Here is a 115,343-nt window from a genome sequence, read left to right on the forward strand (position 1 = left end):
CGGCAGCCATCACCAGCAGGGCTTCATTCTTCTGGGCGGTAGTCAGGCTTGCGAGTACCCCTGTGGTTGCTTTGGCCAGCATTGTCTTGTTAACCACTTCACTCATGGCAATTCCTCCTCAAAAAAATTATGTTGGCACATGGATATACAATAGGTTGTGCAAGATTAACGCAGTGTGATCCATTCGTCCCGGTGGATCACCTCCAGCCGGTGCACTTCACCGAGCTTGGGCACAATCTCGCGGCTCGGAAGCCCCTGAATGCTGCGGAGCTGGCTGTCATCATAATTGACGATGCCCCGCCCAAGCAGCTTCGCATCCGGGCCGAGCACTTCGACGACATCCCCTGAATGGAAGCTTCCCTCAATCCGTCTAACCCCGACCGGCAGCAGGCTATGGCCCCCGTGGAGCAGCGCTTCAACAGCACCGTCATCGACATACAGTGATCCGAGCGGGGTAGACATGAAGCCCAACCACTGTTTTTTGACCGGCAGAGAGGAGAGTGTGGTGGCAAAATAAGTGCCCTTGCCCGTCCCTGCTGCGGCCTGTGATAAATCCCCTGGCTCCTTAACCTGGCCCACGAAGACCGGAACTCCGCCCCGCGTGGCGATCTTGGCCGCGTCGATCTTGGAGCGCATGCCGCCGGTGCCCACGCTTGAGCCCGCACCGCCTGCAATGGCATAGATCTCAGGCGTAATCTCTTCTATGTGCTCATACCGCACAGCATCCGGGTGCTTGCGGGGATCGCCGCTGTAGACGCCGTCCATATCGGTCAGCACCAGCAGGTGCGAGGCCTTCAGCAGATTGGCAACCAGCGCCGATAACGTATCGTTGTCACCGAACTTCAGCTCATCCACCGATACAGTATCGTTCTCGTTGAACACGGGCACGGCGCCTTGGCGGAGCAATTCTTCAACCGTCATCATGGCGTTGTTCATGGCCCGGCGGCTGCAGAAGTCCGTACGGGTCAGGAGAATCTGAGCAGTGGGTATACCGTGGCCTGCGAAGGCCTCCTGATAAGCCTGCATCAGCATAACCTGTCCTACCGCCGCCGCCGCCTGCTTCTCATGCAGCAGCCTTGGGCGGGAAGCATAGCCGATGCCCCGAAAGCCGGCTGCGACCGCCCCGGAGGTGACCAGCAGCACTTCACAGCCGTCCTTGCGGAGCGCTGCAATCTCGGCGGCGAAGAAGGCGACCGCCTCACGATTAAGGCCGCCTTCGGGACCTGTGAGTGAGCTGCTGCCGATTTTGACCACAATTCTTGACGTCATTGTCTTTCACTTTCCTCTCAAATTTAAATCGCTGTACACCCGAAAATGACAAAAAGCCCCCATCCTTAGACTTAGCAAAGGACGAAAGCTTGGTTAACTTCCGCGGTACCACCTTCATTGATGAGGGTTCATCCGACTTCATTCTCATAACGGGAGTATCCGTCCTGCAGGGCAGGCCGCTCGGGGGTAGGATTCGGAATGGACAATCGCGGTAAATTCTCCCAGCCTTTTTGAATTTACTCTCTGCACGCGAATATACGCCAATTCTTACTGGTCCCGTCTGCACGTTTCACTATTTGTCATTTAGAATACCATGGGGAAGCAGGGTTTGCAAAGAGCTCCGGACGAATATTTTTCTGCTGGGGCAGGGAGCGGATTTCCTGGTTGTCCTTCAGGGGAACGGGTAAAGTATTTATAATCAGTTACCAGGAGGTGGATTGAATTGAGTAAGAAGACTACTGTCCGACAGGAACAGAATCAGAATTCCAATGAAGCCGCCGAATTTCAAAACAAAGCGATCCGAGAATTTGTCGAGGAAAAAGCCGGAGATTCCCGCACAGAAGGACCGGTTGACGAGAGTACTGCCCGTATGCCCGATGACCAGAACCGTATGATCACGCAGTATAATTTGCGCAAATAAATAATTGCTTCTGCCAAAATACAGCAAATGACCATCCGGCCTCATGATAAGAGCTGGATGGGCATTTGTTTCCGCCGGCTTATTCGCCTGCCAGTCCGGCGACCGTTGCCTGGAAGGTTTCAATGAAAGCTTCCGCAGCACGGGACAAATAGCGTCCGCGCCGGTAAGCAACAACCAGAGTACGGCTGGGTACCGGTTCAGCCAAAGGCAGGTAGACAGGCACGAATTCACTCCGCGGTGCCCGTGCAATGAAATGTGGCACGAGCGTTACGCCCATTCCGGTGGCTACAAGCGATTGGACGGTCTCCATATTGTTGCTCTCGAAGACAATCCGCGGCTCAAATCCGGCTCCACGGCATAGCTCCACCGTCATTTTGCGGAAGCCCTGTCCTTCTTTGAGCACGATGAACGGTTCATCCTTAAGCTCGGTCAGCGAAGTTCGTGTACCCAGCAGCATCCGCGCCGCCAGCGGATGCTCAGGCGGGACTGCCAGGTCGATCCGTTCCTCTCCAAGAACCTCATAAGCTAGAGTCGGAATCTCCAGTGGCAGGGATAGCAGGCTGAGATCTGTCTGGCCGCTGGCTGTCAGCTTCTCAAGATTCATGGAGGAGTCCTCCAGCAGCGTGATTTCAACCTCGGAGTATTTGCGTTTGAAGGCAGGCAGCACATGCGGCAGCAGATGCGCACCGGTGATCGGCATGCTGCCAACCACAACCCGTCCGGTGCGCAGCTGGGATATATCCGACATCTCCTGGCGCAGCAGTTCTACGGCATCAATGATGGTCTGAGCCTGCTCGACGAATTTCTTACCGGCATGAGTCAGCTCTACTGAACTGGTATTGCGCTGGAAAAGAAGGACACCCAGTTCTTTTTCCAGTTTGGAGAGTTGCTGGCTGAGTGAAGGCTGAGCGATATGCAGCTTGTCTGCTGCCCGGGAAAAATTACGCTCAGCCGCAATTTGCAGGACATATTGCAGTTGACGCAGTTCCATTTCAAACCTCCTTACAGGTTAGGTACCATCAATAGTAATCCGCTTTCTTATAAGTATATCCTATAAATCGGTCTGATTACATCGGTTTTTACAAGGGTTGCAGTAGCTGTCATATTGGGAAAATGATTTAAATTTGGCATAACCAACCATTGGGTGAGAAAGAGGCACCATTCGGTCGAGAAATCTGGCATATTTCTACATTTCTGTTTATTATGAATGTATTGAAAGAAAATGATTGTCTTATAGATAATAATACTGTTAAAAAAGTAAAATAATACACAAATCGAAGGGATAAAACTAAATGTATTACTGGATAAAGTGCTTACAGTACTTAAACGGTTCTAGTCGACTCAGATATTTGGATTTTACACTTCAACAAATAAAATGCATAATATTTGTTTTAATTTATAGTGTTTCGTCAATTATATTTCCAAGTTACATAAGTAAAATAGTTGACTTAGGAATAAGCAATAGGAACATTGGAGATATTGCCAATTACACTATTACTATGCTGATTGTAGGATGTACGATGGTTGCTTTCCAATATTTATATCAAGTTAGCTTCTATAAATTTTCACAACGCTTTGTTTCTGAAATAAAAGAAATGGTTTTTGAAAAATTAATGAATACCAATGTAGCTTTTTGGAGCAAGCATAAGGTTGGAGACATGTTTACAGTTTTAGAAGAAGACATCTCATCAATAGAAAGCCTTTTTACAAAATCAATAAGCGGAATTTTATCCAATACATTAATTGCAGTAGGCATTTCCGCATATTTAATCTACATAGATAAAACTATTGGAATCATATTAATATTGCTTACTTTTTCATTTGCTTTAATTCAAAAAAAATACGGTAAAAAAATTGAAGCATATGTGGTGCCATTAAGAGAAGAAATTGCAGATTTCTCATCCTATACAAATGAAATACTAAATAATGTGAATCATATTGAAATGGCTGGTGAAGTAAAACGTGCTTATAGTGGTTACTGCAAGAAGAACCGTTCTGTAGTAGAAAAAGCAATAAAACAATTAAGAATGATTACTGTGTTGTTTAGTATTGTTTCAAGTTATAGCGTAATCATTATTTTTGTGGTGCTGCTCATGGGGGCGCAAAGAGTATTATCAGGGACGATGACAGTAGGTGTTTTATTCAGTTTAATCATTTATGTGCAAAGAATGTTTGGCCCAATAAATTCGATTGGTAGTGAGTATATATCTTTCAAAAAAAACATTCCTATTTTTAGACGGATATTTGAAGTTTTGGATAATAAAGAGGTTATTCAAGAAGGAAATCACACCCCTGACCTCGATCTATCAGGCAAGATTAGTGTGAATAGAATTGATTTTAGCTATGAAGAATCCAATCAAATATTGAAAGGGTTATCATTGGAGGTCCAACCGGGTGAAGTAGTAGGAATCGTAGGCAAAAATGGATGCGGGAAGACAACCTTAATGAAACTCTTTACGAAGCTCTGTGTACCTCAAAAAGGGGAAATTCTAATAGATGAAGTGATTATTGGAGATTACCAAACGGATTATCTGCATCATCAAGTCGGTTGCTTATTACAAAGTGAATTTATATTAAGCGGTTCTTTAAGGGATGTTCTGGATACTAAAAATCGCTATAGTGATCATGAGATTATTGAGACGATGAAGGAATTTTGCTTAGCAATAAATGATTTTCCTGATGGGCTCGATACAATGATTAAAGAAAATTCATTAAATCTTTCGGGTGGACAAGTACAAAAGATAGCGTTAATACGCCTCTTCCTTCAGAATAAATCTATTTACTTGTTAGATGAACCCACTTCAGCTATGGACATTGAAGCAGAAAAGGTAATCTGCAATGTGATTAGAAGAAAACTAGAAGGAAAAACAGCATTAATTATTACACATAGAGAGCAAATCTTAAATATATGTGATAGAAAAATAATGCTAGCGGAGGAACAAGAAAATGAACAAGAAAATGAACAGGAATATTATGTTAGGTCAGTTTACTAAAGTTTTGACTCATGGAAACAAAGTGATTTTAGGGAATCGAAGGAATGGAAAATGGATGAAAATGAGTCAGGAATGTTATGAAATACTTAAACTTGCCATGCAGGAAAGCGCAACGACTAATGAACTGATTGAAGCGTTTGAAGACCAGGAAGATAAGGAATACTTCTTCGAGCTGTTGCAACTTTTGTACAAAGAAAATTTGCTGGCCGATACGGAAGAGATGTTACTGTTTGATAAAAATTTCAGTGTGGATATAGCAATTACCAACAGATGTAATCTCAGATGCAAACATTGCTGCGTGGATTCTGACTTAACAAATTTGAGCGATCCGTTGGACACGGATGTTCTAAAAACGGTTTTGAATAAAGTGGTTAAATCAAAACCCAAGAGTATTTGCTTAACGGGTGGAGAACCTTTAATTAGGAAGGATTTTTTTGAGATTCTATCTCACCTGAATGATATTTACGATGGTGAAATCAGAGTAATGACGAATGGGACATTAATTAATAGTGAAAATGTGAAACAACTAGTGGCGCATGTATCAGCAATAGATTTTAGTATTGATGGTGTTAATGAAGACACATGCTCAACAATACGTGGAAAAGGAGTTTTTAACAAGGTCTTGCATTCGGTTGAATTATTAAAAAATCACCATTTCGATAAAATTTCATTATCAATGGTCTTGACTAAGGAGAACTATGTATTACGCAATCAATTTGAGGAATTAAATAAAGAATTAGGAACCCGTGGCATTGCAAGGGCTTTTAGCCCAATTGGAAGAGGAAAAGATAATAAAGATTCATTGCAGCCTAAAGAAAAAGAAGTTCAAATTGAAGAAATAAGAATGATGAATCTTGACATTGATGATGTTCATATTTGTCTCTGTGGGGGGTTATTTAAAGAGATTTATATAAATAGTAAAGGACAGATATATCCTTGCGGTTTATTGGAGAGAGATAAATATTATGTAGGCAATATATTGGAGATAGAAGATTTAAGCAGTTTTCTGGGGAGTGGTGAATTTAAAAAATATGATGGATATCAAAATTGGGAGTATTTACAGCCTGATAAACATGAAAAGTGTAAAGATTGTGATGTTAATTTATTTTGCTGGAATTGCTTGCATTACTTAGATCTTATAGAGAGCAATGATGGTTTTTATGAAAGTGTTTGTCCAGAACTGAAACGTAACTTCCAAAGGATTGTATGGGAGGATTGAGCAATGTTAATAGGAATTTGGGTAACTAAAGCATGCAACCTGAGATGCAGCTATTGTTATGAAGGAAACGACAAAAAGGAAATAGATATGGATCGCAATACTGCGGATCAAATAATTAATTTTATCCAAGAGAACTATAGTACTAATGATAATTGGTCAGAGGATCCATTAATTATACAATTCCATGGAGGGGAGCCATTATTAAATTATGACCTAATAACATACATTACTGAACGACTGAGATTATTATTCGCCACATATAAAAAAAAAGTTATGTTTGGTATTACAACAAATGCAGTGTTACTTGACAAAAAGAAGATTGAATTCTTGGCGGAAAATATGAATTACGATTTTTCAATAAGTATTGATGGCGATAAAAAGGTTCACGATCAAACAAGGCTATTCTCAAATGGTACAGGTTCTTATGATGCAATTATAAATAAGGTTAATATGACATTGGAAAAAAGGAAGAATATTAGGGCTAGAGTTACATTTGGTGCTCAAACAGTTTCTCATTTATTTGAAAGTATTAAACATTTGATAGAATTGGGATTCTTAGTGATTGTCTGTATCCCTGACTATTTCGATAAGAGTTGGGATGAGAAACATATAGATGCTTATTTAGATCAGCTTGGTTTGTTGAAAGAATATTATTTAAGGAATAAGTTAGATGAAAAAAATGTGGAAATTCCAATCTTAGAAAATAATATTTTCAAGAAAAATAAGTGTTCTGGCGGTTATAGCAGTATTCACATTGACCCAACCGGAGAGATTTATCCGTGTTCCTATGTTGTAGGAGATACTAAATATAAAATCGGTTCAGTACATCTAGGAGGAATTAATAATGATTACTTAGCAGATATCTCAAGAATTAATCACTGCAACATGATGGAATGTGAAGGGTGCAATAATTATAGCAGTTGTCTTACTGTAAGATGCCGATACCTCAATGAATTATTAACTGATGACGGATTGTGTCCTTCAGCAACAATATGTGCTTTTGAAAATGCCAATTATAGTTTTTTAAAATCAGTTTAGAGATAGAAGTAGCTAGGAATGCGAAGAAGGAGGACTTATTATGAGTTTAAAGATTAAAAAAATTGCGGACAAAATTAATGCATTAGAAGTAAAAGGGCAAGGTTGTAAAGATGATTGTGCCGATTGGTCTGGAAAAAGTGCCTCTAACCCAGCAGGTTGCTCTGTTACATTCAGCTGTAAAATTACTTGCGCATTTTAATGTGAATAAGTAGGTAAATTTACTTAAAAAAACCATTTCAGCATTCCTAGTCTATTTTTATATAATGGGTAGTGATTAAAATCACTACCCATACTTATTATATGCAACTATAGGGAGATCAAAAATGAATCCTGATGTAATCATTATTGATACGGGAATAGTTCAAGAGAACTCCATTGGAAATGTTATCGGTGGTATGGGTTTGACTGATGAAGATAGCGATTTCGAAGACGATAATGGTCATGGTACGCAATGTGCTAATATAATAGCGCAAATGTGTGAAGCGCAGCCCAATATTTTTGCGATTAAAGCATTAAATCAAAATATGGAGAGTTCACTTGATACCTTAATAGAAGCCTTGGAGTATACGCGTAAACTTAATATTCGGACAATTAATCTTAGCTTAACTACAATTAAGAAAAAAAGCAGATCAAGGCTACAACCAATTATACATAAACTCAAGAGTGAGGGTAAGATCATAATATCTTCAGCACCTAATCAAGGTTATTTGGGTTATCCAGCTGCATGCGATGGAGCAATCGGTATAAATGGTGCTATACTTCAGGGGAACAGTGATTATTGGTACAATAAAAGCAAGGTGATCCAATGTATCGCTAATAAAACGCCTAATTTAGTAAAGAGTATAAGTGATTCATATAAAATGTTTGGCGGAACGAGTAAGGCTACCGCAACTGTTACAGGTATAGTATTGAATATATTAATCAAGAAACCTGATTTGAAATACGAGGAACTGGAAGTATTATTGCAAACATTTGCCGAAAGAAAACTATGGAAAACAAACGATGTTATTGGTGCTAATACATTCAATTTCGATTCGGTTGAAGTTCTAGGCCAAAGCAAACTAAATAACGAAATAAAAGAAATATTGTTCTCATATTTTAAGAAAAGAGATAGAGATATTACCGCAGAGCAACTAGCGAGCACTAAATTAATTGATTTATTGTATCCAAATGATTTTTTTGAGATTTTAAAAGAAATAGAAGCGATTACAGGTGTCAGCATTAATTATAATGGTGTTGATTATAGAGTTTTTAGTTCAATAAGCACATTAACCAAATTTATTGAACATACTTAAAGAAATGAATGACGAATAAAAAAATACATCAGGAGTATTTCTGCTGATGTATTTTTGAATTTGTTCATCCGCTATTCAACGGTCTCTATGGAATCCACAATACTCATGTCTGCGATTTTGCGGAGTGGAATACATGTTGCGGTTAAGCAAACCACAATAGAAATAAATGCAGCTCCCATAATGGGGAGAAATGGAACGGGGATAAGCTCTATGGTGTCTGTTTTAGCAGCACTTACAAAGATTGAACATGAATACCCTGCTATAGAACCGGCGATAGCTGCGATAATTCCGTAATAGGCGCCTTCCCAAAGGAAGGTCTTGTATAAGCTTGAAATGCTCATGCCTATCGCTCGCTGAACCCCGATTTCAGTAATACGGGTATGAATATTTGTGTACACGGTATTAATTATATTTAGAATTCCTATAAGCCCGATAAACAGAATCAATCCCCATGCTAACCATTTGATCTGCTGATAGCTTTCTGCAAGCTGTGTATCTGTATCTTGATAAGAAAGCCATTGGCCCCCTCCAGCTTGTTCACTTATTTGAGTAATAACTTTCTCAACATTTTCCTTATCAGCGTTGGGTGACAAGACAGGATATAACTCCGAATAATTGATTGTTTCTGTAATCTGATCGTAGATCGTATCATATACAATGATTTGAACCCCGTTTACAAATCCGTCATTATCCAGTGTGATTGAATTACTGCTTTCATGCAGAACTTGTAACGTCAAGTTATTGACAGATATATTATCGCCTACGGAAATTAAGGTACTGCTTAATCGGGTATCTCCATAATTTATGGCGATGGGATTTTTGATAATACAGGCTTTTCCTGCTTTTAAATTCTGGAGTTCCGGTTGGGTAAGTGCTGGTGCGATCATTTTTAACCGATCTTCATCAACACCAATAATATGCAGCGCCTCGCCTGGCTGTAGTAAAAAAGATGTGGAAATTGGCATCTGCCCCTTGCTATCCTGTGTATACAGGCTATATTTCAAGGTGGAAACGGAAGTTATATCTGCTAAGGATTTGAGTTCCTTCACCACTTCTGGAGAAAAACCAGTTGTCTTATGGGTAATGGAGTAATCACCAATATGCATTTTTTGTACCGCAGTGCTCGTATCCAATAATGTGGAAAAACTCTGTAATGCTATAAATACCGTTATACTCATAAATAATGATAAGATAGTAATTGTCGTTCTGCCTTTATTTCGCTTCATATTCATTCTTGCGTAGAAGGCTTCGAAGGAACGTATACGCCGAGCCTTTCGATTTTTTCGTCCAACCCGTATTGACGGACCTGACATTGCGAGCGTCGGAGAAACCTTTGCCGCATATCTTGCGGCAGGGAATGCTGCAAGATAGGCAAACAATAATGTAATTACTGTACTGATGAGCAGAGGAAGTATTTTCCCGGAACTATTTTTGGCTATCAACAGGGCTAATTCTTCCGATGAACTTGTTAGAAACAGGTCCGGAGACAAGAGGCTGGTTGCGGAGATGGTAATTCCTTTGGCAAACAATATGCCAAAAGTGATCCCTGCAGGAACACCTATTCCACAGAGTAGGGCAAGCTGTAGCGATACTAATATATATAGTTTACTGCGTTCCGCACCAAGAGCGCGTAATGTACCGTATTCGCGGATGCGTTTCGTTACAGAGATTTTCAAAATGTTATAAATAACAAGACCGGAGGCTAAAAGAACAAGAGTACCAACGAGAACGCTTGCAACGGCCATAAAGGGAAAACCGGAACCATTGTCTGAGTCATCGCTCTTATGGGTGTAATCAATACCCACTGCTGCTAGAAGGATGTCGTTGTACTGAATGCAATATTCAGGCAGAGCAAATTGAGCGGCGATATCATCAACCGTGTTCTGGAAGTGATTTTTGTTTATCATACGAACATCTGTGGAGTACAGTTGGTATTTTTTCGGCAGCAGCTGTTCCGCTGTTCCTTGACCGGCAATACCGTTAACACCGCCGGATACATACCCTAAGTAATTACTTTTTAAAATGCCGGTTAAAGTGAATGTAGTCTTATATTCAAAGGGAGCCTGATCGTCCCGTATAAGCGAGATACGGATCGGCAATGTAATGTGGTCTCCAAGTTTGCCGGAAAAATTCAATAGATTTAATGCATCTTGTGGTAAGGCAACTTCATGGGGTGACTGAGGTAAGCGTCCGGATGAAAGTTGTGTTATGGATGGGTAGACTGAAAGTGTATCATCTTCATATTCACGAAGCCAAATAGAAAGTTTAGTATTCGGTATTACTGAGGTGCCGATATTCATAAAGCTACCTGAGAACGACAATCTATTATCGAAATTAAGCTTCTCTTTTTGCTCTTGTGTAAGTTGATGAAAAGTAACATAACGGTTGCCATTAAGTGCTGCTGCCTGCTGTTGACGCAAAGCACTTAATATACCAAGGGATTGGCCGATAACCGTAGTCATAATTGTAGATAGAATAATCGCAATTAAAATTAAGACGGAAGTGATCTTTTGGTTATTCAACTCTCTCCATACAAGAGAACGATAGGATTTCATTTCGCCGCCACCTCCGAAAGGAGGCCGTCTACAATAACAAATTGTCGTTCCGCCATGCGTGCGATCTGGTTGTCATGGGTAATAACCACAAGGGTTTTGCGCATCGTACGCCAAATATCATAGAGTAAACTCATAACCTCGTTGCCGCTTTTACTATCCAAGTTTCCCGTGGGTTCGTCAGCAAAGACAATGTCAGGTTTTGCAATTAGTGCTCGGGCAATGGCGACACGTTGCTGCTGGCCACCAGAGAGTTCGCTGGGCAAGTGGGTCATTCGACTTTTGATTCCAAGCATATCTGTTAGGTCTTTAAGATAAGCCTCATCCACCTGGCGTTTGTCCAACAGCAGAGGCATGATAATATTTTCCCTTGCGGTCAGGACAGGTAAGAGGTTGAATTGTTGAAAAATAAATCCGATTTTCTGGCGACGAAAAGCGGAAAGCTCCTTGTCACTGGTGAGGTAGATATCTTTCTCATCGTAGATAACACTGCCGGATGAAGGTTTGTCCAGACCGCTTAACAGATGAAGCAATGTGCTCTTCCCGCTACCCGAAGGCCCCATAAAGGAAATGAAATCTCCAGGCGCAATTTCTAAATTAACATGATTAAGGGCAATGACACTGTTTTCGCCGTTGCCATAAAGTTTTGAAAGGTCTTTTGCCTCAATATACATACACAACTCTCCTTTTCAATTGATAAGGAGAGTGTAGAATATAAATCTCAAAAAATGCTCAAGATTTCAAAATATTAAATGAAGCCGTTGCCATTGCACCATTCTCTGTATTTTGTAAGGCTAGGGTGCCTCCGTGTTTTTCACAGAGCAGCCGGCAAATGTACAGTCCCATCCCAAAATGCCCTGAATCCCCAGAAGGATGATCTCCGCGTAAAAACGGTTCTGTACCGCGGGATAACATATTTTGAGAATAGCCTTCACTATCATCCTGAACAGTAAGAAGCATACTTGAATCATCGCAGGTGACAGCAACACTAATTTGCTTACGGGCGTACCGGACGGCATTCGAAACGAGATTTTCTGCCACATTATAAACAATGGACCGATCAACCCAAATCCACTCGTTTTTGTTGACGTTATTATCATGCAGATTAAGCTTCTTGTCTTTACGTAATATCGTCAGACTTACCGAAAGCTCTTGGATTAGAGCCGACCACTGAACCTGTTTTAAATTGCATTGCATTTCCTCTAATCTCTGGGCACTGCTCATCGTTTCTATAAAAGCTTCAATCCTGCCGGAATACTCTTCAAGTAATGAAAGTGTATCACCGATCTCTTCTTTTGTTTGTTTTCCACTTGTTATTCCCATTTTAAGCAGCTTTACCGAGCCTTTGATTACGGTTACGGGATTTCGCAAGTCATGAGAAAAAGCAGCATTTAACCTCTTTCGCTCCTCAGTTTGCCGCCACAGTTCCCTGTTGTTTTTCAGAAGCTCACATCGCATCGTTTCAAATGCGTCACAGAGCTGTCCAAGCTCATCACTTGCAGAAGATACAATCGAGAAGTCCAGGTTGTTGTGCATAATTTGCCGGGCTCCATTTTGCAGAGCGGCCAGGGGCATTTTAAGCTTAATCCGATAAAAAAGCCAATCAGCTAAAAATAATCCTGTTAGTACATATAGAGTGGGAAGCGCAAATTGCAGGATGCTAAAAATGTGATACCATGCCGGGTAAGCAGGTTCTGGGGGCACTGGTGTGGCTCTGACATCAATGCCATCCATCTTTAATTCAATAGACGGCCCATAATGCCTGGAAATTTCGCTGATCCCCCAAATTGATATGACGCTCAGGAGCAAAGCGATAAGTAAAAATATGGCCGATAGAAAAAAGAATGCTTTTTTTAAACTCATATGGTTTATCCGTTCCATTTATAGCCTACCCCCCATACCGTATCAATGTAGCTTTTCTGAGTAAATACCGCGAGTTTCGCACGAACTTTACGAATATGTTCCATAATCGTATCGCTGCTTCCTTCTCCGTCAGTTCCCCAAATGGCTTCATAAATGTGTTCGCGGTCAAAAACTTGCCCGGCATTCATAGAAAGCAGTTCTACAATTTCAAATTCTCTCTTTGACAGTGGTACAACAAAACTGGAGACAGAAACTTCCCTGTTAGAATAATTTACGGTAAGATCTCCAAAAAAACGGATTATAGATTGCTTATGCATACGATTTTCGCGACGTAAATGGGCTTCTACTCTTGCCCCCAATTCATCAATATCAAAGGGCTTGAGGATATAGTCATCTGCTCCTGCGCGAAAACCGATAATTTTATCCTTACTTTCAACTCTAGCCGTTAGAAAAAGGATTGGACAGGAAATATACTTGCGAATTCGCTGACAAACTGTAATACCATCGATGTCTGGCATATTGATATCAAGCAGGATAATATCGGGCTGACAATGGACTCTTTCAAGTGCTTCATTTCCGCTAAGAGCTGAATATACCTGATAACCTGATGACTCAAAGTAATTCTTCAGAATAGAGATAATTCCTTTTTCATCATCAATGAGCAAAATTTTACTCTTCAATCTAAAAAACCTCCTTAAGAATCTTTAATTATGACTAGTATCTTGACCAATGTTGATTCTGATTTTATGCTATTATTATAAGGAAAATATGGTAAGAATGGCAGATGGATGAAGAATATTAGATTCGACTCGAACCAAATTTAATGCCACAAAAATAATGAAGGGTAGTGGTTGAATGCTAAATGTTGCATTTTGTGATGATGATATTAAATTTTTGAATAGCATTGTATCTGAAGCAAAAAGAATATTCAAAAGGCTAAAAGTCAATACAACCATCTACACTTATACAAATGGTAAAAAACTAATTGATGATTTTGAGCAATATCATTCGTATTACGATATCATTTTTTTGGAGTTAGACTTGCCGGTAATGGATGGGAAAGAAGTGGCGAGAAAACTGCGCCTTTTCGATAAAAAATTCAAGCTGGTATTTGTTACTTCTTCCGAACAAGAGGTTTTAAATACCTTCCAGTATGATATAAGCGGTTTTTTACCTAAAAGACTCATGAACGAAAGATTATTTTTAATAATAGATCGTGTGGTAACTGCTATAAAAGATGATAACCCGCAACTTCAAGTTTTTAAAGTTACCATCACAGGCGATAAAAGAGCGTTAATCAAAGTTCCCTTGAATGATATAATGTTTTTTGGAAGTGTAAACAGGAAAAGCTATTTACATACCAAAAGGAGAACTTACTTATTGCACGGATTTAAATTTATAGATTTAATAGCGCAATATAGCGAGCAGGGTTTTGTTGATATACATAGAACTTGTATAGTAAATATTCAATATATTTTTTCGGTTGATGATATTGAAATTCGTCTTGTTGATGGAACCTTGCTTCCCTTAAGCAGGCGGAAAAGGTCTCTGGTGCTGGACAAGTTCCTTCAGAAGGTTAGTGAGGGTATAAATATTAGGAAGTGAAATCCTGCAAGAGCCTTTTGTTAAAATCTTGTGTCTCATAGGTACAGCCTATCAGCGCTATAGAAATCATATCTTGGAATTATAAACGTGGTGATGTTATATTTAGAACATTCAAGAGAGACTCCACGCTCTCGTCAATAGGAACGATTCTACTATTATGAGGTGAAATTCATGGGCAACAAGACAATGTTTGAGAAGATTTGGGATAATCACGTTATTCATCAGGAAGAAGGCAAGCCGAGCATTATTTATATCGATTTGCATCTCGTTCATGAGGTTACTTCTCCGCAGGCGTTTGAAGGGCTGCGTCTGAGCGGCCGTAAAGTCCGCCGTCCGGGACTTACCTTTGCGACAATGGATCATAACGTGCCTACCAAGGACCGTTACAATATTACCGATCCGATCTCCAAGCAGCAGATTGATACGCTCTCGCAGAACTGCCGTGATTTCGGCGTAAGATTGTTTGACCTGAATGATATTGACCAAGGTGTCGTTCACGTCATGGGACCTGAGATTGGCCTGACCCATCCCGGCAAGACGATTGTCTGCGGGGACAGCCATACCTCCACACACGGAGCCTTCGGTGCACTGGCCTTCGGGATCGGCACCAGCGAAGTGGAGCATGTGCTTGCCACCCAGTGTCTGCAGCAATCCAAGGCCAAGACCATGGAAGTGCGCTTCACCGGCAAACGTAATCCGGGTGTGACTGCCAAAGACATGATTCTCGGCGTAATTGCCAAATACGGAACGGACTTTGCAACTGGCTATGTTATCGAATATACCGGCGAAGCTATCCGTGAGCTGTCGATGGAAGAGCGCATGACCGTCTGCAACATGTCGATTGAAGGCGGAGCAAGAGCGGGCCTGATCGCACCGGACGAGACAACCTTCAACTATCTGCGCGGACGTCAATATGTGCCGCAGGGTGAAGCGTACGATGCCGCCGTTGAGACCTGGAAGGGCCTTGTTAGTGACGAAGGCGCCCAGTATGATACTGTGGTCGAATTCGATGTAGAAACACTTATCCCGCAGGTTACCTGGGGAACTAGCCCTGGTATGGGAACGGATATCAACTCCACCGTACCGAACCCTGCTGATTTCACTACCGAGAATGAACGCAAAGCAGCCGAGAAGGCGCTTGAATATATGGATCTGGCTCCCGGTACACCGATCTCCGAGATCGGAATTGATTATGTCTTCATCGGCTCCTGCACCAACGGCCGGATTGAGGATCTGCGGGCTGCGGCTGAAGTAGCCAAAGGCTATAAGGTATCTGACAAAGTTACAGCTATTGTTGTGCCAGGCTCCGGGCGCGTGAAGATGCAGGCCGAGAAGGAGGGGCTGGACAAAGTATTCACCGAAGCTGGATTTGAATGGCGCGAAGCCGGCTGCAGTATGTGCCTGGCGATGAATCCGGATGTTCTGCAGCCGGGCCAGCGCTGCGCTTCTACTTCTAACCGTAACTTCGAAGGACGTCAGGGACGCGGAGGACGCACGCATCTGGTCTCTCCTGCCATGGCGGCTGCGGCAGCCATCAAAGGACGCTTCACGGATGTGCGTGACTGGAACTACAAGACGGAAGCCGTCAACTCATAGAATAATTGAGAGAGCAGGAGGATTCAGCAATGGAAGAATTCAAGAAGTTAACAGGAATTGTAGCCCCGGTAGACCGGGTTAATGTAGATACGGACGCGATTATCCCCAAGCAGTTCCTGAAACGGATCGAGCGCACAGGCTTTGGACAATTTTTATTTTACGAATGGCGTTTTGATGAAGCAGGGAATGACAATCCGGCATTTGAGATGAACAAACCGCGTTATGAAGGAGCCTCTGTGCTGATTTCCCGCGCGAATTTCGGCTGCGGCTCCTCCCGGGAGCATGCGCCTTGGGCCATCATGGATTACGGGTTCAGAGTGGTCATAGCGCCATCCTATGCCGACATTTTCTATAACAACTGCTTCAAGAACGGCATTCTGCCGATCAAGCTCTCGGAGGCCCAGGTAGACGATCTCTTCAGCCGCACGGCAGAGCATGAGGGCTACACGCTTACAGTGGATCTGGAGAACAACAAGCTGAGTGATGAGTATGGTCTGGCCATCACCTTTGAGCTGGATGAGCACCGCCGCCAGTTCCTGCTGCAGGGGCTGGATGATATCGGCCTGACACTTCAGCATGCCGATGAGATTGCTGCTTATGAAGAGCGTCATGCAGCCAAGCTTTTTGCCTAAGAGCTAAGTTAAGTTAGCGGCTGAAGCATATTTATTCTTAGTATTTACACAAAACTTCTATTTCCGGGTGTCGGAAATAGAAGTTTTTTTGCTATAATCGAGATATTATTGCCTGCGAAGGCAACTTTTGGGGATTATTGTCGTCTTAATCTTATCTGCAAATCTATCAATGGACCAAAGGAGAGGAAAGGATGAAGAAAGCCGGACAACGGGTGTTGCTTCTACTACTGCTGCCACTGCTCCTCCTGTCATTCGCCGGCCACAAAGCTGCGGCAGCCGGAACAACCCCCGGTAAGATCGTGATGGACAGCAAGGAGCTTGCACTGCCCAAGGGGGTAATCCTCGAGAACGTGAATGGAAGCGTTATGATTCCGATCCGTGTAGTGGTGGAGAATCTGGGCTTCGAAGTGCTGTGGGAACAGAGCAGCCGCAAGGTAACTGTCCAGCAGGACGGCAAATCCGTACAGCTTGCAGTCGGCAGTACCACCGCACAAGCCGATGGAGTGAACCTGACGCTCAATGCTGCACCTAAGCAGAACGGCGGGACGGTACTGGTGCCTATCCGCTTTGTCAGTGAGCAATTTGGTCTTAGCGTCGGGTGGGACAATACGGATAAGACGGTGTACTTGAGCGGAGGGATAACGGAGACAGCGCCAGTCGCTTCAGATCCGGTGCCGTCAGCCACCCCAGCTCCATCAGAATCAGCCGAAGCGGCTCCAGGGGCAGTTCAGTCCCCGTCACCAACCACTCCGCCTCAGAGCGGCACAGAGACTCTGGAGGAATTGGACGGAAGTGTTATAGTTGCTCCGACTCCGCCAGCTACATCCCCTGTAGTGAAAGGGGCGGTATTCAGCGAGAACCGGCTGATTGTAGCCGCTGCCGGAGGAGCCAAGGCTACGGTTACGAGAGTTACCGGACCCGATCGGATCGTAGTGGATTTTGCCGGAGCGGCATTTGCCCCTGATTTCAGCGGGAGCTTCCCGGGCGTATCTACTGGAGGAAGTCCGCAGGGCAAGCTGGATGTGAGTGGCTACCCGCTTGTAACTGAAATACGTTATGCATTGTTCAGTACGAATCCCCCGACGGTCAGGTTCGTAATCCAGACTACGGGCTACCAGAATTATCAGGTAAGTACAGATGAGAGTACAGGACTAGTCACAATCGATCTCAATGTAACAGGCAGTGAAACGGGAGCACCGGTGAATCCGGGATTCACCGGAAGACCGATTATTGCGCTTGATGCCGGACACGGGGGGAAGCAATCGGGCGCGGTTAGTCTTACAGGCAAGCTGGAAAAGACCTTCAATCTCGCGGTCATCCTGAAAGCCGGAGCTATTCTGACGCAGGAAGGCTGGGCTGATGTCGTCTACACCCGTACATCGGATATTACATTGGGTCTTCAGGATCGTGTGAAGATTGCCCAAGCGGCGAATGCTACGCTGTTCGTATCCCTTCATGCGAATTCACTGGATGTATCCTATCCGAACCGCAGCAAAGTTAACGGAAGTGAGACGTACTATAGCCGCAGTGAGAGCCTGCCGCTTGCCGAAATTATGCAAAAGCATCTGGTAGCGGGAACCGGCTTCAAAGACAATGGCGTCCGCTCGAAGAGTCTGCATGTTACCCGGGAGACCCGGATGCCTGCGATTCTGCTGGAGGCCGGGTATCTGACCAATGCGGGGGATGAAGCAGGCCTGTATAGTGAACAGCTCCAGAATAATCTGGCCCGCGAAATCGCAGCTGGAATTAAGGAATATCTTGGTTTGTAACACTGCATAAGCGGAGTTGTCTGTAACCGCACTACATACCTTTTAGCTATAGGGAATACACAGACATTTCCACTTTGGTTGGGATTTATTCGCAACTTTTAAGATCTAAAGGCGTCTACACTATGTCGAAGGTTGTCAGTTGGCATGCCATCAAGAACGCTCGATTGGGGGCGGAATACTAGAGTCTTAGAGGTGAAGAATGAAGAAATTTGCTTTTATGCTGTTGCTGCTGCTCTTTGTTGTGGTGCTGCCAGGGCATGGACAAGCCGCTGCTGGCCAGAACAAGATCTTCCTGGATGGCCAGGAACTGAATGCAGGACAAGACGTTCCGGTGGAAAATGTAAATAACTCCATCATGGTGCCGCTAAGAATGATCGCTGAGAACCTTGGATACAAGGTGGATTGGAATCAGACAAGCAAGACCATCAAGATTGAACAGCAGGGAAAGACCATTCAGCTGATCGTAGATCAGACTGCGGCATCCGTCGATGGCAAGACGGTAATTATGTCAACGGCCCCTCTCCTGCGGAACGGCACGACACTCGTACCGATCCGGTTCATTGGTGAGCAGTTCGGACTTACGGTCAAATGGGATAACACGAAGAAGGTTGTAGATCTTATTACCCCGCCCGTTTCCGAGCCTAACATTGACCCGGGACAAAGTAATGGGGACGGAGGGACGGTTGTAGTGCCGCCGGGAGAACCCTCAAGCAGCGTGAGCATGATCAACGGCATCAGCTTCAATGAGAACCGGTTCACGATTGCCATAGACGGCAATGCCGAGCCTAAGGTCTCTAAGATCAGCGGACCGGACCGAATCATCGTTGATCTGCCGAATGCCACGTTCTCGGATATATTCGGAACAGGACAAATACTTGATCCTGACCTGAACGGGAACCTGACAGTTACGGATTATCCGGATGTCTCCGGTATCCGCTATTCGCTGTATAGCACTAATCCTTATACTGTCCGATTTGTAATTGATCTTAATACCCCGAAAAATTATAGCGTAGAGGTATCGGGAGATTCCTCCAAGCTCATTGTCATTGATTTGAACGCACAGGATCCAGGCGACACTTCAACGCAGCCCGGCAACAGCGGGCGTAAGCTGGTTGTGCTCGATGCCGGACATGGAGCGAAGGATTCAGGGGCTGTAGGCGTTACCGGCAAATATGAGAAGAATTTCAACCTGGCTGTGATTCTGAAGGCGGCTGCGCTGCTGCGGCAGGAGAATAAGATTGACGTGGTGCTGACGCGCAGCGATGATACCTTCCTGGAACTGAAGGAAAGGGCGGCAATCGCCAATAACCTCGGTGCAGATTTGTTCATATCCGTTCATGCCAACAGCAGCGGATCAGCGGCTGCGAGCGGAACGGAGACCTACTATCAGCGGGACGCGAGCAAGGCTCTGGCCAATGTGATGCACAAGTATCTTGTGCAGGCGACCGGGCTTAGCAACAGGGGAGTGCGTTACGGCAACTTCCATGTGATACGCGAGACGAAGATGCCTGCGGTACTGCTTGAGGTGGGCTATCTCAGCAATAAGAAAGACGAGGCTCTGCTGTTCACTGAAGCACTGCAGAACAATGTAGCCGCATCGATGGTCAGCGGAATTAAAGAGTATCTCGGGATTCAATAACAACGGGCGGCAGCAGGGGCCGCAGAGTCGGATAAAGACCCTATATTGCGGTCAAAAGGACTTTGCGGTCCCTCCTGCCCATATTCATCTGAGGGGGTTAATCAAATGAACAAGAAATTGACATATGCAGGGATCGCTGCGCTGCTGCTTCTCGTAATTTCGGGCTGCGGCGATAAACCTACTGCTGCACCGGGCGATGCGTCCGGTCAGGATTCAACCTCGGTATCCAGCGGCGCTGAAGGAAACAATGCCGGGAATGACAGTCCCGCTAGTCCCGCTGCCACACCGGCAGCTACAAGCACGCCTGAGCCTGCAGCAACGGTCACTCCGGCGGCTACGGAGGCACCAGCAGTGCCTGAGAAGCAGAGCCTTAAGATCAAGACGTATTATACAGACCTGCAACAGAACGACTTGGTTCCTGCTGATGTCTCCATCACCTTCAAGGATGCGGAGGAGAAATATAAGGAAGCCTTCAAAACACTCCAGAAGAGCGATAATGCTGACCAGATTCCGCTGTGGAACAAGATTGAACTGAAATCACTTGAATTCTCCAATGGACAGATTGTGATGGATATTCATAAGCCGGATGAGGCACAGCTTGGTGCAGGCGGCGAGGCTCTGGCGATCGGCGCATTGTCCCAGATGTTCTTCCAGTTCGATGAAGTGAAGAATATCGATGTGCTGGTAGACGGAGAACAGGTGGAGAGTCTGATGGGGCATGTGGATCTTGTGCATCCCATCACACGCGAGAACAACGGATTGTAGGCTATTTGGCAGGAATAAGCCGGATGGCTAACGAAATTAACAACATAGAAATCCAGATAAGCCATAGAGAGGGGAATATCGAATTGTCCGGTCCAAAACGATTAAAGCGTACGGTTCAATCTTATTCTGTAAAAGCGGTATCTGCCGTTCTGGCCGGTGCGATGGTGCTTGGCGGGGCAGGCGCTGCCTTTGCCGACAACGCTTCAACCGGAGCAACCGTTGCTGCAGCGACTTCGCAGACGGCTGCAACTGGTTCAGGGATCTTCAGTGATGTCAAGACGGGTTTCTGGGCCGAAAAGCATATCTATAAGCTGGCAACTCAGGGAATTGTGGTCGGCAATAACGGCCTGTTCCGTCCTGGCGATTCTGTGACCCAGCAGGAAGCGGTGCTGATGGCGCTGCGCTTCATGAAGCTGCAGGGAAATGTGAACACCAGTACCGAAGTTGCGCTGCCTAATGATTTCCTTGTTACGAACTATTATAAGCCATATGTAATCCTGGCCTTCCAGCAAGGACTGCTGGATAAGACCACGGAGATGGCTGCAGATAATCTAAAAAGCTCGTGGGGCGAGCGAAAGGCCAGCCGTGAATGGGTCGCTGAGCTGTTGATCCGTGCGCTTGGCCAGAGTGCATCCGCTTCTGCGGCTGCGGGCCGGCCGACAGGCTTTGCAGATGATGCCAAAGTGTCCGCGAACAAACGCGGCTATATTAACACAGCGGTGGAGCTGGGACTGGCTAACGGGCTAACCGGCAACCGCTTCGATCCGCAAGGCGCTGTGACCCGTGCACAGCTGGCTACCTTCTTCAGCCGTGCTGAAGCGCATAATAGCCTGGAATACGACAATACGTTCAAAGGAACAATAAGTGCTCTCAAGGACGGCAAGCTGGGATTGTACACTAACGGCAATACGCTGGAATTCACTTTGAATGCCAATACCGCCTACTACACCAGTACTTCCGAGAATCGCATTACATTGAACGAGATTCAGCCCTATACGAAAGTAACTGTAATTGGAGCCACCTATAGCGCAGCATATGTAGAGCTGACAGACCCGGCAGTTCAGGTTGAGCAGGCGGAAGGTGTGTTCACCAAGCATACGCCGGGTATCATCTGGGTCGATTCCGCGAACGGATATGATCAGTATCCCTACGATTCAGGCACGGCCTTCCTGGATGTGAATGGAGCCGTTATTCAGCCTGCTTCGATTACCGCCGGCAGCAAGCTTACGCTGCTGCGTGAAACCTTCACCGGTTCCCGCAAGGTTGTGAAGGTGCAGGTCACTTCCGGTATTGTGAACAAGACGGCTAAAGGCACGGTTCAAAGCGTTGACACTGCTGCCAAGAGCATTACATTCAAGAATGCCGACGGCACAGTAGAAACCTTCAAATGGGAAGAAGGGACTACGCTGTTCAGCTCCCAGAGCTCTATTATTCAGCCCGCAGAGCTGAAAGCCGGTGCTGCTGTCTCTTATACTATCAAGGATAATGCGATCCGTTCCGTGGAAGTAACCTCGGGAGTGGAACGCATAGTGAAGGGCTTCATCTATGAGCTGACAGATTCAACAATTGTCTATCAGAAGAGCGATGGCACCCGTGAGGTCAATCTGCTTGCTACTAATCCGGCCATTGTGATTCCGAATGCTGTAAGTCCGGTGATGGCTGACCTGATTGCTGACAAAACAGGCGGAGACAATGTGCAGCTTACGCTGAACAGCAATGATCAGGTGACCAAGATTGAGGTGCTGAGCCGTCAGATTGAACAGTACGCGGCTGCTACCGTTGTGGATTATAACACCAAGACCCAGTACCTGACCTTCACGGACAATAACGGCAAGGCTCATGTAGTCAAAATGGATGAGAAAACAAAGATGTCGTACGGCGGACTGCTTACCACTTCGCTGACCACGATGGGGTCCAGACTGGTTGAGAACCGCAAGATTGATGTGACCTCCATTAATGAGCGTGCAATGTCTGTTGATTTGACGACCAAATATTCCGGCACGCTGACGGCTATCAATACTTCGGCCAGAACGATTGTGTTCAAGCTGGGCAACGGACAATTGCTGACGATGTCTTATCCGCAGGCCATTGAAATGTTTGGCAAAAGCGGGGCAGTCATCACCGATGTTCCGCTCAATGTGCCGGTAACGGCAGTGCTTGCCAGCAATCAGGAGATCATCTCTGTGCTGCGTGTGAACGGGTCGTCCCAGTTCGAGATTGCTACCATCAATGCGGGCACTAACAAAATGACCGTGAAGCTTGAGGGTGGCAGCAACAGCAGCGAGCTGAACCTGGTGAATGTGCCGCTTACCAACGAAGCAGGCCAGAAGATCGCGCTGACTGAGCTGAAGGCCGGAGATTTCGTGAATCTCAGCTTCGACGGTTCCACACCGCTGTCCCTGCAGTCGGTGAAACAGGTTGCCGGACAGGTAACGGCAGTGGATGCCGCAGCAGGTACGTTCACCGTGAAGGATTATACGGGAGCCTCCCAGCCTTTCACTGCGGGCAGCGGAGTGAGGATCCTCCGGGACGGGGTTGCAACGAACGCTCTGAGCGGACTTACCACAGCAGACCGGGTATTGGTGCGTAAGGATGCCAGCGGTGTAGTGATCATCTCCGTGTTCAGTCAGTTGAACCGGACGTTCGCCCGTTATGAGAGCGCAACGAATGAAATATTGACCAAACGCGCCACGCTGACTGATAATTATACGTTTGGGCTTGCCCCAAATGTATATATTCATCAAGGTGACACGACTTTATCCGTGCAATCTCTCAAAGAAAATGATAATATTATAATGTATTTCAACAACGGCAAGGTTGTAGAAATTGTGAAACAATAATCGTTTTGGTGATTTTCCGTGTGAAACACCGTCTTGATCCTTGGTTTTGCCTTGGATCAAGGCGTTTTTTTTGAAATATAAGGGCAGCAGGGTGTTCGCTTGAACGCTATGAAAGTATACGATATAATGTATCTTTGCTTATATTTCTTCAGATTTGAGAAGATATGCTGTAAGAGAACTTGCAGTCATACCTGCTCCGTGGAGGGGACGCTATGAAAGCTGCAGAGGTCCGCCACATCCTGGACACTATCGGAGGCATGTTCCCTGATGCACATTGTGAGCTGAATCACAGCAACGCTTTTGAGCTTACAATAGCCGTGCTGCTCTCAGCCCAATGTACGGATGCAACAGTGAACAAGGTGACCGAGGACCTGTTTCAGAAGTACAAGGCGCCGATCGACTATATCTCAGTGCCGCTGGAAGAGCTGGAGTTGGATATCCGGCGGATTGGTCTATTCCGCAACAAGGCCAAGCATATTCAGAACCTCTGCGCAATCCTGATTGAGCAGTACGGGGGTGAAGTGCCGCAGGCCCATGATTTGCTGGTAACCCTGCCTGGTGTCGGACGCAAGACTGCCAATGTGGTCGTCTCCAATGCGTTTGGCGTTCCGGCGATTGCCGTGGATACTCATGTGGAACGGGTAGCCAAACGGCTCGCACTTGCGGGCTGGAAAGATTCGGTGCTGGAAGTGGAGAAGAAGCTGATGAAGGCGGTGCCGCGTGACGAATGGACGCTGACGCACCACCGGCTGATCTTTTTCGGGCGATATCACTGTAAGGCTCAGAATCCCGGGTGCCAGATCTGCCCGCTGCTGGATGTATGCCGGGAGGGCAAAAAACGTATGAAAACTGCTGTAATCAGGAAAGCTAAGGATCATACGAAAGCTAATCAAGAATTAGAGAAGAAGAGGATGGGATAGAGATGAAGTGCATTTCTGTATATACTGATAATTTTGAAGCGTTCTCTGATATTTTTGACCGCGTTGTGGACAGCCCGATGGAAGAGAACGAAGAGCAGGAAGTGGAAGGCATCACAATCAGCCATTCCGGCGATGTGCCTGAGTTCTACCTGGAGCGTATGTCCGCGAAGCCAGAGGTTGTCGTAATGAAAGACAAATCCCGTGGCCTGACCATTCTACAGCACGGCAAAGTCTTTGAAATCCTGCTTCCCGTGCTGGAAACAGCTTAATTCGGTTGGAGTTGATTAGAGAGGTTGTCCCATAGCCATGAAGTGGCTGACGGGGCAGCCTCTTTTTTTGACAGATAAGAATGTATATGTTTGTTTTGGGGTCCCCGCAAAGTACCTGAGTTATCACCTACGCTAAAGCCCCACTTTGTGGGGTTATTTTGCGAACCCATATAAGCAGGATTTACGGGCGAGATTGGAATGCCATCTGCGAAATCTTGTTTTTCGTGAAGGTTTATAGCTGATTTTGTAAATGTGGACATTTGATTTGTGACGATCTGATGATAAAATATAATTGTTCTATTCTTGCAGTGAGATAAATCATACAAATGTAATAATAATGAAAGAAGCTATAGATTGCAGCGGAGGCGGGGATGTTGTGGGAGCAGAACGGGAAAGAGTGAAGCAGGTTACAGCGGGGTCATCAGCGCTTAGACTGCTTGAGGAGCGGCTGAGGCAATGGGGAGAACAGAAGAGTGCGCAGATCGTAGCAGATCTAAAGGTCAAGGAGCAGGCGGATGAGCTGACACTCGCATTCTGCGGACATTTCTCGGCGGGGAAGTCGAGCATGATTAACAAGCTCTGCGGTAAGGCCGTGCTGCCTTCGGGTCCGGTTCCAACCAGCGCCAATATTGTATCGATCCGCAGCGGAGCACCGCAGGTGCTGCTCCATCCGGTGGACGGAAGCACCGGAGGGAATCCCGGGGTGATCCAGACTACGCCTGACCGGCTTCAGGATTACTGCCGCCAGGGGACTGAATATTCAGCGATAGAGGTGTGGGAGGATGTCCCGGTGCTGGGTAATCACGGGGTACTGATGGATACTCCCGGCGTAGATTCGACAGACGAGGGCCATCAGGCGGCGACCCGCTCGGCGCTGCATCTGGCGGATGCGGTGTTCTATGTGATGGATTACAATCATGTACAGTCGGAGAATAATCTGGCGTTTGCCAAAAGCCTTAGCGACTGGGGTAAGCCGCTGTACCTGATCATTAATCAGATCGATAAGCACAGGGAGCAGGAAATTCCGCTGGAGGAATACCGGCAGCAAGTGGAAAGCGCTTTCCGGGAATGGGGGATTCATTCTACGGGACTGTTGTTCACTTCGCTTAAGGTGGAAGAGCATCCGCTGAATCAGTGGAAGGATCTGCTGGCGGTGATCTCCGGTCTGCTGGAGAAGCGGCAGGAGCTGCTGGAGTACAGCTTGTCCCGCTCCATGCATCATACGGCGGATGCTGTCCTGGCGGATTATCGTGAGCAGCAGGAGGAGGAGCGGGCGGCGCTGCTGGAAGAGACAGGCGGTTCAGCGGCGGAAGCTGTGGAAGCAGAGATCCGGGCAACGATGCAGGAGGAAGCATCGCTGGAGGAGCTGCCTGAAGAGGCGCGGCTTGAGCTGCGCAGCAGGCTGGACGCCTTGCTCGGCAACACGAATCTGATGCCGGCTGATCTGCGGGACGCGGCGGGCGCATACATCGCGAGCCTCCAGCCGGGCTTCCGGCGCGGCCTGTTCTTCACTGCTGCGAAGCGGGAGAAGGAGCAGGGAGCGCGGCTGCTGCACTGGCACAGTCTTCAGCAGAGAGAGATCACTGCCCAGCTGGAGTGGCACACTCTTCAGCTGGTGCGCGAGTGGGCGGAAGGCCTGGAGCTGTGGCAGGAGGAGGCGGAGCCGCTGCTGAAGCAGGCCTTCCCGGCGGTGAGCCAGCAGTGGCTGGCGGATCAGGTGAAGCCGGGGACCGGGGCTTCGGGCGAGGCGCTGCTTAATTTCTGCCGCACGCTTGCGGCAGAGCTTAAGGCGCAGTTCCGCCGCGCGGTCCTGGCCTTCGGCGAGCCGCTGCTGGATGCGCTGCCGCCGCTGGTGGAGGAGCGGCGCGCGGAGCTTGCGCACCGCGAAGCTGCCCTGCGGCGGCAGGCTGCGGCCCACGCCGCGCTGGCCGCCCTGGACCGCGCGGCTGCCGCCCGCGCGGACGCCCTTGCGGCGCTGCTGCCGCCGCGCCGCACCCTCACCCCCGGCGCGCTGCCGGGGGTGCCGCCCCTGGCGGCTGGCGCGCTTAGCGCCGCCAGCCTGGAACCGCCGCCGCGCGTAGCAGCGGCGGCAAGCCCTAACGCCGCCCCGGCCTGGGCGGCGGGTACGGCAACGCCGGCGGGCGGGCGCCGCCGGCTGACGCAGGCCGCTGCGGCGCTGCACGCGGCGGCTGGGGTGCTGCGGAGCGAGCCGGCTATGGCCTCGGCTGCGCGCAGCCTGGCGGCGCGGGCGGAGGACCTCGCCGGCGGCCGCTTCACGATGGCGCTGTTCGGAGCGTTCAGCGCCGGCAAATCCTCCTTCGCCAACGCCCTGCTGGGCGAAGAGGTGCTGCCCGTGTCGCCACATCCGGCAACGGCTGCCGTCGGGCGGATTCTGGCGCCGGAGGGCGGCTTCGCCCACGGGACGGCGGCCATCACCATGAAGCGGGCGGAGGAGGTCTGGGAGGACATCCTCCATTCCTTCAGCGTGCTGCAACTGCCGACGCCGCAGCACGACTCGTGGACCGCAGCCGTGGCCCGGCTGCAGACCGGCGGGCTCCATCCGTCCGCGCTGCCGCATGCCGGCTTCCTGAGGGCAGCTGCCGCCGGATGGGAGGAGTCCCGTCCGCTGCTCGGAACAGAGCGGACGGTCAGTCTGGCGGAATACCGCAGCCTGGTCGCAGACGAGAAGCGCGCCTGCTTCGTGCAGAGCACGGATCTGTATTATGACAGTCCGCTGACACGGAGCGGCATTGTATTAGTGGACACGCCAGGTGCGGATTCCTTGCATGCCCGGCACACCGGTGTAACCTTCGGTTACATGAAGAATGCTGATGCTATCTGCTTCGTGACCTACTATAACCATGCCTTTTCCAAGGCTGACCGCAGCCTGCTTGCCCAGCTGGGCAGAATCAAAGACAGCTTCGCGCTCGACAAGATGTTCTTCATCATCAACGCCGCAGACCTCGCCGCAGACGAAGCTGAGCTTGAAGAGGTGAAGCAGCATGTGGCGCAAAATCTGCGGGCCGGAGGCTTGACCTCGCCGCGGATCTACAGCGTGTCCAGTCTGCTTGCGCTGGAGGGTAAGTCAAGCGGAGCGGCGGAAGCCTACGAGGCCTCGGGATTCGGCAGCTTTGAAGCCGCACTCTCCGCGTTCGCCGGTGATGAACTGCCGGGACTGTCTCTGGCGGCAGCCAGGGACAGCCTAAGCTCGGTGCGTGGGCGCGCGGAAGAATGGCAACGCCTTGCGCTGATGGAGGCAGACCAGCAGGAGGAAGGAATGAAGCAGTTCCGCCAGCGCCGGGAAGCGGCGAATCTGCGGCTGGCCTCACTTGCTAAGGAAGACCGCCCGCTCCGGGACCTGCGCCGAGAAGGTGCGGAGCTGCTCTATCATGTCCGGCAGCGGATTGCCTTTTCCTTCGGGCGTTCCTTCCAGGAGTCCTTCCATCCCTCCATTCTCCGGGAAGACGGAGGGAACCTGAAGGACATCTTCATCGCCTGCGGGCGGGAGCTGGAGCGCAGTATTCTGCGTGAACTGGAGCAGGAGCTGTGGGCAACGACCCTGCGGCTGGAGTCGGCAGGGCGCAGATTCGTGACCCAGGCGGCTACAGCGGCTGCAGCCGAGCTGTCCATCCCGGATCAGGAGCTTCAGCTGCTGGAGAATCCGGATGAGCGCTGGCCGGCACCGGCGAAGCTGGACTGCGTACTGGCTCCGCTGGACTGGGCCGGACTGTGGAGCCGCTTCAAATCTCCGCGCCACTTCTTCGAGGGGCCGGGCCGGGCAGAGATCCGCGCGGCTGCCGAGCCGTGGTTCAAAGAAGCGGTGGCTGCGGCGGCGCAAGGACAGGAGGACTCTCTGTTGACATTCTATACCGATGCAGCCGCCGCCGCCTTATCCCAGGCCGCAGACCAGCTGCGTGAAGGCCTGTCCGAACAGGAGGCAGCCATGTCGGCGCTGCTGAAAGGGGGTGATGGTGCGCAGCATTGGGGCCGGATCGCCGAAGAATTACGGCTTCAGGAGCAGGCTTTCGTCGTTGTATAAGAACTATAGTTTCCTCCTGTTGTGGCCAAGGTGTGCGTAAATTTGTGGTTGGGAGTTTTTGAATGATGCATAGAGTGACTTTGTGGCTGAATGTGGCTGAAGACTCGCCGTGAGGAGCAGGAGCGTATCTGATCTCACCTAAAGGCGGAATGTATGTGAAAAACAGCATACATTGTGCTCTCAAGCAGGCGCGTGGCCCGAATGTATGTGAAAAACAGCATACATTGGCCGGAGCGCAGGTAATCCTATTCATCCGTTAGGATGAATTTGTTCAATGCACTTGATAACATATCCTTGTATTTCTCAATGAAATGGTGCCGCCCCTAAAAGGGACAGTAAAACCGTTTTCACAAGTCTGTTGAACAGCCATCTGTGAAGTTTGTAGGAAAATGTCGAAGAACGCTTGCAATCTGGTGGATGATGGATGAAAATAAAGAAGACTGAAAATTTACAATCAAACTGCGACATTTTACAGAAACAGAGAAGTCAGCAGACAAATTTGCGAAAAGAGGTTGGAGTCGACAATGTGGGGAGCTCCTTTATCAGCCCGGAGTAAAAAGCTGCTGCTGCTCGGCAGCGGTGAACTGGGTAAGGAAGTCATTATCGAAGCTCAGCGCCTTGGCGTAGAGACCGTAGCTGTGGATCGTTATGAAGCGGCACCCGCGATGGGCGTGGCCCACCGCTCTTATGTACTGGACATGCTGGATGCAGAGGCACTGAAGCAGCTTATCCGTACAGAGAAGCCCGATTTGATTGTACCGGAGATTGAAGCCATTGCTACCGGGGCGCTGGTGGAGCTGGAGGAAGAAGGATTCCTGGTTGTTCCTACTGCCCGTGCGGCACGGCTGACCATGGACCGCGAAGGCATCCGCCGTCTGGCGGCAGAAGAGCTGGGCCTGCCTACAGCAGCCTACCGGTTCGCTGACAGTCTGGATGAACTGCGCCAGGCCGTGTCGGAACTGGGAACGCCTTGTGTCATTAAGCCGATCATGAGCTCTTCCGGCAAAGGCCAGAGCGTGTGCAGAACACCTGAGGATGCGGAAGGCTGCTGGAATAAGGCGCTCGAAGGCGCTCGTGCGAAGGGAACACGCGTCATCGTGGAGGCTTTTGTTACGTTTGAGAGCGAGATCACACTGCTTACCGTCCGTTCGGTTAGCGGAACTGTATTCTGTCCGCCGATCGGCCACATTCAGCAGGATGGCGATTATGTAGAGTCCTGGCAACCGCATCAGATGAGCGGGGCGCAGCTGGAAGAGGCTGAGGCCATCGCCCGGAAGGTTACCGATCAGCTTGGCGGTTATGGAATTTTTGGTGTGGAGCTGTTTCTCACCGCGGATGGGGTTCTGTTCAGTGAAGTGTCCCCCCGGCCGCATGACACAGGTATGGTTACAATGATTACGCAGGATTTGTCGGAATTTGCTCTGCATGTCAGAGCCATTCTTGGATTTCCGCTGGAAGCGGTACGTTTGTTGACACCGGGAGCTTCGGCCACCCTGAAGACTGATGGAGCCGGACAAGCTTTTGCGGTGACCGGGATTGAAGAGGCGCTGGCCCTTCCCCGCACGCAGGTCCGGATATTCGGCAAGCCGGAGATCCGCCCAGGACGGCGGATGGCAGTAACACTCAGTTCAGCGGAAGATATTGAAATCGCGCGGATGACGGCCAAGCAGGCTGCGTCTAAGCTACAAGTGGAGGTATACAAGGATGAACAGTAGTACTCAGGAGCAGGTACTGCAAATTCGCAAATGCGGCATGAATGATCTGGAGAGAGTGACAGCCCTTTTGCGTGAATTCGGCTATCCGACAACGCTTAGCGTGATGAAAGAGAGAATGGAAGGCATGGAGCATGATCCGTTCCACTGCACACTCGTCGCAGAGCTCAATAACGAAGTTGTGGGAATGATCGGTTTACGGCAGGTGAAGTCCTACTACAAGCATGCCGATTGTATTACGGAGATTACCGCGCTGATCGTAGCAGAGGAGCTTAGAGGACAAGGCCTTGGCAAAAGACTCGTAGCTGCAGCGGAAGAATGGGCACGCCATCAGGGCTGCTGCCAGCTGTTCCTGCGGAGCGGCAATCGCGTTGAACGTGCACCTGCACATGCGTTTTACCGCCATATCGGCTTTGAAAAGACAACAGGCTACCGCTTCAACAAAGCCCTGCTATAATCCTATACGTGTACCGAACATCCCCATCCCGGCGTAATCGGGATGGTTTTTTTTGGAGATAGCGCGGCAACCCCGCCGCCGGTTGTCGGGAATGCTCCCCGTTCCGCCTTCTCCCCGAGGCTACCCCCGGAATTTAGTGGAAAAAGAGCATCTATTTCGCCCGAAATTCCCGTGTCCAAACTAGCAGTTGGAAAAAGTACATCTATTCGTCCATAATCCCCGTATTATGAGTAAATCCGCAGAAATAAATGTAATTTATCCACTTAAAATAGCCTAATTGGTTAAAATAATCAAATTAAGTATACAAAATCCACTTGTTAATTATATGAGTAGCACTTGCCCTAAAATATGTACATAATTTCCCCTTGCGTTATATCAGGGCACGCTATATAGTGAATTGCTCCTATTGATTATAGTTGTCACTACAGTTGTCCCTAAATCAGTCACTATAGTGTTTCCCAAGATCCGCAGCCTTCTCTATATAACCATAGATCGGGCCATTTGAATCAGCTATTATAGTTCTGTGAACCTCCATATTCTATGCCGAAGAGGGATGAAGCATGTACAAATTAATACTCGCCGAAGACGAGGAAGATGTAAGAGAGGGCATTATCGCCCAGATTGACTGGGAGCAGTACGGCTTCGAGGTCGTGGAGCAGGCCGAGAACGGGCGGGAGGCGGCGGATGCGATCGACCGGCTGCTGCCGGATGTGGTCGTTACCGATATCCAGATGCCCTTCATGAATGGCCTGCAGCTGGCGGAATGGATACGCAGCCGCCATCCGAATACGAAGATTATCATTTTGACCGGCTATGATGAATTCGAATACGCCCAGAAGGCGATTAAGCTGCAGATTGATGAATATATCCTGAAGCCTTTCTCGTCCCAGGAGCTGATTGATGTTCTGCTTAAGGTTCGCGCCACGATCGAGACCGAGATCGCCGAGAAGGAGAATGTGTTCGTGCTGAGCGAGCATTACCGCAAGAGCCTGCCCGTTCTGCGCGAGCAGTTCCTCTCTACCCTGGTGTCCCGCCGTCTGCGTTCCGCAGAGATTGCTGAGAAAAGCACAGAGTACGGCATCCCCCTCACCGGTGAATGCTTCCAGTCCTCTGTGATCAGCATCGATTATATCCGCCCGGACCATTCTTCCGCCGTTCAAGCTCAGCGGCCCGTGTCCCTGCGGGATACCGGCGACCGTAATCTCCAGCTCTATGCTGTGCTGAACATCGCGGAGGAGATCTGCCAGAAGCATGGCTTCGGCAAGGTATTCATCCACCGGGATGATGTTGTGCTGCTCTCGGTCAGCCAGAGCCCGGAGGAGAGCGACATTACCGCCAGAACCTTCGCCATTCTCGAAGAGATCTGCCAGAATGTGCAGCGCTTCCTGAAGTTTACCGTAACCGCCGGGGCCGGAACCGTCTGCAAGGCACCGTCCATGCTGTTCCATTCCTTCGGGGATGCGCTGCAAGCGCTTGATTACCGGCTGATCCTCGGCAACAACCGGGTCATCTGGATTGAGGATGTGGAATCGCGGTCCAGCCGGATGCTGGACTATGATGAGCTGACCCAGCAGTCGCTGATCCGCACGATCAAGCTGGGCACCATTCAGGAGCTACGGGAAGTAGTGGACGAGCTGTTCCGGGGACTGGATACGGAGCAGGTCTCGGCGCAGGATTATCAGATTTTCCTGTTGGAGATCATCACCTCCATTCTGCGGGTGGCGAAGGAATCCGGGAGCGGAACGAATGATTTTATCGGACCCGGCCTGACCTCGCTTAGCGATATGAACAAATTCAACAACCTGGAAGAAGCCCGGCAGTGGATTATTACCGTATGCAGCCGGCTGATGGATTCCATTGCTTCGGAGCGCCAGTCGAGCTACAAGCAGCTCATAGACCAGGCTAAGGAATATATCCGCAGCCACTATGAAGAATCCGATATGTCCATCGGCAGGGTATGCCATCATCTGCATATCAGCACAGGCTATTTCAGCAGCATTTTCAAAAAAGAAATGAAGATAACCTTCGTCAGCTATCTGCTGCAGATCCGGCTGGAGGCCGCCAAGGAGCTGCTGCGTTCCACCGAGTTGAAGGCGTTCGAGATCGCCGAGCGGATCGGTTTTGCCGACCCGAACTATTTCAGCTTCTGCTTCCGCAAGAAATACGGACAATCCCCCAAAGAGTATAAGAACAGCGCGCGGGGAGAATAGCCATGAACAAGCCGAGGGGTTATTTTTTCCCGCTGCGGCCGGGGTCCCGCAAGAGCGGCAGGCTGCGCCTGTCCTCGAAGCTGCGGAGTATCCAGCTGATCATCATGCTGACGTTCATGGCGGTGACTGCGGCGGTGGCCGTGATTGTCAGTGTGATGCTGTACGGCAAGTTCGCCAACACGGCGGAGGAGAATGCCAATCTCAACATGCAGCAGATCATCGAGCAGGTGAACTATAACCTGGAGCTGTATGTGAAGGGGATGGGCAGTATTTTTGCGACCGCCGAGAAGCAGATTACCTCTACGCCCTCCATCGATTCCCCGCTGCTCTATGAACGGATGGATACACTGATGAGCAGCCGCGAGGATCTGGTGTCCGTGGCTGTTTTTACACCCCAGGGGAAGTATGTGGTTGGGACGCCGGGGCAGACGATGCGCATGAACACAGGGCTTGAGAGCCAGAGCTGGTTCACCACAGCCAAGCGTACCTCCGAGATCTCCTATTCCGCCCCGCATATCCAGAATCTGTTCAAGGGCAGGTATACCTGGGTAGTCTCCATCTCCAAGCTGATTCAATACAGGGAGAACGGGGAGCTGAGAACCGGTGTGCTGCTGCTGGACTTCAACTTCAGAACGATTGACGAACTCAGCAAGCAGGTCAAGCTGGGCAAAAGAGGTTACGCCTACATCCTTGACCCGCTCGGCAATATCGTCTATCATCCGCAGCAGCAGCTCATCTACGCCGGGCTGAAGTATGAGAATGTGGAGCCGGTGCTTGAATACGCCTACCGCAGCTATCTGGACGAATCGACTGGGGAGAAGCGGTTTATCACCGTACGCACGCTGGCGCAGACCGGCTGGAAGATTGTCGGGGTCGCCTATTACGATGAGATTGTCACCACCAAGCGGGACCTCAATCAGTTCCTGGCGTGGTTTCTTGCGGTTGTTCTCGTCTGTGTTATTGCGGTGTCTGTCTTCCTGTCCTGGCTGATTGCCAGCCCGATCCGCAAGCTGGAGCGTACCGTGAAGCAGGTGGCGGAGGGCGATCTGAATACGCCGATTAACGTCAGCGGAGCCTATGAGGTAGAGCAGCTGTCGAGGCGCTTCAACATGATGCTCCAGCGTATCCGCCAGCTGATGGAGCAGATCATTTATGAGCAGGAGACGAAGCGGAAGGGCGAGCTTGAGGTGCTGCAATCGCAGATCAACCCGCATTTTCTGTACAATACGCTGAATTCGGTCATCCGGCTGGCAGAACGCGGCAAAACGGATGAAGTCGTCACCATGATCCAGTCGCTCTCCAGATTCTTCCGCATCAGCCTCAGCAAAGGCAAGAACATTATCACCATCCAGGAAGAACTGGACCACATCCGCCATTACCTGGTGATTCAGAGCTTCCGCTTCAAGAATAAATTCCGTTATGAGATCACGGCGCAGGAAGAGGTCCTAGAGTGTCAGACGATCAAGCTGATTCTGCAGCCTATCGTGGAGAACGCGCTCTATCACGGGATCGAAATGCTGCCGGACGAGGGGCTGATCTCGATCACCGCCGGGCTTCAGGACGGGCTTGTTACCCTCCGGGTCAGCGACAACGGCCTCGGAATGACCAAGGATACGATGAACGGAATTCTAAGCGGAAGCGTCAAAAGCACCAGCGGATCAGGAGTCGGTGTCAGGAATGTGCACGAACGGATCGGCCTGTATTACGGGCGGGAGTACGGGCTTGCTTTTCAGAGTGAGCTGGAGGAGGGGACGGTTGTTACGATTGTATTCCCGGCCCTCCCGGCGGGAGAGGTTATGGATGAGCAGAAGGAGGAGACGAACCTGTGAAAAGCCTGCGTGTATGGCTCACCGTGCTGCTGTGCGGAGTGTTATGGATCTCTGTGTCCTCTTGCTTCAATGCCTCGCCAGCTTATATCAGCACCAGCAAGACGCGGAATATCCACCTGATTGTCAAGATGAACAAAGGGGATTACTGGAACACCCTGAAGCTCGGAGCAGAGGCTGCGGCGAAGGAATTCAATGTCAATCTGACCTTCAAGGCGCCCGATTCGGAGAGTGATATTGAGGAGCAGGTCGTCATGGTGGAGGAGTCCATTAAGGAGAAGGCGGATGTGATTATTCTCGCGGCCAGCAGCTATATGGGACTGGCGCAGGTCGTGGATCAGGCGGCGTATTCCCGAATTCCGGTGATTTCAGTCGATGCGGAGGTCGGCTCTGCCAAGGTTCGGACTTACGTGGGGGCGAACGGGTACGAGGCCGGACAGAAGTCCGCCGAACGGCTGATTCAGCTGCTGGGGGGCTATGGCGAGATCGGGATCATTAACTTCACCAATTCGTCGCTTACCCCGGACTCCGGCAAGACGGGCAGCATCGACTATGGTGCGCGGGATGCAGATGAGCGGGAAAAGGGTTTTCTGAACTATGCCGCCCGCTTCCCTAACGTTAAGGTCGTACCGATCGCCTACACCTCCTCCAGCACCTCCGACGCCGAAAATCTGACCCGCGAGATGCTGAACAAGTACCCCGGGCTGCGCGGTATTGCCACTTTGAATGAAATTGCTTCACAGGGCGCGGCCAGGGTGATTCAGGGTCTGGAGAGGGATAGTGTGAAAATGATTGCTTTTGACAGCTCGCCCTCCATGATGGAATCGCTCCAGGATGGCACTGTGCAGGCGACCGTCATCCAGAATCCGTTCAGCAACGGGTATCTGGCGGTGAAATATGCCGTGGAGGCGCTCGAAGGCATGGATATTCCCGAACGCGTGGACACCGGCACCAAGCTCATCGATCTGGAGAATATGCTGTGGCCGGAGAATCAGAAGCTGCTGTTCCCGTTTGTTCGGTAGCAGAAATTTAAGAATTAAACATTAGAATTTTCATGGAAATGAGTAGGATTTTATATTCGCAACCGTTTTCACGTAGGGCATAATAAGGATGTACCCGGGACACACCGGGATCATCCCAAATAAAGAAATATCCTCAGGAGGTCAATTAGACATGAAAAAAATCACTTCCGTTCTACTTGCAAGTGCATTGCTGGGTGCTGCTCTCGCAGGCTGCGGCGGCAACAATAACAAGGCGGCTGACGCTGCTAACACAGGAACTTCGGCTAACACAGCGAATTCCGGTTCTGCTGAGACTCCGAAGGTCGGCGTAGCGATCTACAAATTCGACGACACGTTCATGACTGGTGTCCGCAACGCCATCGATGCTGCTGCCAAGGGCATTGCCACTGTTGATATCGTAGACAGCCAGAATTCCCAGCCTACACAGAACGATAAGGTGGATCTGTTCATCACCAAGAAATATAACGGCATGCTGATCAACCCGGTAGACCGCACCGCTGCGGGCGTCATCATTGACAAAGCCAAGACAGCGAACATTCCGGTGGTCTTCCTGAACCGCGAGCCGCTGCCGGAAGATATGAAGAAATGGGATAAAGTCTACTATGTAGGTGCGAAAGCTGAAGAGTCCGGCACCATGTCCGGCCAGCTGATCGTGGACTACTGGAAGGCACACCCTGAAGCGGACAAGAACGGCGACGGCGTGCTGCAGTATGTCATGCTGAAGGGCGAACCGGGACATCAGGATGCAGAACTTCGCACCACATATTCCATCCAGGCAATTGAAGATGCAGGCATCAAGGTGGAGAAGCTGGCTGAAGATACCGCTATGTGGGATCGTGTAAAAGGCCAGGAGAAAATGGCCGCCTTCCTCGGCTCACACGGCGACAAGATTGAAGCCGTACTGGCCAACAACGATGATATGGCACTCGGCGCGATCGAAGCTCTGAAGGCTCAAGGCTACTTCAGCGGCGACAAATACATGCCGGTTGTAGGCGTGGATGCAACAGCTCCTGCGGTTCAAGCTTTGCAGGATGGAACGATGCTCGGTACCGTACTGAACGATGCCAACAACCAAGGTAAAGCAGCGATCACCCTGGCCGCTCTGCTGGCCAAAGGCGAAACGCCAACCAAAGAGAACGTAGGCTTCGACATCACAGACAACCAGTTTGTATGGATCTCCTACAAAAAGATTACCAAAGACAACGTAGCAGACGCCAAGTAATCCGTTAACAGGTGCAAGGCTACAGATACAGATACGTATCATAGATACCAGTCCCGGAGGGTGCTGCAATGCGCTCTCCGGAATTCCTTACGGGTAGGGAGCAGGATGGAACCGCTGTGCCTCTCATGGAAAAAGACAAAAAGCGTAGGGGGCGTAACAACATGGCAAATACGGAATTTTTGCTGGAAATGAACGGCATTACCAAAGAATTTCCCGGCGTGAAGGCGCTGGATGGAGTCAGCATTAAGGTTCGTCCGGGCTCGGTTCATGCACTTATGGGCGAGAACGGGGCAGGCAAGTCCACACTGATGAAATGTCTCTTTGGAATCTATTCACCGGATGCCGGTGAGATCTTCCTGGATGGCCAGAAGGCCTCCATCTCCAATTCGAGCGAAGCACTGAAGCACGGCATCTCGATGATCCATCAGGAGCTGCACCCTGTACCTTTCCGCAGCGTGATGGAAAACATCTGGCTGGGACGTTTTCCAACCAAGGGCATCGGGCCGCTTCAGTTCATTGACCACAAAAAAATGTTCACAGACACCGAAAACTTATTCAAAGATCTGGATATCGACCTGAATCCCGAAACACTGGTGGGCAAGCTGTCTGTATCCAAGATCCAATCCATCGAAATTGCGAAGGCGGTCTCTTTTCACTCCCGCGTGATTGTCATGGATGAGCCAACCTCGTCCTTAACCAGCGTGGAAGTAGAGCATCTGTTCCGGATCATCCGGGACCTGCAAAAAAGAGGCGTAGCTATTATCTATATATCTCACAAAATGGAAGAAATCCTAGAGATTTCCGATGAAGTGACGATAATGCGTGATGGTAAAAAGATCGGCACCTGGCCCTCGGCCGAACTGACCACGGACCTGATTATCTCCAAGATGGTCGGGCGTGATCTGACGAACCGTTTCCCGGAGCGCACCAATGTTCCAGGCAAGGTGTTCATGAAGGTGGAAGGTCTGACCTCACCCGAGCCCAGATCCTTCAAGGATGTGTCCTTCGAATTAAGACGCGGGGAGATTCTGGGTGTCGGCGGTCTGGTCGGCGCACAGCGAACCGAGGTTATTGAAGCGTTGTTCGGACTGCGCGCGGTGAAATCCGGCTCCATCTCGATTGACGGCAAGAAGGTGAAGATTAACTCTCCGCAGGATGCGAAGAAGCACGGGCTGGCCCTGTTGACCGAGGAGCGACGCGTGACGGGGATTTTTCCGGTGCTGTCTGTGCATGAGAACGGCGCCATCGCCAACCTGGACCGCTACAAGACGCCATACCTGCTGCTGAACGGCCGCAAGAAGAAGGTAGAAGTCGATAAAATGATTGAAAAGCTGCGCACCAAAACGCCAACGACCAAGACACAGATTATGAATCTCTCCGGCGGGAACCAGCAGAAGGTGCTGCTGGCCAGATGGCTGCTCACTGAGCCTGAGGTGCTGCTGCTCGATGAGCCGACACGCGGAATTGACGTCGGTGCGAAGTTCGAAATCTATACGATTATTGCCGACCTGGCGAAGCAGGGGAAGAGCATTATTATGATCTCCTCGGAAATGCCCGAGCTGCTGGGGATGTCTGACCGTGTTATGGTGATGTCGGAAGGACGGCTTACAGGAATATTAGAAGGTGCGCAGGCTACGGAAACCGAAGTGATGCGTCTCGCTGCACAGCATTAATCAGGAGCTATACTCACAGGACGGCGAAGACCATAGGGCTGCTGCAAGGCTGAAGAAGCTTAGCAATGAATGCTTAAACTTCGCGTAACAATTAAGGAGGAACACAATTATGACTATTAAAAGAGCGCAGTCCTTCGTGACTCAAAACGCAATCTACATCGTGCTGGTACTGCTGATCATGGGGATTATCATATACGAGCCAAGCTTCATGTCCATCAATACCTTGCGGGATGTCCTGATCCAGTCCTCCACACGCGTGATTATTGCGCTCGGGGTGGCCTTTATCCTGATCACCGCCGGGACCGACTTGTCGGCAGGCCGGGTGGTCGGCTTCACTGCTGTTATCTCAGCGTCCATGCTGCAGATACCCGATTACTCCCGCCGCTTCTTCCCCGATCTGCCGCAGGTGCAGGTCTGGCTGCCGATTCTGATTGCCATTGTGGCCGGCCTGCTCTGCGGTCTCGTCAATGGGATTATCGTCTCTAAGCTCAACGTTCCGCCGTTTATCGCCACCCTGGGCACTATGCTCATCGTGTACGGCTTGAACTCGCTCTACTTCGATATGGACCCGAACCAATCCCAGCCGATCGGCGGATTGCGTTCCGACTTCACCGACATCGGCTCCGGCTTCATCGGCAGCGGCCAGTATTCCATTCCGTACATTGTACTTATAGCCCTCGGAGTTGCGGCCATAGTCTGGGTGCTGTTCAACAAAACCAAGCTGGGTAAAAACATGTACGCCATCGGCGGCAACATGCAGGCAGCCAAGGTATCCGGGATCAATGTCTCCAAGAACCTGATTTACATCTACGCCATCGCTGGTGCCCTGTACGGTCTTGCTGGTGTGCTTGAAGCAGCCCGAACCGGCGGCGCGACCAACAACTACGGGAACATGTATGAGCTTGACGCCATCGCAGCCTGCGTAGTCGGCGGCGTATCCACCACCGGCGGAATTGGTACCGTGCCGGGCGTCCTGGTCGGCGTCATCATCTTCACCCTGATCAACTACGGCCTGACCTTCATCGGCATTAGCCCTTACTACCAGCTGATCATCAAAGGCTTGATCATTATCGCGGCTGTATCGTTTGATATGCGGAAATATTCGTCGAAAAAATAGCTTGGGGTTCGGTGATGATCCGTACCTGCGGGGATTTTGGACTTCCGGCCGCTGTTAGGTTTGGATTTCCTGATCTGGACCGCTGCTCGCGGTAGAAATCCAAACCTAAAGGCGGACGCTACCGCTCCTCCAGTTCCAAAATCCCCTCCGGTACTCCTATCACCTCACCAAGGGTGGGGAAGGCAGGCAAAGAGCGTTTGCGGTACCCACGCAAACGCTTTTTGGCTTGCCCGGATTTGTCGCAGCGTTGCTCCAAATCACATGATTGAATGTGCCTGTGGTGGTGAGTATTGGACTTCCGGATGCTACCGCTCCTCCAGTTCTCGAATTCCCTCCGCTACTCGAACAAGTGATCATGATTTGTTGCAATAAATGTAAGCGTGTTGATTTCCCAATAAAAGGAACAAAAAAGGCCGCCATTTCGGGTAATGGTAAGTACGACCAAACCAAACCGAAATGAGGCGACCTCATGAATAATAATACCCCATTCTTGGCCGTGTTCAAACAAGTATTAACTTCAGAAGAAGTCCAAAGGGTGACCGGGCAAACCAAGGACTACGAGGATACCGGAACCAAAATGACCGTGGGTGTGTTGTTCGATTACTTTATCCAAGCCTGCTACCACCAATGGGATGGCTTTCGTCAAAGTGCTCGGGTGGGCTCGAACTACGATTTGCCCAAGGTTCATTACTCCACCCTTTCGGGCAAAGCCGGTGAAGTGCCTTACGATATCTTCAAGCGTTTGTTTCAACTGCTCGTCCAGAAATGTAACCGGCAAACCCGTCGGCACCTAAATCTGCCTAAAGATCTTCTACTGATTGACTCTACGACGGTTACGGCGGCAAACTCCCGCATGTCTTGGGCTCCGTATAAAAAATTCAGAGGAGGCATCAAGCTGCATGTCGCTCTTTCGCATGGACAGCATTCACCCGTGAATGTGGTCGAATCGATTGCCAGGCGCAATGACGCTCCATTTGGAGAAGTTTTGGCCGATAAGGACTACCTTTTAGTTCAGGATCGGGCGTATGGAAAAATCGGTCGATTGGATCAATATGTGCAGCAAGGTCAGTCCTTTGTGATTCGTCTGAAAGACAATCTCCATTTGGTGATGCCGCGAGAGCTTCAACGACCAGCGGAGGGAGACACCAAAATTGTACGCGATATCACCTGTTATATTGGTCAAGGCAAACACCAATCCGCCCACCGCCACCGCGTCGTTGAATTTGAAAATGACCGGGGTGAAGTGGTACGAATTGTGACCGATTTGAGAAAAGAGTCCGCTCATGTGATTGCTGAAATGTACAAAGCACGCTGGGAAATTGAAGTATTTTTCCGCTGGGTGAAACAGCATTTGAATGTCCCTTGCCTATTTGGAACCACCGAAAATGCAGTATATAGCCAATTGTTTGTAGCCCTTGCCGCGTATGTGCTTTTGAAATACATTTTTGATGAAATTCACCCGAAGGTACCGGTCTTTGCTGAGCTGACTCTTTGGGAATTTATGCAGTACTGGCGTATATTTAATCTTCCGCTGGAGTGGCAGATTCAATTTAATCTGCTCAGGCGTAAAGATCCTCTAGGTATTTTTGTCATCCCATAATATGGGTAATCAACACGCCTGCACGAAATACAACATTTCCTCTTCTAATTGGCTTGCGGGCGGACAAATGCTGCCTTTCATACAACAATGTTAGTTTAAAGTCGATATACATAGCCGAATGTTGCATTTTGGGCAGGATTTCGCAGCTTACAGTAACTAATTAATAGTTTTTATTCTGATTTAGAGGCGTCAGGGGGCAGAGGGTGGGGGGAGAGGTGCCAGGTGATAAGTGGCAAGCAGTCAGCAGTCAGGCAGCAGGAGACAAGCAGTTAGCATTCAGGTAGCATTCAGTCGGCGGCAAGTAATAAGTAATAAGTAACAAGTGGCAAGTAATCAGGTAGCAGACGGTAAATAGTTTGCGGTAAGTTAGCGGTCAGCAGTCAGCACTCAGCAGTCAGCAGTCAATAATGAAAATTCAGCGGTCAGTAGTGAATAGTGAATAGTCAGCAGTTAGCAGTCAGCAAGTCAGCAGTTAGTAGTCGGGTGGCAGTCAAGTGAGTGGTAACAGGCAGATTTAGCACGGTTGTTTACGGACGTATTTGTCCAGTCCGCTGAATAGAGTTTTAGACCTCTATCCTTTATAGAGTTTTATAAACCTTTGCCTGTCCAGCAAAAGGGTTATTCTCATATTTCAAGGGCAGGCACAGCAGCCCTTGTTCACCCGGTACACACCCTCCAAAAGGGTGTGTTTGTGTTTTTACAACAGAAAGGCAGCAGTAACGGAGGGGATTTTGGAACTGAAGGAGCGGTAGCGTCCGCCTTTGTCTCCCGATTTCTACCGCGATTAGCGGTTTAAATCAGGAAATCGGGAGACAACAGCGGCCGGAAGTCCAAAACTCACCGCAGTTACGACATCGCATTTCTGTTTCATTAACGTTTCATTAACGTTTCATAAACGCTTTATTATCGCCCAGACACAGACACACCCTTTCCCCCTCACTCTCATAGTCTATAGGCAAAAGCCTTTGTAAAGGAGAACGACAACATGCTGAGGATTAAGCTGAACGAGCTGGGAAAAGGGAACGACAACGGTTTGATTCAGACGGAGGTATGGCGGTGGGACGGTATCGGCTGGAATGAGTGTATTCCGCAGCAGGAGGAGGATTTCATCCGTGCGGAAGAGGATTTGTTCGTGACAATCCCGGCAGAGGCGGGCTTATATCGTGTAGACTACTCCAAAAAGCCACTGGAGGCGCTCATTGTGCTTCCGGATGACGGCGGAGGCCTGCGGGCAGCGCTGCTGCATCCGGCTCCTTTTAAGCTTAAGGACGGGACGCTGTGGGGATATATCAACAACGACGGCCGGATTGTGATTGAGCCGAGATATGATTATGCGGAGGAGTTTCAGGAGAATGGCCTGGCGGTAGTGCAGCGGGGGAATGTCAGCGGTCTGATTGACAGCTCCGGGCGGGAGCGGGTCAAACCGGTCTATAATTTTATTGGTCCTTTTTCCGAGGGGCGGGCCGTGGTGTCGGATGTGAAGGGCTACACTTTTATTGATGAAAAAGGCAAAGAGGTGACGTCCGCGCGCTATGACTATCTGAATTCGCTGCACGAAGGCCGTGCGCTGTTCTCCAAGCAGAATACTACCGGGGGGAACTCGTTGTATGGCTACCTGGATGCCCAGGGCAAAGAGGTGCTGCCAGCCGTCTATCTGGACGCCGGGGATTTCTCAAACGGGACTGCACTGGTCAAAATAGCCGAAGGGGAATATGCGCTGATTGATCTCCATGGCGTGGTGCTGCATACGTACAAACATCCTTTTGTCGGGTATCCGGGGGATGGGCTGCTGGCCTTTCAGGCGACGGAGAATGGAAAATACGGTTATCTGCACACGGACGGCACGATTGCTATCCAGCCGCAGTATACGGCAGCTCTGCCGTTCTCGGAGGGCCGGGCGGTGATTAACACAGCCGCTGATTATGGCAACGCCTACGGTCTGATCGATAAGCAGGGGAAAATGATCATTCCCGCCGTCTATTATGAGGTGCAGCAGCTGGGAGAGAACCGTGTGGCGCTGGGGACCCCGCTGTATGCGGATCAGCCCTACAGAGGCTCCAGATATGTCATCGCCGATGCGCTGACTGGAAGAATTCTCAGCACCCACCCGCTGCTGGGCGTGAACAATTATCAGCAGGGACTCGCGTCGGTGTATGATGCGAAGGATACGTATTTTATTGACACCAGCGGGAAAAAAGCCGCCCAGCCCCCGGTCATCGCAGGCTCAGGATCACTGTCCTTCAGCGGCAGCCTGATCCGCGCGGATATTGATCTGCGCACCTCTTATTATGACCGTAAAGGCAAGCAGGTCTGGCGGCAAAACGGGGTCATTCCGCTCAGACCGCCATACTCTGTGCTGGAGAAGAAATACAAGCCTAACCGGGATTATCTGGTCTATTATCCGGTCGTGGAAGGGATCGCGGTTGCTGAGGTCTCGAAGGCAGTGAATGACAAGCTGCGCAACCTGTCGCTCCCATACGGGGCGGGGACGGGGGGAGGCACGCAGGATTTCAGCTATACGGGAGATTTCGCCGTATCCTTCTTCCGCAAGAATCTGCTGGTGCTGGAGCTTAGCGGTTATCATTTTCCGTTCGGCGCTGCGCACGGCATGCCTACGCGGATCTATGAGCATATCAACCTGCGCACCGGCAAGTTCTACACGCTCAGCGATCTGTTCAAGCCCGGCAGCAAATACGTGCAGAAGCTCAGTGATATTGTCGGCAAGCAGATTGCGAATGATCCGCAGTATTCCTATGTTTTCCCTGACACGTATAAAGGCATTACAGCCGATCAGCCCTTTTATGTGGATGCGGAGGCGCTGTACCTGTATTTTGCACCTTATGAGATTGCTCCGTACGCCGCAGGATTTCCAACCTTCCGCATTCCGTATGCTGAGATTATGGGCCTGATCTCGACCGAAGGGGAGTTCTGGCAGTCTTTTCATTAAATTAAGCGATAGAAGCGCCGATATATAGGATAGACACAGCCGTCCTGAAAAGGACGGCAATGCTGTTTTCTTTTGCCGCTGCTGTAGGGTACAAGCCTTTCTATCTATGAAATCCTTTCTATCTATAAAATGACAGAATTTAGAAGAGCACAGCTGATAGTTTTGTGTTACAATGACCTAGGAACAGATTACAACTTTGTAACATATGTAGACAGACACCCTTGTCCCCATGATACACCACAACGAAGATTAAGGAGATGGCAGAATGAAAAGCAAGACTTTGAGAAGAATGATAGGTGGAAGCGTAGCCGCTGTTATGGCGCTTGGCATTTCTCTTCCATTACAAGCAAACGCAGCAGCAGCCGGTGCCCCTGCGGCAGCCGGATCAGATATGAATTTCGCACAGCTCATGGACTATTTCACACAGAACAATTCGAAGACCTTTGTACTGGGTGGCAATACGTACACTGTCACTAAAACCTTTGTATACACAACGCCAGCTGCAGCTGCCCCGGCAGCACAGCCGGTAGCTCCGGCTAAGCCTGTTGCAACAGCAGCACCAGTGGCTACAGCAGCACCGGCAGCAACTGCTAAGCCAGCCCCGGCCCCCGTTGCCACTGCAAAACCTGTGGTAACCCCTGCCCCATCTGTGGTTCCTGCAGTTGGCAATAACGCCTCCAGCTACACACAGCAAGTAGTCGCACTGGTGAACAAAGAGCGCACTGCAGCTGGACTAGCCCCTGTCTCCGCACTGGACAGCCTGAACAAAGTGGCTGCGGCGAAGGCTGCGGACATGCGCTCGAACAACTATTTCTCACACACTTCTCCGACCTACGGATCACCTTTCGATATGATGTCGGCATTCGGCATTACGTATAAGGCGGCTGGTGAGAATATCGCTATGGGCCAGAAGACCCCTCAGGAAGTTATGACGGCGTGGATGAACAGCCCGGGTCATAAGGCTAACATCCTGAGCGCGAATTTCAACTACATCGGCGTGGGCTTCGATAATAATTACTGGGTCCAGGAATTCATCGGTAAATAAAGTAACGTTAACTCCGCCCTCCGGCATTACCGGGGGGCGTTTTTATGTTTTTAGGATATTAAAGTAATATTGGTCTTGATACGATTAGCGCAGCGCTATCGTGCCGCAGTCCGCGGTCTTGCACGATCAGCGCAGCGCCATCGTGCCGCCCTTACTGCTTCCACCGTTTAGGTGTGAAGCGGCGGAGGGGATTTTGGAACTGTAGGAGCGAATGCGTCCGCCTTTGTCTCCGAATTTTAACCGTATAACGGTTCATTCAATAAATTTGGAGACAACAGCGGCCGTAAGTCCAAAATCACCGCAGCCGCGCCCCCACCTAAACCCCCCTACGGTTTGCAAATTGTGCAAAGAAGAATTATGTTTATCTACATAGTTAATAATGTTGTGAATGATGGGCGAGGCAGAAGAGTACGGCAGATGGAGGGATAGTATTGAAGGATTCCAAATGGACCTGGAGGACAGTAAGCCTGGTGTCCATCCTGGCAACTTTACTTTTAATTACAGGATTTGTGTATGCAGTGGGAGATATTCTGAACCCGAAGGGGGAGCAGTTCCTCTCGTCCCTTCCGCAGGAGACGGCTGCACCGACAGCCGCGGCAAGTGACGAATACAAGATCCTGGCGCTTGGGGATTCTCTGGCCAAAGGGACCGGAGACAACTCCGGGCAAGGGTTTGTTAGACGGACCGTGGATGCCTTGTCGGCCAATGGAGGAAAGGCAGAGCTGCTGGGCAATATGGGCATTAACGGCTTGACCACAGCTGCTTTACAGAGCAAGCTTCAGGAGGAAGGGGTACAGTACGCGCTGCGTCAGGCGAATGTCATCCTGATCTCCATCGGCGGGAACGACCTGTTCCGGGGCTCGGATATTCTGGGCACAGGCGGGAGCAGCGGACAAGCAGCCGCCTCTGCGAAGCCTTCGGAGCAAGCGGTACCTCAGAGCACGGAAGCCCCTGCCAATAACAAGGTAGAAGGCACTACCCCGGTTCCAACCGCGTCTGCAGGTGATCTGACCCCGGAATCGCTTCTCTCCGCTCTGCCTGGGGCCGCCAAACGGCTGGGCAGCATACTGGATACAGTTGCAGAAGTGAATCCGCAGGCCCAAGTCTATTACATCGGACTGTATAATCCATTTGGAGATATCGAGGGGCTGCTAATTCCCGGTAATCAGGCGGTAACGGCGTGGAATAATGCGGCGATGGATATGATCAACAAGCATCAGAACATGACGCTGGTCCCGACCTTTGATCTGTTTGACCGCCATTTGGCGAAATATCTGTCTAATGATCATTTTCACCCGAACGGGGACGGCTATCAGCGGATGAGCGAGCGGATTGTACAGGCGGTTCGTTGAATCGATGATTTTTTGAACAGAAATGACTGTGGCAAGGAGCTGTATAAGATGGCGAGAACCATTCATGAGGCACCGGGGGAAGAAGTCGTTCTGTCCGCCCGGGGAGTGCGTAAAAAAATCGGCCGCAAATGGATTATAGATGATGTCACGTTTGATGTGAAAAAAGGCGAAATCTTCGGCTTTCTCGGTCCGAATGGAGCAGGCAAAACCACAACCATCCGCATGCTGGTGGACCTGATCCGCCCGAGCGAAGGGACGATTACCGTCTGCGGCTATAATGTGAACCGGAATCCGGAAAAAGCGCTGCAATACGTTGGCTCTATTGTCGAGAATCCCGAGGTCTACACGTATCTGACGGGCTGGGAGAACCTGCAGCATTTCGCCCGTATGCAGCCCGGAGTGGACGAGCAGCGGATTGCCGAGGTCGTTGAAATTGTGCGGCTCGATCAGCGCATCCAGGATAAAGTCAGCACGTATTCGCTGGGGATGCGCCAGCGGCTAGGTATTGCCCAAGCTCTGCTCGGCCGTCCCCGGCTGCTGATTCTCGATGAGCCGACCAACGGCCTGGACCCCAAGGGGATCAAGGAGCTGCGCGAATTCATTCGTAAGCTGGCAGACGAAGGGCTGGCGGTCTTTGTGTCCAGTCATCTGCTGAGCGAAATTCAGCTGCTGTGCGACCGGGTAGCCATTATCAGCAAAGGCCGTGTACTCGCTGTTGGCGCTGTAGACGAGCTGGTTGCCCGTAACTCGCCTTATGTCCTGTGGGAGCTGGAGCCGCTTCAGCGGGCAAGAGACATCATGGCCGGGCGGCCGGATATCACGCTGCTTCATCTGGACGAGGTTACCCTGGATGACTCGGTCATCGCAGGCATGGGCGTGAATTCCCTGGTTACGGCGATGGACGAGGAGCTGATCCCGGAGATTGTTGCCGTGCTGGTTGCACAAGAGGTGGAAGTCCGGGCTGTGCATAAAATCAACCCTACACTGGAACAGCTATTCTTGAAGCTAACGGAAGGTGAAGCCATTGACTAACCTGCTGCCGCTCATCCGAAATGAGTGCCTGAAGATTATTAAAAAGAAACGTTTCTATGTCATCCTGCTCATCCTGCTCGTGCTGGTGCCAATGTTTACCTATGCGCAAATGCGCATAGCCGAGCGCAGCCGTGACAAATTTAACTCTGACTGGAGGTTGGAGATCCAGCAGCAGATTACCGATAACCAGAATTCGCTCGGCAGCGACCGGATTCCGGAGGAATGGAAGTCGTACCGGCGGATTTTTCTCCAGCAATTGCAGTATTATCTGGACCATGATGTGAATCCGAACGAGCCGAGCGGAGTAACGTTCACCCGGGAGTTTGTCAATAATTCCGTCTCCCTGTTCATTCCGCTGCTGATCATGGCGGTTGCCTCCGACCTGGTCTCCGGGGAGCGGACGACAGGCACGATCAAAATGCTGCTGACCCGCCCGGTCCGGCGCTGGAAGGTACTGTTCAGCAAAATGGTAGCGCTGCTGATGTTCGTCTCGCTGATTGTCCTGTCCGTATTCGTAATCAGCTATCTGATATCGGGGCTGGCTTTTGGCTATAAGGGGTTCAATGTTCCAGTCTTTACAGGCTTTCAGCTAAACGGTGATACTGTGGATATGACGAAGGTTCATGCCGTGGAGCAGTGGAAGTATCTGCTGATGCAGGGCGGGCTGATCTGGTATGTCAGCATCGTGGTGGCCCTGCTGGCCTTCATGGTGTCGGTGCTGGTCCGCAGTACGGCTGCGAGCATTGTAGTGATGATGGCGGCGCTGATTGCCGGAACGATCCTGACGAATATGGCTTCCGCCTGGACGGCGGCCAAATATTTATTTATGGTCAATATGGAGCTGACGACTTATTTAGCGGGCACTCCCGCGCCGATAGAGGGCATGACACTGGGCTTTTCGATGGCGGTTCTGGGCATTTGGGGGCTTGCGGCCGTAATCATTTCATTCGCCGTCTTTACGAAACGGGATATTTTGAATTAGAATGTACAAAGTGAACGAAAACGTTTGTTTGCATTTTTAGAGAGACAGGAAGACAAGTGAAGGAGGAGCATGAATGCTCGAACAGATCGATATGTTTGCAAAAGTCTCTAAGAACGGCGAATCAAGCCGGACTGGATACGATGCTGACGACATTCAGGTGCTCGAAGGTCTGGTTGCGGTCCGCAAACGGCCCGGCATGTATATTGGCAGTACGAGTTCCTCGGGTCTGCACCATTTAGTATGGGAAATAGTGGATAATGCCGTAGATGAGCATTTGGCGAAGTTTTGCTCGAAGATTGATATTACACTGCGTAAAGACGGATCGGTAACCGTGATTGACAACGGACGCGGAATCCCGACCGGAATGCACAAGACAGGAGTCCCTACCCCGCAGGTGGTATTCACCATTCTGCATGCAGGGGGCAAGTTCGGCGGCTCCGGCTACAAGAAGTCGGGCGGTCTGCACGGGGTCGGGGCTTCGGTTACCAATGCGTTGTCCGAGTGGCTGGAAGTGGAGATTTACCGCGAAGGCAAGATTCACCGTCAGCGCTTTGAATACTGGGTCGACAAAAGCGGAAAAGAACATGTCGGTGAGCCAGTGACCGGTCTTGAGATACTGGGGAATACGAATAAGACCGGTTCGAAGATTACCTTCAAGCCGGATGTTCGCGTCTTCGCTGCGGGCATTTCATTCAACTATGATACGCTGGCAGAAAGGGTACAGGAGATCGCCTTCCTGAATTCCGGGCTTAGAATCAATCTGAGCGACGAGCGCAGCGGCCGTCAGGATGAATTCTTCTACGAAGGCGGCGCGAGCCAGTTCGTGCAATTCCTGAACGAAGGGAAGGATGTACTGCACGATGTAATCCATTTCAGCTCCGAGAAGGACGAGATCGAGGTGGAAATCGCGCTGCAGTATAATGCGGGGTATACGGAGACGATCGCTTCTTTTGTCAACTCCATTCCTACCCGCAGCGGGGGAACACACGAGACAGGCTTCAAGACAGCCTATACCCGTGTGCTGAATGATTACGCCCGCCGCACGCAGCTGCTCAAGGAGAAGGATAAGAATCTGGAGGGCAATGATCTGCGCGAAGGCATGATGGCGGTCATCAGCATCAAGATGTCGGATGTGGAGTTTGTCGGACAGACGAAGGATCAGCTCGGAAGCGCATCTGCCCGCAGCGCCGTGGACTTCATCGTCTCCGAGCGGATGGCGCGGTTCCTGGAAGAGAATCCCCAAGTTGCACAGAGTCTGCTGAAAAAATCGATCCAGGCCTCCAAGGCCCGTGAAGCGGCCCGCAAGGCCCGTGATGAGATCCGCAGCGGCAAGAAGCGCAGTGAGAGCTCGAACTTGGGCGGCAAGCTGTCACCTGCACAGTCCAAGGACGTTACACGTACCGAGATCTTCATCGTCGAGGGCGATTCAGCCGGTGGCTCCGCGAAGCAAGGCCGGGATTCCAAGATTCAGGCGATCCTGCCGCTGAAGGGCAAGCCGATGAACCCCGAGAAGGCCAAGCTGCTGGATATCCTGAAGAATGACGAATACAAGGCGATCATTTCAGCAATCGGTGCGGGAATCGGGCCTGACTTTGCCGTGGAGGACAGCAATTATTCCAAAATCATCATTATGACCGATGCCGATACGGACGGCGCACATATCCAGGTGCTGCTGCTGACCTTCTTCTACCGCTACATGAAGCCTCTGATCGATGCCGGCAAGGTCTATATCGCCCAGCCGCCGCTGTATAAGCTGACGCGCAAATCGGGCAAGCTGGAGACGGTCCGCTATGCCTGGAGCGATGAGGAATTGCAGAATTATCTGAAGGAATTCGGGAAGAATTTCGAGCTGCAGCGGTACAAGGGACTGGGTGAGATGAACCCGGACCAGCTGTGGGAGACTACGATGAATCCCGATTCGCGTACGCTGCTTCAGGTGCAGATCGAGGATGCCGCCAAGGCGGAGCGCCGCGTTTCCACGCTGATGGGCGATAAGGTCGACCCGCGTAAGCGCTGGATTGTCGAGAACGTCGACTTCACGGAGATCGTGGAGTAACAAAGATCGTAAGTAGTAGTGGGAAGTGACGAAACCTTCCGCTGTTTTTAATTTTTTGATGATCGGTTTAAGCGAAGCGGCTGGTTCTTGAATTCAATGGATTGTGAACTATGTTTTGATAAACTGATACAAGGGAAAGTAACGGAGGGGATTTTGGAACTGGAGGAGCGTCAGCGTCCGCCTTTGTATTTAGATTTCATCCGCTAGGCCTATGAATCAGAAATCTAAATACAACAGCGGCCGGAAGTCCAAAATCACCGCAGTTACGATCTTACCTGTTATCAAAATATTGTTTGTTTTTGAATTCAATAACGCAAGAGCGCAGCGGTCAGATCATCAAGCTTTAAAAACGCGGACAGAATGAGGAACAGAAGGTGAAGAGGAAATGAGCAGTTTATCAGAGCAATTTTTGCCGGCTTTTCTGGAAGAGGTCGTGGGTGACCGGTTTGGCCGGTATTCCAAATATATCATTCAGGACCGGGCGATCCCCGATGTGCGCGACGGGCTAAAGCCCGTGCAGCGCCGGATTCTGTATGCCATGTACGATTCCGGCAATACGCCGGATAAGCCATACCGCAAGTCAGCCAAAACCGTCGGTGATGTCATGGGTAACTACCATCCCCACGGGGACTCCTCGATCTACGACGGGATGGTGCGGATGGCACAGCCGTGGAAGATGGGGCATGTGCTGGTAGACGGACACGGCAACTGGGGTTCCATGGATGATGACCCGGCAGCGGCGATGCGTTACACAGAAGCGCGCCTGTCTCCGATTGCCATGGAGATGATGCGCGATATTGAGAAGCGCACCGTACTGTTCAAGGACAACTTCGATAATACGGCCAAGGAGCCGGTGGTTGTTCCCTCCCGTTATCCGAATCTGCTGGTGAACGGGACGAGCGGGATCTCGGCCGGATTCGCCACGGAGATTCCACCGCATAACCTGCGGGAAGTCATCGATGCCTGCATCGCGGTCATGCAGAAGCCGGACATTGCGCTTGAGGATATCATGACCTTCATCAAGGGACCGGATTTCCCGACAGGCGGAACCATTATGGGCGGAGACGGCATTATGGATGCTTACCGCACCGGCAAAGGCCGTATCTATCTGCGTTCCAAGACGGAGATTGAGAACCTGCGCGGCGGGAAGCAGCAGATCGTGATCACCGAGGTGCCTTTCCAGATCGTGAAGTCACGGCTGGTGACCTCCATGGAGAACATCCGTCTGGAGAAAAAGATTGAAGGGATCGCCGAGGTCCGCGATGAGAGCGGCCGTGAGGGCCTGCGCATCGTGGTGGAGCTGAAGAAGGAGGCAGATGCACAAGGCGTCTTAGCCTATCTGCTCAAAAAAACCGATCTCCAAGTCACCTACAACTTCAACATGGTAGCCATCGTTAACAAGGCTCCGCAGCAGCTGGGGCTCAAAGCGATCCTTGAAGCCTACATTGCCCATCAGCGCGAAGTGGTCACACACCGTACCCGGTTCGATCTGGAACGGGCGGAGGACCGTGCCCATGTGTTAGAGGGACTGGTCAAGGCGCTGAATATTCTGGACGAAGTGATCGCTGCCATCAAGGCATCGAAGAACCGCCAGGATGCCCAGAATAATCTGGTATGGATGTTCGGCTTCAGCGAAAGACAGGCTGATTCTATCCTTACCTTGCAGCTCTACCGTCTCACCAATCTGGAGATTCATTCGCTGCAGAAGGAGCTGGATGAGATGCTGGCCCGGATTGCTGTGCTCCAGGGGATTCTGGACAGCGACAAGAAGCTGATTACCGTTATCCGCAAGGAGCTGCTTGAGATCCGTGACAAATACGGAATCGACCGCCGTTCCCTGATTCAGGGAGAGGTAGAGGAGCTTAAGGTTAACATGGAGGTTCTGGTCAATGCGGAGGATGTGCTGGTTGCGCTCTCTGCGGACGGCTATATCAAGCGGACCGGCATGCTGTCCTTCACCCGTTCGGGCGGGGAGCGCCACTCTTCAGGCGTCAAGGATGGCGATCATATCGTCAAGCTGCTGGATCTGAATACCCGGGAGAGCCTGCTCGTATTCACCCGCAAGGGTCAATACTTCCTGCTTCCCGTGCACCAGATTCCAGAGTTCAAATGGAAAGATCCGGGGACGGCCATCGTCAACGTGATCGGACTGAATAAGGGAGACAGTGTCGTCAGTGTATTGCCGGTCGGCAACCTGGAGGACCCGCTTGCCAGTCTGGTCTTCATCACCCGCAAGGGGCAGGTGAAGCGTACCGAGCTCAAGGAGTACTCTACAAGCCGTTCCGGAGCCGTTGCCGCCTGTAAGGTGGCCGAAGGCGATGAGATCATTACAGTGGCGCACAGCAGGGGTGACAAGGACATCGTGCTGATTACCCGTGAGGGCATGAGCATCCGTTTCCGTGAGAATGAAGTGAATCCTATGGGCCGGGTGGCCACAGGAGTTAGGGGAATTCAGCTCCGTGAAGGAGATGAGGTGGTCTCCTGCTTCTGGGTCAGCGAGGATGAAGGTGAGATCCTGGCTATATCCGACATCGGTTATGCCAAGCGCTCCCTGATGGTGGATTATCCTTCCCAGAGCCGCGGAGGCAAAGGGATGCCAACCTTCGAGTTCAAGGAAGGCAAGCGTGTCCGCCCGAACGGCAGCAGGCTGGCAGGCGCATTCTATTGCAAGGAGCCGCTGGAGGTGACCGCCATCACCCAGAGCGGCGCGGTACATTCCTTCTCTTCCGAATCGGCACCGATTGCTGAACGCCGTTCTACAGGCAAGCAGCTGGTTGCTGTCGAGAAGAAGGACGAGATCGCCATTCTTTTTCAGGCAGTCAAGTAAAATATAATACCGCATGGAACGGCGCGGGCAGCCCAGGAGTAACAGGCTGCCCGCGTTTTTAATTTGGGGGGGAATAGTTGCAGATATGATTTTATTTTTTGGCCTTGAAGGATTTGGAATTTTTCTGGCGAAAAAGTAAATATACCTTATAGAGATCCGCAGGAAAGGAAGGAATAAGTGTGCACTCCACTGAATTCAGTAAAATCTGGCATAAGATATTAAAGGACTATAAGCTACATATGGACAGCAAGCTTGCGCCTACACTGACTGATGCCCAGCTTACCGTACTGGAATTGCTACAGGAGCGTGATGCGATGAAGCCTTCTGATTTGGCCCCTCATCTGGCAACCAGTCCGGCGGCCGTGACGATGCTGCTTGACCGGATGGAGAAGCATAATCTGATTGTCCGTGAACGCGATGCCTCAGACCGCAGAATTGTCTGGGTGAGTATCACCGAGACAGGCCAGCGGGAGACGCTGCGCGGACTGAAGGTCCGCAGTGATTTTTTTGCAGAAGCACTGGACCCCATTTCCTCCCATAATCAGCAGCTGCTGCTCTACCTCATGGGCAAGATGGCGGTTGCCCCGGCCGTGGATGACGCAGCTTCGGTACAGTCCGTATAAGCACCTACTGATAACCTATATGATCATGCAAAAAAGCAGGCTGTCCGTTAAAGGATAGCCTGCTTTTGCATTTGCGGAGTCCAAAGATTCCAGGGATAGGAACGGGGAGGCAGGGAGAGCAGCTCGACTTCTTCCTTGGTCACCGGATGCGGGAACCGGGTGAGTGCAGACCATAAGGCAATCTGCTGTCCCGGTCTGTTCACGGACGCGCCGTACTTCTGATCTCCATATAGCGGACATCCAACGTCGCTGAGCTGGACGCGGATCTGGTGGGAACGGCCGGTCAGCAGGTCAATTCTCACCAGCGAATAGCCTTCTGCCGTACCAATCACGGTATAATCAAGGATGGCTTGCTTGCCGCCCGGCGTTCCCTCCCGGACGGCCTGGACGGTATTGCTCTTAGGGTCCTTAAGCAGCGTATGCTCCAGCCGGGCCTCTGCGCCCGGAAGCTGACCATGCACCACTGTCAGATAGACCTTCTGGAAGGCGTGGGTGCGCACACTCTCGGATAGCCGGGAGGCCGCCTTCGAGGTCTTGGCGAAGATCATCGCACCGCCTACAGGCCGGTCCAGCCGGTGAACAAGGCCCATGAAGACGTTGCCCGGCTTCGCGAAGCGTTCCTTCACATCTTCCTTCAGCAGGGTCAGCAGATCCGGGTCGCCTGTAGCATCCTCTTGAACGGGAATATTCACAGGCTTCACAATGCCGAGCAGATGGTTGTCCTCATAGAGAATCTCGAACCGGGAGGGGCTGCTGCCGGATTCTCCTGCTGCGCCGTTATTCGTTCCGGTCATGGCTTACGCCTCCCAGCGGCCCAGAATCCCGCAAGGCAGATTCATGCCGGAGGCTGTAATCGGCAAGCCGATCTCACCGGAATTCAGCTTGCCGCCATAGCGCTTGCCCATCGTCATTGACAGCATGTTGCGCAGTACGGTTGGCGAGATGCCGGTCGTGTAGGAGTTAATCAGCATGAATAACGGACGGTCGCTCATAATCTCCATGCAGCTCTCCAGGAACGGATAAAGACTGGATTCGAGCTTCCACATTTCACCGCCCGGCCCTCTTCCGTAGGACGGCGGGTCCATAATAATGGCATCATATTTGCTGCCGCGGCGCTGTTCGCGCTGGACGAACTTGAATACATCATCGGTAATGAAGCGGAGCGGCTTGTCGGCAAGACCGGACAGGGCTACATTCTCCTTGGCCCATTGAACCATCCCCTTGGCTGCATCGACATGCACGACGGAGGCTCCGGCACTTGCTGCCGCAACAGTGGCTCCGCCGGTATAAGCGAACAGGTTGAGGACGGAGATCGGCCGGTTAGCCGCTGCGATCTTGTCCATCATCCAGCGCCAGTTGGCCGCCTGCTCCGGGAACAGCCCGGTGTGCTTGAAGTTCGTCGGGCGGAGGTGGAACTTCAGCTTGCCGTAGCTGATTTTCCAGTCCTCCGGTATCGTCTTCTTCATCTCCCACTGCCCGCCTCCGGCGGAGCTGCGGTGATAATGTCCGTGCACATCCCGCCACTTGGCGCTCTCGCTGGCCAGCGGCCAGATGATCTGCGGGTCCGGCCGGCGCAGGATAATATCGCCCCAGCGTTCGAGCTTCTCCCCGCCCCCGGTATCGATCACTTCGTAGTCTTTCCAATCACTGGCTATATACATTATTAATCCATCCTTCAAAAAGTCATTTAGCCTTTATTGTACAACATTTAAGCCTGCAGCTACAAACAAAATGGTTGCAAAGCAGCGACTATTCCCAGTGTAGCCAACAAGCAAGAGGCGTATAATATTACCAGGAAAAGCAGGGCAGATCATTTTGCAACATAATCCATTCGGTAAGCAGGGGCTTGGCCTATCGAAAAGCAGGTGTTCTGGCGCTTCGTACAGGGATTGTGTATGATCTGAATACAAGGTTACAGCAAAGGAAGGAGGCTGCACTGGGATGTATAATCTTTCGGCGCTGTATCATCCGATAACGGCCAATCCGGCCGGGGGCGGCGAGTATCTGCCGGGCAGGCTGCTTCAGCCGTATATCCGCTGCTACTGGGGATCTAACTGCGCTGCAGGCGGTGAAGGCGACGCGGCACTATCCGGTGCAGAAGCAGCAGAAGGACCACCCTCTCTGCTGACGGAGACTATCATACCTGACAGTTGTATGGACATCATATGGGAATGGGATGGGCGGACAGGGGAGTCCGGCGGGATTTTTTGCGGGATTAACGACACTCCGTTTGAGGCAGGACAAGCAGTACAGTCTGTTACGACAGAGCGTTTCGCCATCCGGTTTCACTTCTGGGCCGTTCATTTGTTCGCAGACGAGCCGCTGACGGAGGTATTGAATGTCCATGTTCCGGTAGAGTATTATTTCAGAACCTTCCGTAAGGAGCTGGGAGACAGGCTCCAGCATATCCGTACAATGACTGAGCGCATCGCTGCTGCTGAAGCTTTCCTTCTGCGGAGATTGGAACGGGGAAACCGCAGCAGTGACGGGATGATGAACGCGGTCCACAGGCTGCTTACATCACGCGGGATCATGACGGCAGGGGCGCTGGAGAGCAGCTCGGGCTTAAGCAGCCGCCAGCTTGAACGGCTGTTCCGGCAGCATATCGGCCTTCCGCCCAAAAAGGTCGCCGATCTTATCCGTTTCCAGAATGTCTGGCGTGATCTGTACCGTTCCTCCCAGGCCAAGGGTGTAATGCAGGATATCGTGTTCACCTACGGGTATAGCCATCAGTCGCATTTGATCAACAATTTCAAGAAGTTCGCAGGCAGAACTCCGCTGGATGCGCTGAGTCATGCCCGGCGCTGATGTCGTTTTTTTGCAATACAAGCCGTACAGGCAGAAGTACAATGAGGATAGAACCGCTGACACCAGCCGGATCACAATACAAGCAATGAAGGGAAGGATATCATTATGATTACAGCTTTTGACGGCATCAACCTGTACAGTAAAGACCCCGTAGCTCTGGTAGCATTCTATTCGGAGGTACTGGGCATTCCGGTTCCATTCGAGGGCTATGGAGAAGCTGGCGGGGCCAAAATTGCGATAGACGCCAGCCAGCCCGGCATCATTATATGGAACGCAGACAAGTGGGAGAACCTAACCACCGGCACCGTTAATCTTGTATTCTCCTGCGGGAGTCTGGACGAAACGTATGAGCAGCTGAAGGCGAAAGGACTGGATTGCCAGCCTCCCGCAACCATGGAGTACGGCGGTAAAGAGATGAATTTCCGTGATCCCGACGGCAACGCAATTACCTTGCTGGAAGGCGGATATTAATCGTTCCACACATCATATGATAATAGTAATACTGAGCAGCGTCAGCTCCGGGCAGCAGTTATGTCCTGGACTGGCGCTGCTTGTGTTATGCGGCAAGGATGGCCAGGCTAAGAGCAGAGTCGCTTTTTTAATATTGACAATGATAATCATTATCAAATAGAATGAGATTAACACAGTATTAAGGTAAGTAAGATACGGTCTGCTTAAGGGACCGGATTATAGAGAATACATTTTATTTGGACCCTGGGAGGATAAAAGTCATGGCTAAAGTGCTAGTGGCATATGCCAGCTTGACTGGCAATACGGAGGAAATCGCTGAATTGATCGTGGAAGGAATACGCGCGGCAGGCGGAGAGGCCGTACTGAAATCGGTCATGGACTGCAATGCGGATGAGATAAAAGCGTATGAGGCTGTAATGCTGGGTGCGTACACATGGGGAGACGGCGAGCTGCCGGATGAATTCCTGGATTTCTATGAAGAGCTGGATGAGCTGGATCTCAGCGCCTGTAAGGCGGCGGCCTTCGGAAGCGGAGACACCGGGTATGCGATCTATTGCGGAGCAGTGGATCAGATTGAAGAGAAGCTGAAGGAGCGCGGGGCCGAGATTGTGCAGCCCAGTCTGAAGATTGAATACGGTCCGAATGCAGCGGAGAAAGAGGCTTGCCGCACTTACGGGCGCCAGTTCATCGAGATCTGCGCGGCGGTCTCTTAAGGATGGGCGCGGCGGCAGGAAACTTCACAGGAACGAAGCCGGATGCTGAAGCTGGCCGGTACAGACGTCTGAACGATTACCGCATGGAGCACATCATGCTGGGCGGGGCCGAGGTGGCCGGCAGCGGAGCTCCCGCTACCGGACTTCCCCGCTGGAGACAGCAGGTTCAATTTGCAGTCGGACATACGCTTAATGACTACTACAGTCTGCGGCCCGAGGTGCGCCGGGAGACGCCTGTCCAGTTTCTGCTGGAGCGCCGCTGGCCGCCGAAGGGCAATGCTTTTCCTTCCCTGATGCATTACTGGGATGTCAAGCAGGCGGTGGCTGATGAGCTGATGCGGATTGTCGCAGGCAGTTACACCGCAGAGATTCCGGTGATGCGGTTCGAACAGTGGCATGTTCCTGTCCGGGAGCTTGAGATTGAGCTGGCGGTGATTTTTCAGCTGGCCTGGAATTCGAAGCTTACGGGACGCAGTCTGAATATCCAGAAATTCATGGTACATGCTGACCCGCAGGTGATTACCGGATTTCTGCATATGGCGAATGTATTCTGCCATAAGGCTTACGGGAAGCCGGCGGAGACGATCGCAATCTACTCGCTGCTGGATGGCCGTAGGCAGCTGTATGACGGAGCAGTCATGCCCCTGCAGGAATCGCTGGATTACGTGCGCCTGCTGTCTGTCTTCCTGGAACGGGAGGAACAGGCAGCAGGCTGCGTGAAATGCAGCAACCGCCGCAGCGACCGGGATGAAGCCCAGGTGCGGGGCTACGGACTGATGTAGAAGCAGACGATGAATTGAAATTGGAGACGACACAAAAAGCATCTCCTTCAGGGTCAGTTGACCGTGAGGGGATGCTTTTTGATTGTTTAGGAATTGTATGCGAAAAACAGCATACATTGTGCTAGCCAGCAGGCGTTTGGCGCAAATGTATGTGAAAAACAGCATTCATTGTGCTCACACGAAGGCACATGGGCCGAATGTATACGAAAAACAGCATTCATTGTGCTCACATGCAGGCGTTTGGTCCGAAAGTATGCGAAAAACAGCATACATTGTGCTGGTGCGCAGGCATATGGGCTAAATGTATGCTTCTTGAAATACTCGTTGCCAGGCTAGCCGTTCAAAGGATAGGTGTAATAATCCTGCTGGCTCTGAATGACGAAGCCGCAGCTCTCATAGAGCCGCAGTGCATTCGGGTTATCCAGCGCAACCTCCAGATTCACTCCGTTATAATTCCGCTGCTCCCGCTCAATGGTCTGCTGCAGGGCACTCCGGCCGATGCCGAGACCGCGCAGCTTCTTGTCCACCGTAAATCCGTAGATCCAGGTTTCGTTGTCCTCGGACCACAGACGCATTTTCCCGGCGGGCTGGCCGCTGAGCTCAATGATGATATGCTCCTGTGAGCCTTCCTGTTCGTGCAGCTCATACATTTCAGCGGCGTCCTCTTCGGTCATCTGGAACCCGTCGCAGTCGAAGGCGATGAGTAGAGGGGTCTCCTCCGGACGTGCAGGCCGGAGCATGACATTGCCTGAGGCCGAGCTGGCCTCTGAGGCTCTAACCTTGCTGCCCGCACCATCCCATTTCATCTGAAACTCCGAATGGCTGAAGGCAAGCGGCAAGGTCTTCAGATAGGCATTGCCTGAAGCCGAAGCCGCAGGGGTGTTCAGCAGCAGCGTCTTCGTCTTCCCTCTGCGGATGATGGCCTGGGCCTGTTCCCAGAGGGAGCTAAAGATCCCCCGGCGGCGGTAGCCCGGCCGGACCATGCCGCATACCTCCATATCACCGCCGATGCCGTACAGGCCGATGAAGCCGACCAGCAGGCCGTCCTCATAGGTCAAAAGCCACTCTGCACCGCCTGCTACACTGGGCTGCCGGAGCATGTCCCAGTTCAGCTTCAGCGAGATTCCTTCATAGTGCTCGCAGCGCTGCTGCAGCTCTTCAATCTGTTTCAGTGTATCTGTATTCGTCAAACGTTCTTCCTCCTATTTGAGTACATCCTTGTATTCCTCGTGCTTCTCGAATTGATGGGCCGCATACGGGCACACCGGTACAATCTTGACACTCTGCTCACGGGCCAGGTCAACGACCGCCCGCACGAGCTTCTCTCCAGCCCCCTGGCCGCGCAGATCTTCGGAGACAAAGGTATGGTCAATCACCAGGTCACCTGTTGTCTTGTCCGCTTTGTATGTAATCTCGGCCAGGTCCTTAGCGTCACCGGCAATATAGAAACGTCCTTCTCCTTTAGCAATCTGTTCCATGTATCTTCACTCCATTCGGGTTTAGTGGTTTTATTTTACTACCCTGTGCGGCAAAAAGCGAGAAAGGGGAAGAGAGGCACCTTACGTCATTTACAGCAGGTGATTTTAGCGTAATCATTTATAAATATGGATTGGATTTGAATTTTACCCTATTTTGACTTGTTCTTTTCCCGGTGCTATACTGATTCCATAGCGGGCAAATATGGTTAATAAGAGACTGATTAGACATAAGAGCTAATTGGTCTTGTTTTTTAATGCAGCTATGCTGACACTACTTGGCGTACGCCGCCCCCGGCAACTTGCCCGGCTTTCTTAACGAAGGGCGTAGCGCTCAAAAAACTATTAGGAGGAAATATCATGAATACCACAGTACGCTTGACTGAAAGATCCGGATCGAATTCATCCCAGCGCAGCAAAGGTTTTGTACCGGTTGTAGTTTACGGTGCAGGTTCAGATACCCAGTCCTTCTCAGCAGATGCCAAAACACTTAATGATATTCTCGGCAAAAACCCGCGTGCCATCCTGAAGGTGGAATTCCCGGGCTCCGGCTCGAAGAATGCGGTTATTCAGGAAGTGCAGCGCCAGCCGGTATCCCGTACGCTGCTTCATGTAGATTTGCAGCAGATTGACATGAAGGCTGATCTGGATACCAAGGTAGCCTTCCACTTCACAGGTGATCCTATCGGCGTCAAGAGCGGCGGCGTGCAGCAGGTGGAGCTGTATGAGCTGGATATCCGGACCTTGCCGGACAAGCTGGAAGCAAACCTCGAAGTAGATATCAGCGGCCTCGATATCGGTGATCAATTGCTGGTGTCCGATCTGCCGAAGCATGAAGGCTGGGAGATCCTTACCCCTGAAGATACGCTGATCGTGCGGATTTCGCCTCCGCTCGTGATGGAGGAGCCGGCTGATGAAGCTGCTGCCGCACCAGCTGAGGAAGCAGCCGAAGCTGGGAAGTCTGAAGAATAAGACTTTTCTGGCTGTAGCCATCGCATCTTCTATATGCAGAGAACTTTGCAGACAGCCTGAGATAACGGCTGTATATGGAGAGTCATAATCTTTGATCAACCAGGAGCAGACATATCCTTAGCAGGGAATGGTCTGCTCCTTTTTGCGGAAGCGGGAATCTGGTACATCCTGGTATTACATATGAGTGAGTAGGAGAGTGCATTCATGAATCCTAATATAATCAAGCTGGTAAGCGGCTCCAATGCGAAGCTGGACGAGGCTTCCACCCAGGCAACCGTGAAGATATCCTGCAGCAGTTCTCCGGCGATTCTGGATATCAGCTGCTTTATGGTGGGCGGGAACGGGAAGGTGCCGTCCGATGATTTCTTTATCTTTTATAATCAGCCAGCTGATCCTAAGCACACGGTCGTATTCAATCCGATTGATAAATACAGCGGGGAGTTCGCTATAGATCTGCGTGCGCTTAGCGCCTCGGGCATTGAGAAATGCGTCTTCGCCGCTACGCTGGACGGTCCCGGAACCTTCGCCGATGTCAGAGGCTGCAGAATCAGCGCGGCGGGGAAGGGTACGGAGCTGGTATATGAAATTATGGACGGTAACGCCGAGACCTCGCTCGTGCTGGCAGAGCTGTACCGCCACGGCGGGGGCTTCAAGCTTCGCGCGGTTGGACGGGGCTTCCATGGCGGACTGAAGCCGCTGGCGGAAGCGCATGGGGTCGAGGTGGAAGACGAAGCGCCGGAGAACGGCAGCGGAGCTGAGGCTCAACCGGTGTCAGGCCATACGGAAGCAGCGGCTGCATACAGCGGACCGCCCAAGGATACAGTCCAGGAGGAGGCTCCCCGGGCTGCCCTGAATTTGACGAAGATTGATCTGCTGAAGCAGCAGGTCGGAATTTCACTGCGCAAGAAGAATCTTGACCAGGAGAAGGCAAGGGTAGCCGTGGTGTTCGATGCATCTGGCTCCATGGCGCAATTATATGCGAAGGGAGTCGTGCAGCGGGCTTTTGAACGGGTGCTGGCTGTGGCTGCCAAGATGGATGATGACGGAATGCTGGATGTCTGGTTCTTCGCCACTAAGAGTAAGAGAATGCCAAGCGTGAATGAACACGGATATGAGGATTATGTGAAGCGGACCTATCCGGGACCGAAGATGTTCGGGGGACTGGGCATCGGGAACAATGAGCCGGTGGTTATGGCGGATCTGATCAAGAAATATACGAAGGAGGAGCCGGGCGACCTGCCGGTATATGTGGTCTTCTTCAGCGACGGGGGCATCTATGAGACGCCCAAAATATCGAAGCTGCTGATCCAGAGCTCGAAGCATAATATCTTCTGGCAGTTTGTGGGGCTGGGCAATGCGGATTATGGCGTACTCCGTGAGCTTGACGATCTGCGGGGCCGTTATGTGGATAATGCCGATTTTTTCGCGCTGGATGATCTGGACGAGGTCAGCGATGAGGACCTGTATGACCGGCTTTTCAACGAGTACCCGAAATGGCTGCGTGAAGCCCGGCAGAAGGGCGTTGTGCGTTCATAGAATGAAGTATAGCGGGCAGATCCGAAGCCGGTAAGGGCTAGGGTCTGCTCTGTTTTTTAATGAAGGAGTGGATAGGAGGAGGCGTTGTTGCACGGGAGGGGAGCGATGTAGGTAGCTTGTCAGTTTACAACGTAACAGTGTTATGTTACGATGAGCGCAAGGAGTGGTGATATGGAAGAGGATTTAATCTCCAAAAAGGAGCTGCTCGATGAGACAGGAATCTCTTACGGGCAGTTGTACCGCTGGAAGCGGAAGCAGCTGATTCCTGAGGAATGGTTCATCCGCAAATCTACCTTTACGGGACAGGAGACCTTTTTTCCGCGGGCGCGGATTTTGGGGCGGGTGCAGCATATTTTACAGAAGAAGGATGATCTCTCCCTGGATGAATTGGCGGATCAGCTGTCAGAGCCGGCATCCTCGTACAGAATAAGGTTTACTTTATCCCAGCTAAAGGAACGTAACATTGTTTCGGTGGGTAGTCTGGAGCGGTTCGGGAGACCGGAGGCCGAGGGCTTACCGCTGAGCTTCGAGCAGATTCTTAATGTATTTGCGGCAGATTGGCTGCTCAGTAAGGGGGAGCTCAGCTGGGAGGAAGCAGACCGGCTCTATCAGACGCTGGAGAGTCATGCGCCGGGGTACGGGGAGAAGGGATGGGAGCTGTTTTTTGTGCGGAAGATGGGGGTTAGCTTCTTCATTATGGCGCTGCCGGGAGCGGGGCTGGCCTTCGAAGAGGGGGTACGGCTGGTGAGCAGGCTTCGCTCTGCCGATCTGGCGGAACTACTGAATAGACGTTTGACTGAAGACGGCTTATAGAGTAAGGAACAGTACACCACAGGAGGCTGGACCATGGAGAAGAATGAACTGCCGGATCTGGTGATGGATGGGGTCAACACGGCTGCCGGAGGCAGATATAACAAAGTGAATATCAACGGCGTCAGCAAGATTAACGGAGCGCTCAGCGCACATATCTATAGCTGTGACGGCGTAATGAAGCTGAACGGCGACCTTGCGGCGGAAGAGATGGGGATGGACGGAACCCTCAATCTGAAGGGCAATCTGCAGGTTGGTGAAATGAAGCTGAATGGAGTAGTCAACGGAGAAGGCAGTATGCGGGGAGAGCGCTGTGTAATGGACGGCATGCTGAAGCTGAAGGGCAATTGTGAGCTGGAGGAACTGACCGGTGAAGGGGTATTCACGGTGGGGGGCCTGCTGAGTGCGGGCCGGATGGAGTTCGGGCTACAGGGTCAGTCTGAGGCAGGGGAGATTGGCGTGGAGAGCCTGGTGATCCGCAAAAAAGGTAACGCGGCCTGGGGCAGACTGCTCGGCGGAATGATCCCCAAGCTCAAAATCGGGCTGCGGGCCAAGCTCATCGAGGGAGATACGCTAGATCTGGAATACACGAGTGCAGATGTAGTGAGGGGCGGTACGGTCATTATCGGGCAGGGCTGCTCGATCGGCCGGGTGGAGTATAGAACGGGACTGACTGTACATCCCGGTGCCCAGGTGGGAAAGGAGGAGAAGACCGGTGAATGAAGCGGTAGAACGCCATGATCTGAAGATACTCGGGACGTCGAGCTCTGTCGGCGGAGTTTTTAAGGATGTGAAGGTGACGGGAGAATGTACCTTCGGCGGGGATGTGGACTGCCATAAGCTTGCGCAGACCGGAGAGGTAGCGGTTGAAGGAAATCTTCGGGTACAGGATATCAAAATCACCGGGGAGTGCAAGGTGAAGGGCCGGGTAGACGCAGCCAGCCTGCGCGGACAAGGAGAGGTTACGGCTGGCGGCGGGCTGCGGATTGAGGATATCAAGCTGACCGGCGGGATCATAGTTACGGGCGATTGTGAAGCAGAGCAGGTGCAGCTTACCGGAGTCCTGGAGGTCAGCGGACTATTAAATGCGGAGAGGCTCGACCTGACGTTATTCGGCCCCTGTAGGGCGGATACAGTCGGCGGCGGCAGCATCTCCATCAAGCGCAGCCGTTCCGGCGCGTTGCTCAGACCCGGGAAGAAGATGAGCTTCGCGGCCCGGCTGATTGAAGGAGATCGGATCGAGCTTCAGCATACGCAGGCGCAGACCGTCCGGGGCGGAAGCGTTGTGATCGGGCCCGGCTGCGATATTGAGACGGTGGAGTACCGGGAGTTGCTGGAGGTGCATAAGAGCTCAACGGTAAGGAATGCGGTGAAAATGTAGCGTTAATCCTGCCGGGCGGCCTTGAACCGCAGCACGGTCCGCAGCTTCTCCGGGCGGGCACGCCTGGCATCTGAGATATAGATTTCGCGGTGCAGGTGAGACTCCCGCAGCAGGCCCTGAGCAGAGCAGAATTGCTCCATTCTGGCGAAGCTGTGCGGTTCATCATCATAGGGGCCGATATGCAGCATTTGTACACTCAGGCCGTCTTCGATGCGGGCGAAGACGGCCTTGTCCAGCAGCGGGTGCGGCTTGCTGCGCTTGACCTGCTCCAGCACTTCTGCAGCAAGCAGAGGGGTCAGGAAATCCGGCTGGCGGATCATTAATGTGTACACCAGCTCGTTCTTATCAAGAGCGGCTAAGCGGCGTCCGGCTTCGCTGAGATCCCATACCCCTTCCAGCGGGAAGACGGTGTAGTCGTAGTAGCCTTCGGGTGCGGGACCTTTTCTCGGCAGCATCTTGACTGCGTAGGACAAGGAATACAGCACAGCGACTGCTTCTGCGAAGGCACTTCCGTTGGGATTGCCTTCACCCCGCAGGGTGAAATAAGGGAAGGCGGGTACTTGAATCAGCCCCGGTTCGGCAGGGGGTAGGTATAGGGCTTTGTCTTGTTTTCTCCATTCGAATTTCATATGGGTCACCTCAGTTCATAGGATTGTGCTGCATTCAGCATAGCATGCGAACCGGACAGGTGTATGTCAGGTTGGCGGCTGGAGGCTGAAGAGCAGTAGTACATAGAAAGAGTATTTAGTAGAGGAGGATTTATGTTGAGCGGAACGATGGAATGCGTGGTTGCTGCGAAGGCGGCACTCGGAGAAGGTCCCCATTGGGATCACAGGAAGGGCAGATTGTATTGGATGGATGTTGACAGCAATGAATTACATCTCTATGACCCTGGCAAGGGGACGGATGATATTCATTCCTTTGAGCGAAAGGTAAGTGCAGCCGTACCGGCGGAGCGCGGCGGCTGGATTCTGACGATGGAGGACGGGATCTACAGATATATGGAGCATCAGCCTGTGGAGCTGTTGGCATCGGTGGAGACCGGAATTTCCGGTAACCGGCTGAATGATGCCAAATGCGACAGCTGTGGACGCTTGTGGTTCGGCTCGATGAACAGAAGGTTTGCGGGAAGAGAGGGCAGCCTGTATGTAATGGAATCCGCTGGTGAGGTCCGGCAGGTGTTGACTGGGATCGGCATCTCCAACGGCTTGGCCTGGAACGACAGCTTGGGGGTCATGTATTACATTGACACGTTGACCAAGGGGATCGATGTAATGGATTATTCGCTGGCAGACGGCTCGGTAAGCGGGCGCCGGACGGTCATCCGGTTGGCGGAAGGCGAAGGCTGGCCGGATGGGATGACGATCGACTGTGAAGGCATGCTCTGGGTTGCCCATTGGCGCGGGGGCTGTATCTCACGGTGGAATCCCCATACAGGCGAGCAGTTGGAGAAAATCGAGGTTCCGTCGCATTATGTAACCTCCTGTACCTTCGGCGGCGGGAATTTGGACGAACTGTACATCACTACGGCACGCGGATACATGAGTGCAGAAGAGCAGGAACGCTGGCCGCAGGCGGGCGGATTGTTCCGGTTCAAGCCGGGAGTGAGGGGCCGGGAGGCTAATCGGGCGGCTTTTTAGGTGAAGGTAGGCGGGGGGGGGGGGGGCGCTTGCCCTAGTAGAGCATCAGTCTTTAAATTGTGGTTGGGCATGATGAGGCCTGAAGGATTAAAATAGTGAAGTGGAAATACAAGCGGAGTTGTTTATAAGGCGGATATTCTGCCTGTGAGCAGCTCTTTTTATGCTGTATAGAATCATGAAATCTGGGGACAACAGCGGCCGGAGGTCAGAGGTTCACTACAGCGACGACCAAGCATCGAGTTCAAGCCTGAAGTGCATGCCTTTTTATTTTCAGAATAAACAAAATATGGTATTGTATCTATATATTGAAACGCTTTCACGAAGAGCGGTGAGAAAGGCGGAACCCGGTATCCATCATTATTCCTATCAAAAGCAAGGAGGACTTCGATGATTAAGGCTGTTGTCGTAGACGATGAGCGTCTGGTGCGCAAGGGTTTCATCTCACTGCTGGATTGGCCGTCCTTCGGGGTGGTGATTACCGGAGAGGCCAGAGACGGGCATGCGGCACTGGAGCTGCTGCGCGAGCAGGAGACGGATCTGTTGTTCGTGGATCTGTCGCTGCCGGGGATGACCGGGTTCGAGCTGATCCGAGAGGTGAGGCTGCGGTATCCCGCGGTACGGTGCGTGGTGCTGACCTGCCATCATGAATTCGATGATGTGCAGGAGGCGCTGCGGCTGGGAGCGGTGGATTACATTGTCAAAACGCTGCTGGAGCCGGAGAATGCCGATGAAATCATCCGCAGACTGGTGGAGCGGATCAGGTGGGAGGACGGAAACAAGAGCATCCCTTCAAAAGCAGAGCAAAAAGTAATCGCTGAGGACAAAGCGCTGCTATATGTGCCGCTTACGCCGGAACTGAAGGAAGAGCAGTTGTACGCGCTGTCTCTGGTGAGAAATTCCACGCTGCATGCTGTGCCGGGGATGTGGCTGTCTCCGCTGCCGTATCCTGTGGATGCAGCACGGATCGGAGGAGAGCTGGGAGCGGTGCTTGGGACAAGCTGGACAGCGGCGCTGCTGGAGGGGGTGCGCGGTCAGCCGCTGAAGAGAATCGCTGCGGTGCTGGAACAGTCAGCCCGGCAGGCGCTGTTCTATGCGGCGGGCGGCCAGGCGCTCCCGAGGCTGCACTATGGTGAACTGCAGGCGCTGGCCGCGCGGCAAAGGCCGGAGACGGGCGTCCCTTCCGCGCTGGTACAGGCGCAGAATCTACGCTGGACGCTGGAGCGGAGAGAATGGGATCTGTTCCTCAGCGGGGTTGCGATGCAGCAGCCGGACCCTGCGGCAGTGGCGGACTTTGGCCAAGAGCTGCTGCGGGGCTGGAGCCGGCTGCTGCTTACGGCGGAGGAAGCGCAACAGCTCGCGCTGGCGGCAGAGTGCAACCGGCACTGGCGGCACTGGCAAGTCTGGCTGCATCAGTTCACGGGGTATGTCCAGCGCCGGATGATTGAGCTGGGCCTGAGTCAAGAGGTGATGCTCTGCCTGATCAGCGCTGTGCGTTATATGAAGAGCCATGCCGGCGATAAAATCAATCAGGGCGATGTTGCCGCTGCTATCCATATGAGCCGCGGCTATTTCAGCCGGTGCTTCGCCCGCTTTGCCGGTGAGACTTTCGGGGAGTGCCTGCGGCGCATGCGCCTGGAGCTGGCGAAAGCACTGCTGCTGGAGACCCCTGTCCCGGTGTGTGAAATTGCCTGCAGGTCCGGCTTCGGGGATGACCGTTATTTCAGCAAGCTGTTCCGGGAGCATGTCGGCAAGCTGCCGAGTGAATTCCGCGCAGAAGGCCAGCTTCAAGGCGCCTTATTTGCGGCTGAACACGGGGGACAGCAGTGACTGCTGGATTTTCTCTACTTAATGAATACGCTCAGCCCTGCCCGTTCAGCCGGTCTGAGTTACGGGTGACCTTATGGAGCAGATCTATCAGCGTATCCAGCTCACTCTCGGTGAGGTCCATGGACAGCTCGCGGTTGAAGTCATCCAGCAGCGCCTGGAAGGCAGGGGCGAAGTCGAGCGCCTTGGGAGTTGGATACAGCAGGAAGGAGCGTCGGTCGGTCGGATCTGTCCGGCGCTCAATATATCCCGAGGCCTCCAAAAGCTTGACGGAGCGTGTAGTTGTCGCTTTATCGCATTTAATCCGGCTGGTCATCTGATCCTGGGTGATCCCCGGATGACTCAGCACCAGCTTTAAGAAGCTATGCTGGCCTCCGCTGCCGATGCCGTAGGGAAGCAGCTCCTTGGCCAGTATTTTTTGGTTCTGACGGTGAAGATGGGAGATCAGCTTCCCGATGGGTTCTCTATTTAAAGTCACAATGGACACCTCGCTGAGGATTATAACGGCAGCCTGCCTAAGGCATACCGCCCTGTCTCAGATCTTACCGTAATTTTGTTGCGCACGCAACTAATTTGCAGTACACTGTGAAGGATTAGTTTGTTGCGTGTGCAACTAGATTACATTGGATACAAGAGGGTGTTAGTGGATGAGCAGCTTAGAGGCGACCTATCAGGAGGATGCCGGGATACAGAAGAAGCGCTGGCTGATTCTGATCGTTCTTAACTTGTTTACTTTTATGTCTACACTGGACGGAAGTATTGTGAATATTGCGCTGCCGGTGTTGGTGAAGGAGCTGGGGCTGCCGGTAGCCCAGGTAGAATGGGTGACAACCGGATATCTGATGGCGATCTGTTCAGTGATTCTGTTCTTCGGGAAGCTGGGGGACATCGCCGGCAAAATAAAGATGTTCAAGCTGGGTATGGTCGTCTTCACCATCGGCTCTCTGCTCTGCGGATTAAGCCACAGCCTGCCGCTGCTCATTGCTTCGCGTGTAGTGCAGGCGGTCGGTGCTTCGATGACCATGGCGAACAGCCAGGGTATTGTTACGGATATTTTCCCGTCTACGGAACGCGGCAAGGCTCTCGGCTTGATTGGAACCTTCGTGTCCCTCGGCAGTATAGCGGGGCCCAGCTTAGGCGGAATTATCGTATCGTCGATGGGCTGGGAGTATATTTTCTGGGTGAATGTGCCGATTGGCATTCTGGCGATTGCACTGGGCTGGAAGGTACTGCCGAAGGATCTGGTACGCGTGAAGTCAGGGATTGATGCTCCCGGCAGCCTGCTGTTTGCTGTCTTCATTGTCTCTCTGTTCGCCGGACTTCTGCTCGGCCAGCAGCTTGGATACGGGGATACCCGGATCATTGCCGCTCTCTCCGCTGCGGTGATTACCTTCATCGTCTTCCTAATCGTGGAGCTGCGCAGCGCCCAGCCGCTGCTTCAACTGGGCCTGTTCAAGAATCCCTTGTTCTCACTGAGTATATTCTGTGCTTTTCTGGTGTTCGTCTCGAACTTCTGCTTCAATATTATCGCGCCGTTTTATGCGCAGAATATGCTGAACATGTCCCCTTTTGATGCAGGCTTCCTGCTGATGCTCTACCCGATCTGCATGGTGATAGTCGCTCCGTTAAGCGGGGCATTGTCGGACAAAATCGGTTCGGAGCTGCTCACCTTCGCAGGGCTGATCGTGATGGTGGTTGCCCAGTTCGGGCTGGCCCGGCTGCATGAAGGCAGTCCGGTTATGCTGGTCGGCGTCTGGATCGCCATGCTTGGCATCGGCAGCGGGATGTTCGGCTCACCGAACAACTCGCTGATTATGTCCACGGTGCCGCGAACACAGCTAGGCTCGGCAGGCAGCGTGAATTCGCTGGTCCGTAATGTGGGGATGGTCGTCGGAATTACCTTAGCCACCTCGATTCTGTTCAATGTAATGAGCAGCAAGGCCGGCTACCGGGTAACCGGGCTGGTAGAAGGACGTCCGGAGCTGTTCCTCTCGGGGATGCATGCAGTCTTCCTGGCTTCGTCCGGGATCTGCCTGTTATCGGCGCTCCTGACCGGATGGCGGCTGTTCTCCTCGCGCAGGGCCAAGAGCCTGAGCGCATAACATGAATAAACGGGCAGGGCTGCGGAATTTCGCTGTCCTGCTCTTTTTTTGAAAAAAATTTAATGTTTGTGGGGATGGTGTGTCACAATCTCCGTCCCTATCTTGTCTACAGTTATGAAGAGCAATACAACCATAATGGAGGCGACCTAAGTTGAGTCTAAGAATGAATTATCGTGAGGTTAACGGCCCGGCATTCCGGGCAATGATGGCGCTGGAGCAGCATGCAGGAAGCCGCAGCAAGGATAAGGTGTTGTATGAGCTGGTTAAAATAAGGGTCTCCCAGATCAACGGCTGTGCGTTCTGTTTGGATATGCACGGCAAGGATCTGATGAAGCTGGGCAACTATGCCGATCATATTCTGCTGCTGAGTGTGTGGCGCGAAGCGCCGTTGTTCAGTGCGAAGGAACGTGTGCTGCTGGAATTCGCCGAGCAGGTCACGCTGATCAGCGAAGCTGGCGTTCCGCTGGAGCTGTACCATAAGATGCTTACGCACTTTAGCGAAGAGGAACTGGTAGACTGGATTATGGCGATCAATACGATCAACAGCTGGAACCGGATTGCCATTACAACCGGGATGTTCCCGGGCTGCTTCGGCTAACTTCGGTTAATGAAGCAGCCGGAATCGTAAGGATGGGGGAGGCATGAAGTGGACAGGGGTAAAATAACGTCTCAGGCCAAGACACCTGCAGCGGAGAATCCCGGTATGGAGGAGCTGTATCAGAGCTATAAAGGCTATGCCTTCTCCATTGCCTACCGGATGCTTGGCGTGATTGCCGATGCAGAGGATGCGGTGCAGGATATGTTCGCCGAGCTGCAGCACCGGGACCGGAGCGGCATTCAGAATATCAAAGCCTATGTGGCCAAAGGCGTGACCAACCGCTGCCTCAATATGCTGAACTCGGCACGCAGCCGCAGAGAGACTTATATCGGAGAGTGGCTGCCTGAGCCGGTAAGCGAGGGATATGACGGCCCGGAAGCGGCGGCAGAACGCAAGGATAATCTGTCGTATGCTTTTCTGGTGCTGCTGGAGCGTCTGTCTCCCACGGAGCGTGCGGTATTCGTACTGCGGGAAGCCTTCGAATACGACTATGAAGCCATTGCCGGAATGGTAGGCAAGTCGGGCAGCAACTGCCGTCAGATCTTCAGCCGGGCCAAGCGTATCCTGCAGACAGAGCCGGCTTCCCGGTTACCCTCGCTCAGATATGGAGCAGTCACCGAGAATCTGCTGGTGCGCTTCACTGCCGCGTTCACCTCCTATGACGTAGGCGGCATGCTGGAGCTGCTGGGCGAGCATCCGGTACTGGTTGCCGACGGCGGTGGCCGTGAGGTGCATACCATTCTCCGGCCGATGACCGGCCGCCGGGGAGTTACTGCACTGCTGACCTCGAAGCGGGTTATGCACTATTTGCGGGAGTGGAAGCCTTCCTGCGGGCTGCTGAACGGCGAGCCGGGTCTGATCTTCACCGATCAGGGAGTCGTGAAGTGCGTGCTCTGTCTGAGTACGGATTCCAGCGGGGAACGGATTCAGAGCCTGTATCTTCTGATGGACCCTGCGAAGCTGTCCCATATTACCGTACCGCCGGAGCCGCCGCAGCGCTGATTCCCGGCAACAACCCAAAAGACACGTTTCCTTCCCGCTCAGGGAAGAGTAACGTGTCTTTTTGGTTGTTAAGGTTGTGACATATGCGGCCGGATAGTCTGCATGCTCACTTAGTTCTTGAAGCTGTGAATCGGCGCGGGAATCCGTCCGCCACGGTTGACGAAGCCCGCACAATTGAACGGGTTGACAGCCATGACAGGAGCGTATCCGAGCAAGCCGCCGAATTCGACCATTTCACCGACGTCCTTGCCGATGACCGGAATGACGCGGACCGCTGTGGTCTTGTTGTTGACCATCCCGATGGCGGCTTCATCGGCAATGATGCCTGCGAGGGTCTCTTTGCTGGTGCTGCCGGGAATGGCAATCATGTCCAGGCCTACCGAGCAGACACAAGTCATGGCTTCGAGCTTCTCCAGCGTCAGCGCACCCCGCTGGACGGCCTGGATCATGCCGTGGTCTTCGCTGACCGGGATGAAGGCACCGCTTAAGCCGCCGACATAGGAGGAGGCCATGACTCCGCCTTTTTTGACATTGTCGTTAAGAATGGCCAGTGCTGCTGTGGTGCCGGGAGCCCCGGCTTCCTCCAGGCCCATCACCTGGAAGATCTCTGCGATGGAATCGCCGATCTCGGGCGTAGGGGCCAGCGACAGGTCGATGATGCCGAAGGGCACATTCAGCCGCTTGGAGGCTTCCTGGGCGACCAGCTGTCCGACACGGGTAACCTTGAAGGCTGTACGCTTGATCGTCTCGCACAGGGTTTCGAAGTCCTGTCCCTTGACCTCTTCCAGCGCCCGCTTGATCACACCCGGACCGCTCACGCCAACGTTAATCACACACTCCCGCTCGCCGACCCCGTGGAAGGCACCGGCCATGAACGGGTTATCCTCGACCGCATTGCAGAATACAACCAGCTTGGCACAGCCGATGGAGTCGCGGTCCTTGGTGCGCTCCGCCGTCTGGAGAATGATGTCGCCCATCAGCTTCACCGCGTCCATGTTGATGCCGCTGCGCGAGGAGCCGACGTTGACGGAGGAGCAGACTCTCTCGGTCACCGCCAGCGCTTCCGGGATACTGTCAATGAGAATCCGGTCGCCCTTCGTACAGCCCTTCTGCACCAGCGCAGAATACCCGCCGATGAAGTTGACGCCTACCTCCTTTGCAGCCTTGTCCAGAATCTGGGCGACAGGCACGTAGGTATCGGTATGTACAGCTCCCGCAGCAATCGAAATCGGCGTTACGGAGATCCGTTTGTTGACAATCGGCACCCCGAATTGGCGCTCCAGATCCTCGCCGGTCTTCACGAGCTTCTCGGCAGAGCGGGTAATTTTGTCATACACCTTCTGGTTGAAAACCTTCATATCGGTATGGGCGCAGTCCATCAGGCTGATGCCCATCGTAATGGTGCGGACATCCAGGTTCATTTCCCGGATCATTTTATTCGTCTCCTGAACTTCTACTATCGAGATCACTAGCGCTCACTCCTCTCCTCGCCGGTTAAATCCGGTGCATAATATTGAAGATATCCTCATGCTGCAGCTTGATTTCCACACCGATGTCTTCCCCTACCTGCTGAAGCTCCTCCACAATCTCCTCGAAGGACTTGCTGGGGGCAGAGATGTCCACGATCATCATCATGTTGAAATAATCCTGCACAATCGTCTGGGAGATGTCCAGAATGTTCAGATTGTGCTCTGCGAGGTATGTACACACTTTGGCGATAATGCCTACCTTGTCTTTTCCGAGTACCGTAATAATCCCCTTCAATTGAAAAGCCTCCCGTTATCCATGGTCTGAAATCTTCGCTCATTGCCGCATTAACGGAATGAACGATTTTAATTATTATGTCAAATCAAGGATAGGTTATCAACCAAAGCTTTTGTGTCGGGCTGATCAGAGATTTGAGCCTGCATTTTCCTGAGGGTATAATAATGTTGACACTTGATGTGAAATATGATTTATTTGAGTTTTGAACGATAAGCTGGATATAAGGAGCTATTATGACAACGAGAAAATATAAAGAGCTGGTTGAAGAGCGCACGAGAGAAACTCTGCAAAAATGGTCGGAACAGTCAGCAGTCGAGGAGAAGGATATTTACCGTTTCCTGCATAATTTGAAGGGCACCTCGGGCACTGTGGGTCTCGATACCGTAGAGGCTTTCTCGGGTAATGCGCTGCTCTATTTCTCGGATGATAACCATAGAAGCTGGACGGAAGCAGAATGGGGCGATTATATCTATCCGGTGCTGGAGCTCTTTGACGAACCGGAATCGAAAGGCGCGGTGCCCCCGTTGACTCCCGGGATTACATTGTCCCACGGCAATGTCCACCAGCAGTACGAGATTCTGATCGTGGACGATGATGTGGAGCTGGTTGCTTTTTTGCGGGAATCGCTGGAGCGCCAGTCCTATTATGTCAGCATTGCGCTGTCGGCCGGACGCGGACTGAAACTTTTTTATGAAACGAAGCCGGATTTGATCCTCCTTGATATTCTGCTGCCGGACCGCAGCGGGATCGATGTGCTGAAGCAGATTATCGGCAAAGCCAAGAAAGAGCGGATCCCGATCATTATCATCAGCGGCGAGCATTCTATTGAGGTTCAGAAGTATGCCTATTCGCTGGGTGTTATGGATTACATACAGAAGCCAGTGGACATCGATTTGTTCCTGGTGCTGATCAAGAACCGCTTTGAGCTGAAAAAGGAGTGGCAGGAATCGATCATTGTCGACGAGCTGACCGGGGCGTTCAACCGCAAGTACTTCAACCAGACGATGAAGCAGCTGATCGCCGATTTCAGACGGACAGGCCGGACCTTCTCCCTCGCTCTGCTGGATCTCGATCTGTTCAAGCAGGTTAATGATACTTACGGGCATCTGATGGGGGACGAGGTGCTGCAGAGCTTCTCGGAGCTGGTGAAGCAGTCCATCCGCACGGAGGATACCTTCTGCCGCTATGGTGGCGAGGAATTTGCCCTGTTCATGCCCAATACTCCTGCGGAGCAGGCGCTGCTTGTGATGGAGCGGATTAAGGAGGTCTTCGCGGCCCGGGAATTCCAGGCCAAACGTGAGAGCTTCCATGTTACCTTCTCCTGCGGAGTGACCGAGGTTAACGGAGAGGTGCAGGATGCCGATACATTAGTAGAGGAAGCGGATCTGGCGCTCTATGCCAGCAAGCATAACGGCAGGAACCAGAGTACCCTGTACAGCAAGGATCTGCTGCTGGGCCAGCGCGAGACGCTGCTTAATGTCATTATTGTGGATGATGATCCGCTGATCCGCAGAATGGTGACGACCCACTTCGCTGCCTGGCAGCCCGGGACTAACGCCAGAGTGAAGGTTACGAGTTACGCGGACGGCGCGCTTTTATTGAAATCGGACTGGTATGCTCCTGAAGAGAAGTATGTGATTCTGCTGGACGGCGTCATGCCGGGGCTTGACGGGCTTGAGGTGCTGGAGAAGATCCGCAGCGGCTATCCTGAGGTGAACATTCTCGTGATCATGCTGACCGGCCGCAATAACCAGCGGGATATTGTCCATGCGCTGCAGATGGGGGCGGATGATTATGTCATTAAGCCGTTCCATCTGCCGGAGCTGCTGACCCGGATTGAGCGTCTGGCCCACCGGTTTCTGTTCTAAATGCAATGCATCCCAAGCAGGGATGACTGAAAGGTGAGAGTGAGCTATGGTACAAAAGGTACTGATTGTAGATGATGAAGAGGTTCTGCGCATGCTGATTGAGGATACGCTGGAGGATCTCGAGAATGTGGAGACCCATACTGCCGAGAATGGGGGCGAGGCGCTCGCCAGGCTGGCGGCAGAACCTTACGACCTGGTGATTCTGGATTACATGATGCCCGTCATGACCGGCATTGAAGTGCTGTGCGAGCTGGACGGGGAGCTGAAGATCCGGACGCCGATTATGATGCTGACCGCCAAGGCACAGGAGATGGACCGTAACCGGGCCAGGGAGGCGGGAGCCCGTTATTTCATGCCCAAGCCGTTCAGCCCGATGGAGCTGCTGCAGCTCGTGGAGGATATTCTGAGTGAGAAACCTTAAGCTTAAGGACCGGAGCATCAAAACGAAATATTACCGGATTCTTCTGCTGCTGTTCGTTGCCATTATGGCCGGAGGAATCGGGCTTGTCTTCTATATCAATGCCCAGCAGGAACAGCTGGATCAGAAACGTGAAGTGCTGCAACATAAGACGGCGACGATCAACGAGCTGGCGGTGACGCTAAGCGAGGTCTTTTTCCGGGCGAGAGGTTATGTGGCTACTCAGAGTGAGAACGAGCTTGTGCTGCTGAACGCTGCGGTTAAGGGGCTTGATGGCATTTTGGAGCAGTATTCCTCCCTGAAGCTGTCGGCTGAAGAAGTCCGGTACAGAGATGACCTCAAGGTGTTCTATGAACAGTACAAGAGCCAGACCCTGCCTGAAGTGATGCTCTTAGTGAAGAATAATGATTACGAGGGAATCCGGAACCTGTCCCAAAGCGGCAGTACCCGGGCTGTGAACGAATTCCTGAGCTACACGAAGCAATTCAAAGCCAATTCGGATGCGCTGCTGAATGAGCTGAACTCCCGCTCCATCAGGCAGGCGGATACGTTCACTTTTGTTGCTTTTCTGCTTAGCACCCTGCTGTTGCTGTTCTTCACGCTGCTGATCTGGCGGATGCTCAAAATTATCATCGATCCGATTGTGAAGCTGGAGGAAGCAACGAATTCGCTGGCGGCCGGTGATGCGGTTCTGCTCGGTAAGCTGCATAAGCAGGATGAGATCGGGCGGCTCTATGAGGCCTTCCTGAATATGGCCCATAGCATCCAGGATAAAGAGGAAGAGCTCATGATGCAGAATGAAGAGCTGCACGCCCAGCAGGACGAGCTGCAGGATCAGCAGTACAGACTGGAGCGGTCACTCAGTGAAATCGAGAGCATGATGAAGGCGCTGAATCAGACCTCTGCTGTCGGCATTCTGTCGAACAAAGGCGTGTTCACTTACGCGAACGATAATCTGAGCATCTACACAGGGTACAAGAGCTCCGAGGTTATCGGATACACCTACCGGTTGTTTGAGCTGCATAATATTTCGGAATCCCAGGTGGAGCAGATGATCCGCAAGCTATCGACCGGCGGAGTGTGGAGCGGAGAGACGGAGCTGAAGGCCAAGGAAGGTTCGCCGCTCTGGCTGCAGCTGACAATCATGCCTTATCTGAACGATGAAGGCCAGATCTACCAGTATATCCTGATTGCTAATAACGTCACCTCGATGAAGAATGTGCAGCAGGAGCTGGCGGAGACGCTGAAAAGCACGGAGCAGACATCCATGATGCTGGAGCTTAACAATCAGCTGAATCATGAGATCACCTATACGCTGGACAAGCAGGAATTTGCCGACAAGTTCAACCAATTCATGAACCGTCTGTACTCGTTCGACTCCAGTCTTTTTCTGCTGGTCAAGGATAAGATAGCGGTGGTCAAAGGGGTTCCGCCGGAGAATGTGGAGCGGTACATCGGTGAGGGCAGCAAGGAGATTCTGTACCGCCTGAGCGTGGAAAAGTCGTATATGGTGAAGCGGGTGGGCTCTGTCAGAGAGCAGGGAATCTCCGCCAATGAGGTGTATTGTTACGACTACTATACGACTGTGGTGAATGCGGAGGATGAGATTCTGGCAGTCTTCTGCGGAACCCGCATCGGGCATCCGTTCACGGAGGAAGAGACCGACGAAATCCAGGGGATGATGAACCGGGTCGCCCTGGCCATTGAACGCCTGTTCATGTACGAGGAGATTGAGAATGGCCGCAAGCTGAATCAGGATATTGTGAACAATGTCAATGAGGGCATCCAGTTCGTTGGCACGGACGGCGTCATTCAGCACATCAACAAGGCGCTCAGCCAACTGTTCAGCTATGAGGACTGGACGGAAGGCATGCTGATTCCCAAGGAGCGCTGGATGGAGCATTTCACCCTCCGGGTGAATGAATCGGAAGAGCTGGGTCGTTTTTACCAGAAGGCGATGTCCGAGCATACCACAGACTCCAGTGCGATGAAGTATTCTATCGGCAAGGAAGACATGAAGCATGTGGATGCCTATGCCATACCGGTCTTCCGCCGGGAGGTCCGGGTGGGGACGCTGTTCGTCCACCGGGACATTACCCGTGAGTATGAGCTGGATCTGATGAAGTCGGAGCTGGTCAGCACCGTCAGCCATGAGCTGCGAACGCCGCTGTCGAGTGTACTGGGTTTCACGGAGCTGCTCTTGTCCAAAACGATGAAGCCGGAGAAGCAGCTGAAATATCTGGAGACGATTCATAAGGAAGCCAAGCGTCTGACGGAGCTGATTAACGACTTCCTGGACCTGCAGCGGATGGAGTCCGGCACACAGCTGTATAATGTGGAGAAGGTGAACCTTAGCGAGACGGTCCTGAGTGTCATCGATCAGTACAAGCTGAGCGGCACCCACCATATTCTGCTGGAGGACGAGGCGCTGAATCCCGAGGTTGAGGTAGACAAGGATAAGATTATCCAGGTGCTGACCAACCTGCTGAGCAATGCGATCAAGTTCTCGCCGGGCGCAGGTGAGATTAAGGTCATGCTTCATAACGAACCGGGATCGATTATGGTACGGATTCAGGACCACGGACTCGGGATTCCGAAGAATCAGATCGGGCAGCTGTTCCAGAAATTCCGCCGAGTGGACAATAGTGCCTCTAAGCGGATTGGCGGTACAGGTCTCGGGCTGGCGATCTGCAAGGAGATTATTGAGAAGCAGAAGGGAACGATCGGGATTGAATCCGTGGAAGGCGAAGGCTCGACGGTATGGTTCCGTCTTCCGGTGATGCAGGCAGAGACCGGCCACCCGGAGGAGGAGCCTTCCCATAGATGGAGTGCGGGCAAGGAGCAGAAGCCGGATGTGATGATTGTGGAGGATGATTACAGCCTGTCATTGCTGCTCTCGGAGGAGCTGAAGGGCAAGGGCTTCCGGGTCACCCATCACTATCATCCGCAAAAAGCTTTTGACCAGGCTGTCAAAACGCCCTTCGTAGCGATCGTTGTCGATCTGATGCTGGGCGATGAGCTGGACGGCTGGGATCTGATCCGCATGCTCAAGAACGATCCCCGGACCGAGAAGGTGCCGATTGTCATCTCCTCGGCGCTGGATAAGGACGATAAGAGCATGATGGACAATGTGCAGAAATATCTGACCAAGCCCTATCCGCCCGGCGAGCTGTCGGGTACGCTTCAGGAGATTGTGGACATTCAACTGAAGACAGGCGAGGTGCTGTTCCCGGATAACGGTGAGGCCGGGCATGGAGCGGCGCTTGGTGAGGGTTAGAGTGAGTGCTGAGTGAGAGCTGGAGTGAGCGTATAGTGAGTGCTTAGTGAGTACATGGGTAGTGCAATAATATGATGGATTATAGTTAGTGCGCAACAAGTCTCTTTCGGGGGGCTTGTTTTTTGTATGCTGGGGGGTCTCTAGGGTGGGGGAAGGGGATAATGGGGAGCGAAAGGCGAACGTGGGGACGGGGCCAAAATGTATGCTAAAAAACCGAGACACAATGTGCTTGGAGGAAGGCGCGTGGCCGAATGTATGTGGGAAACAGCATACATTTGCTGCTGTGCCAGCGTATGTGCCGAATGTAATCGGAAAACCGATTACAATGGGCCGGGTGGAGGCGCGTGGTTCAAATGTAAGTGGAAAACCGATTACAATGGGCTGGGTGGGGGCGTTTAGGCCAAATGTAATCGAAAAACCGATTACAATGCGCTCGGTGGGGGCGCGTGGACCAAATGTATGTGGAAAACAGCAGATATTGTGCTCCAAACTGGGCAGCGGCCGAAGGGCCAAATGTTCACCCCAGCAACGACAAAGCTTTGAGTTCTAGTCTTAAGTATCCCTGCAAAACTTGCTTTAGAGTGGACTCTAAGGGTTATAGTGAATATGAAGCAGCCAATCTAGCAGGAGTGAAAGGGAGGAATTGCGATGAAGTACAGTTATTTGGGTAAATCGGGGTTAAAGGTCAGCCAGTTGTGTCTGGGGACGATGAATTTCGGACCGGAGACGGAGGAGAAGGAAGCCTTCAGAATTATGGATGCGGCCCTCGATGCGGGCATTAACTTCTTCGATACGGCGAATGTGTACGGCGGCCAGGACCGGCGGGGCTGGACGGAGGAAATTATCGGCCGCTGGTTTCAGCAGGGCGGCGGACGGCGTGAGAAGGTAGTGCTGGCCACCAAGGTCTACAATGACATGTTCGACGAGCAGGACGGTCCCAATTCCGGCTCAGGCTTGTCTGCCTACAAGATCAGACGCCATTTCGAAGGCTCGCTGCGGCGCCTGCAGACCGATCATATTGAACTATATCAGATGCATCATATCGACCGGAACGTATCGTGGGACGAGCTGTGGGGCGCATTCGAGATCCTGGTGTCCCAGGGCAAAGCCGATTATATCGGCTCCAGCAACTTCGCAGGCTGGCATATCGCTGCTGCCCAGGCGAAGGCCAAGGAGCGCCATTTCCTAGGCCTTGTCTCCGAGCAGCATCTCTATAACCTGCTGGAACGGACGCCGGAGCTGGAAGTGCTGCCTGCCTCACAGGAGCTGGGCCTGGGTGTTATTCCGTGGAGTCCGCTGGCCGGAGGCCTGCTGGGACGCAATGCGCTCGCGAAGACCGGGGTGCGCAGCGCCCGTTCGGCCAAGCTGGAGCAGCACCGCAGCCAGCTGGAGCAGTTCTCCGCGCTCTGCAAGGAGCTGGGCGAGCATGAGGATCAGGTCGCTCTGGCCTGGGTACTGGCGAATCCGGCTGTGACCGCACCGATTATCGGGCCGCGTACGATCCAGCAGTTCGAGGACTCCCTGCGGGTGACCGAGATTACGCTGGATGAGGCCACACTGAAGAAGCTGGACGAGATCTTCCCGGGACCGGGCAAACCGGCACCGGAAGCGTATGCCTGGTAAGCGAAGCCAACGAATGTTAACCATTTCTGTGGTAAGCGGGGTTTGGAACCCAGCACATCCCGCAGCAGCTGAATGATACGAAATCATCTAACCAATAACAGCCGGACTGTCCCTGACGGGATGGTCCGGCTATATTTTTGTAAGTATCCAGATGAATATGGTAGACTGATTCTGTGACAAACAGTGACCTTGACCACGGCCTTGACTGTTACTATGACCCTGATCATGAGTTGAACAACTAGAGAAGATAGGGGAACTGCCGATGCTTTTTTATCTGATAGCTGTCTTCGTCCTGATGCTAGATCAGGCGACCAAGTGGATAGTGCGTACCCATATGGAGCTTGGGGAGATGCTTCCCTCCTGGACGCCGCATTTGCGGTTTGTATACTATGAGAACAGCGGTGCGGCCTTCAGTTCATTCCAGGGATACGGGAAGTATTTTGCTATTGTTGCCGTGATTTTTGTAGCAGCAATCTTCTATTACCGGCGTCAGGGTAAAATCCGCGGCCCCCTGCTCGAAGCTGCCAGCGGCTTCCTGGTTGGCGGGGCTGTCGGCAATGCCATTGACCGGGCACTTTATCACCAGGTTACAGATTTCCTGGTCTTCGGGAATCATGGCGGGATTATGAATCTGGCCGATCTGGCGATCAATGCCGGTGGCCTTCTCATTCTAATCTACCTGCTTGTGGACCATTTCCGGCACAGAGCAACCCGCAGACTATTATAAATGGCAGGCAAAGACATCTCCGGTCTATCATTTTATCTAATGCAACTTATCATAATTAGTAATGAACCCGGCTAAATCAGAGCATTTTACTATGATTTAGTCGGGTTTTGTGCATTTTATGCAAGTATTTACCTTTTAAAGAACATTATTCCTGTTATAAGATTCGTTGATCGTTTGCCGGTATTGTGTTAGCCTGAGTTCATGATATTAAGAGGAAAGAAGATTGCACGCTAAGGAGAGGTCGATATTGTTGCAACTACAAGTTACAAACAGTCCTTTTAATGAGAACCAGGCAGAGCTGCTGAATCAGCTTCTGCCCACGCTGACACCTTCACAGCAGGTATGGTTAAGCGGGTACTTATCTGCCCTGTCGCTGCAGGGTAACCAGGGATCAAGCGTCCAGGCCGTATCCCCCGCTGCTCCAGCAGTAGTAGCAGAGTCGACAACAGCCGCTTCGCAGCAAGCATCGCGTGAAGTGACCGTATTGTTCGGCTCCCAGACCGGCAACTGCCAGCGGCTCGCCATGAGCCTCTCCCGCAAGCTGGAGGAGCAGGGCTTCAAGGTCACAGTGTCCGCGATGAACAGCTTCAAGCCGAATGGATTGAAGAAGACAGAGAACCTGCTGCTGCTGGTCAGTACCCATGGCGAAGGGGAACCGCCGGATAATGCCCGGGCCTTCCATGAATTCCTCTACAGCAAAAGAGCGCCGCAGCTTCCAGGCTTGCGCTTCTCGGTACTTGCGCTGGGCGATACCTCCTATGAATTCTTCTGCCAGACCGGCAAAGACTTCGATCAGAAGCTGGAAGAGCTGGGTGCACAGCGGCTCAGCCCGCGTGTAGATTGCGACCTCGATTATGATGAGCCGGTGGCTGAGTGGTTCGGCCAGGTCATCAGCGCGCTTAACGGCGCACAGAATGCTGCAGGAATTGCGGATGCAGCGGTTCAGGCTGCGGAGAGCGCAGAGTCGCTGGAATCCGCCTATTCACGAAATCATCCTTTCCATGCCGAAGTACTGGAGAATCTGAATCTGAACGGCCGCGGCTCAGACCGCGAGACCCGCCATCTGGAGCTGTCGCTTGCCGGATCGAATATTACCTTTGAGCCGGGGGATTCCCTTGGCGTCTATCCCGAGAATCACCCGCAGCTGGTAGAAGATATCATTGCCGCTATGGGCTGGGATGCGAATGAACGTGTTCCGCTTAACAAGAAGGGGGAAGAAGGCTCTCTGCAGGAGGCGCTGCTGCGGCATTACGAAATCACGGTGCTGACCAAGCCCCTCCTGGAACAGGCTGCCGGGCTTACCTCCGCACCTGCCCTTAAGGAACTGCTGGCCCCTGAGCGGCAGCAGGAGCTGAAGGAGTATATCCAGGGCCGGGATCTGCTGGATCTTATTCAAGACTATGGACCCTGGGATGCTCCGGCCAGTCTCTTCGTGACCATCTTGCGCAAGCTTCCGGCCCGTTTGTATTCCATTGCCAGCAGCTACAATGCCAACCCTGATGAAGTACACTTCACGGTGCGGGCTGTGCGTTATGAGTCACACGGGCGTGAGCGTTACGGCGTCTGTTCGGTACACTGTGCTGAGCGTGTACAGCCGGGTGCCACCTTGCCGGTATATATCCAGAACAATCCAAACTTCAAGCTGCCTGCTGATTCCAGTGTACCGGTCATTATGATCGGTCCGGGTACGGGCGTTGCCCCGTTCCGTTCCTTCCTGGAGGAGCGTGAAGAGCAGGGAGCTGAGGGTCCAACCTGGCTGTTCTATGGAGACCGTCATTTCGTTACAGACTTCCTCTACCAGACGGACTGGCAGCGGATGCTGAAGGACGGTGTCCTCAGCAGGCTGGATGTGGCCTTCTCCCGCGACACAGAGGAGAAGGTGTACGTACAGCACCGTATTCTGGAGCAGAGCAAGGAGCTGTACCGCTGGCTGCAGGAAGGGGCGCATGTATACGTATGCGGGGATGAGAAGCATATGGCCCATGATGTGCATTCGGCACTGATTACAGTGATCCAGGAAGAGGGCGGACTAAGCCCGGAAGCGGCTGCCGCCTATCTGGAGACCCTTCAGCAGGAGCAGCGTTACCAGCGGGATGTCTATTAAGCGGGATTCAAGCGGAGAGGAGAGAATCAGCAATGGCAAACAATGAACCAGCGGTGAAGCCGATTGGCGGACCACCGAGTGATGTTGAACATATCAAGCTGGAGAGCAATTATCTGCGCGGGGCGCTTGTCGAGACCCTCAGCAATCCGATTACAGGAGGGCTGCCGGAGGATGACAACCGGCTGCTGAAATTCCACGGCAGCTACATGCAGGATGACCGCGATCTGCGCAGTGAGCGGGAACGCTCCAAGCTGGAACCGGCTTTCCAGTTCATGCTGCGGATAGTAGCGCCCGGCGGTGTGGCGTCTGCGGCACAGTGGCTTGTCATGGATGAGCTGGCCCATAAGTACGGCAATGGGACACTGCGCCTGACGACGCGGCAGGCTTTTCAGATGCATGGGGTGCTCAAGTGGAATCTCAAGAAGACAATCAGAACGATCAACGACACTCTGATGACTACACTTGCGGCCTGCGGTGACGTGAATCGTAATGTGATGAGTGGTCCGAACCCGTATCAGTCGGAGGTTCATGCCGAGGTTCAAGAGTGGGCCAACAAAATCAGCGATCATCTTGCCCCGCGTACCCGCGCGTATCATGAGATCTGGCTGGACGGGGAAAAAGTCGTGGACAGCAAGGTGGTTGAGCCGATCTATGGTCCGGTCTATCTCCCCCGCAAATTCAAAATTGGCCTGGCGGTGCCTCCATCCAATGATGTAGATGTATTCTCCCAGGATCTGGGCTTCATCGCCATTCTGGAAGACGGCAAGCTGGCCGGCTTCAATGTCTCGGTTGGCGGTGGTATGGGGATGACACACGGCGATACGAATACGTATCCCCAATTGGGCCGGATCATCGGCTTCTGCCGTCCGGAGCAGATGATTGATCTGGCGGAGAAGACGGTGACGATCCAGCGGGATTACGGCAACCGTTCGGTCCGCAAGAATGCCCGCTTCAAGTATACGATCGACCGGCACGGGCTGGAGTGGTTCAAGGGAGAGCTGCACGAACGGCTGGGTTGGACGCTGGAGCCGGCGCGCGACTATCATTTCGATCATAATGGCGACCGGTACGGCTGGGTGAAGGGGATGGACGGCAAATGGAACCTGACGCTCTATATCCAGAGCGGACGGATTCAGGATCAGGAGGGCTACCCGCTGATGACCGGCTTGCGCGAGATCGCCAAGATTCACAGCGGAGACTTTCGGCTGACCCCAAACCAAAATCTGATTATCGGCGGTGTGACCCAGGCGAAGAAGCGCAAGATTACGGAGCTTGCCAAGCAATACGGTCTGACGGACGGTGCCCATCATTCTGCACTGCGCAGAAGTGCGTTGTCCTGTGTAGCCCTGCCGACCTGCGGGCTGGCTATGGCGGAGGCGGAGCGATATTTGCCGCACCTGCTCGATAAGCTGGAGGTTATCATAGATGAAGCCGGGCTGCGCAATGAAGAGATTATAATCCGTATGACCGGCTGCCCTAACGGCTGTGCCAGACCGGCGCTCGGCGAGATTGCTTTTATCGGAAAAGGTCCGGGCAGATATAATATGTACCTGGGCGCTGGCTTTACAGGAGACCGGCTGAACAAGCTGTACAAGGAGAACATTGACGAGCGGGAGATACTGGACACCCTCGGGCCGATTATTCATGGTTATGCCAGAGAGCGCATTGCCGGTGAGCACTTCGGCGATTATGTGATCCGCAGCGGGTATGTCAAGGCGGTTACTTCGGGGCTCAATTTCCACGACTAACGGCTGATGCCTGGCGGTCTGCATATGCCGTAGTTAACAATAACTTGTACAGATTAGCCTTCACGGGAATGCAAATCATGAGCCTGTTTTCTGGTGTTTTTGCGGGAGACAGGTTTATTTTGTTTGTTTATTTGGATTTTCGGCGGTTTTCTTTCATAATATAGAGTAGTAATACCCCATTATAACCAAGAGCCATTATATATAGTGAGTAATGGATTCTGTACAGAAGAGGCGAATTGAATGATCATTATGAAATCGATGGAAGAGATTGAGAAGATGCGGGCAGCTGGCAAAATCCTGGCAGAATGCCACCGGCAGATTGCCGGGTTGATCAAGCCGGGAATTACGACCTGGGAGATCGACCAGTTTGCCGAGAAGTTCATCCTCTCCCAAGGAGCAACCCCGGAGCAAAAAGGCTATCACGGTTACCCGTATGCCACCTGTGCATCTGTGAATGATGTCATCTGTCATGGCTTCCCGAAGCATGAGGAGCTGAAGGATGGAGATATTGTAACGATTGACATGGTAGTCAACCTGAATGGCTGGCTGGCGGATTCGGCTTGGTCCTACGGAGTGGGTACAATTAGCGAGCAGGCGGAGAAGCTGCTGGCGACGACCAAGGAATCTCTATTCAAAGGTATCGAGCAGGCTGTAGCCGGCAACCGCATAGGCGACGTAGCGCATGCTATCCAGGTCTATGCCGAATCTAACGGTTATTCCGTCGTCCGGGACTTTATCGGTCACGGGATTGGCTCGGAGATGCACGAAGCGCCTGAAGTGCCTCATTACGGCCCGGCCGGCAAAGGCCCGCGCATTAAGGAAGGCATGGTGTTCACCATTGAGCCCATGCTCAACACTGGCAGCTACCGGACCAAGGTGGATGCAGACGGATGGACTGCACGCACTATTGACGGAGGCCTGTCAGCCCAGTATGAGCATACACTGGCGGTAACTCCGCAGGGGACGATTATTCTGACAGAGCTGTAAGGCTGAGCTTCAGCCTGATAATTTCATGCAATTTGTAAGGATTAACCCGGACTGTGGTCATGTTTTCATGCCGCAGACCGGGTTTTTCTGTCTAACTGTGTCGGAATTCACGGCTTGACTCTTTTTTATTGCATATAATGGGTAGACTTTAATGCTGAATAGAATAGAGGCTTGTGTAATGGCAACCGATAAACCGTGTAAGAATCTGCATCGCTCCCCGAGTCCGGCGCAATGTATGGAGCATTATGGCTGCATCTATGAGAACAATCATCTCATTACGTTGCTGGTGGACCCGGAGAGTGGCGGAATTACTGATGCGAACCGGGCAGCCTGTGAGTTCTACGGCTATAGCATCCGGCAATTCAGGCAACTCCGGATCTGTGATCTGGCCGCTGACCGGACTTCGGGGGTTCAGGAGTTTGTGGATAAGGCGCAGCCTGAAGAGATGGACGGGAAGAACCGTGTGTTCATCGACCGCCATATCCTGGCCGGCGGGGAGCCCATTGATGTGGAGGTTCATACCGGCATGATGATGATGCTGGGTAAGAATTGCGTGTACACCGTAATTCATGATATCAGCGAACGGGTCCGCTCGGAGCAGCGGCTCAGAGAAAGCGAGGAGCGGTACAGGGATCTGGTCGAGCTCTGCCCCGAGCCCATCCTGGTCTACAGCGGGGGCACGATCCTGTTCGCCAACAAGCAGACTGAGAGGATGTTCGGCAATCCGAAGCAGGAGCTGATCGGCCGAAGGATCGAGGATTTCTTCGAGGAAGTGTACTTCCAGAGTGCGGAGCATAACAAGCTGAAGACAACAGGTCTCCTGAAGGAACGCTTCCGTATTGAGCAGCGGCTGATCAGGCAGCAGGACAACCGCATCTTTGACCTTGAAATTTCGGGCGTGCCGGTTATTTATGAGGAGACCAAGGCGCTGCAGCTGGTGTTCAGGGATATCACCGAGAGCAAGAGGGAGATGGAGCGGGCGGTCCGGCTTCAAGAGCACCGGCATGCGGTATCCTTTCCGCTCTCCAGCAAGGCGGTTCTGGAGAAGCTCTACATTCCGGCCAGAACCTTAAGCGGTGATTTCTTCATCTTCCATAAAGTCAATGAAGAGCAGGTCATCGGCTTCATCGGCGATGTGACGGGGAAGGGGATTACGGCCGCGCTGAATATCTCGGCCCTGCGGGTACTGTTCATGGACAGCCTGTCCTGTACACAGGACCCCGTGCAGGTGTTGAACGATCTGAATTCCAAAGCGCTGCAGCATCTGGGTGAGGATTATGTCGCCGGCTGCTGCTTCCTGCTCGACTTCAAGACAGGAGAGCTGAAGGCTGCCGGAGCCGGGATTAATGAATTTCTCTATGTCCCCCGGGGCAGGGGCATGGAGAGGGTCACCGTTAAGGGGGCACCGCTCGGCATGTTTGAGAGCAGTGAGTTTGAGGAGAAGATCCTCCCGTTCGAGTCCGGAGACCGCTTTTGCTTCTATAGTGACGGAATGGAGCTGCTGTTCAGCACAGAAGAACTCGGGCGGGAGCAGAGTTATCTTCTAGAGAAGTTTGCCGGGGCTGCTTTGCAGGACGACTGCACCTGGCTCAGCCTGAATATCAAGTGACGGCCGGGGAGCGCTGCTGCTGTAAGACCAGGGAAGAGAAGGCAGAGAGTGCAGAGTGTCAGCGGGAACATCAGCAGTGCGGCGATTTCAGAATTGTTAAGGAGTGGGCCATGGAAGCTATTCATAAGGAAGTGATGCTTCACGGTCTGGAGCATCATCAGATGATCATTGACGGAATTATTCGGGAGCTTGACCTCGAAGCCTATGCTTTTGATATCCGCCTGATTCTGATCGAAGCGGTGACCAATGCCTATTATCACGGGAACCTGAGCGATTGCAGCAAGCCGATTACCATCCGATATCTGTTTATGGATCAGCTGCTTAAGCTGCAGATTGAGGATTCGGGGGCCGGGGACGGCAAGGTAGTGTTCCCGGAGGCTGTCGGGTGTGATGAATTGCTGGAAGAAGGGGGCCGGGGCTTGTATCTGATCCGCTGCTTCTCGGACAGTGCTGAGATGATACATCATACGATGTACATCAGCAAGAGTATCTGTTCCTTATAGAGTCAAGAAGGGGAGAGTTCTGTGAAATTAAGTTTAAAAGTTAAAATGAGCATCCTGTTGTTTCTGATTATCAGTATCCCGCTGGGCATATCCGGCTATGTATCCTATCAGCTGGCATCCGGTGCCTTGCAGAAGACGATTGAAGAGGAATTAAGAGGGACCACTACTTCCGCTGCGAAAGCGGTGGATGCCGAGCTTGAAGCGGTTGGCACGAATCTGGGGATCGCCAGCAAGAATAGCGTATTGGCCGATTTTGCCGGGAATCCGTCTGTGGGCTCCCTCAAAAGCACAGCGTTTAATTATATTTCTGGTGTGCAGAAAGATAACGCCAAGCTATTGGAATCGCTGATTATCGCAGATACAAACGGTAGGGTGCTGATGACCAGCAGCTCTGAGGCGCCCGGGGCTGATGTGAAGGACCGTGCATACTTTCAGGAAGCGCTGCAGGGCAAGGACGCAGTCAGTGATGTTATCCTGTCACGGGAGACCAATCAGTACATCGTAGCGATCGCCAGACCGCTGCGGGTGAAGGATCAGATTACCGGCGTGCTGATCGGAACCGCCTTGTTTGAGAACATCGCTGCGCCGGTTACCGGGGTGAAGATTGGAGAGCATGGATACGGATATATGCTTGACCGTACCGGCCTCATCGTCTCGCATCCGGAGCAGGACAAGGTGCTGAAGGAGAAGCTGGACAGCGGCAGCAATGCTGAATTGAATGCGCTGGTCCAGCGGATGAAGGCGGGAGACACCGCGCATGGCTTCTACACCTATGAAGGCGTACATAAATATGTTTCTTTTCAGCCCGCAGGCCATTGGGTTGTAGCCACAACGGCAAATGTGGAGGAATACATGGCTCCGGCGGCCGAAATCCGTAACACTACGCTGATCCTCATCCTGGTCTGTATTGCCGTTGCTATGGTGGCAGCGTATTTCTTCACCACCCGGAATATTGTGAATCCGATCCGGAAGCTGGAGCGGGCGATGGGTCTGGCAGGTGACGGCGACCTGACCGTTCATACGTCCATTCAAACCGGAGATGAGCTCCAATTGCTGAGTGAATCGTTCAACACCATGATTGACAAACAGGAGGCGATTATTGAGAAAGTGAGAGCGGGTTCCCTGTCCCTCACCTCCATGTCCGAGGAGATGGCGGCATCTTCAGAGGAGATCAGCGCCTCTATTCAGGAGATCAGCTCCAGTACCCAGGAGATTGCATCCGGCGCAGAGAACAACAACCAGTCGGTCATCAATGCTTCCCAGGTGCTCGTTCAGCTCTCCAGTCTGGTGCAGCTGGCGCAGAGCAAGGCGTCGGCTACCTCCGGCAATGCGGAGACTACCCATCAGGCGGCACAGGAAGGCAGAGCCAGAGTCATTCATACCGTAGAAGCAATGAATACCATTCACAGCAGCACCAAAGAGACCGAAGCATTATTGTATACGGTCAGCGGGTTGTCGGAGCAGGTATCCGCAATTACCGGTACCATCAACAAGATTGCCGAGCAGACGAATCTGCTGGCTCTGAATGCGGCAATTGAAGCCGCGAGAGCAGGAGAGAACGGCCGGGGCTTCAGTGTGGTGGCCGGTGAAGTCCGGAAGCTGTCGGATGAGACCCACACCAATGCCGGTGAGATTACGGATCTGGTCAACGAGATGATCTCGCGGATCACCGAGGCTGTAGATTCGATGAGAGGCGCGGCCGGAGCAGTAGAGAGCGGCGTGAGCATTGTGAATGAGACGGACCGAGCCTTCGTCCATATCATACAATCTGTTGAGATGATCACGGACAATGTGCAGGAGATTCTGGATATTACCAGAGATGAAGTAGCTACCTCAGACCAGATCATCAAGCTGATTGATTCCATGGGCACGATCTCGGAACTCGCGGCAGCAAACACAGAGAATGTATCCAGCGCTACAGAAGAACAGGCAGCAACGGTTAATAATTTTGCGGCCTCCGCTCAGGAGATCAGTGCCATGGCTAATGAGCTGGAGATTCTTGTAGAGAAATTTAAAATCAGGGGTGAGTAGCTTGAGCGAGATGATCATTGAGATGCCGGAGCTGTTCTCGGTTGAGGAAGCCGGTCAGTTCAGGGAGACAGTACGGGGTTATATTCTTGGGGGACATTCAAGCTTCCTGCTTGATTTCGGGACCTGCCGTTTCATTGACAGTACGGGTCTTGGAGTGATTGTCAGCTCCTATAAGAAATGTGTAGAGGCTGGAGGTACCATCAGGCTGACGGGGCTCAATGACAATGTGCGGAAGATTTTTGAGCTGACCCGCCTGACCAATGTGTTTGAAATCATATAGACCTGTTAACTTGAACAAAGGCAGGGCCGCCCTTCGCAGGACGGTCCTGCCTTTGCCGTTGCTTCCGGTTGAATCACTTGATCCTGCAATGTGGCGCATGCTGCTAATCGGTAATATTGCGTGTGTAATACTCGATGATATCCTTGCGGCGGATGATGCCGAGGAAGATTCCGCTGTCGTCCACTACCGGAACGAAGTTCTGGTCTGCTGCCAGGGTCAGCATATCCTCCATCTGCGCGTGGATCTCGACGCTCTCGTTATGCACATGACGCTGAATGGTGCCGACGGTCACCTCGTTCATATTCGCGAAGCTCAGACCGTCGGTATTCTTCAGCTTCCATAGCAGATCGCCCTCCGACAAGGTCCCAACATATTTACCGGCATCGTCAATAATCGGAATGGCCGAATAATAATGATTCTCCAGCTGTTCCAGCGCTTCCCGCATGGAGATCGAGGAGGTGATGTACGCAACCTGATCCTTGGGCAGCAAAAATGAGGATATTTCCATAGGTTAGTCTCCTTTACAGTAGGATGAAATACATAACGTTATTACAATTAAAACATAGAACAGGATGTAAGCGCATTAAAAATCAGGTTACAACTTTGAAATGTTATGGTTAGGCTGCGATTACTAGACCATACAAAAAAGGATATGCCGTCCTCCCAAGGGAAGAAGCGTCATATCCTAAGCCCTTTTGTGAATAGGAAACTACCTGAGGGAGTTAGCCGTTCTGGCCGTTGTCGTGGCTGAGCTGCCATTGGATGCCGAATTTGTCCTTCAGGTTCCCGTAGGCCTTGCTCCAGAAGGTCTCCTGCAGCTCCATGTGTACAGTGCCGCCTTCTTTGAGTTTGTTGAACCAGAGACGAATCTTCTCTTCATCTGTATCCGTCACCGTTAGGCTGATATTATTCCCTTCCGTGAACGGCATGCCGGGGAATACGTCAGAGAACATGACCGGGCTGCCGGCAATCATCAGATTGGCGTGCATGACGAGGTGTTTGGCTTCTTCCGGTACAGGATGGGACGGATCTGGCGGAGCCTCGCCGAAGGTCATGATATGCGGAGGTTCGGTCCCGAACACCTCAGCGTAATATTCTACAGCCTCTCGGGTATTGCCATTGAAATTCAGGTACACATTGATTGCCACAGCTGTCACTCCTCTTGTGTTAAATTAAGGCAAGGACGATACGGTCCCATTGTAGCATGTGCCTGTGCATTCACAAATATTCGGGGCAGGCTGTGCCAGTCCCTTGTGCGGATCAGCTGCAACTATTAATGGGCAAATTTTCCTAAATTATGCTATCCTTAGAGAGTTATAGCAACCAGTCACACTAAAGGAGAATGGCCGTATGACAGCAATCAGACAGTTGTTGCCGGGTGAGGAGAAGCGGATCACTCCATTGATCCGAGAGGCGTTTGATGTACATATTGCCGCCAATTATTCAGCGCAGGGTGTTATTGAATTCTACAGGTACATTGAGCTTGCCGCCATTGCAAGGCGGATGCTGGAGAATCACGAGATCTTCATCGCGCTTACCGGGCAAGAGATTACAGGAATCATAGAGCTGCGTAATCATCAGCATATCTCTCTGCTGTTCGTGAAGAATGCATATAAAGGAACCGGAATCGGCAAGACCCTGCTGTGGCATGCGGTTGACCGGATGAGGACGGGAGGGAGCACGCAGATCACGGTGAACTCTTCCCCGAATTCTACTGGCTTCTATGCCTCCCAGGGATTCGTATCGCTTGGTGAAGAGGAAGAAGAGCATGGGATACGTTCACTGAGCATGAAGCTGGATTTGAAGGGATAATGGGTTCTGCTGCCTCGCACAAATGCTCCATACGTCATGGAAATGGACGGTGGGGTATTTTTTTGTGTGCGGCCAGCAGGAATAAACTGGAGTGTTATCGAATATTAGCGATTATCAACATAATTCGACTTTCAACTACATACATAAGCGGGGTTTTGCACAATGAAAACATGGAAAAAGACAGCATTCTTGATCGTTACCTTCGGACTTATCTTTCTGCTCCCGTTACTCGGCAGTCTGGCGAAATGGAAGGGGATGCCGCCCGGTTACGGGGATTTCCCTGCTCAGAAGGTCGAAGCAGACCCCGGATTCAGCCTGCTCTATTTCTCGCTCGCCTGTGTCGTGGCCCTGATCATCACACTGGTCCTGGTATTCCCCGGATGGTTCGGCTTCAAGAAGACGGAGGAAGCACCCCGGAAGACGGGGGCGGCCACCCCTTTCCCTGTCTGGTTCTGGTGGAGCCTGCCGGTGCTTGCGCTTAGCTGGTTCCTGATGTGGGCACGGGTGGAGCTCTTTATCTCGCTGGAGTCTTACACGTTTGTTCCCCTCTGGTGGTCCTTTATTCTGATTCTTGACGGGCTGGTCTACCGGAGAAATCATGGAGCCTCGATCATCTCGCGCAAGCCCCGGGTGATGCAGCTGCTGGCGGTGGTGTCCTGCTTCAGCTGGTTTGCTTTTGAATACCTGAATTTCTTCGTCCTGGAGAATTGGTATTACCCTAATAATGAAGTGTTCTCTAACTTCGGCAATGTGTTCTGGTTCTCCTTATCCTATACCACCGTTCTTCCGGCCATCTTCGAATGGTATTTACTCCTCAAGACCTTCCGTCTGTTCCGCAACCGTTATAGCCATGGGCCTAAGCTGAACGTATCACGCATGTGGCTGATCATCTATTATATTCTCGGGCTGATCCTGGCCTTCGGCATGGGCTATTATCCGTACCTGCTGTTCTGGGTGCTGTGGGTTGCGCTGGTTCCGATGCTGTCCGCAGCGATGGCGCTTGCCGGTTACTGGACCCCCTTCACCCCGGTGAAGAACGGAGACTGGTCTAAGGTGATTCTGGTTGGGCTGGCTACGCTGTTCAACGGCTTCTTCTGGGAGTTCTGGAACTTTGGCAGTGAATGGTTCCATGACGATGCCCCTACCAATCCGAATTACTGGAAATACTCGGTGCCTTATCTGGACAAGTTTCATATTTTTTCCGAGATGCCGGTTCTGGGGTATTTCGGTTATCTGTTCTTTGGGCTGAATTGCTGGATTATCTGGCTGATTGCTGCCTATGTATTTAAATTCGATGCCGATATTGAGGTTACGGAAGAACAAGGCTAAAGGTGGAGTACAATGATTGCTAATGACCATTATCAGGTCCTGGAGACCATTTCAGATAATCCGATAAAAGCTGTATACCGCTGCACAGAGGCTTCTTCTGCAGAAACGGTCATTCTCAAGGTGTTGAAATCGGAATTTGCCGGAACCGAAGCGGTGATGCGCTTCAAGCAGGAATATAAGCTGCTTACTGAGCTTAGCACCACCACAGAAGGGGTTATCCGTCCCCTGAGGCTTGAAGAGCAGAACGGTCTGTATGTCATGGTCCTTGAGGATATATGCGGACGTTCGCTGAAGCGGATTCTGGCGGAGGAGCAGCCGGGGGAGGAGGATTTACTGAGACTGGCGGTCAAGGTTGTGGATATTCTCGGCTCCATTCATGAGCAGAACGTGATCCATAAGGATATCAAGCCGTCGAATATCATCTGGAACCGGGAGCGGGATATTGTTCAGGTGATTGATTTCGACCTTGCGGTGAAGCTGTCCAAGGAGAGACGGGATTTCCAGAACAGCGGCGTGCTGGAGGGCAGTCTGCTGTACATCTCACCGGAACAGACCGGCCGGATGAACCGGAATATTGATTACCGGAGTGACTACTATTCACTGGGTGTCGTCCTGTACGAGATGATGACCGGCCTTATGCCGTATCCATCGTCCGAGATGCTGGAGCAGATCTATTCCATTATTGCGAAGGAAGCTGTCTCTCCTTACCATGCAACCGGAGGCAGGGTTAGCAGGGGCTTGTCGGCGGTCATTATGAAGCTGATGGAGAAGTCGTCGGAGGACCGGTACCGCAGCGCTCACGGCATTAAGGCCGATCTGAAGAGATGCCTGGCCGGGCAGGCGGATTTCGTGATTGGAACGGAGGATCTCCTGAACACCTTCCGCATTCCGCAAAAAATAGTCGGTAGACAGCAGGAGCTGTCCACCCTGGAGGCGGCCTTCCGCAGCAGCGTTAACGGGAGTTCACAGGTTATGCTGGTCTCCGGTGATGCAGGTGCAGGTAAAACAGCACTGGTCCATGAGCTGCACCGGACGATCAGCCGGGAGAAGGGGGTGTTCGCGGAAGGGAAGTTCGACCAGTACAATAAGAACATTCCGTACAGTGCGCTCATCCAGGCCTTCCGCAGACTGGTCAGCCAGCTGCTGGAGAGTCCGGATGAGGAGTACAGGAGTGAAGTCAGCCGTTCACTGACCCGGCTGCTTGGCGGCAACGGAGGTGTAATTACAGGATTAATCCCTGAGCTTGCCTCCTGGATGGGGACCCAGCCGGAGCCGGAACCGCTGAGTCCGGCCGAGGAGACGAACCGGTTCTTCCTGACCTTTGCCAAGTTCGTGCAGGCCATAACGCAACCGGACCGGCCGCTGGTTCTCTTCCTGGATGATGTCCAGTGGGCGGATTATTCCAGCCTGAAGCTGGTGGAGAAGCTGATGCTGGATAACCATCTGCAGCGGATGTTTGTGATCTGCTCCTTCCGGCAGAATGAGATCCATGAAGGTCATCCCTTGTTCGCCGCGATGGTTAAGATCGGCAAAAACCGTGAGGTTGGACGTATTCATCTTCAGCCGCTGCAAGAGACAGATGTACAAAGCCTTGTGGCGGACACCCTATACAGCAGCATGGAACGCGTTGAAGGAATTACCGGACGGTTATATAAGCGGTCCAAGGGGAATTCCTTTTTCCTGACGGAAATTCTGAAGGATCTTTACCGGCGGGGGATTATCTATTTCGACAAGCAGGACGGGGAATGGAGCTGGAGCCTGGAGGAGCTGGAGGCGCTGCCGGTCCATGACAGTGTGGTGGATTTCCTGGTCGGACAGCTGCAGCATCTGCCGGAGGAGGTCCGTCATATCCTGATGCTCAGCTCGGCGGCCGGGAGTGTGTTCGATTACGGGATGCTGACGCTGATCGGAGAAGAAGCGCCGGAGGTGATTGCTGCTGCGGTTACCCGGGCGGTCCAGGAAGAATATATCGTCCCTGCCGACCACAAATACGCCATATTCTCGGCTACACTTGCCGAATCCGGCCGCGAGGCTGCGCAGATGGGCATCCGGCTGAAATTCGCCCATGACCGGATTCAGCAGGCCTTCTATCAGCTGCTCGATCCTGAACGGGGGAAGAGACTTCATCTTAGTATCGGCCGGCTGCTGCTGCGGAATCTCGGAGAGGAGGAAATCGAGGACAAGCTGGTCGATATCGCAACCCATATCAATAAAGGGCTGGAGTTGATCACTGATAGCTCGGAGGCGCGTGAGATCGTCGCTCTGAATCTGCGGGCAGCACATAAATCCAAAGCAGGATACGGGTATGATTCGGCCTTCTTACTGCTTGAAGCGGCAATGGAATTGCTCCCGGAGCAGATCTGGAGTACAGACCCGGGGCAGGCGGCGGAGATCTACAGGCTGTATGCGGAATGCAGCTATCTCACTCATCATATCGATCAGGGGGACCAGGCTTGCCGTCTGCTGCTGGAGCAAACTACGGAGCGGATGGCTATTGCGGAAATCTATGAGATGCAGACCAATCATTATATGTACCTCGGCATGATGCCCGAGTCGATTGCTTCGGGGAGACGGGGACTGAAGGCGCTCGGAATTAAGATTCCGGCCAAGGTTGGAATGCCCGCCGTCCTTAAGGAGCTGCTGGTCGTTAAGGCCGCGCTGCGGGCGAGAACGCCGGAGACGATTTTTGCACTGCCGGAGATGCAGGACCCGGAGATGAAACTGGTGATGCGGCTGCTGGTTAACTTTATACCGCCGGCGTTTATCTCGGGGGAGACCTCGCTGTTCGGGCTGGTGGTGCTGAAGAAGGTGGGGCTAACGCTGAAATACGGCAACTCGCCGGAGTCGGCGCTTGCTTTCATCGGCTATGCCATGCTGTTGTCCGGCTTCGGGGATACCCGGGGGGCCTTCGCTTATGGACGTCTCGGGATCAGAATTAATGACAAATTCAATGATCTGCAGTGGAAAGGCGGGGCGCATGTCCTGTATACGCTGTTCAGCCACGCCTGGACCGAGCCTTGGGATACGTTGCAGGACTGGTTCGGCACCTCCATTGAAGCCAGTCTGCGGACAGGCGATCTGCTCTATCTGGCCCATTCCGCCTTCTATGTGAATCTCTGGAATCCGTCGATGGACATCCCGGCTTTGCTTCAGGAAAGTGCGCGTACGATCTCTATGATTGAGAACACGAAGTACAGGGAGTCGCTTGCCACAGCGCAGCTGGCCCGCCAGTATTACCTCAGTCTTGCCGGAGAGCTGCCGGACCGCACCTCATTCAACAATGAAGCCTTCAGCGAAGAGGTCTATCTGCACGAATTGCAGGAAGCGAGGTATTACTCAGGGATTGCGATCTATTATATCTACAAAATGAAGCTGCTGTTTCTCTACGAGAAGCATGATGAAGCGCTGGAGTATATCGAGCGGGCCTATCCGATTATCGGGACGCTGGCCGGTTCGGCTTTTATGGAGGAATTCGCGCTCTACACCTTCCTGAATCTGGCATATGCTTACAAGGATTTGGGTGTGAACGGCAAGCGGAAGGCCAGGTCCAAAATGCGCAAGGAGCTTGGCCGGGTACGCAAATGGGCCAGCAATGCACCGGGAACCTTCCGCCAGCATGAATATCTGATGAGGGCCGAATGGGCCCGGATCTCCGGGAACAGCACGCGCGCAGGCTATTATTATGATCTGGCCATTGAGGCCAGCGAGCAGGGAAGCTTCGTCCGCTATAAGGCACTCTGCAACGAGCTGGCGGCCCGGTACTATATGGACAAGGGCTTCAACGAGTTCGCCGCCTATCTGCTCAGACAATCCGAATACTATTATTCGGTCTGGGGCGCCAAGGAAAAGATCGCGTTCATCAAGGAGCGATACCCTGCTCTTGACCAGAAAATCAGCACCAAGGAGTTCATGCACGGCAGGACGGTGACCGATTATACTGAGAGCATTGATCTGAATTCCATCATTCTGGCTTCACAGGCCATCTCCAAAGAAATTGAGCTGAACCACCTGCTGGAAGCGCTGATGGAGATTGTGATCATGAATGCCGGGGCGCAGCGGGGCTGCATCCTGATGACCTCCAAGGCCAATCTTCTGGTCGAAGGGGAATATAAAGCGGACACGGACCGGATCTCTGTGGCCATTCATGAGTCGCATCAGCTGGACAATCTGCCTGCTGCGATCATCAGACAGGTGGAGGAGAGCCGGGAGAGCCTGATCTACAATGATGCCTATTCCGAGACTCCATTCGTGAATGATCCTTATATTGTGAGGCAGCAGCCGAAATCGATGGTCTGCATGCCGCTGATTAACCAGAATAAGACGATTGCCATCATCTATCTGGAGAATAATCTGGTCACCGGTGTATTCACCGAGGAACGGATGAAGATTATCAATCTGCTGTCCAGAGAGATGGTCTTCTCGCTTGAGAATGCCAGTCTGTATAATGAGCTTGAGCGCTCTGAGGAGAAATACCGCCAATTAGTCAACAACCTGCAGGACGGGGTGTTCGTGGTCCAGGATATGCGGTGTGTCTATGTTAATGAGGCGCTGGAGCAGATGCTGGGCTATGAACCGGGCGGGATGCTGGAGCAGCCCTTCGGGAATTTCATTACGCCGCCGGAGCGGGAGAAGGTAATGCATTATTATGCCAGACGAGTCGAGGGCAAGCAGGCACCGGAAGAGTATGAGACTAGGCTTTTGCATAAAGATAAGTCGCATGAAGTTATCGTCATTCACAAGGTTGTCCGGATTATGTATCAGGATAAGCCGGCGATTCAGGGAACGATCAAGGATATTACCGAGCGGAAGAAGGCGGAAGAAGAGCTGCGGCGCCACAAGGAGCATCTGGAGGAACTGGTTGCCGAGCGGACGAAGGAGCTGGAGTTCAATAACGGGGAGCTGAGCAAATATATCGGACTGATTGAAAAGATCTCGATCACCGATGAATTAACCGGGCTGTACAACCGCCGATACTTCAATAAGCTGTTCCTGGATGAGGTGGACAAGGCTGCTGCAGGCAAACGGTATTTAACCTACCTGATGCTGGATATTGATTATTTCAAAAAATTCAATGATACCTACGGACATTATGAAGGCGATACGGTACTGCGCAGAATCGGCGGGGTACTGAAGGAGCTGGCTGAACAGGCGGATGGAACCGCGTTCCGGTTGGGTGGTGAAGAATTCGGGATTGTGGCCGCCGGACTTACCCCTCCAGAGTCCCGTGTGTTCGCTGAATTGATCAGACGAAGCATTGCGGAGCTGGGGATTCAGCATGACCTAAGTCCGGAATACGGAAGAATTACCGTCTCTATCGGCGTAGCCGCCGTACTTGTTGACGGTCTGCGCGAGGAGGATATCTACAAGCTGGGTGACGATGCACTGTATCAGTCAAAGGCGGAAGGGCGCAACTGTGTTACATTGTTCGAGCGATAAGATTCAAGCGATAAGAGATGTACATAAATAAATAGGATTAGGGAGCTGTTGAAGCAATGAATACCGAACAGGAATCAGGACAAGAATCAGAAATGGACCAGCTGCGGAAGGCGCTTGAAGTATCTTTGCCCCTGGTGCAGCGGCTGTTTCCGCTGGACGTAATGTTTGCCTTAACCGATACGGAGAAGTTCATCTATCATCTACCGGGCAAAGAGCTGCATGCCCGGGTCGGGGAGGGGAGTCCCATTCCGCCTAGCGGGGGAATCCGGACTGCGCTAGAGAGTGGAGAAGAAGTCAGCGCCATTATTCCCAAAGAAGTCTACGGGCTGCCCTTTAAGTCCTCATCGATGCCGATCCATGACCGGAACGGGGCGGTTATTGGCGTGTTCACGATCGGAATCAGCCTCAGCAATCAGGTAACACTCAGCGATGCAGCGAATGCGCTGGCGGTGACCTCTGACGAGATCAGCTCGACATCGGTAGAGATTGCAGGCACGGCCTCGGATCTGGCGAATACTGTAGGGGATCTGAAGGAGCTGGGCCAGAAGGTGGTAGAGGATCTGCAGCAGACCGACGAGATTCTCGATTTCATCCGCAAGGTGGCGGAGAATTCCAACCTGCTTGGGCTGAATGCAGCGATTGAAGCGGCGCATGCCGCTGAGCATGGACGGGGCTTCGGCATCGTGGCTCAAGAGATCCGCAAAATGTCGGTATCCAGCGCTTCATCGGCGAAGGATATTGCCGGCATTCTGCAGATGATCAAGCAGAAGATTAACCAGATGGATGCGGTGCTTACGGATTGTCTGGCACAAAGCGAACGTCAGGCCGCAGCCACAGAGGAGATTACCGCCTCCATGCAGCAGCTCGCTGCTTCCGCCGTGGAGATTGAGAGTATCGCTCGTCTGATCTAGTCCGCACCGGTCTCTAGTGTCAAAGAGCTCCTCCCCTGCATATAGTATCTGGACGAATGCCCAGTGTTACTTAAGGCTACAATCCAGTCTGAGGAGGAACTAACCATGCTAGATCCAGTATTGCAGGCACCGGACCTGAAGCTTGCCGCCGATTCTAATCAGGTGCTTAATTATAAGCGGGATGCGAACAATTATATTACGCAGCTTTTTGCCGAACAGCTGCCGGCGATACGTAACGGGTTCTTCAATGCCCATATGAGCAAAGGCTTCATCGTCCAGCCGCACTGGCACACGAACGTGACGGAGATGATCTTCGTGATTAGCGGAGAGCTGATTGCTTCGGTATTCGATCCGTTCACCCAAAAGCTGATGACCTATCATCTGAAGGCCGGACAAATTGCTGTCTTCCCACAGGGCTGGTTTCACTGGATTCTGGCCGAGAGCGAACAAGCCCATTTCCTGGCGATCTTCGATGCGCCGACACCGGATATTGTATATGGTTCAGACTTCCTGCGGGCCGTTCCCGCAGAGGTAATCCAGCGCGCGTATTGTATTAATGAAGAGGAGTATGCCAAGGCCGTGGCTCCGCTGAAGGAGTCGATTATTCTTGGACCGCCTCCGGGCTGCGCCGTGGCAGGGTCTGCCGGGGGAATGAATATAGGCCCGCCCGCCAAAAGCATGCCCGCCTACGCAGCCCAGCAGCCCGCTGCAGCGTTCTATCCTTATCCGATGTATCCGCGCCGTTAAGCGGCGGCTACGCTATACTAATGAACAGAAAAAGCAGGCCAGGGAGGAATTCCTTGGCCTGCTTTCTATGGAATACAGGATTTGCGTGGTTTATTTCGCTTCTTCCAGCTTGTGGTTAAGGTCCTTATATTGACTCAGCAGTGCGGACAGTGCCTGCTTAATTGCTGCTGCATCTGTGGCTTGTGCAGCTTCTGCCAGTGCAGCTTGTGCTTTGAATAAGCCATCGATGTACGCCGCATGTAAGGTTACCACATTGGCAAGCTTGCCGGATTCCAGAGAGTCAGGCACCGTTAGTGCGAGGCTTGCAGCTGCTGAGGCGGACGGAACTGCCTTAACACTGCCCCCAGTTGTCCCGTATTCCGGCACAGTGGCAAGCGGAAGCGTTTCTGCGTCCGTCAATGTTCCAGGCGTGGCTAATTGCACATCCATAATACCGGTTTTTTCTGTCCATGGAGCGGCAGACGTTGGCGTGGCGAGAACCACATTAAGCGCCTTCGTGCTTGTTAATGCATGGTAGCGGCTGAGCGTATCCCGCCAATCCTGGGAAGTTTCCGGGGCATAGCTGTTCACCAGCGCCAGAACCTGCGGTTCAAGCAAGGGGAGCAGCCTACTGCCATTTGTGGATGCAGCGGCTGTGCTTATGGTGGCAGTGGGTCCCTGTGCTGGGGGCGGCGCGATTCCCGTATCCGCGAAGACCGGGGTGGCGATACTGGACAGCAGCAGGGTGGATAGAGCCATTCTTTTCACAATTAGACGATTCATGTACGAACACTCCTTCAGGTGGTTTGTCTTACAGTTCTCACTATAGCGGGCTTCTGTGGCAGGAGAGGGTCAGCAATGTGGAAAAACAATGGCAGCGCCCAATCCCGCTCACCCGCTTGCTATAATGGTGAAGAGACAAATCACGGAGGTTACCTGGATGAACAATCAAACGGTCATTGCCGTTGTGGACGATGACGAGAATATACGCAATCTGGTGGAAGCTTATTTACATAAAGAGAATTACCGGACGATTGGCCTTGGAAGTGCCGAGGAGGCGTGGGATTTATGGAGGAATGATCCTCCCGGCATGTGGGTGCTTGATATTATGCTTCCGGGAATGGACGGCTATGAGCTATGCAGGCGTATCCGTGATGAGGCGGAGGTGCCGATTATTATGATCTCAGCCAAGGATAATGAAGTGGATAAAATCCTGGGTCTGGAGCTGGGCAGCGACGATTATCTGGTCAAGCCCTTCAGTCCCCGTGAGCTGGTAGCCCGGATTAACCGCCAGCTGAAACGGTGGGAACGTCTTCACGAATCCCAGTCTGCAGCTGTTCTGCCTGCAGTGCATACAGGGATAGAGCTGGGCAGTCTGCTCCTGCATCCCGAAGAGAGAAGATCCTTCTGGCGGGGTGATGAAGTGGAGCTGACCAGCAAGGAGTTCCTGATGCTGATGGCCTTTGCGGGAAGTCCGAACCGGGCCTTTACGCGCGAAGAGCTGCTGGGCCATGTCTGGGGAGAGGATTATTTCGGCAGCGACCGTGCTGTCGACCACCTGATCAAGCGCATCCGCAAAAAAATGGACGGCCTGCCGCTGGAATCGGTCTGGGGTCACGGCTACCGTATGAGAGAGGTGCAGGAATGAAGAGGATGGCGGAAAGGCTAAGCCAGCGGATGAAAAAGCTGAAGCTGGTGCATCAGATCAACGTTGCTTTTGGGCTGTCTCTGCTGCTGGTCCTGTCTATCACGGGAGTGATGATCCATTACGTGCTGATGGACCATTTCATTGGTAAGGAGCAAGAGGGATTAAGGACGCTTGGCGCTTCCCTGACCGCGAGTCTGCAGCGGGCTCCATTCACAGAAGGAGGGGCATTCACATTGGGAAAAAGCGAGCCGCTTACAGCTCCATATCCTACGCTCTACAGCGGAGTACAGGCCATTGTGAGCGACCAGCAGGGGAATGTGGTCTCGGAATATCTCCCGGCCCAGCCCGTGCAGGCCGGGGTAACGGTAGATATCACAGCTATGGAGCAGGGTAGCCTGCAGAGCTTATGGGATGGCAATGATCCGCGTTATCTGGTGCAGGTCAATACGCTTCCCCAAGGCAAGCTCACCCTGCTGACTCCTGTCAGCAGAATCAAGGTCATCGAGGAGTCGCTCTTGAAACGGCTGATCCTTGTCTTTGCTGCGGGCGCGGCAGCGATGCTCCTGTTCAGCCTGTTCATTACGCGGAAGCTGATTAATCCGCTGATCAGCCTGCGTCAGGAGCTGGGGAAAGTGAAAAACCGCCGGTTTGCCGAGGTGAATCTGATCCGGGCGGGCGGTGAAATTGGTTCTGTCGCCAGGGCGGTCTACGAGATGGCCAGTGAGCTGCACCGGTTCAACCGGGTACAGAAGCAGTTTTTCCAGAATGCCTCGCATGAGCTGAAGTCTCCGCTGATGTCGATAGCGGGTTATGCGGAGGGCATTAGGGATGGAGTATTTGAAGGAGAGAGCGTCCGTAAAGGACTGGATATTATTCTGGGTGAAAGCGGGCGCTTACGTGATCTGGTCAGCGAAATGACTCTCCTGGCGAAGCTGGACAGTGAAGAGGATATTTATCAGGCGGCGGATACGGATCTGGAGGAGCTGCTGAGCGAGGCGGTGGAGCGGGTCAATCCGCTGCTGGCGGCAAGGAAGCTGTCGCTGTATCCGGCAGTCTCCGGGGACCATGGGGGGATGGTAAGAGCAGACCGGGATAAGCTGCTGCAAGCTCTGCTGAACGTATTATCCAATGCGGTCCGTTATGCAGAGAAGCGAATTGATGTACAGGTGCATTTAAGCAGGGGAAGGATTACATTGACGGTCGCTGACGATGGTCCGGGCATTGCGCAGGAGCTGCTGCCCAGCCTGTTTCACAGGTTCGTCAAAGGAAAAAATGGCGAATCCGGGCTGGGACTCGCCATCGCGCGTGCTATTGTGGAACGCTGCGGCGGAGACCTTAGTGCCCGGAACCGCCCGGAGGGCGGCGCAGTCTTCACCTTCGAGTTCCCGCCATCTGCGGGCAGCGTTTAATACTCGTTGAACATTGCGGCAATTTCATCGTAGCCGGTGGTTTGCGTCAGAGCGAGAGAGAGCAGGATTCTGGCTTTTTGCGGGACGAGGCTGTTGCAGGGAATAGAATTCGCAGACAGATCAATGTAGGAATCCTTAAGTGTAATTCCGCTGGAAATCCGCGAGCAGCGGACTACAGGGATGTTATTGTTCTTCAGCTCACCCACCTTGTCAATCCAAGGCTTGCTGTAGATCCCTCCGCCTGCTCCGGCAATGACAATCCCCTTGGAGACCGTAGCCAGATAATCCAGAATCCCGGGATTGGCATCCACATGGAAATAAGCTACGGACACTTCCGGCAGCTCCTGAATAACAGATACATCGAACTGGGTTGCGGTGGTATGCCGCTTCAGGGTGCGCGTATAGAAGAAGGCATGGCTGTCACGCATATATCCCAGGCAGCCGAAATCTCGCTCATCGAAGGCGTTGGCCTTGAAGGTGTTCACCTTTTGCACATCCCGCCCGCTATAGATGCCCTCAGCGAAGACAACCATCACGCCTTGGCCGGAGGCCTCGGGATTCGCCGCCAGTGCTACGGACTGATACAGATTCAGCGGACCATCGGCACTGATTGCAGTAGCTGGGCGCATAGATCCGGTAATAATTACCGGCTTGTCAGTCTTGATCACCAGGTTCAGGAAGTAGGACGTCTCATCCAGGGTGTCGGTGCCGTGTGTAATGACGAATCCGTGCACATCCTCCCGGAGCGCGAGCGTGTTAATGTACGTTGCCAGGGTAAGCCAGTGTTCGCTGGTAATATCGGCGCTGCACAGATTGCTGACCTGAACCCCGGCGCAGTTCGCCAGCCGTTCCAGGTGCGGCACACTATCCAGCAGATCCTGCACGGGCAGAGCTCCAGGCTCGTAATTCAAGGTTTTATGGGCTTCGCCGCTGCCGGCAATCGTACCGCCGGTGGCGAGGATGACTACATTTTTGAGGCCGGGATTATAGTAAGGGGAAGCGGTGAAATTCACTTCGGGAATAGTATTCATCATAGGTCGTTTCCTTTCAGGTTGAGCCAGAATTCAGTCATTCGCATGACATTGAGAGTATTATAACATTCATTCCTCTATAGGTGACATAGTAAGGTATAATAAGTGGGAAATATAAATGGAAGGGGAGGAGATAAGCATGCTGAAGCTAGACAGCCGGGATTACGCCCTTGCGTGGCCGCTGTTAAAGGAAGTCAAGATCAACACCCTGTTCGCTGAAGGAGTTCTGAGCGGGCAGACGACAGGCAGTGTGTATGTGGACTCTGTACATAACCCCCGTACCTTCTATGTGGCTCATGAATACGGGATGTCGCTGGTCTATGGGGATTCGGGCAATGAGGAGTTTAACCGGAGCTTATCTGATTATATTACGAACAAGACGGGGCACCGGCATTCAGCGGAATGGCTGCAGGCTGATCCGGCAGGGGGCTGGGACCGGCTGATTGAAGCTATGCTTACTGAGCATAATGCACGGCTTGACGCGGCGGATTCACGCAGAATGTACATACAGACCCGGGTGAATTTTACGTTCGATCCGGAGGTCTATTACCGCGCGAAGGCGCAATGGTACCGGCAGGAGGCTGAGATTGTCCAGATGGACGGTGGAGGATTCGGCGAGCAGACGGGTGCGGTGATTCCCCGGTATTTCTGGCGTGACGCGGAGCACTTCCTGGCTTCAGGCAAAGGATACACTGTATTGTGGGAGGGAGAGCAGGCCTCCAGCGCCTTCTCGGCTTACCGGACAACGGATCAATTGGAGATCGGAATCGAATCGGCACCGGGTCACCGGGGGAAGTATTTCGCCTTCTCAGTGTGCTGTAAGCTAATCGATTACTGTCTGGAGCAGGGATTGGAGCCTGTCTGGGGCTGCCGTATGGAGAATGTGGGCTCGTACAGACTGGCGCAGAAGCTGGGCTTCAAGCCTGCATTGAACATCCCCTACTACCGTTTGTCCGAGCTTCCCGCTTAACAAAGAGCAGCAAATCTCCCTATGGGGGATTGCTGCTCTTTTGCGTTACATGGGCGGTACAATAGGTGGATTTTCTACACTTGCTGATGAATGATTGGCGACTGCTAGGACAATAGTTGGAAAAACGGCACTTAATAAATCGCACTTCCGCTTAGATGGGGAAATAGACAAAATTAGATGCTGTTTTTCCACTTGTGTACCTGCAAATGCCGGGAATCGCTGAATTAAGATACGTTTTTCCACTAGTTTGTTGAAGGGAAGGCGGGGGCACCTGCGAATTGTGTGGCGTGCGCACTATCGGCTCAACTTCCGTTAGCCTAGCTTCTCAGCCACTCAACGCCCCAGCACTCCATGCCCCGCCAACTCACACCCCTGCAACCTAGCGCCCCCGCCATCACATGCCCCAGCACTCAGCCGTCATATCCGGCGGGCATCCACAAAGCAGTGCAGGTGCAGCGGTGACAACACCTTCAGCCCTTCCCCCAGCTCGAAGCCCCTACCTTCGGCCAGCTGGCGGCCTTGCTCGCCGAAATAGAACCGGTACATGGCCAGCTGCTCTTCATTGAACTGGCTGCGGTGCATGGCCATGGCCGCGAACTTGCGCTCGAAGTGATCCGTGATGTCGATGACCGTATTGGGCTCAGCGGTGAAGTAGAAGCCGATGGCCTTCGTCTGCCATGGCCGGGTAAGGGTGCCTCTCGGATACAGGGGCAGCCCGGAGGACAGCACAGCCTGGGCTGCGGCCCTGCCGGTAACGATATGGTCATAATGCGCCTCATAGCTCAGCCAAGGATCAGGACACAGTATCAAGTCCGGCTGAACCGTTCGGATGATCTCGGCGATCTCTCCCGCGAGGGCTGGGATATGCTCCAGTGTACCGTCGCCATGGTCCAGTTGGTGGAACACGGTGGCCCCCAGCGATCTTCCGGCCGCTTCGAGTTCGCTTGCGCGGATGGCGGCGATCCCGGCGGAAGACAACTGCTCGTCCACCGCGCCCAGATCTCCGTTCGTGACGGTTAGATAATGAATCTCGCAGCCCCGTTCCGCGAATGAGGCAATGGTGCCGCCGATGCCTACTTCATTGTCGTCCGGGTGCGGCTGTATGCACAAGATCCTCCGGCATTCGGACAGGTCGGGAGGGGACAGCAGTGCGGCTATTGTGGATGCATCCATAAGTTAATCGCTCCTAATTTTTAATGTGCGGTGATTGGATCTGCGGTGATATGTGATATGTAGTTCCGGTGAATCCTGCCCGGAAACTTACAATGACCGGCTGTGATTCAGATCGCTCAGGATCTGTACCCGCTGCTTCTCCGTTATATTATAGAAGAGAATCGGCAGAATAGCGGCCAGGAAGCAGAGTGCGGGCAGCAGGAACATCACGAAGCTAAGGCCGTGCTGGAGTCTCGGAGTCGCCGGCTGATTCTCCACATAGCTTAGCAGGCCGAGACTGGCTCCGATAATCATCCGCGATACCGCACCGCTGAACTTGGTAATGAAAGTGTTCGTTGAGAACACAATGCCCTCGCCCCGGAAGCCCAGCTTCCATTCCGAATAATCTATTGTATCGAGCAGCATCGAGGTACTGACAATCGTCGTCATGCCGGAGAAAAAGAAGCTGACCCCAAAGAACACCAGGGTGTTCAATACGTTATGGTCACCCAGCAGATAAGGCAGAATGCAGGCTACGCTCCCCAGAATGCAGGAGACAATGAATACCTTCTTCTTCGCGAAGCGGCGCAGCAGCGGCGGCGTAGCGATCATCCCCAGCAGCATACCGGCCACCAGACTGATCCCGACCTGCGTGGCATACCCCGCGTCCCCCCAGACATAGACCACATAATAGAGCTGAATGCTCTGCCGGATGCCGTTCACCAGGTTGATAATCAATAGAGAGGCGAGCAGGGTGAGCAGCGGCTTGTTTTTGTACACCGTTTGCAGGTTCTGGCGGAATGAGATCTTCTCAGCGGAAGGGACGACCCGTTCCTTGGTGAGCATCCCGGTCAGGACAATCGACAGCGCCGCGATGACCCCGATAATGATTGCCGAGTAGAGATAAGCCTGCGTATTCCGTTCACCGCCGAAGGCGAGCAGAAGCTGGATACCGCCGATGGTGATAACGACCGCGCCGAGCGTCCCGCCGATTTTGCCCAGTGTGACGAATAAGGTACGTTCCCCCGGATCGGTGGAGACTACGGACGACAAGGCCCAGAGCGGTGTGTCACAGACCGTGTACAGCATTCCCCATAGCAGGTAAGAGACGGTAGCGACTACAAGAGTCACAGTCCGGGAACCGCCGAAGTCCCAGAAGCAGAGGACGGTCGCCAGCGCGATCAGACAAGGGGCGAACAGCAGATAAGGCCTGAATTTCCCCCATCTGGAGCGCGTTTTGTCGGTAATCATGCCCATGAGCGGATCAAGACAAGCATCGATAATACTTGCTGCGACCAGAATGACACTGGCGGTGGTTGCCGGAATTCCCAGCAGATCCGTATAGAAGAACAGGATGTACATCGACATGAAGCTGTAGAGCATATTCTGGCCCAGCAGACCGCCTGAGAACACCAGTTTTTCGGCCACAGGTACTTTTTCTGACATGACAAGCCTCTTTTCGCGGGGGATAAAATGGGATTGAATCGTTTGCTAATTATGTCTATTTATAACTTATTTCTATGTTCTGTCAAGCGGATTCTGCATCAAACTACGGAATAGTAAACATTTCAATTGATGAAGGGGAGGATTGCACTGAGTTTGATGAAAAAAATATGAAAAACACAAATTAGAATATAATTTTTTTGATATAAAATGTCGAAATATAGCTAATGATGTCCCGCCGGCTGATAGGGGAGTGTAAGATTAACGCCGACAAGAAGGACGCTAAGATGTTAACCACAGGGGGAAGCACTATGAAATGGTTCGGGAATTTGAAAACAGCTACAAAGATCGTCTCCGCTTTTTTGATTGTCTCTTTAATCCTGGCAGGACTTGGAGTCTATTCGGTCTTATCCCTGCGCACCAGCAATCAGAATATGAAGGAAATGTACAGCAATAACCTGATCTCGGTTAGAGATCTGTCTGCCGCCGAGATCAGCTATCAGCTTAACCGGGTCTATACACGGGATATGAGCAATACAACAGATACAGATAAAATTTCCGATTATAAGCAAAAGATTGCCTCAGGCCGTCAGGAAATTGTCCAGAAGGTGGATAACTACCGTCCGCTGGCGACCACTGCCCGTGAAAAGGAGCTGCTGGCCTCGTTTGACCAGGAGTATGCAAGCTATGAGAAGCTGTTCGACCAGGCGCTGGTTCTGGCGGAGCAAGATGATACGGCTGCTTTCAATACATTTCTGACTACACAGTTGAGTGTCCAGGGGCAGAATGTGCTGAACAATCTGGATGGTCTGATCAAAGTGAATGTTGAGCTGGCAGATGAGGCGAACAACCATTCACAATCCGCTTATTCCTCGGCGTTCATCCTTACAATCTCGGTAGTCATTGCGGCGGTCATCCTCAGTATTATGATCGGTTACCTGATCGCAAGATCGATCTCCAGACCCCTGATGCAGATGCTGCATGTAGCTACAGAAGTGGCTAATGGAAATCTGACGCAGCAAGCGGATATATCTACTAAGGATGAAGTCGGACAGCTTGCCACAGCCCTGAACCGGATGGTTCATAACCTGAAGGATTTAATCAATGGAATTGTGATGAATTCACAGAGCGTTGCAGCCTCTTCCGAACAGATCTCAGCCAGCACCCAGGAGATTGCCAGCACCAGCACCAACCAGTCGGCGGCAGCGACCAATATCACCGAGCTGTTCAAGGAGCTGTCGCTGGCGATTGATTCTGTGGCCTCCAGTGCCGAGGAAGCGGCAGAGCTCTCCAATGATACCGTGCGGACCGCCCGGGAAGGCGGATATGTGGTGGAGACTTCGCTGCAAGGAATGCAGACGGTGAACCAACAGATGAAGCAGCTTGAAGACGATTCCAGCAAAATCGGGGATATCATCGAAGTGATCGACGATATCGCCGAGCAGACCAATCTCCTGGCCCTGAACGCAGCGATTGAAGCGGCGCGTGCCGGAGAACAGGGGCGCGGCTTCGCCGTGGTGGCGGACGAGGTCCGCAAGCTTGCCGAACGCAGCAGCGATGCCACGAAGGAGATTACGAAGATTATCAAGGTCATGCAGGAGAATACGAAGCAGAGTGTGAGGGCAGTCGCTGAGAGCGTCGAGCAGTCTTCGATGACCAGTCAGGCCTTCGAGCAGATTATTAAGATGGTCAACACCTCCTCACTCAAGGTCAACGAGATTGCTGCAGCCTGCGAAGAGGAATCTGCACAGGCTGCTGAGGTGATGGACTCGGTTCAATCCATTGCGGCCTCCAGCGAGGAATCGGCAGCGGCTTCTGAAGAGACGGCAGCTACCTGCCAGGCCCTGGCGCTGTTATCCGAGGATCTGGCTAAGTCCGCTGCCGCATTCAAGACCCATTAATTCAACAGACGGAAGGTGAAGCCATGTCATCCTTACAGAAGGAACAATATATCGAGCTTGCGGTAGGAGCCGAGACCTGTGCCATCCGGATTGAAGAGATTCATGAGATTATCAAAATGCTCAGCATTACAGATATCCCCTTCAGCCGGAATGAAGTCAAAGGTGTAGTCAATCTGCGCGGCAAGGTGGTCTGTGTCATGAGCCTGCGCAATCTGCTGGGAATGGCGGATGAGCCTTATACCCGGAGCACAAGAATTATTGTGGTTAACTACCGCGAGGAATTCGTCGGACTGATTGTAGATAAAGTGAACAAGGTGACGACGTACGCCGAGATTCATCCGCCGGCAGGCGGACATAACCGCAGCCGCGATGCGGTGTTCCACGGAGTGGGGCAGCGGGATGACCAGCTGATCGGTATTCTGAAGCTCGAAGAAATATTGGGCGGGTAAAAAGGGGAACAAGCAATGATGATGGAACTGTCGGCTTACCGCGATATATTCATAGAAGAGCTGAACGAGCAATTAGAGCGGATCGACCAGTCCCTGCTTGCGCTGGAGCATGCTCCAACCGCTGAGCTGATTCAGACGATCTTCCGCGCAGCCCATACGATCAAGGGCTCTGCCTCCACGATGGGCTTCCGCGAGATGAGCGATCTCACGCATGAGGTGGAGTATGCGCTGGAATGGGTGCGGGAGAAGAAGCCGGAGATTACCGGCCATCTGATTGATACGCTCTTCCGGGCGCTGGATGCGATGAAGCTGCTGCGTACTCAGTATGTCAGCGGGGAGGGATTTACAGATTGCTCAGCTGTGGTTGCGGAGATCAAGGCGCTGATTAATAAGCCGGCTGAACTTCAGCCGGTGCTGCTTCCGGTCTTAAATGCAGCGGAGCTGCTTCAGGCGGAAGAGGCCGTGGCAGCGGGCTACTCGCTGCTGGCTCTGGTAGTCACCTTGAGAGAGGACTGCCAGATGAAGGCGGCACGGCATTATATCCTCTTGCAGCGTATCGAAGAGGTCTGCGGGCCGGTGATTGCTGCTGCCCTGGCGCCCCCGGCGGCGCCGGGAGCCGATGAAGACGCCCGCTACAGCCAATTTGCTGTAGTCGCTGCTTCCCCGCGCGAGCTCCGACAGGTGTCCGAGCAGCTGGCAGGGGAGACCGATGTCGAGAGCATTGTCATTACGCCATTCGTGCCCGCACCTGCTGCCGGGACTGGCGTCCAGACCACGGCCGGACCGGTGCCTGCAGAACCTCCGTCCTCTACTCCAGGCAAGGGGAAATCCCATGAGGTACAGTCAACCGTCCGGGTAAGTGTGGAGCGGCTGGACCATCTGATGAATCTGGTGGGGGAGCTGCTGATCGAGCAGACCTCTCTGGCCGATCTGAGCGCTAATGGACAACGTACGGATCCCGCCAAGGTTCTGCCTGACATCGGCTCGATATCGGATCACATGGGCGGGATAATCAAAGAGCTTCAGGAAGGGGTCATGAAGACCCGGATGCTGCCGATGGATCAGCTGTTTAACCGTTTCCCGCGGCTGGTCAGGGATTTGGCCCAGAAGTTGGGTAAGGATATTGAGCTGCAGATTCAGGGAGGCGAGACCGAGCTGGACCGGATGATCATTGAAGAGCTAAGTGATCCGCTAATCCACTTGATCCGTAACAGCGCCGATCACGGAATCGAGAGTCCAGAGGTGCGCTTGCAGCAGGGCAAGGCTCCGAAGGGCAGAATTACGCTTACTTCTTTTCATGAGGAGAACCAGGTCGTGATTCGTCTGGAGGATGACGGACAGGGCATCGATGCCGCCCGGATTACAGCCTCTGCGCTCAGCAAAGGGATCATTACAGAAGAGCAGGCAGGGTATTTAACCGCGCAGGAAGCCGTTAGTCTGATCTTCGAGCCAGGCTTCTCCACAGCCTCCGAGGTCAGTGAAGTGTCTGGGCGGGGCGTGGGGATGGATATTGTCCGCAGTCAGATTGGACGTCTCAACGGGATCATAGATATTCAGACCGAGCCGGGGGCAGGGACTCTGTTTACAATCCGTCTGCCGCTTACGCTGGCTATTATCAAGGGGCTGCTTGTCAAGGTGTCCGGGCGTATTCTGATTCTACCAATGTATAATGTGGCTGAGATTGTGCGGATCTCCCCCGAAGAGATACAGATCGTTCAAGGGGAGCAGGCGATTATTAACCACGGGCGGATTGTTCCGCTCTCCTGGCTCAGAGACAAGCTGCATTATCCGCGCACAGAGCGCCGTTCCAAGACGATTCCGCTCGTGATTGTAAGATCTGTTGACCGGATCGCTGCGTTCGCAGTCGATGAGATCATCGGCAACCAGGAGGTGGTCATCAAGTCCCTGGGCGCGTATCTGGGGACGATGAATCATCTGTCCGGGGCAACGATCCTGGGCAACGGCCGGGTCGCTCTGATTCTGGATGCTTCTTATCTCGTTAGCCATTGATTACTTTCCATTATCACAGTCTGGTATAGAACCGGCAGCAATGGTGAAAAATATGGAAAGAAACACCGGAAAGGGGTGAAGAGTTGGATATTACAATGGCTTCAGATGAAGTTATCAGTAGGATCAAGCAGCTTCAGTCTGGTGGGGGCAAGATGAACAAGAAGCAGATCAAGCAGCAGGAGCCCGAGCTGATGAGAAGTGCGCTGTATTATTTTCCAAGCTGGGAACACGCCGTGAAGAATGCGGAACTGCTCTAAGGAATAGCAACACCAAATAACCGGAAAAGCCGCAGAAGCCTGCGACTCTTCCGGTTATTTGTTATTGTAGTGCCACGGTCAGGAGGTCTGTTCTTCGGTTCTCAGAGGCTTCGGGCGGTTGAACTGCAGCTCAAGAGCCTGCTGGTTCAGATGCAGCTCGTCCATATAGGCCTTGATCTTAAGCTGGAGCGCATGCAGCATTTCAGTATGCATATCCTCAATGCGGTCTTCAATACAGAACGCTGAGCATGCCAGAAAACCGTCTGTGTAAACCTTGGTATCCTCGATGACCATATTTAATTTCTCTTTGTAAATCCGTTTGACCGGTCCGCTGCCGGCCTTGATCTCATAATAGCGGTTCGTTTCCACCAGCAGACGCCAATGGCTAACCTCAAGACCATATTCATCCTTTTCCAGCTGCACGGTCACTTTGAAGATCTTGATAGGACTGTTCATGTTGATCGTAACCCCCTGCAACCCCCACATTCAACTTGCTGTAATCTCATTGTAGGATTCAGAGATTATAGCATGCTCAAGCGGCCTTGCCCACTGGAAGATTATTATAGTAAAAATCCTGAATATCATTTAAAATTAATCCATTATTGTCCGATTGCGGCAATACTGTAATCTACTACACAAAGGAGAATTGAAATGAAGAGCACCACTGCAAAAGGACACCCGATTATATACTCGCTGGTATGGGGAGTAGTCCTGACTCTAATGGTATCCATAGCCGCTGCTGTCGCTACCATTCAGGAGTTCGGCGATATGGGGATACGCAATGCCCAGGCCTGCGCCTTCCTGGTTATGGGCATTATTGTAACCCTTTATATGAAAAGAAAGGATTCTTCGCTCGTCAGCTTCGGCTTCCGCAAGCTGGAGGCCGGTCCGTCCCGGGCGGTGCTGTTCTACATCCCGCTGCTCATTATTGCGGTGGCCCAGCCGCTGATGAATGGAATCAACGTTGAACTGGGAGCGCCTGAAATAATCAGTATCGTCATTATGACCCTGCTGGTGGGCTATACCGAGGAAGCCATTTTTAGAGGGGTGATCTGGAATCTTCTGAAATCCAAAGGGCCGGTCTTTTATATTGTGTTCTCCTCCATCTTATTCGGGGTTCTGCATATGGCCAACGCCTTTGGCGGAAATGATATCATACA

General features: G+C 52.2%; 94 protein-coding genes (2 of these 94 only partly in view). 72 read left to right on the forward strand and 22 right to left on the reverse strand.

The genetic code is table 11. The features are described from left to right. Together MHH78_RS14415 and proB are read right to left on the reverse strand one after the other, a co-directional pair. On the reverse strand, window positions 1–106 hold the start of the coding sequence (locus MHH78_RS14415; RefSeq protein WP_341167782.1) for a glutamate-5-semialdehyde dehydrogenase. Its footprint begins 1,142 nt before the window's first position; the window shows 106 of its 1,248 coding nt (coding positions 1–106); it begins with the start codon at window positions 104–106; the stop codon falls past the left edge of the window. Between the two features lie 59 nt (window positions 107–165). Beyond that, on the reverse strand, window positions 166–1,269 hold the full coding sequence (proB, locus tag MHH78_RS14420) for a glutamate 5-kinase (RefSeq protein ID WP_036727210.1): 1,104 nt from the start codon (window positions 1,267–1,269) through the stop codon (window positions 166–168). Between the two features lie 442 nt (window positions 1,270–1,711). On the opposite strand from proB, the gene MHH78_RS14425 reads away from it, so the two are divergent. Beyond that, window positions 1,712–1,909: a hypothetical protein gene (locus MHH78_RS14425; protein WP_341167783.1), complete on the forward strand. Its 198-nt coding sequence runs from the start codon at window positions 1,712–1,714 to the stop codon at window positions 1,907–1,909. 79 nt (window positions 1,910–1,988) lie between these two features. Here MHH78_RS14425 and MHH78_RS14430 read toward each other — a convergent pair whose 3' ends face one another. Further along, a complete protein-coding gene (locus MHH78_RS14430) occupies window positions 1,989–2,900 on the reverse strand; it encodes a LysR family transcriptional regulator (RefSeq protein WP_036698036.1) in 912 nt (303 codons plus the stop codon). Between the two features lie 301 nt (window positions 2,901–3,201). Between MHH78_RS14430 and MHH78_RS14435 the strand changes: the two genes are divergently transcribed. The 5 genes from MHH78_RS14435 (at window position 3,202) to MHH78_RS14455 (ending at window position 8,454) form a co-directional block, all read left to right on the forward strand. After that, window positions 3,202–4,902: an ABC transporter ATP-binding protein gene (locus tag MHH78_RS14435; RefSeq protein ID WP_341167784.1), complete on the forward strand. Its 1,701-nt coding sequence runs from the start codon at window positions 3,202–3,204 to the stop codon at window positions 4,900–4,902. Continuing rightward, complete coding sequence (locus tag MHH78_RS14440) at window positions 4,856–6,121, forward strand: radical SAM/SPASM domain-containing protein (protein WP_341167785.1); 1,266 nt, start codon at window positions 4,856–4,858, stop codon at window positions 6,119–6,121. Before MHH78_RS14435 ends, MHH78_RS14440 begins: the two co-directional genes overlap by 47 nt. A 3-nt stretch (window positions 6,122–6,124) precedes the next feature. After that, complete coding sequence (locus tag MHH78_RS14445; protein WP_341167786.1) at window positions 6,125–7,159, forward strand: radical SAM/SPASM domain-containing protein; 1,035 nt, start codon at window positions 6,125–6,127, stop codon at window positions 7,157–7,159. A gap of 40 nt (window positions 7,160–7,199) precedes the next feature. Beyond that, window positions 7,200–7,358: a hypothetical protein gene (locus tag MHH78_RS14450; protein ID WP_179090430.1), complete on the forward strand. Its 159-nt coding sequence runs from the start codon at window positions 7,200–7,202 to the stop codon at window positions 7,356–7,358. A 124-nt stretch (window positions 7,359–7,482) separates the two neighbouring features. Next, window positions 7,483–8,454: a S8 family serine peptidase gene (locus MHH78_RS14455; RefSeq protein ID WP_341167787.1), complete on the forward strand. Its 972-nt coding sequence runs from the start codon at window positions 7,483–7,485 to the stop codon at window positions 8,452–8,454. Window positions 8,455–8,525: 71 nt separating this feature from the next. On the opposite strand, the gene MHH78_RS14460 is transcribed toward MHH78_RS14455, so the two are convergent. Genes MHH78_RS14460 through MHH78_RS14475 form a run of 4 tightly spaced genes read right to left on the reverse strand, consistent with a single transcriptional unit; the run spans window position 8,526 to window position 13,549 of the window. Then, entirely contained in the window at window positions 8,526–11,009 is a 2,484-nt protein-coding gene (locus MHH78_RS14460; protein WP_341167788.1) for an ABC transporter permease, read from the reverse strand. After that, entirely contained in the window at window positions 11,006–11,680 is a 675-nt protein-coding gene (locus MHH78_RS14465; RefSeq protein ID WP_036727203.1) for an ABC transporter ATP-binding protein, read from the reverse strand. Before MHH78_RS14465 ends, MHH78_RS14460 begins: the two co-directional genes overlap by 4 nt. A gap of 58 nt (window positions 11,681–11,738) precedes the next feature. After that, complete coding sequence (locus MHH78_RS14470; RefSeq protein WP_341167789.1) at window positions 11,739–12,887, reverse strand: HAMP domain-containing sensor histidine kinase; 1,149 nt, start codon at window positions 12,885–12,887, stop codon at window positions 11,739–11,741. After that, the gene (locus MHH78_RS14475; protein ID WP_341167790.1) at window positions 12,875–13,549 is read right to left on the reverse strand and encodes a response regulator transcription factor; all 675 of its coding nucleotides are present in this window, start codon (window positions 13,547–13,549) and stop codon (window positions 12,875–12,877) included. Before MHH78_RS14475 ends, MHH78_RS14470 begins: the two co-directional genes overlap by 13 nt. Before the next feature lie 175 nt (window positions 13,550–13,724). Here MHH78_RS14475 and MHH78_RS14480 point away from each other — a divergent pair, with 175 nt between their 5' ends. The 27 genes from MHH78_RS14480 (at window position 13,725) to MHH78_RS14610 (ending at window position 54,646) form a co-directional block, all read left to right on the forward strand. Beyond that, on the forward strand, window positions 13,725–14,474 hold the full coding sequence (locus MHH78_RS14480; protein WP_341167791.1) for a LytR/AlgR family response regulator transcription factor: 750 nt from the start codon (window positions 13,725–13,727) through the stop codon (window positions 14,472–14,474). A gap of 171 nt (window positions 14,475–14,645) precedes the next feature. Beyond that, the gene (gene leuC / locus MHH78_RS14485) at window positions 14,646–16,070 is read left to right on the forward strand and encodes a 3-isopropylmalate dehydratase large subunit (protein WP_036727197.1); all 1,425 of its coding nucleotides are present in this window, start codon (window positions 14,646–14,648) and stop codon (window positions 16,068–16,070) included. A 29-nt stretch (window positions 16,071–16,099) separates the two neighbouring features. Next, entirely contained in the window at window positions 16,100–16,702 is a 603-nt protein-coding gene (gene leuD / locus MHH78_RS14490) for a 3-isopropylmalate dehydratase small subunit (protein ID WP_076079215.1), read from the forward strand. 191 nt (window positions 16,703–16,893) lie between these two features. Beyond that, a complete protein-coding gene (locus MHH78_RS14495; protein WP_341167792.1) occupies window positions 16,894–18,471 on the forward strand; it encodes an N-acetylmuramoyl-L-alanine amidase in 1,578 nt (525 codons plus the stop codon). 199 nt (window positions 18,472–18,670) lie between these two features. Continuing rightward, the gene (locus tag MHH78_RS14500) at window positions 18,671–20,110 is read left to right on the forward strand and encodes an N-acetylmuramoyl-L-alanine amidase family protein (protein ID WP_076079217.1); all 1,440 of its coding nucleotides are present in this window, start codon (window positions 18,671–18,673) and stop codon (window positions 20,108–20,110) included. A gap of 105 nt (window positions 20,111–20,215) precedes the next feature. After that, window positions 20,216–20,875 carry a GerMN domain-containing protein gene (locus MHH78_RS14505; RefSeq protein WP_076079218.1) on the forward strand — a complete coding sequence of 220 codons (660 nt, stop codon included), beginning with the start codon at window positions 20,216–20,218 and terminating at the stop codon, window positions 20,873–20,875. Between the two features lie 23 nt (window positions 20,876–20,898). Further along, window positions 20,899–23,715 (forward strand): S-layer homology domain-containing protein, encoded by a 2,817-nt coding sequence (locus MHH78_RS14510; RefSeq protein ID WP_341167793.1) that lies wholly within the window; start codon window positions 20,899–20,901, stop codon window positions 23,713–23,715. 212 nt (window positions 23,716–23,927) lie between these two features. Next, window positions 23,928–24,635: an endonuclease III gene (gene nth, locus MHH78_RS14515; protein WP_036697993.1), complete on the forward strand. Its 708-nt coding sequence runs from the start codon at window positions 23,928–23,930 to the stop codon at window positions 24,633–24,635. 2 nt (window positions 24,636–24,637) lie between these two features. Beyond that, window positions 24,638–24,904, forward strand: a complete 267-nt coding sequence (locus MHH78_RS14520) for a hypothetical protein (protein ID WP_036697991.1) — start codon at window positions 24,638–24,640, stop codon at window positions 24,902–24,904. A gap of 376 nt (window positions 24,905–25,280) precedes the next feature. Beyond that, window positions 25,281–28,943 carry a dynamin family protein gene (locus tag MHH78_RS14525; RefSeq protein WP_341167794.1) on the forward strand — a complete coding sequence of 1,221 codons (3,663 nt, stop codon included), beginning with the start codon at window positions 25,281–25,283 and terminating at the stop codon, window positions 28,941–28,943. Between the two features lie 524 nt (window positions 28,944–29,467). After that, window positions 29,468–30,658: a formate-dependent phosphoribosylglycinamide formyltransferase gene (purT, locus tag MHH78_RS14530; RefSeq protein WP_341167795.1), complete on the forward strand. Its 1,191-nt coding sequence runs from the start codon at window positions 29,468–29,470 to the stop codon at window positions 30,656–30,658. Then, window positions 30,648–31,112: a GNAT family N-acetyltransferase gene (locus MHH78_RS14535; RefSeq protein ID WP_076079220.1), complete on the forward strand. Its 465-nt coding sequence runs from the start codon at window positions 30,648–30,650 to the stop codon at window positions 31,110–31,112. The genes purT and MHH78_RS14535 overlap by 11 nt, the downstream gene beginning before the upstream one ends. Window positions 31,113–31,672: 560 nt before the next feature. Continuing rightward, window positions 31,673–33,322, forward strand: a complete 1,650-nt coding sequence (locus tag MHH78_RS14540; protein WP_341167796.1) for a response regulator — start codon at window positions 31,673–31,675, stop codon at window positions 33,320–33,322. 2 nt (window positions 33,323–33,324) lie between these two features. After that, window positions 33,325–35,151, forward strand: a complete 1,827-nt coding sequence (locus tag MHH78_RS14545; protein ID WP_341167797.1) for a sensor histidine kinase — start codon at window positions 33,325–33,327, stop codon at window positions 35,149–35,151. After that, entirely contained in the window at window positions 35,148–36,170 is a 1,023-nt protein-coding gene (locus MHH78_RS14550) for a substrate-binding domain-containing protein (protein WP_341167798.1), read from the forward strand. Before MHH78_RS14545 ends, MHH78_RS14550 begins: the two co-directional genes overlap by 4 nt. A 151-nt stretch (window positions 36,171–36,321) precedes the next feature. Then, window positions 36,322–37,392: a galactose ABC transporter substrate-binding protein gene (locus MHH78_RS14555; RefSeq protein ID WP_076079223.1), complete on the forward strand. Its 1,071-nt coding sequence runs from the start codon at window positions 36,322–36,324 to the stop codon at window positions 37,390–37,392. A 161-nt stretch (window positions 37,393–37,553) separates the two neighbouring features. Continuing rightward, complete coding sequence (locus MHH78_RS14560) at window positions 37,554–39,065, forward strand: sugar ABC transporter ATP-binding protein (RefSeq protein WP_076079224.1); 1,512 nt, start codon at window positions 37,554–37,556, stop codon at window positions 39,063–39,065. 109 nt (window positions 39,066–39,174) lie between these two features. After that, window positions 39,175–40,182 carry a galactose/methyl galactoside ABC transporter permease MglC gene (gene mglC, locus MHH78_RS14565; RefSeq protein WP_076079225.1) on the forward strand — a complete coding sequence of 336 codons (1,008 nt, stop codon included), beginning with the start codon at window positions 39,175–39,177 and terminating at the stop codon, window positions 40,180–40,182. 469 nt (window positions 40,183–40,651) lie between these two features. Then, window positions 40,652–41,782 carry an IS4 family transposase gene (locus MHH78_RS14570; RefSeq protein ID WP_341167799.1) on the forward strand — a complete coding sequence of 377 codons (1,131 nt, stop codon included), beginning with the start codon at window positions 40,652–40,654 and terminating at the stop codon, window positions 41,780–41,782. Window positions 41,783–42,767: 985 nt separating this feature from the next. Next, on the forward strand, window positions 42,768–44,729 hold the full coding sequence (locus tag MHH78_RS14575) for a WG repeat-containing protein (protein WP_341167800.1): 1,962 nt from the start codon (window positions 42,768–42,770) through the stop codon (window positions 44,727–44,729). A 265-nt stretch (window positions 44,730–44,994) separates the two neighbouring features. Further along, entirely contained in the window at window positions 44,995–45,774 is a 780-nt protein-coding gene (locus tag MHH78_RS14580) for a CAP domain-containing protein (RefSeq protein WP_341167801.1), read from the forward strand. Between the two features lie 431 nt (window positions 45,775–46,205). Further along, complete coding sequence (locus MHH78_RS14585) at window positions 46,206–47,126, forward strand: GDSL-type esterase/lipase family protein (RefSeq protein WP_341167802.1); 921 nt, start codon at window positions 46,206–46,208, stop codon at window positions 47,124–47,126. 48 nt (window positions 47,127–47,174) lie between these two features. Continuing rightward, window positions 47,175–48,158 (forward strand): ABC transporter ATP-binding protein, encoded by a 984-nt coding sequence (locus tag MHH78_RS14590; RefSeq protein ID WP_341167803.1) that lies wholly within the window; start codon window positions 47,175–47,177, stop codon window positions 48,156–48,158. After that, window positions 48,151–49,140, forward strand: a complete 990-nt coding sequence (locus MHH78_RS14595; RefSeq protein WP_036732948.1) for an ABC transporter permease — start codon at window positions 48,151–48,153, stop codon at window positions 49,138–49,140. Before MHH78_RS14590 ends, MHH78_RS14595 begins: the two co-directional genes overlap by 8 nt. A 73-nt stretch (window positions 49,141–49,213) precedes the next feature. Next, window positions 49,214–51,196, forward strand: coding sequence for a DNA topoisomerase IV subunit B (gene parE / locus MHH78_RS14600; protein ID WP_341167804.1), 1,983 nt, complete (start codon window positions 49,214–49,216; stop codon window positions 51,194–51,196). Window positions 51,197–51,581: 385 nt separating this feature from the next. Further along, window positions 51,582–54,023: a DNA gyrase subunit A gene (gene gyrA / locus MHH78_RS14605; protein ID WP_076079229.1), complete on the forward strand. Its 2,442-nt coding sequence runs from the start codon at window positions 51,582–51,584 to the stop codon at window positions 54,021–54,023. Window positions 54,024–54,202: 179 nt separating this feature from the next. After that, complete coding sequence (locus MHH78_RS14610) at window positions 54,203–54,646, forward strand: MarR family winged helix-turn-helix transcriptional regulator (RefSeq protein ID WP_036732955.1); 444 nt, start codon at window positions 54,203–54,205, stop codon at window positions 54,644–54,646. A 47-nt stretch (window positions 54,647–54,693) separates the two neighbouring features. Here MHH78_RS14610 and MHH78_RS14615 read toward each other — a convergent pair whose 3' ends face one another. Both MHH78_RS14615 and MHH78_RS14620 read right to left on the reverse strand, forming a co-directional pair. Further along, complete coding sequence (locus tag MHH78_RS14615) at window positions 54,694–55,440, reverse strand: RluA family pseudouridine synthase (protein WP_341167805.1); 747 nt, start codon at window positions 55,438–55,440, stop codon at window positions 54,694–54,696. 3 nt (window positions 55,441–55,443) lie between these two features. Continuing rightward, entirely contained in the window at window positions 55,444–56,307 is an 864-nt protein-coding gene (locus MHH78_RS14620) for a class I SAM-dependent methyltransferase (RefSeq protein WP_209869861.1), read from the reverse strand. 280 nt (window positions 56,308–56,587) lie between these two features. Between MHH78_RS14620 and MHH78_RS14625 the strand changes: the two genes are divergently transcribed. The 4 genes from MHH78_RS14625 to MHH78_RS14640 all read left to right on the forward strand — a co-directional run bounded on the left by MHH78_RS14625 (window position 56,588) and on the right by MHH78_RS14640 (window position 59,420). Beyond that, window positions 56,588–57,454 carry a helix-turn-helix domain-containing protein gene (locus tag MHH78_RS14625; RefSeq protein ID WP_341167806.1) on the forward strand — a complete coding sequence of 289 codons (867 nt, stop codon included), beginning with the start codon at window positions 56,588–56,590 and terminating at the stop codon, window positions 57,452–57,454. 105 nt (window positions 57,455–57,559) lie between these two features. Further along, window positions 57,560–57,925 (forward strand): VOC family protein, encoded by a 366-nt coding sequence (locus MHH78_RS14630; protein WP_036732967.1) that lies wholly within the window; start codon window positions 57,560–57,562, stop codon window positions 57,923–57,925. A gap of 260 nt (window positions 57,926–58,185) precedes the next feature. After that, window positions 58,186–58,638 (forward strand): flavodoxin, encoded by a 453-nt coding sequence (locus MHH78_RS14635; RefSeq protein ID WP_036732971.1) that lies wholly within the window; start codon window positions 58,186–58,188, stop codon window positions 58,636–58,638. After that, the gene (locus MHH78_RS14640) at window positions 58,587–59,420 is read left to right on the forward strand and encodes a hypothetical protein (protein ID WP_341167807.1); all 834 of its coding nucleotides are present in this window, start codon (window positions 58,587–58,589) and stop codon (window positions 59,418–59,420) included. The genes MHH78_RS14635 and MHH78_RS14640 overlap by 52 nt, the downstream gene beginning before the upstream one ends. A gap of 332 nt (window positions 59,421–59,752) precedes the next feature. On the opposite strand, the gene MHH78_RS14645 is transcribed toward MHH78_RS14640, so the two are convergent. Both MHH78_RS14645 and MHH78_RS14650 read right to left on the reverse strand, forming a co-directional pair. Continuing rightward, the gene (locus MHH78_RS14645) at window positions 59,753–60,610 is read right to left on the reverse strand and encodes a GNAT family N-acetyltransferase (protein WP_076079233.1); all 858 of its coding nucleotides are present in this window, start codon (window positions 60,608–60,610) and stop codon (window positions 59,753–59,755) included. A 12-nt stretch (window positions 60,611–60,622) separates the two neighbouring features. Further along, the gene (locus tag MHH78_RS14650) at window positions 60,623–60,898 is read right to left on the reverse strand and encodes a GNAT family N-acetyltransferase (protein WP_341167808.1); all 276 of its coding nucleotides are present in this window, start codon (window positions 60,896–60,898) and stop codon (window positions 60,623–60,625) included. Between the two features lie 357 nt (window positions 60,899–61,255). Between MHH78_RS14650 and MHH78_RS14655 the strand changes: the two genes are divergently transcribed. The 5 genes from MHH78_RS14655 to MHH78_RS14675 all read left to right on the forward strand — a co-directional run bounded on the left by MHH78_RS14655 (window position 61,256) and on the right by MHH78_RS14675 (window position 65,594). Further along, a complete protein-coding gene (locus MHH78_RS14655; RefSeq protein WP_341167809.1) occupies window positions 61,256–61,867 on the forward strand; it encodes a 50S ribosomal protein L25 in 612 nt (203 codons plus the stop codon). A 204-nt stretch (window positions 61,868–62,071) separates the two neighbouring features. Further along, complete coding sequence (locus MHH78_RS14660) at window positions 62,072–63,403, forward strand: vWA domain-containing protein (protein ID WP_341167810.1); 1,332 nt, start codon at window positions 62,072–62,074, stop codon at window positions 63,401–63,403. A 171-nt stretch (window positions 63,404–63,574) separates the two neighbouring features. Next, window positions 63,575–64,216: a DUF4004 family protein gene (locus MHH78_RS14665; RefSeq protein ID WP_341167811.1), complete on the forward strand. Its 642-nt coding sequence runs from the start codon at window positions 63,575–63,577 to the stop codon at window positions 64,214–64,216. Between the two features lie 33 nt (window positions 64,217–64,249). After that, entirely contained in the window at window positions 64,250–64,936 is a 687-nt protein-coding gene (locus MHH78_RS14670) for a hypothetical protein (protein ID WP_341167812.1), read from the forward strand. After that, complete coding sequence (locus tag MHH78_RS14675) at window positions 64,929–65,594, forward strand: hypothetical protein (RefSeq protein ID WP_341167813.1); 666 nt, start codon at window positions 64,929–64,931, stop codon at window positions 65,592–65,594. The genes MHH78_RS14670 and MHH78_RS14675 overlap by 8 nt, the downstream gene beginning before the upstream one ends. Before the next feature lie 2 nt (window positions 65,595–65,596). Here MHH78_RS14675 and MHH78_RS14680 read toward each other — a convergent pair whose 3' ends face one another. After that, window positions 65,597–66,223: a GyrI-like domain-containing protein gene (locus MHH78_RS14680; RefSeq protein ID WP_341167814.1), complete on the reverse strand. Its 627-nt coding sequence runs from the start codon at window positions 66,221–66,223 to the stop codon at window positions 65,597–65,599. A 132-nt stretch (window positions 66,224–66,355) separates the two neighbouring features. On the opposite strand from MHH78_RS14680, the gene MHH78_RS14685 reads away from it, so the two are divergent. Both MHH78_RS14685 and MHH78_RS14690 read left to right on the forward strand, forming a co-directional pair. Beyond that, the gene (locus MHH78_RS14685) at window positions 66,356–67,234 is read left to right on the forward strand and encodes an SMP-30/gluconolactonase/LRE family protein (RefSeq protein WP_341167815.1); all 879 of its coding nucleotides are present in this window, start codon (window positions 66,356–66,358) and stop codon (window positions 67,232–67,234) included. A gap of 387 nt (window positions 67,235–67,621) precedes the next feature. Then, entirely contained in the window at window positions 67,622–69,061 is a 1,440-nt protein-coding gene (locus tag MHH78_RS14690) for a response regulator transcription factor (protein WP_341167816.1), read from the forward strand. A gap of 31 nt (window positions 69,062–69,092) precedes the next feature. Here the strand turns inward: MHH78_RS14690 and MHH78_RS14695 are convergent, their stop codons facing one another. After that, window positions 69,093–69,536 (reverse strand): MarR family winged helix-turn-helix transcriptional regulator, encoded by a 444-nt coding sequence (locus tag MHH78_RS14695; RefSeq protein ID WP_036732999.1) that lies wholly within the window; start codon window positions 69,534–69,536, stop codon window positions 69,093–69,095. A gap of 169 nt (window positions 69,537–69,705) precedes the next feature. On the opposite strand from MHH78_RS14695, the gene MHH78_RS14700 reads away from it, so the two are divergent. The 3 genes from MHH78_RS14700 (at window position 69,706) to MHH78_RS14710 (ending at window position 72,760) form a co-directional block, all read left to right on the forward strand. Continuing rightward, entirely contained in the window at window positions 69,706–71,160 is a 1,455-nt protein-coding gene (locus MHH78_RS14700) for an MFS transporter (RefSeq protein ID WP_340939805.1), read from the forward strand. 151 nt (window positions 71,161–71,311) lie between these two features. Next, a complete protein-coding gene (locus tag MHH78_RS14705; RefSeq protein WP_036733003.1) occupies window positions 71,312–71,758 on the forward strand; it encodes a carboxymuconolactone decarboxylase family protein in 447 nt (148 codons plus the stop codon). Window positions 71,759–71,863: 105 nt separating this feature from the next. After that, window positions 71,864–72,760 carry a sigma-70 family RNA polymerase sigma factor gene (locus MHH78_RS14710; protein ID WP_076079246.1) on the forward strand — a complete coding sequence of 299 codons (897 nt, stop codon included), beginning with the start codon at window positions 71,864–71,866 and terminating at the stop codon, window positions 72,758–72,760. Window positions 72,761–72,870: 110 nt separating this feature from the next. Here MHH78_RS14710 and MHH78_RS14715 read toward each other — a convergent pair whose 3' ends face one another. After that, complete coding sequence (locus MHH78_RS14715) at window positions 72,871–74,229, reverse strand: PFL family protein (protein ID WP_036733006.1); 1,359 nt, start codon at window positions 74,227–74,229, stop codon at window positions 72,871–72,873. Between the two features lie 25 nt (window positions 74,230–74,254). After that, window positions 74,255–74,524, reverse strand: coding sequence for an ACT domain-containing protein (locus tag MHH78_RS14720; RefSeq protein WP_036700808.1), 270 nt, complete (start codon window positions 74,522–74,524; stop codon window positions 74,255–74,257). A 233-nt stretch (window positions 74,525–74,757) separates the two neighbouring features. On the opposite strand from MHH78_RS14720, the gene MHH78_RS14725 reads away from it, so the two are divergent. From MHH78_RS14725 to MHH78_RS14780, 12 genes are all read left to right on the forward strand, one after another. After that, entirely contained in the window at window positions 74,758–76,392 is a 1,635-nt protein-coding gene (locus tag MHH78_RS14725; protein WP_341167817.1) for a GGDEF domain-containing response regulator, read from the forward strand. 46 nt (window positions 76,393–76,438) lie between these two features. Beyond that, the gene (locus MHH78_RS14730; protein WP_341167818.1) at window positions 76,439–76,813 is read left to right on the forward strand and encodes a response regulator; all 375 of its coding nucleotides are present in this window, start codon (window positions 76,439–76,441) and stop codon (window positions 76,811–76,813) included. Then, window positions 76,800–80,087, forward strand: coding sequence for an ATP-binding protein (locus MHH78_RS14735; protein ID WP_341167819.1), 3,288 nt, complete (start codon window positions 76,800–76,802; stop codon window positions 80,085–80,087). Before MHH78_RS14730 ends, MHH78_RS14735 begins: the two co-directional genes overlap by 14 nt. Before the next feature lie 648 nt (window positions 80,088–80,735). Further along, on the forward strand, window positions 80,736–81,710 hold the full coding sequence (locus tag MHH78_RS14740; RefSeq protein WP_036733015.1) for an aldo/keto reductase: 975 nt from the start codon (window positions 80,736–80,738) through the stop codon (window positions 81,708–81,710). A gap of 262 nt (window positions 81,711–81,972) precedes the next feature. Next, window positions 81,973–82,437, forward strand: a complete 465-nt coding sequence (gene lspA / locus MHH78_RS14745) for a signal peptidase II (RefSeq protein ID WP_341167820.1) — start codon at window positions 81,973–81,975, stop codon at window positions 82,435–82,437. Between the two features lie 250 nt (window positions 82,438–82,687). Further along, window positions 82,688–84,541: an assimilatory sulfite reductase (NADPH) flavoprotein subunit gene (locus MHH78_RS14750; protein ID WP_341170333.1), complete on the forward strand. Its 1,854-nt coding sequence runs from the start codon at window positions 82,688–82,690 to the stop codon at window positions 84,539–84,541. A 32-nt stretch (window positions 84,542–84,573) separates the two neighbouring features. Continuing rightward, complete coding sequence (gene cysI, locus MHH78_RS14755; RefSeq protein WP_340951761.1) at window positions 84,574–86,289, forward strand: assimilatory sulfite reductase (NADPH) hemoprotein subunit; 1,716 nt, start codon at window positions 84,574–84,576, stop codon at window positions 86,287–86,289. A gap of 240 nt (window positions 86,290–86,529) precedes the next feature. Further along, entirely contained in the window at window positions 86,530–87,276 is a 747-nt protein-coding gene (map, locus tag MHH78_RS14760; protein WP_036733023.1) for a type I methionyl aminopeptidase, read from the forward strand. 178 nt (window positions 87,277–87,454) lie between these two features. Then, the gene (locus MHH78_RS14765; RefSeq protein WP_341167821.1) at window positions 87,455–88,885 is read left to right on the forward strand and encodes a PAS domain S-box protein; all 1,431 of its coding nucleotides are present in this window, start codon (window positions 87,455–87,457) and stop codon (window positions 88,883–88,885) included. Between the two features lie 110 nt (window positions 88,886–88,995). Next, window positions 88,996–89,388, forward strand: coding sequence for an ATP-binding protein (locus MHH78_RS14770; protein WP_341167822.1), 393 nt, complete (start codon window positions 88,996–88,998; stop codon window positions 89,386–89,388). A 21-nt stretch (window positions 89,389–89,409) separates the two neighbouring features. Next, entirely contained in the window at window positions 89,410–91,419 is a 2,010-nt protein-coding gene (locus MHH78_RS14775; RefSeq protein WP_341167823.1) for a methyl-accepting chemotaxis protein, read from the forward strand. Between the two features lie 10 nt (window positions 91,420–91,429). Continuing rightward, window positions 91,430–91,699, forward strand: coding sequence for an STAS domain-containing protein (locus tag MHH78_RS14780; protein WP_036733063.1), 270 nt, complete (start codon window positions 91,430–91,432; stop codon window positions 91,697–91,699). A gap of 103 nt (window positions 91,700–91,802) precedes the next feature. Here MHH78_RS14780 and MHH78_RS14785 read toward each other — a convergent pair whose 3' ends face one another. Further along, window positions 91,803–92,207 carry a CBS domain-containing protein gene (locus MHH78_RS14785; protein ID WP_036733033.1) on the reverse strand — a complete coding sequence of 135 codons (405 nt, stop codon included), beginning with the start codon at window positions 92,205–92,207 and terminating at the stop codon, window positions 91,803–91,805. 214 nt (window positions 92,208–92,421) lie between these two features. After that, window positions 92,422–92,847, reverse strand: coding sequence for a VOC family protein (locus MHH78_RS14790; protein WP_076084946.1), 426 nt, complete (start codon window positions 92,845–92,847; stop codon window positions 92,422–92,424). A gap of 202 nt (window positions 92,848–93,049) precedes the next feature. Here MHH78_RS14790 and MHH78_RS14795 point away from each other — a divergent pair, with 202 nt between their 5' ends. From MHH78_RS14795 to MHH78_RS14815, 5 genes are all read left to right on the forward strand, one after another. Then, window positions 93,050–93,511: a GNAT family N-acetyltransferase gene (locus MHH78_RS14795; RefSeq protein ID WP_341167824.1), complete on the forward strand. Its 462-nt coding sequence runs from the start codon at window positions 93,050–93,052 to the stop codon at window positions 93,509–93,511. Between the two features lie 162 nt (window positions 93,512–93,673). Next, complete coding sequence (locus MHH78_RS14800) at window positions 93,674–94,840, forward strand: small-conductance mechanosensitive channel (protein ID WP_076084940.1); 1,167 nt, start codon at window positions 93,674–93,676, stop codon at window positions 94,838–94,840. Between the two features lie 12 nt (window positions 94,841–94,852). Continuing rightward, entirely contained in the window at window positions 94,853–100,276 is a 5,424-nt protein-coding gene (locus tag MHH78_RS14805; protein ID WP_341167825.1) for a diguanylate cyclase, read from the forward strand. Window positions 100,277–100,332: 56 nt separating this feature from the next. Beyond that, window positions 100,333–101,187 (forward strand): methyl-accepting chemotaxis protein, encoded by an 855-nt coding sequence (locus MHH78_RS14810; protein ID WP_083685710.1) that lies wholly within the window; start codon window positions 100,333–100,335, stop codon window positions 101,185–101,187. 105 nt (window positions 101,188–101,292) lie between these two features. Next, window positions 101,293–101,934 (forward strand): cupin domain-containing protein, encoded by a 642-nt coding sequence (locus tag MHH78_RS14815; RefSeq protein ID WP_083685708.1) that lies wholly within the window; start codon window positions 101,293–101,295, stop codon window positions 101,932–101,934. Between the two features lie 90 nt (window positions 101,935–102,024). Here MHH78_RS14815 and MHH78_RS14820 read toward each other — a convergent pair whose 3' ends face one another. Beyond that, window positions 102,025–102,696 carry a hypothetical protein gene (locus MHH78_RS14820; RefSeq protein ID WP_341167826.1) on the reverse strand — a complete coding sequence of 224 codons (672 nt, stop codon included), beginning with the start codon at window positions 102,694–102,696 and terminating at the stop codon, window positions 102,025–102,027. A gap of 157 nt (window positions 102,697–102,853) precedes the next feature. Here MHH78_RS14820 and MHH78_RS14825 point away from each other — a divergent pair, with 157 nt between their 5' ends. Both MHH78_RS14825 and MHH78_RS14830 read left to right on the forward strand, forming a co-directional pair. Beyond that, complete coding sequence (locus MHH78_RS14825) at window positions 102,854–103,561, forward strand: response regulator transcription factor (protein WP_341167827.1); 708 nt, start codon at window positions 102,854–102,856, stop codon at window positions 103,559–103,561. A gap of 5 nt (window positions 103,562–103,566) precedes the next feature. Continuing rightward, entirely contained in the window at window positions 103,567–104,970 is a 1,404-nt protein-coding gene (locus MHH78_RS14830) for a sensor histidine kinase (protein ID WP_341167828.1), read from the forward strand. On the opposite strand, the gene MHH78_RS14835 is transcribed toward MHH78_RS14830, so the two are convergent. Further along, window positions 104,967–106,004, reverse strand: a complete 1,038-nt coding sequence (locus tag MHH78_RS14835; RefSeq protein WP_076084928.1) for an asparaginase — start codon at window positions 106,002–106,004, stop codon at window positions 104,967–104,969. The genes MHH78_RS14830 and MHH78_RS14835 overlap by 4 nt on opposite strands. A gap of 136 nt (window positions 106,005–106,140) precedes the next feature. Here MHH78_RS14835 and MHH78_RS14840 point away from each other — a divergent pair, with 136 nt between their 5' ends. Then, window positions 106,141–106,971, forward strand: a complete 831-nt coding sequence (locus MHH78_RS14840) for a GNAT family N-acetyltransferase (RefSeq protein ID WP_341167829.1) — start codon at window positions 106,141–106,143, stop codon at window positions 106,969–106,971. Window positions 106,972–107,388: 417 nt separating this feature from the next. Here MHH78_RS14840 and MHH78_RS14845 read toward each other — a convergent pair whose 3' ends face one another. Next, the gene (locus MHH78_RS14845; protein WP_341167830.1) at window positions 107,389–108,144 is read right to left on the reverse strand and encodes a PIG-L deacetylase family protein; all 756 of its coding nucleotides are present in this window, start codon (window positions 108,142–108,144) and stop codon (window positions 107,389–107,391) included. 87 nt (window positions 108,145–108,231) lie between these two features. Further along, complete coding sequence (locus MHH78_RS14850) at window positions 108,232–109,569, reverse strand: MFS transporter (protein ID WP_341167831.1); 1,338 nt, start codon at window positions 109,567–109,569, stop codon at window positions 108,232–108,234. Between the two features lie 308 nt (window positions 109,570–109,877). On the opposite strand from MHH78_RS14850, the gene MHH78_RS14855 reads away from it, so the two are divergent. The 4 genes from MHH78_RS14855 to MHH78_RS14870 all read left to right on the forward strand — a co-directional run bounded on the left by MHH78_RS14855 (window position 109,878) and on the right by MHH78_RS14870 (window position 114,183). Further along, window positions 109,878–111,467: a methyl-accepting chemotaxis protein gene (locus MHH78_RS14855; protein ID WP_341167832.1), complete on the forward strand. Its 1,590-nt coding sequence runs from the start codon at window positions 109,878–109,880 to the stop codon at window positions 111,465–111,467. A 23-nt stretch (window positions 111,468–111,490) separates the two neighbouring features. After that, window positions 111,491–111,916 (forward strand): chemotaxis protein CheW, encoded by a 426-nt coding sequence (locus tag MHH78_RS14860; RefSeq protein ID WP_036700854.1) that lies wholly within the window; start codon window positions 111,491–111,493, stop codon window positions 111,914–111,916. Window positions 111,917–111,931: 15 nt separating this feature from the next. Then, window positions 111,932–113,926, forward strand: a complete 1,995-nt coding sequence (locus MHH78_RS14865) for a chemotaxis protein CheA (protein ID WP_341167833.1) — start codon at window positions 111,932–111,934, stop codon at window positions 113,924–113,926. An 83-nt stretch (window positions 113,927–114,009) separates the two neighbouring features. After that, window positions 114,010–114,183 (forward strand): hypothetical protein, encoded by a 174-nt coding sequence (locus MHH78_RS14870; RefSeq protein WP_155991697.1) that lies wholly within the window; start codon window positions 114,010–114,012, stop codon window positions 114,181–114,183. Window positions 114,184–114,261: 78 nt separating this feature from the next. Here the strand turns inward: MHH78_RS14870 and MHH78_RS14875 are convergent, their stop codons facing one another. Next, a complete protein-coding gene (locus tag MHH78_RS14875; RefSeq protein ID WP_076084894.1) occupies window positions 114,262–114,639 on the reverse strand; it encodes a hypothetical protein in 378 nt (125 codons plus the stop codon). A 195-nt stretch (window positions 114,640–114,834) separates the two neighbouring features. Between MHH78_RS14875 and MHH78_RS14880 the strand changes: the two genes are divergently transcribed. Then, window positions 114,835–115,343: the 5' portion of a CPBP family intramembrane glutamic endopeptidase gene (locus tag MHH78_RS14880; protein ID WP_341167834.1), read on the forward strand. 250 nt of this gene lie beyond the right edge of the window; only the first 509 of its 759 coding nucleotides appear in the window; the start codon lies at window positions 114,835–114,837; its stop codon lies beyond the right edge, outside the window.

It is taken from the genome of Paenibacillus sp. FSL H3-0333, assembly GCF_038002805.1.
In the GTDB taxonomy this organism is placed as follows: Bacteria; Bacillota; Bacilli; order Paenibacillales; family Paenibacillaceae; genus Paenibacillus_AQ; species Paenibacillus_AQ silagei.

What these genes read in the sequence shown, in the direction of transcription:
- proB (WP_036727210.1), bottom strand. Translation starts at nt 1,269, where the DNA reads ATGACGTCAAGAATTGTGGTCAAAATCGGCAGCAGCTCACTCACAGGT.
- MHH78_RS14430 (WP_036698036.1), bottom strand. Translation starts at nt 2,900, where the DNA reads ATGGAACTGCGTCAACTGCAATATGTCCTGCAAATTGCGGCTGAGCGT.
- MHH78_RS14435 (WP_341167784.1), top strand. Translation starts at nt 3,202, where the DNA reads ATGTATTACTGGATAAAGTGCTTACAGTACTTAAACGGTTCTAGTCGA.
- MHH78_RS14440 (WP_341167785.1), top strand. Translation starts at nt 4,856, where the DNA reads ATGAACAAGAAAATGAACAGGAATATTATGTTAGGTCAGTTTACTAAA.
- MHH78_RS14445 (WP_341167786.1), top strand. Translation starts at nt 6,125, where the DNA reads ATGTTAATAGGAATTTGGGTAACTAAAGCATGCAACCTGAGATGCAGC.
- MHH78_RS14450 (WP_179090430.1), top strand. Translation starts at nt 7,200, where the DNA reads ATGAGTTTAAAGATTAAAAAAATTGCGGACAAAATTAATGCATTAGAA.
- MHH78_RS14455 (WP_341167787.1), top strand. Translation starts at nt 7,483, where the DNA reads ATGAATCCTGATGTAATCATTATTGATACGGGAATAGTTCAAGAGAAC.
- MHH78_RS14460 (WP_341167788.1), bottom strand. Translation starts at nt 11,009, where the DNA reads ATGAAATCCTATCGTTCTCTTGTATGGAGAGAGTTGAATAACCAAAAG.
- MHH78_RS14465 (WP_036727203.1), bottom strand. Translation starts at nt 11,680, where the DNA reads ATGTATATTGAGGCAAAAGACCTTTCAAAACTTTATGGCAACGGCGAA.
- MHH78_RS14470 (WP_341167789.1), bottom strand. Translation starts at nt 12,887, where the DNA reads ATGGAACGGATAAACCATATGAGTTTAAAAAAAGCATTCTTTTTTCTA.
- MHH78_RS14480 (WP_341167791.1), top strand. Translation starts at nt 13,725, where the DNA reads ATGCTAAATGTTGCATTTTGTGATGATGATATTAAATTTTTGAATAGC.
- leuC (WP_036727197.1), top strand. Translation starts at nt 14,646, where the DNA reads ATGGGCAACAAGACAATGTTTGAGAAGATTTGGGATAATCACGTTATT.
- leuD (WP_076079215.1), top strand. Translation starts at nt 16,100, where the DNA reads ATGGAAGAATTCAAGAAGTTAACAGGAATTGTAGCCCCGGTAGACCGG.
- MHH78_RS14495 (WP_341167792.1), top strand. Translation starts at nt 16,894, where the DNA reads ATGAAGAAAGCCGGACAACGGGTGTTGCTTCTACTACTGCTGCCACTG.
- MHH78_RS14500 (WP_076079217.1), top strand. Translation starts at nt 18,671, where the DNA reads ATGAAGAAATTTGCTTTTATGCTGTTGCTGCTGCTCTTTGTTGTGGTG.
- MHH78_RS14505 (WP_076079218.1), top strand. Translation starts at nt 20,216, where the DNA reads ATGAACAAGAAATTGACATATGCAGGGATCGCTGCGCTGCTGCTTCTC.
- MHH78_RS14510 (WP_341167793.1), top strand. Translation starts at nt 20,899, where the DNA reads ATGGCTAACGAAATTAACAACATAGAAATCCAGATAAGCCATAGAGAG.
- nth (WP_036697993.1), top strand. Translation starts at nt 23,928, where the DNA reads ATGAAAGCTGCAGAGGTCCGCCACATCCTGGACACTATCGGAGGCATG.
- MHH78_RS14520 (WP_036697991.1), top strand. Translation starts at nt 24,638, where the DNA reads ATGAAGTGCATTTCTGTATATACTGATAATTTTGAAGCGTTCTCTGAT.
- purT (WP_341167795.1), top strand. Translation starts at nt 29,468, where the DNA reads ATGTGGGGAGCTCCTTTATCAGCCCGGAGTAAAAAGCTGCTGCTGCTC.
- MHH78_RS14535 (WP_076079220.1), top strand. Translation starts at nt 30,648, where the DNA reads ATGAACAGTAGTACTCAGGAGCAGGTACTGCAAATTCGCAAATGCGGC.
- MHH78_RS14540 (WP_341167796.1), top strand. Translation starts at nt 31,673, where the DNA reads ATGTACAAATTAATACTCGCCGAAGACGAGGAAGATGTAAGAGAGGGC.
- MHH78_RS14545 (WP_341167797.1), top strand. Translation starts at nt 33,325, where the DNA reads ATGAACAAGCCGAGGGGTTATTTTTTCCCGCTGCGGCCGGGGTCCCGC.
- MHH78_RS14555 (WP_076079223.1), top strand. Translation starts at nt 36,322, where the DNA reads ATGAAAAAAATCACTTCCGTTCTACTTGCAAGTGCATTGCTGGGTGCT.
- MHH78_RS14560 (WP_076079224.1), top strand. Translation starts at nt 37,554, where the DNA reads ATGGCAAATACGGAATTTTTGCTGGAAATGAACGGCATTACCAAAGAA.
- mglC (WP_076079225.1), top strand. Translation starts at nt 39,175, where the DNA reads ATGACTATTAAAAGAGCGCAGTCCTTCGTGACTCAAAACGCAATCTAC.
- MHH78_RS14570 (WP_341167799.1), top strand. Translation starts at nt 40,652, where the DNA reads ATGAATAATAATACCCCATTCTTGGCCGTGTTCAAACAAGTATTAACT.
- MHH78_RS14575 (WP_341167800.1), top strand. Translation starts at nt 42,768, where the DNA reads ATGCTGAGGATTAAGCTGAACGAGCTGGGAAAAGGGAACGACAACGGT.
- MHH78_RS14580 (WP_341167801.1), top strand. Translation starts at nt 44,995, where the DNA reads ATGAAAAGCAAGACTTTGAGAAGAATGATAGGTGGAAGCGTAGCCGCT.
- MHH78_RS14590 (WP_341167803.1), top strand. Translation starts at nt 47,175, where the DNA reads ATGGCGAGAACCATTCATGAGGCACCGGGGGAAGAAGTCGTTCTGTCC.
- parE (WP_341167804.1), top strand. Translation starts at nt 49,214, where the DNA reads ATGCTCGAACAGATCGATATGTTTGCAAAAGTCTCTAAGAACGGCGAA.
- gyrA (WP_076079229.1), top strand. Translation starts at nt 51,582, where the DNA reads ATGAGCAGTTTATCAGAGCAATTTTTGCCGGCTTTTCTGGAAGAGGTC.
- MHH78_RS14615 (WP_341167805.1), bottom strand. Translation starts at nt 55,440, where the DNA reads ATGACCGGAACGAATAACGGCGCAGCAGGAGAATCCGGCAGCAGCCCC.
- MHH78_RS14620 (WP_209869861.1), bottom strand. Translation starts at nt 56,307, where the DNA reads ATGTATATAGCCAGTGATTGGAAAGACTACGAAGTGATCGATACCGGG.
- MHH78_RS14625 (WP_341167806.1), top strand. Translation starts at nt 56,588, where the DNA reads ATGTATAATCTTTCGGCGCTGTATCATCCGATAACGGCCAATCCGGCC.
- MHH78_RS14630 (WP_036732967.1), top strand. Translation starts at nt 57,560, where the DNA reads ATGATTACAGCTTTTGACGGCATCAACCTGTACAGTAAAGACCCCGTA.
- MHH78_RS14635 (WP_036732971.1), top strand. Translation starts at nt 58,186, where the DNA reads ATGGCTAAAGTGCTAGTGGCATATGCCAGCTTGACTGGCAATACGGAG.
- MHH78_RS14650 (WP_341167808.1), bottom strand. Translation starts at nt 60,898, where the DNA reads ATGGAACAGATTGCTAAAGGAGAAGGACGTTTCTATATTGCCGGTGAC.
- MHH78_RS14655 (WP_341167809.1), top strand. Translation starts at nt 61,256, where the DNA reads ATGAATACCACAGTACGCTTGACTGAAAGATCCGGATCGAATTCATCC.
- MHH78_RS14660 (WP_341167810.1), top strand. Translation starts at nt 62,072, where the DNA reads ATGAATCCTAATATAATCAAGCTGGTAAGCGGCTCCAATGCGAAGCTG.
- MHH78_RS14665 (WP_341167811.1), top strand. Translation starts at nt 63,575, where the DNA reads ATGGAAGAGGATTTAATCTCCAAAAAGGAGCTGCTCGATGAGACAGGA.
- MHH78_RS14670 (WP_341167812.1), top strand. Translation starts at nt 64,250, where the DNA reads ATGGAGAAGAATGAACTGCCGGATCTGGTGATGGATGGGGTCAACACG.
- MHH78_RS14680 (WP_341167814.1), bottom strand. Translation starts at nt 66,223, where the DNA reads ATGAAATTCGAATGGAGAAAACAAGACAAAGCCCTATACCTACCCCCT.
- MHH78_RS14685 (WP_341167815.1), top strand. Translation starts at nt 66,356, where the DNA reads ATGTTGAGCGGAACGATGGAATGCGTGGTTGCTGCGAAGGCGGCACTC.
- MHH78_RS14690 (WP_341167816.1), top strand. Translation starts at nt 67,622, where the DNA reads ATGATTAAGGCTGTTGTCGTAGACGATGAGCGTCTGGTGCGCAAGGGT.
- MHH78_RS14700 (WP_340939805.1), top strand. Translation starts at nt 69,706, where the DNA reads ATGAGCAGCTTAGAGGCGACCTATCAGGAGGATGCCGGGATACAGAAG.
- MHH78_RS14710 (WP_076079246.1), top strand. Translation starts at nt 71,864, where the DNA reads ATGGAGGAGCTGTATCAGAGCTATAAAGGCTATGCCTTCTCCATTGCC.
- MHH78_RS14725 (WP_341167817.1), top strand. Translation starts at nt 74,758, where the DNA reads ATGACAACGAGAAAATATAAAGAGCTGGTTGAAGAGCGCACGAGAGAA.
- MHH78_RS14730 (WP_341167818.1), top strand. Translation starts at nt 76,439, where the DNA reads ATGGTACAAAAGGTACTGATTGTAGATGATGAAGAGGTTCTGCGCATG.
- MHH78_RS14740 (WP_036733015.1), top strand. Translation starts at nt 80,736, where the DNA reads ATGAAGTACAGTTATTTGGGTAAATCGGGGTTAAAGGTCAGCCAGTTG.
- lspA (WP_341167820.1), top strand. Translation starts at nt 81,973, where the DNA reads ATGCTTTTTTATCTGATAGCTGTCTTCGTCCTGATGCTAGATCAGGCG.
- cysI (WP_340951761.1), top strand. Translation starts at nt 84,574, where the DNA reads ATGGCAAACAATGAACCAGCGGTGAAGCCGATTGGCGGACCACCGAGT.
- map (WP_036733023.1), top strand. Translation starts at nt 86,530, where the DNA reads ATGATCATTATGAAATCGATGGAAGAGATTGAGAAGATGCGGGCAGCT.
- MHH78_RS14765 (WP_341167821.1), top strand. Translation starts at nt 87,455, where the DNA reads ATGGCAACCGATAAACCGTGTAAGAATCTGCATCGCTCCCCGAGTCCG.
- MHH78_RS14770 (WP_341167822.1), top strand. Translation starts at nt 88,996, where the DNA reads ATGGAAGCTATTCATAAGGAAGTGATGCTTCACGGTCTGGAGCATCAT.
- MHH78_RS14780 (WP_036733063.1), top strand. Translation starts at nt 91,430, where the DNA reads ATGATCATTGAGATGCCGGAGCTGTTCTCGGTTGAGGAAGCCGGTCAG.
- MHH78_RS14785 (WP_036733033.1), bottom strand. Translation starts at nt 92,207, where the DNA reads ATGGAAATATCCTCATTTTTGCTGCCCAAGGATCAGGTTGCGTACATC.
- MHH78_RS14795 (WP_341167824.1), top strand. Translation starts at nt 93,050, where the DNA reads ATGACAGCAATCAGACAGTTGTTGCCGGGTGAGGAGAAGCGGATCACT.
- MHH78_RS14800 (WP_076084940.1), top strand. Translation starts at nt 93,674, where the DNA reads ATGAAAACATGGAAAAAGACAGCATTCTTGATCGTTACCTTCGGACTT.
- MHH78_RS14805 (WP_341167825.1), top strand. Translation starts at nt 94,853, where the DNA reads ATGATTGCTAATGACCATTATCAGGTCCTGGAGACCATTTCAGATAAT.
- MHH78_RS14810 (WP_083685710.1), top strand. Translation starts at nt 100,333, where the DNA reads ATGAATACCGAACAGGAATCAGGACAAGAATCAGAAATGGACCAGCTG.
- MHH78_RS14815 (WP_083685708.1), top strand. Translation starts at nt 101,293, where the DNA reads ATGCTAGATCCAGTATTGCAGGCACCGGACCTGAAGCTTGCCGCCGAT.
- MHH78_RS14820 (WP_341167826.1), bottom strand. Translation starts at nt 102,696, where the DNA reads ATGAATCGTCTAATTGTGAAAAGAATGGCTCTATCCACCCTGCTGCTG.
- MHH78_RS14825 (WP_341167827.1), top strand. Translation starts at nt 102,854, where the DNA reads ATGAACAATCAAACGGTCATTGCCGTTGTGGACGATGACGAGAATATA.
- MHH78_RS14830 (WP_341167828.1), top strand. Translation starts at nt 103,567, where the DNA reads ATGGCGGAAAGGCTAAGCCAGCGGATGAAAAAGCTGAAGCTGGTGCAT.
- MHH78_RS14835 (WP_076084928.1), bottom strand. Translation starts at nt 106,004, where the DNA reads ATGATGAATACTATTCCCGAAGTGAATTTCACCGCTTCCCCTTACTAT.
- MHH78_RS14840 (WP_341167829.1), top strand. Translation starts at nt 106,141, where the DNA reads ATGCTGAAGCTAGACAGCCGGGATTACGCCCTTGCGTGGCCGCTGTTA.
- MHH78_RS14845 (WP_341167830.1), bottom strand. Translation starts at nt 108,144, where the DNA reads ATGGATGCATCCACAATAGCCGCACTGCTGTCCCCTCCCGACCTGTCC.
- MHH78_RS14850 (WP_341167831.1), bottom strand. Translation starts at nt 109,569, where the DNA reads ATGTCAGAAAAAGTACCTGTGGCCGAAAAACTGGTGTTCTCAGGCGGT.
- MHH78_RS14855 (WP_341167832.1), top strand. Translation starts at nt 109,878, where the DNA reads ATGAAATGGTTCGGGAATTTGAAAACAGCTACAAAGATCGTCTCCGCT.
- MHH78_RS14860 (WP_036700854.1), top strand. Translation starts at nt 111,491, where the DNA reads ATGTCATCCTTACAGAAGGAACAATATATCGAGCTTGCGGTAGGAGCC.
- MHH78_RS14865 (WP_341167833.1), top strand. Translation starts at nt 111,932, where the DNA reads ATGATGATGGAACTGTCGGCTTACCGCGATATATTCATAGAAGAGCTG.
- MHH78_RS14875 (WP_076084894.1), bottom strand. Translation starts at nt 114,639, where the DNA reads ATGAACAGTCCTATCAAGATCTTCAAAGTGACCGTGCAGCTGGAAAAG.